104 protein-coding genes, 1 other RNA gene, 4 pseudogenes and 1 other annotated feature (1 of these 110 running past the window's edge) are annotated in these 115,343 nt (G+C 46.5%); of the genes and pseudogenes, 29 read left to right on the plus strand and 80 right to left on the minus strand.

Annotated features, from left to right (window positions below; translation table 11 throughout):
- Positions 1–91: 91 nt before the first annotated feature.
- Positions 92–1,018, minus strand: coding sequence for a substrate-binding domain-containing protein (locus J7E26_RS01650; RefSeq protein ID WP_214803057.1), 927 nt, complete (start codon positions 1,016–1,018; stop codon positions 92–94).
- Between the two features lie 121 nt (positions 1,019–1,139).
- Here J7E26_RS01650 and modA point away from each other — a divergent pair, with 121 nt between their 5' ends.
- From modA to J7E26_RS01685, 7 genes and pseudogenes are all read left to right on the plus strand, one after another.
- Complete coding sequence (gene modA, locus J7E26_RS01655; protein ID WP_214803055.1) at positions 1,140–1,934, plus strand: molybdate ABC transporter substrate-binding protein; 795 nt, start codon at positions 1,140–1,142, stop codon at positions 1,932–1,934.
- The gene (gene modB, locus J7E26_RS01660) at positions 1,915–2,598 is read left to right on the plus strand and encodes a molybdate ABC transporter permease subunit (RefSeq protein ID WP_214803052.1); all 684 of its coding nucleotides are present in this window, start codon (positions 1,915–1,917) and stop codon (positions 2,596–2,598) included. Before modA ends, modB begins: the two co-directional genes overlap by 20 nt.
- 94 nt (positions 2,599–2,692) lie before the next feature.
- Positions 2,693–3,340, plus strand: coding sequence for a response regulator transcription factor (locus J7E26_RS01665; RefSeq protein WP_214803109.1), 648 nt, complete (start codon positions 2,693–2,695; stop codon positions 3,338–3,340).
- Between the two features lie 5 nt (positions 3,341–3,345).
- Positions 3,346–4,452: a sensor histidine kinase gene (locus tag J7E26_RS01670; protein WP_214803108.1), complete on the plus strand. Its 1,107-nt coding sequence runs from the start codon at positions 3,346–3,348 to the stop codon at positions 4,450–4,452.
- 115 nt (positions 4,453–4,567) lie between these two features.
- A pseudogene (locus J7E26_RS01675) lies at positions 4,568–5,503 on the plus strand (ABC transporter ATP-binding protein).
- Positions 5,504–5,525: 22 nt separating this feature from the next.
- Complete coding sequence (locus J7E26_RS01680; protein WP_214803048.1) at positions 5,526–6,620, plus strand: ABC transporter permease; 1,095 nt, start codon at positions 5,526–5,528, stop codon at positions 6,618–6,620.
- Between the two features lies 1 nt (position 6,621).
- Positions 6,622–7,767: an ABC transporter permease gene (locus J7E26_RS01685; RefSeq protein WP_214803045.1), complete on the plus strand. Its 1,146-nt coding sequence runs from the start codon at positions 6,622–6,624 to the stop codon at positions 7,765–7,767.
- 33 nt (positions 7,768–7,800) lie between these two features.
- Here J7E26_RS01685 and J7E26_RS01690 read toward each other — a convergent pair whose 3' ends face one another.
- Positions 7,801–8,631, minus strand: coding sequence for an aldo/keto reductase (locus J7E26_RS01690; RefSeq protein ID WP_214803042.1), 831 nt, complete (start codon positions 8,629–8,631; stop codon positions 7,801–7,803).
- 221 nt (positions 8,632–8,852) lie between these two features.
- On the opposite strand from J7E26_RS01690, the gene J7E26_RS01695 reads away from it, so the two are divergent.
- The gene (locus J7E26_RS01695; protein ID WP_214803040.1) at positions 8,853–9,338 is read left to right on the plus strand and encodes a stress protein; all 486 of its coding nucleotides are present in this window, start codon (positions 8,853–8,855) and stop codon (positions 9,336–9,338) included.
- A gap of 39 nt (positions 9,339–9,377) precedes the next feature.
- Here J7E26_RS01695 and J7E26_RS01700 read toward each other — a convergent pair whose 3' ends face one another.
- From J7E26_RS01700 to J7E26_RS01725, 6 genes are all read right to left on the minus strand, one after another.
- On the minus strand, positions 9,378–11,393 hold the full coding sequence (locus tag J7E26_RS01700) for a Na+/H+ antiporter (protein ID WP_214803036.1): 2,016 nt from the start codon (positions 11,391–11,393) through the stop codon (positions 9,378–9,380).
- A gap of 279 nt (positions 11,394–11,672) precedes the next feature.
- A complete protein-coding gene (locus tag J7E26_RS01705; protein ID WP_214803033.1) occupies positions 11,673–12,155 on the minus strand; it encodes an SRPBCC family protein in 483 nt (160 codons plus the stop codon).
- 120 nt (positions 12,156–12,275) lie between these two features.
- Positions 12,276–13,994 (minus strand): assimilatory sulfite reductase (NADPH) hemoprotein subunit, encoded by a 1,719-nt coding sequence (cysI, locus tag J7E26_RS01710; protein ID WP_214803030.1) that lies wholly within the window; start codon positions 13,992–13,994, stop codon positions 12,276–12,278.
- A 26-nt stretch (positions 13,995–14,020) separates the two neighbouring features.
- Positions 14,021–15,829: an assimilatory sulfite reductase (NADPH) flavoprotein subunit gene (locus J7E26_RS01715; protein WP_214803027.1), complete on the minus strand. Its 1,809-nt coding sequence runs from the start codon at positions 15,827–15,829 to the stop codon at positions 14,021–14,023.
- Between the two features lie 171 nt (positions 15,830–16,000).
- Complete coding sequence (gene helD / locus J7E26_RS01720) at positions 16,001–18,316, minus strand: RNA polymerase recycling motor HelD (protein WP_214803024.1); 2,316 nt, start codon at positions 18,314–18,316, stop codon at positions 16,001–16,003.
- 182 nt (positions 18,317–18,498) lie between these two features.
- Complete coding sequence (locus tag J7E26_RS01725) at positions 18,499–19,107, minus strand: trimeric intracellular cation channel family protein (RefSeq protein ID WP_214803021.1); 609 nt, start codon at positions 19,105–19,107, stop codon at positions 18,499–18,501.
- A gap of 245 nt (positions 19,108–19,352) precedes the next feature.
- Here J7E26_RS01725 and J7E26_RS01730 point away from each other — a divergent pair, with 245 nt between their 5' ends.
- Positions 19,353–20,153 carry a zinc-dependent metalloprotease gene (locus J7E26_RS01730; protein WP_214803018.1) on the plus strand — a complete coding sequence of 267 codons (801 nt, stop codon included), beginning with the start codon at positions 19,353–19,355 and terminating at the stop codon, positions 20,151–20,153.
- 33 nt (positions 20,154–20,186) lie between these two features.
- Here J7E26_RS01730 and J7E26_RS01735 read toward each other — a convergent pair whose 3' ends face one another.
- The 6 genes from J7E26_RS01735 to csoR form a co-directional block, all read right to left on the minus strand.
- Positions 20,187–20,606: a disulfide oxidoreductase gene (locus J7E26_RS01735; RefSeq protein WP_214803014.1), complete on the minus strand. Its 420-nt coding sequence runs from the start codon at positions 20,604–20,606 to the stop codon at positions 20,187–20,189.
- Positions 20,596–21,267: a disulfide bond formation protein BdbD gene (bdbD, locus tag J7E26_RS01740; protein ID WP_214803012.1), complete on the minus strand. Its 672-nt coding sequence runs from the start codon at positions 21,265–21,267 to the stop codon at positions 20,596–20,598. Before bdbD ends, J7E26_RS01735 begins: the two co-directional genes overlap by 11 nt.
- 120 nt (positions 21,268–21,387) lie before the next feature.
- Entirely contained in the window at positions 21,388–23,496 is a 2,109-nt protein-coding gene (locus J7E26_RS01745; protein ID WP_214803011.1) for a heavy metal translocating P-type ATPase, read from the minus strand.
- A gap of 145 nt (positions 23,497–23,641) precedes the next feature.
- On the minus strand, positions 23,642–26,071 hold the full coding sequence (gene copA / locus J7E26_RS01750) for a heavy metal translocating P-type ATPase (protein ID WP_214803010.1): 2,430 nt from the start codon (positions 26,069–26,071) through the stop codon (positions 23,642–23,644).
- An 83-nt stretch (positions 26,072–26,154) separates the two neighbouring features.
- A complete protein-coding gene (gene copZ, locus J7E26_RS01755; RefSeq protein WP_214803009.1) occupies positions 26,155–26,361 on the minus strand; it encodes a copper chaperone CopZ in 207 nt (68 codons plus the stop codon).
- Between the two features lie 71 nt (positions 26,362–26,432).
- The gene (gene csoR, locus J7E26_RS01760; protein ID WP_214803008.1) at positions 26,433–26,738 is read right to left on the minus strand and encodes a metal-sensing transcriptional repressor; all 306 of its coding nucleotides are present in this window, start codon (positions 26,736–26,738) and stop codon (positions 26,433–26,435) included.
- Positions 26,739–26,875: 137 nt separating this feature from the next.
- Here csoR and J7E26_RS01765 point away from each other — a divergent pair, with 137 nt between their 5' ends.
- Positions 26,876–27,922, plus strand: coding sequence for an oxidoreductase (locus J7E26_RS01765; protein ID WP_214803006.1), 1,047 nt, complete (start codon positions 26,876–26,878; stop codon positions 27,920–27,922).
- Between the two features lie 46 nt (positions 27,923–27,968).
- On the opposite strand, the gene J7E26_RS01770 is transcribed toward J7E26_RS01765, so the two are convergent.
- A complete protein-coding gene (locus J7E26_RS01770) occupies positions 27,969–28,604 on the minus strand; it encodes an FMN-dependent NADH-azoreductase (protein WP_214803003.1) in 636 nt (211 codons plus the stop codon).
- Between the two features lie 312 nt (positions 28,605–28,916).
- On the opposite strand from J7E26_RS01770, the pseudogene J7E26_RS01775 reads away from it, so the two are divergent.
- Positions 28,917–29,261, plus strand: a pseudogene (locus J7E26_RS01775) (LysR substrate-binding domain-containing protein); the annotation flags it as partial.
- 43 nt (positions 29,262–29,304) lie between these two features.
- Here J7E26_RS01775 and J7E26_RS01780 read toward each other — a convergent pair.
- The 11 genes from J7E26_RS01780 to J7E26_RS01830 form a co-directional block, all read right to left on the minus strand.
- Positions 29,305–30,099, minus strand: coding sequence for an SDR family NAD(P)-dependent oxidoreductase (locus J7E26_RS01780; RefSeq protein ID WP_214803000.1), 795 nt, complete (start codon positions 30,097–30,099; stop codon positions 29,305–29,307).
- Positions 30,100–30,213: 114 nt separating this feature from the next.
- Complete coding sequence (locus tag J7E26_RS01785; protein ID WP_214802997.1) at positions 30,214–30,519, minus strand: barstar family protein; 306 nt, start codon at positions 30,517–30,519, stop codon at positions 30,214–30,216.
- Positions 30,520–30,534: 15 nt separating this feature from the next.
- Positions 30,535–32,052: a pre-toxin TG domain-containing protein gene (locus J7E26_RS18515; protein ID WP_214985092.1), complete on the minus strand. Its 1,518-nt coding sequence runs from the start codon at positions 32,050–32,052 to the stop codon at positions 30,535–30,537.
- A 1,141-nt stretch (positions 32,053–33,193) separates the two neighbouring features.
- Complete coding sequence (gene csn / locus J7E26_RS01795; RefSeq protein WP_214802994.1) at positions 33,194–34,030, minus strand: chitosanase; 837 nt, start codon at positions 34,028–34,030, stop codon at positions 33,194–33,196.
- A 322-nt stretch (positions 34,031–34,352) separates the two neighbouring features.
- Positions 34,353–34,940, minus strand: coding sequence for a YdeI/OmpD-associated family protein (locus J7E26_RS01800; RefSeq protein WP_214802991.1), 588 nt, complete (start codon positions 34,938–34,940; stop codon positions 34,353–34,355).
- A gap of 463 nt (positions 34,941–35,403) precedes the next feature.
- Positions 35,404–35,766: a transfer-messenger RNA gene (ssrA, locus tag J7E26_RS01805) on the minus strand.
- Positions 35,767–35,934: 168 nt separating this feature from the next.
- Positions 35,935–36,405, minus strand: coding sequence for an SsrA-binding protein SmpB (smpB, locus tag J7E26_RS01810; RefSeq protein WP_214802988.1), 471 nt, complete (start codon positions 36,403–36,405; stop codon positions 35,935–35,937).
- Positions 36,406–36,539: 134 nt separating this feature from the next.
- On the minus strand, positions 36,540–38,870 hold the full coding sequence (rnr, locus tag J7E26_RS01815) for a ribonuclease R (protein WP_214812999.1): 2,331 nt from the start codon (positions 38,868–38,870) through the stop codon (positions 36,540–36,542).
- 18 nt (positions 38,871–38,888) lie between these two features.
- Positions 38,889–39,629 (minus strand): alpha/beta hydrolase, encoded by a 741-nt coding sequence (locus J7E26_RS01820; protein ID WP_214802983.1) that lies wholly within the window; start codon positions 39,627–39,629, stop codon positions 38,889–38,891.
- A 119-nt stretch (positions 39,630–39,748) separates the two neighbouring features.
- The gene (gene secG, locus J7E26_RS01825) at positions 39,749–39,979 is read right to left on the minus strand and encodes a preprotein translocase subunit SecG (protein WP_214802981.1); all 231 of its coding nucleotides are present in this window, start codon (positions 39,977–39,979) and stop codon (positions 39,749–39,751) included.
- Between the two features lie 124 nt (positions 39,980–40,103).
- Positions 40,104–40,289, minus strand: a complete 186-nt coding sequence (locus tag J7E26_RS01830; RefSeq protein ID WP_087920807.1) for a helix-turn-helix domain-containing protein — start codon at positions 40,287–40,289, stop codon at positions 40,104–40,106.
- A 196-nt stretch (positions 40,290–40,485) separates the two neighbouring features.
- On the opposite strand from J7E26_RS01830, the gene rghR reads away from it, so the two are divergent.
- The 4 genes from rghR to J7E26_RS01850 all read left to right on the plus strand — a co-directional run bounded on the left by rghR (position 40,486) and on the right by J7E26_RS01850 (position 43,579).
- Entirely contained in the window at positions 40,486–40,893 is a 408-nt protein-coding gene (gene rghR, locus J7E26_RS01835; RefSeq protein WP_214802978.1) for a transcriptional repressor RghR, read from the plus strand.
- Positions 40,894–40,920: 27 nt separating this feature from the next.
- Positions 40,921–41,352: a helix-turn-helix domain-containing protein gene (locus tag J7E26_RS01840; RefSeq protein WP_214802975.1), complete on the plus strand. Its 432-nt coding sequence runs from the start codon at positions 40,921–40,923 to the stop codon at positions 41,350–41,352.
- 81 nt (positions 41,353–41,433) lie between these two features.
- A complete protein-coding gene (gene catR, locus J7E26_RS01845; protein WP_214802972.1) occupies positions 41,434–41,751 on the plus strand; it encodes a catDE operon transcriptional regulator CatR in 318 nt (105 codons plus the stop codon).
- 127 nt (positions 41,752–41,878) lie between these two features.
- The gene (locus tag J7E26_RS01850; protein WP_214802968.1) at positions 41,879–43,579 is read left to right on the plus strand and encodes a methyl-accepting chemotaxis protein; all 1,701 of its coding nucleotides are present in this window, start codon (positions 41,879–41,881) and stop codon (positions 43,577–43,579) included.
- A 16-nt stretch (positions 43,580–43,595) separates the two neighbouring features.
- On the opposite strand, the pseudogene J7E26_RS01855 reads toward J7E26_RS01850, so the two are convergent.
- From J7E26_RS01855 to J7E26_RS01880, 6 genes and pseudogenes are all read right to left on the minus strand, one after another.
- Positions 43,596–44,144: pseudogene (locus tag J7E26_RS01855) on the minus strand (ATP-binding protein); the annotation flags it as partial.
- A gap of 28 nt (positions 44,145–44,172) precedes the next feature.
- Positions 44,173–44,884, minus strand: a pseudogene (locus J7E26_RS01860) (lantibiotic protection ABC transporter ATP-binding protein).
- 109 nt (positions 44,885–44,993) lie between these two features.
- Entirely contained in the window at positions 44,994–45,677 is a 684-nt protein-coding gene (locus tag J7E26_RS01865) for an ABC transporter permease (RefSeq protein ID WP_214802965.1), read from the minus strand.
- A 17-nt stretch (positions 45,678–45,694) separates the two neighbouring features.
- Positions 45,695–46,612 carry an osmoprotectant ABC transporter substrate-binding protein gene (gene opuBC / locus J7E26_RS01870; RefSeq protein WP_214802962.1) on the minus strand — a complete coding sequence of 306 codons (918 nt, stop codon included), beginning with the start codon at positions 46,610–46,612 and terminating at the stop codon, positions 45,695–45,697.
- 14 nt (positions 46,613–46,626) lie between these two features.
- A complete protein-coding gene (locus J7E26_RS01875; RefSeq protein WP_214802959.1) occupies positions 46,627–47,280 on the minus strand; it encodes an ABC transporter permease in 654 nt (217 codons plus the stop codon).
- A gap of 17 nt (positions 47,281–47,297) precedes the next feature.
- On the minus strand, positions 47,298–48,443 hold the full coding sequence (locus tag J7E26_RS01880; RefSeq protein ID WP_214802956.1) for a betaine/proline/choline family ABC transporter ATP-binding protein: 1,146 nt from the start codon (positions 48,441–48,443) through the stop codon (positions 47,298–47,300).
- A gap of 285 nt (positions 48,444–48,728) precedes the next feature.
- Between J7E26_RS01880 and J7E26_RS01885 the strand changes: the two genes are divergently transcribed.
- On the plus strand, positions 48,729–49,262 hold the full coding sequence (locus J7E26_RS01885; protein ID WP_214802953.1) for a GbsR/MarR family transcriptional regulator: 534 nt from the start codon (positions 48,729–48,731) through the stop codon (positions 49,260–49,262).
- 31 nt (positions 49,263–49,293) lie between these two features.
- On the opposite strand, the gene opuCD is transcribed toward J7E26_RS01885, so the two are convergent.
- The 4 genes from opuCD to opuCA are packed head-to-tail and all read right to left on the minus strand — an operon-like array spanning position 49,294 to position 52,730.
- Positions 49,294–49,968 carry an ABC transporter permease gene (gene opuCD, locus J7E26_RS01890; RefSeq protein WP_214802949.1) on the minus strand — a complete coding sequence of 225 codons (675 nt, stop codon included), beginning with the start codon at positions 49,966–49,968 and terminating at the stop codon, positions 49,294–49,296.
- Between the two features lie 17 nt (positions 49,969–49,985).
- A complete protein-coding gene (opuCC, locus tag J7E26_RS01895; protein WP_214802946.1) occupies positions 49,986–50,903 on the minus strand; it encodes an osmoprotectant ABC transporter substrate-binding protein in 918 nt (305 codons plus the stop codon).
- Positions 50,904–50,916: 13 nt separating this feature from the next.
- Positions 50,917–51,570 (minus strand): ABC transporter permease, encoded by a 654-nt coding sequence (locus tag J7E26_RS01900; protein WP_214802943.1) that lies wholly within the window; start codon positions 51,568–51,570, stop codon positions 50,917–50,919.
- A gap of 20 nt (positions 51,571–51,590) precedes the next feature.
- Complete coding sequence (gene opuCA / locus J7E26_RS01905) at positions 51,591–52,730, minus strand: betaine/proline/choline family ABC transporter ATP-binding protein (protein ID WP_214802940.1); 1,140 nt, start codon at positions 52,728–52,730, stop codon at positions 51,591–51,593.
- Between the two features lie 260 nt (positions 52,731–52,990).
- Between opuCA and J7E26_RS01910 the strand changes: the two genes are divergently transcribed.
- Positions 52,991–53,548, plus strand: coding sequence for a GbsR/MarR family transcriptional regulator (locus J7E26_RS01910; protein WP_214802937.1), 558 nt, complete (start codon positions 52,991–52,993; stop codon positions 53,546–53,548).
- Between the two features lie 20 nt (positions 53,549–53,568).
- Here the strand turns inward: J7E26_RS01910 and J7E26_RS01915 are convergent, their stop codons facing one another.
- Entirely contained in the window at positions 53,569–54,201 is a 633-nt protein-coding gene (locus J7E26_RS01915) for an NAAT family transporter (RefSeq protein ID WP_214802934.1), read from the minus strand.
- A 500-nt stretch (positions 54,202–54,701) separates the two neighbouring features.
- Between J7E26_RS01915 and J7E26_RS01920 the strand changes: the two genes are divergently transcribed.
- Complete coding sequence (locus tag J7E26_RS01920; RefSeq protein WP_214802931.1) at positions 54,702–55,412, plus strand: zinc ribbon domain-containing protein; 711 nt, start codon at positions 54,702–54,704, stop codon at positions 55,410–55,412.
- Between the two features lie 41 nt (positions 55,413–55,453).
- Here J7E26_RS01920 and J7E26_RS01925 read toward each other — a convergent pair whose 3' ends face one another.
- Positions 55,454–57,244 (minus strand): zinc ribbon domain-containing protein, encoded by a 1,791-nt coding sequence (locus J7E26_RS01925; RefSeq protein ID WP_214802902.1) that lies wholly within the window; start codon positions 57,242–57,244, stop codon positions 55,454–55,456.
- 123 nt (positions 57,245–57,367) lie between these two features.
- Here J7E26_RS01925 and J7E26_RS01930 point away from each other — a divergent pair, with 123 nt between their 5' ends.
- Positions 57,368–57,838: a GNAT family N-acetyltransferase gene (locus J7E26_RS01930; protein WP_214802899.1), complete on the plus strand. Its 471-nt coding sequence runs from the start codon at positions 57,368–57,370 to the stop codon at positions 57,836–57,838.
- Between the two features lie 44 nt (positions 57,839–57,882).
- Here J7E26_RS01930 and J7E26_RS01935 read toward each other — a convergent pair whose 3' ends face one another.
- The 14 genes from J7E26_RS01935 to J7E26_RS02000 form a co-directional block, all read right to left on the minus strand.
- Positions 57,883–59,118, minus strand: a complete 1,236-nt coding sequence (locus J7E26_RS01935; protein ID WP_214813001.1) for an MFS transporter — start codon at positions 59,116–59,118, stop codon at positions 57,883–57,885.
- Complete coding sequence (locus J7E26_RS01940) at positions 59,093–60,013, minus strand: TIM barrel protein (protein ID WP_214802894.1); 921 nt, start codon at positions 60,011–60,013, stop codon at positions 59,093–59,095. The genes J7E26_RS01935 and J7E26_RS01940 overlap by 26 nt, the downstream gene beginning before the upstream one ends.
- A gap of 7 nt (positions 60,014–60,020) precedes the next feature.
- Positions 60,021–60,698: a PIG-L deacetylase family protein gene (locus J7E26_RS01945; RefSeq protein ID WP_214802891.1), complete on the minus strand. Its 678-nt coding sequence runs from the start codon at positions 60,696–60,698 to the stop codon at positions 60,021–60,023.
- The gene (locus J7E26_RS01950; protein WP_214813003.1) at positions 60,661–61,419 is read right to left on the minus strand and encodes a WbqC family protein; all 759 of its coding nucleotides are present in this window, start codon (positions 61,417–61,419) and stop codon (positions 60,661–60,663) included. The genes J7E26_RS01945 and J7E26_RS01950 overlap by 38 nt, the downstream gene beginning before the upstream one ends.
- Entirely contained in the window at positions 61,392–62,273 is an 882-nt protein-coding gene (locus J7E26_RS01955; protein WP_214802885.1) for a peptidoglycan bridge formation glycyltransferase FemA/FemB family protein, read from the minus strand. Before J7E26_RS01955 ends, J7E26_RS01950 begins: the two co-directional genes overlap by 28 nt.
- 15 nt (positions 62,274–62,288) lie before the next feature.
- A complete protein-coding gene (locus J7E26_RS01960) occupies positions 62,289–63,542 on the minus strand; it encodes an aminotransferase class V-fold PLP-dependent enzyme (protein ID WP_214802882.1) in 1,254 nt (417 codons plus the stop codon).
- Positions 63,508–64,437, minus strand: coding sequence for an NAD-dependent epimerase/dehydratase family protein (locus tag J7E26_RS01965; protein WP_214802879.1), 930 nt, complete (start codon positions 64,435–64,437; stop codon positions 63,508–63,510). Before J7E26_RS01965 ends, J7E26_RS01960 begins: the two co-directional genes overlap by 35 nt.
- Entirely contained in the window at positions 64,434–65,600 is a 1,167-nt protein-coding gene (locus tag J7E26_RS01970) for a DegT/DnrJ/EryC1/StrS family aminotransferase (protein ID WP_214803103.1), read from the minus strand. Before J7E26_RS01970 ends, J7E26_RS01965 begins: the two co-directional genes overlap by 4 nt.
- 12 nt (positions 65,601–65,612) lie before the next feature.
- The gene (locus J7E26_RS01975) at positions 65,613–66,947 is read right to left on the minus strand and encodes a nucleotide sugar dehydrogenase (protein WP_214802876.1); all 1,335 of its coding nucleotides are present in this window, start codon (positions 66,945–66,947) and stop codon (positions 65,613–65,615) included.
- 259 nt (positions 66,948–67,206) lie between these two features.
- Positions 67,207–68,481: a M20/M25/M40 family metallo-hydrolase gene (locus tag J7E26_RS01980; protein ID WP_214802873.1), complete on the minus strand. Its 1,275-nt coding sequence runs from the start codon at positions 68,479–68,481 to the stop codon at positions 67,207–67,209.
- A 167-nt stretch (positions 68,482–68,648) separates the two neighbouring features.
- A complete protein-coding gene (gene eno / locus J7E26_RS01985; RefSeq protein WP_061521628.1) occupies positions 68,649–69,941 on the minus strand; it encodes a phosphopyruvate hydratase in 1,293 nt (430 codons plus the stop codon).
- A 29-nt stretch (positions 69,942–69,970) separates the two neighbouring features.
- Positions 69,971–71,506, minus strand: coding sequence for a 2,3-bisphosphoglycerate-independent phosphoglycerate mutase (gene gpmI, locus J7E26_RS01990; RefSeq protein WP_214802870.1), 1,536 nt, complete (start codon positions 71,504–71,506; stop codon positions 69,971–69,973).
- Positions 71,499–72,260, minus strand: a complete 762-nt coding sequence (tpiA, locus tag J7E26_RS01995) for a triose-phosphate isomerase (protein ID WP_214802866.1) — start codon at positions 72,258–72,260, stop codon at positions 71,499–71,501. The genes gpmI and tpiA overlap by 8 nt, the downstream gene beginning before the upstream one ends.
- Positions 72,261–72,285: 25 nt before the next feature.
- Entirely contained in the window at positions 72,286–73,470 is a 1,185-nt protein-coding gene (locus J7E26_RS02000; RefSeq protein ID WP_214802864.1) for a phosphoglycerate kinase, read from the minus strand.
- 59 nt (positions 73,471–73,529) lie between these two features.
- Here J7E26_RS02000 and J7E26_RS02005 point away from each other — a divergent pair, with 59 nt between their 5' ends.
- Positions 73,530–73,670 (plus strand): hypothetical protein, encoded by a 141-nt coding sequence (locus J7E26_RS02005; protein WP_214802860.1) that lies wholly within the window; start codon positions 73,530–73,532, stop codon positions 73,668–73,670.
- A gap of 113 nt (positions 73,671–73,783) precedes the next feature.
- On the opposite strand, the gene gap is transcribed toward J7E26_RS02005, so the two are convergent.
- The 3 genes from gap to araE form a co-directional block, all read right to left on the minus strand.
- Entirely contained in the window at positions 73,784–74,791 is a 1,008-nt protein-coding gene (gene gap, locus J7E26_RS02010) for a type I glyceraldehyde-3-phosphate dehydrogenase (protein WP_214802857.1), read from the minus strand.
- Positions 74,792–74,824: 33 nt separating this feature from the next.
- Positions 74,825–75,859, minus strand: coding sequence for a sugar-binding transcriptional regulator (gene cggR, locus J7E26_RS02015; RefSeq protein ID WP_214802854.1), 1,035 nt, complete (start codon positions 75,857–75,859; stop codon positions 74,825–74,827).
- 275 nt (positions 75,860–76,134) lie between these two features.
- On the minus strand, positions 76,135–77,529 hold the full coding sequence (araE, locus tag J7E26_RS02020; protein WP_214802851.1) for an arabinose-proton symporter AraE: 1,395 nt from the start codon (positions 77,527–77,529) through the stop codon (positions 76,135–76,137).
- 251 nt (positions 77,530–77,780) lie between these two features.
- On the opposite strand from araE, the gene araR reads away from it, so the two are divergent.
- Positions 77,781–78,869, plus strand: a complete 1,089-nt coding sequence (gene araR, locus J7E26_RS02025) for an arabinose utilization transcriptional regulator AraR (RefSeq protein WP_214802848.1) — start codon at positions 77,781–77,783, stop codon at positions 78,867–78,869.
- A gap of 46 nt (positions 78,870–78,915) precedes the next feature.
- Here araR and J7E26_RS02030 read toward each other — a convergent pair whose 3' ends face one another.
- Both J7E26_RS02030 and J7E26_RS02035 read right to left on the minus strand, forming a co-directional pair.
- Complete coding sequence (locus J7E26_RS02030) at positions 78,916–79,923, minus strand: LLM class flavin-dependent oxidoreductase (RefSeq protein WP_214802845.1); 1,008 nt, start codon at positions 79,921–79,923, stop codon at positions 78,916–78,918.
- A 90-nt stretch (positions 79,924–80,013) separates the two neighbouring features.
- Entirely contained in the window at positions 80,014–80,907 is an 894-nt protein-coding gene (locus J7E26_RS02035; protein ID WP_214802842.1) for a LysR family transcriptional regulator, read from the minus strand.
- 97 nt (positions 80,908–81,004) lie between these two features.
- Between J7E26_RS02035 and J7E26_RS02040 the strand changes: the two genes are divergently transcribed.
- The gene (locus J7E26_RS02040) at positions 81,005–81,922 is read left to right on the plus strand and encodes a DMT family transporter (protein WP_214802837.1); all 918 of its coding nucleotides are present in this window, start codon (positions 81,005–81,007) and stop codon (positions 81,920–81,922) included.
- 33 nt (positions 81,923–81,955) lie between these two features.
- Here the strand turns inward: J7E26_RS02040 and J7E26_RS02045 are convergent, their stop codons facing one another.
- The gene (locus J7E26_RS02045) at positions 81,956–83,299 is read right to left on the minus strand and encodes an amino acid permease (RefSeq protein WP_214802835.1); all 1,344 of its coding nucleotides are present in this window, start codon (positions 83,297–83,299) and stop codon (positions 81,956–81,958) included.
- Positions 83,300–83,355: 56 nt separating this feature from the next.
- Positions 83,356–83,597: a binding site (T-box leader), on the minus strand.
- An 878-nt stretch (positions 83,598–84,475) separates the two neighbouring features.
- Between J7E26_RS02045 and J7E26_RS18150 the strand changes: the two genes are divergently transcribed.
- Both J7E26_RS18150 and J7E26_RS02050 read left to right on the plus strand, forming a co-directional pair.
- A complete protein-coding gene (locus J7E26_RS18150; RefSeq protein WP_214985104.1) occupies positions 84,476–84,817 on the plus strand; it encodes a hypothetical protein in 342 nt (113 codons plus the stop codon).
- A 51-nt stretch (positions 84,818–84,868) separates the two neighbouring features.
- Positions 84,869–85,783 (plus strand): hypothetical protein, encoded by a 915-nt coding sequence (locus tag J7E26_RS02050; RefSeq protein ID WP_214985107.1) that lies wholly within the window; start codon positions 84,869–84,871, stop codon positions 85,781–85,783.
- Positions 85,784–85,812: 29 nt separating this feature from the next.
- On the opposite strand, the gene J7E26_RS02055 is transcribed toward J7E26_RS02050, so the two are convergent.
- From J7E26_RS02055 to J7E26_RS02065, 3 genes are all read right to left on the minus strand, one after another.
- Positions 85,813–86,787, minus strand: a complete 975-nt coding sequence (locus J7E26_RS02055) for a LacI family DNA-binding transcriptional regulator (RefSeq protein WP_214802832.1) — start codon at positions 86,785–86,787, stop codon at positions 85,813–85,815.
- A gap of 87 nt (positions 86,788–86,874) precedes the next feature.
- Complete coding sequence (locus J7E26_RS02060) at positions 86,875–87,474, minus strand: DUF6198 family protein (protein WP_214985110.1); 600 nt, start codon at positions 87,472–87,474, stop codon at positions 86,875–86,877.
- Positions 87,475–87,542: 68 nt separating this feature from the next.
- On the minus strand, positions 87,543–88,430 hold the full coding sequence (locus tag J7E26_RS02065) for a Cof-type HAD-IIB family hydrolase (protein ID WP_214802824.1): 888 nt from the start codon (positions 88,428–88,430) through the stop codon (positions 87,543–87,545).
- Positions 88,431–89,150: 720 nt separating this feature from the next.
- On the opposite strand from J7E26_RS02065, the gene J7E26_RS02070 reads away from it, so the two are divergent.
- From J7E26_RS02070 to J7E26_RS02080, 3 genes are all read left to right on the plus strand, one after another.
- Positions 89,151–90,008 (plus strand): MurR/RpiR family transcriptional regulator, encoded by an 858-nt coding sequence (locus J7E26_RS02070; protein WP_214802821.1) that lies wholly within the window; start codon positions 89,151–89,153, stop codon positions 90,006–90,008.
- Between the two features lie 183 nt (positions 90,009–90,191).
- A complete protein-coding gene (gntK, locus tag J7E26_RS02075) occupies positions 90,192–91,736 on the plus strand; it encodes a gluconokinase (RefSeq protein WP_214802818.1) in 1,545 nt (514 codons plus the stop codon).
- 26 nt (positions 91,737–91,762) lie between these two features.
- On the plus strand, positions 91,763–93,091 hold the full coding sequence (locus J7E26_RS02080; protein ID WP_214813006.1) for a GntP family permease: 1,329 nt from the start codon (positions 91,763–91,765) through the stop codon (positions 93,089–93,091).
- A gap of 41 nt (positions 93,092–93,132) precedes the next feature.
- Here the strand turns inward: J7E26_RS02080 and J7E26_RS02085 are convergent, their stop codons facing one another.
- The 5 genes from J7E26_RS02085 to lutR form a co-directional block, all read right to left on the minus strand.
- The gene (locus J7E26_RS02085; RefSeq protein ID WP_214802812.1) at positions 93,133–93,855 is read right to left on the minus strand and encodes a LutC/YkgG family protein; all 723 of its coding nucleotides are present in this window, start codon (positions 93,853–93,855) and stop codon (positions 93,133–93,135) included.
- Positions 93,855–95,285 (minus strand): LutB/LldF family L-lactate oxidation iron-sulfur protein, encoded by a 1,431-nt coding sequence (locus tag J7E26_RS02090; RefSeq protein WP_214802809.1) that lies wholly within the window; start codon positions 95,283–95,285, stop codon positions 93,855–93,857. Before J7E26_RS02090 ends, J7E26_RS02085 begins: the two co-directional genes overlap by 1 nt.
- Before the next feature lie 29 nt (positions 95,286–95,314).
- Entirely contained in the window at positions 95,315–96,031 is a 717-nt protein-coding gene (locus tag J7E26_RS02095; protein ID WP_214813009.1) for a (Fe-S)-binding protein, read from the minus strand.
- A 173-nt stretch (positions 96,032–96,204) separates the two neighbouring features.
- A complete protein-coding gene (locus J7E26_RS02100; RefSeq protein ID WP_214813012.1) occupies positions 96,205–97,401 on the minus strand; it encodes an aminotransferase-like domain-containing protein in 1,197 nt (398 codons plus the stop codon).
- Positions 97,402–97,433: 32 nt separating this feature from the next.
- Positions 97,434–98,153, minus strand: a complete 720-nt coding sequence (lutR, locus tag J7E26_RS02105) for an L-lactate utilization/bacilysin biosynthesis transcriptional regulator LutR (RefSeq protein ID WP_285289005.1) — start codon at positions 98,151–98,153, stop codon at positions 97,434–97,436.
- 203 nt (positions 98,154–98,356) lie between these two features.
- On the opposite strand from lutR, the gene lutP reads away from it, so the two are divergent.
- Positions 98,357–100,036, plus strand: a complete 1,680-nt coding sequence (lutP, locus tag J7E26_RS02110; RefSeq protein ID WP_214813015.1) for an L-lactate permease — start codon at positions 98,357–98,359, stop codon at positions 100,034–100,036.
- Between the two features lie 35 nt (positions 100,037–100,071).
- Here the strand turns inward: lutP and rpoN are convergent, their stop codons facing one another.
- Positions 100,072–101,379 carry an RNA polymerase factor sigma-54 gene (gene rpoN / locus J7E26_RS02115; protein ID WP_214813090.1) on the minus strand — a complete coding sequence of 436 codons (1,308 nt, stop codon included), beginning with the start codon at positions 101,377–101,379 and terminating at the stop codon, positions 100,072–100,074.
- Positions 101,380–101,456: 77 nt separating this feature from the next.
- Between rpoN and yvfG the strand changes: the two genes are divergently transcribed.
- Positions 101,457–101,675, plus strand: a complete 219-nt coding sequence (gene yvfG, locus J7E26_RS02120) for a protein YvfG (protein ID WP_214802797.1) — start codon at positions 101,457–101,459, stop codon at positions 101,673–101,675.
- 10 nt (positions 101,676–101,685) lie between these two features.
- Here yvfG and J7E26_RS02125 read toward each other — a convergent pair whose 3' ends face one another.
- The 13 genes in view from J7E26_RS02125 to J7E26_RS02185 are tightly spaced (at most 18 nt apart) and all read right to left on the minus strand, a layout consistent with a single transcriptional unit that may run on beyond the window.
- Complete coding sequence (locus tag J7E26_RS02125; protein ID WP_214813019.1) at positions 101,686–102,657, minus strand: polysaccharide pyruvyl transferase family protein; 972 nt, start codon at positions 102,655–102,657, stop codon at positions 101,686–101,688.
- Positions 102,636–103,808, minus strand: a complete 1,173-nt coding sequence (locus J7E26_RS02130) for a DegT/DnrJ/EryC1/StrS family aminotransferase (protein ID WP_214813021.1) — start codon at positions 103,806–103,808, stop codon at positions 102,636–102,638. The genes J7E26_RS02125 and J7E26_RS02130 overlap by 22 nt, the downstream gene beginning before the upstream one ends.
- Before the next feature lie 13 nt (positions 103,809–103,821).
- Positions 103,822–104,460, minus strand: coding sequence for an acetyltransferase (locus J7E26_RS02135; protein WP_214813022.1), 639 nt, complete (start codon positions 104,458–104,460; stop codon positions 103,822–103,824).
- The gene (locus J7E26_RS02140) at positions 104,457–105,065 is read right to left on the minus strand and encodes a sugar transferase (RefSeq protein WP_214813023.1); all 609 of its coding nucleotides are present in this window, start codon (positions 105,063–105,065) and stop codon (positions 104,457–104,459) included. The genes J7E26_RS02135 and J7E26_RS02140 overlap by 4 nt, the downstream gene beginning before the upstream one ends.
- Positions 105,062–106,579, minus strand: coding sequence for an MATE family efflux transporter (locus J7E26_RS02145; RefSeq protein ID WP_214813024.1), 1,518 nt, complete (start codon positions 106,577–106,579; stop codon positions 105,062–105,064). The genes J7E26_RS02140 and J7E26_RS02145 overlap by 4 nt, the downstream gene beginning before the upstream one ends.
- Positions 106,576–107,610, minus strand: coding sequence for a glycosyltransferase (locus J7E26_RS02150; RefSeq protein WP_214813025.1), 1,035 nt, complete (start codon positions 107,608–107,610; stop codon positions 106,576–106,578). Before J7E26_RS02150 ends, J7E26_RS02145 begins: the two co-directional genes overlap by 4 nt.
- The gene (locus tag J7E26_RS02155) at positions 107,607–108,689 is read right to left on the minus strand and encodes a polysaccharide pyruvyl transferase family protein (RefSeq protein ID WP_214813036.1); all 1,083 of its coding nucleotides are present in this window, start codon (positions 108,687–108,689) and stop codon (positions 107,607–107,609) included. The genes J7E26_RS02150 and J7E26_RS02155 overlap by 4 nt, the downstream gene beginning before the upstream one ends.
- Positions 108,690–108,693: 4 nt before the next feature.
- Complete coding sequence (locus J7E26_RS02160) at positions 108,694–109,731, minus strand: glycosyltransferase family 2 protein (protein WP_214813040.1); 1,038 nt, start codon at positions 109,729–109,731, stop codon at positions 108,694–108,696.
- 18 nt (positions 109,732–109,749) lie between these two features.
- Positions 109,750–110,853, minus strand: coding sequence for a biofilm exopolysaccharide biosynthesis protein EpsG (gene epsG, locus J7E26_RS02165; protein WP_214813042.1), 1,104 nt, complete (start codon positions 110,851–110,853; stop codon positions 109,750–109,752).
- Positions 110,854–110,856: 3 nt separating this feature from the next.
- Complete coding sequence (locus tag J7E26_RS02170; protein ID WP_214813046.1) at positions 110,857–112,005, minus strand: glycosyltransferase family 1 protein; 1,149 nt, start codon at positions 112,003–112,005, stop codon at positions 110,857–110,859.
- The gene (gene epsE, locus J7E26_RS02175; protein WP_214813048.1) at positions 111,998–112,840 is read right to left on the minus strand and encodes a glycosyltransferase EpsE; all 843 of its coding nucleotides are present in this window, start codon (positions 112,838–112,840) and stop codon (positions 111,998–112,000) included. The genes J7E26_RS02170 and epsE overlap by 8 nt, the downstream gene beginning before the upstream one ends.
- Positions 112,837–113,976 carry a glycosyltransferase family 4 protein gene (locus tag J7E26_RS02180; RefSeq protein WP_214813051.1) on the minus strand — a complete coding sequence of 380 codons (1,140 nt, stop codon included), beginning with the start codon at positions 113,974–113,976 and terminating at the stop codon, positions 112,837–112,839. Before J7E26_RS02180 ends, epsE begins: the two co-directional genes overlap by 4 nt.
- 12 nt (positions 113,977–113,988) lie before the next feature.
- Positions 113,989–115,343: the 3' portion of a polysaccharide biosynthesis protein gene (locus J7E26_RS02185; RefSeq protein WP_214813054.1), read on the minus strand. The gene runs 466 nt beyond the window's last position; the window shows 1,355 of its 1,821 coding nt (coding positions 467–1,821); its start codon lies off the right edge, out of view; it ends in the stop codon at positions 113,989–113,991.

The raw sequence follows: 115,343 nt of genomic DNA on the forward strand, positions 1-115,343 counted from the left end.
CCGCCGGTCATATACCGGCAGCTGGCTGCTTAAAGGTGTTTTGATCCCTGTCTCAAAAACGGGGGTCAGTCCCTTCCAAAGGGGGGATTTTTTAGGTTTCGTATAAGAGACGTCCTGTCATTTTCGTATCATACCCGGCTAATTGAGACAGCTGGGACCGGAATTCCTCTGAATGAAGAATGTCTTTTACGCTTTGAACGAGCTCCCGGTTTTGCTTCAATACGACAATATCGTACTGCTCCCTGATGATCGGGATAAAATCCGTTCCGGCCATATGCGCCGCATGCTGCGCGCCGACGCCCGCATCCGCCTTCCCGCTTGAAACTTGAGACGCCGCGGATAAATGATCCGTCACAATATCGTTGTAGCCGGCGACTTCAGACGGCTTCATGCCGAGTAAGCTGAGCTGTTCATCGAGCAGCACTCTTGCGCCTGACCCTTTTTCACGATTGACGATGCGGATATCCTTTCTGTTCAAATCTTTGAAGCTTTGAATGTTCAGGGGATTTCCTTTTTTCACATATAATCCGGCCTGCCGAAGCACGACGTGAAAGAGTACAAACGGCTCTCCCGTCAGGATGCGCTTCACATACGGAATGTTGTACTGCCCCGTCTCGCCGTCGTATAAATGCAGACTGACGATATCGCACGCTCCCCGGTACATTTCAATCAGGCTGTTTAAGCTGCCGCTGTATTTGCGGAGCGGTGCCGCCTGTATCTTTTGCTCCAGCCGCTTGCTGAGCAGGTCCATAGAAACATCCTGTCCGCTGATGATGACAGACTGTCTTTCTTCCGGCTCCGGCCTGCCGGACATGTCTGATGCCTCCTTCACCGGTGTCTTTGCAGTCGTTCTCATATTCGTTTTATATTGTTTTAAGTCCTCTTCATCGACCCTCATCTGCCTTCCGACCCTGTATGCCGGAATGAGTCCTTTTTTTATCAGATCATATACGGTAAGCTTTGAGACCTTCAACAGGCCCGCAACTTCTTCTATCGTATAGGAAGTGGCTTCGCTCATATTATCACGCTCCGCTTTTATTATAACTGTTCATATGTTGAAAAAAAACAGCACCTTTTCGTACAATTACGTTATAATTAGTTTGATCTAATGATATTTAACTATAAGGGGTGCAATCATCTTGAAAAAGAAAGCAACAATCTTAACAACTGCGGCCATGGCTGTTTTCTTAGTGACTGCGGGGTGCTCATCCGGACAATCCTCCAAACGCGGAGAAAGCGAAAAAGTAACGCTTACCGTTTCTGCGGCAGCCAGCGCTCAGGATGCGCTTGAAGAAATTCAATCCAACTACGAAAAATCTCATTCAAACGTAACCATCCAAGACAACTTCGGATCATCCGGGACATTACAAAAACAAATTTCACAGGGCGCCGGAGCGGATTTATTTTTCTCAGCCGCCGAAGATAAATTTGATACGCTTGTCAATGACGGAGATATCGACAAAAAAGACAGCACGGATCTTTTGAAAAATGAACTTGTACTCGTTGTGCCTGAGAAAAACAGCGCACACATTAACCATTTAAATGACCTGAAAAAAGACAGCACGGAAAAAATCGCGCTCGGCACACCTGAATCGGTGCCTGCCGGCCAATACGCAAAGCAGTCACTAACGAAACTGTCATTATGGGATAAAGTAAAAAGCAAGGTCGTCTATGCAAAAGACGTCCGCCAAGTGCTTTCCTATGTCGAGACCGGTAATGTCGATGCCGGGCTTGTGTATAAAACAGACGTGCTCATTTCAAAGAAAGTGAAGATTACCGATGAAGCGCCTGCGAAAACACACGATCCGATTGTTTATCCGCTTGGAATCGTAAAAGATACGAAGCACCGGAAAGAAGCAGAGGCATTTTATAAATATCTGCAATCAAAGGAAGCAATGAAAGTGTTTAAGAAATATGGATTTACAGCCAAGTAACATGACGGCTTCGGAGTTTTTCACCCCTGTCGCCCTTTCTTTTGAGGTGGCTGCGGCTGCGGGCATCGCCGTCATCATTCTCGGGACGCTTGCCGGCGCCTGGATGGCCAAAGCCCGTTTTTTCGGAAAAACGGCTGTGGAAACCCTTTTTATGCTTCCGCTCGTTCTTCCTCCGACCGTTGTCGGTTTTATACTGATTATCATTTTCGGAAAGCACAGCTTTTTCGGCCGGGCGATTGAATGGATCTTTCACCAGCCCGTCATCTTCACATGGTGGGCCGCCGTGATCGCGTCGGCCATCGTTGCCTTTCCGCTCATGTATCAATCAGCCAAAACGGGTTTCGCCGCGATAGACCCCGACATCGAAGGGGCGGCGAGAGTAGACGGAGCCGGAAGCTGGAGGGTTTTTACGCATATTTCTGTTCCGCTTGCCTTTCCGTCGTTACTGACAGGAAGCATTCTCAGTCTCGCAAGGGCGCTCGGCGAATTCGGGGCAACGTTAATGTTTGCCGGGAACATTCCAGGTGTCACCCAAACTCTGCCGACCGCGATTTATGTCGCAATGGATTCCGGCAACGAAACGCTCGCTTGGATTTGGGTGATTTGCATTATCATCATTTCTTTTTTCATGCTGTTTTTTATTCAATTAAAAAAACCGGTGTAACCAGCATCGCCTCTCCGTGAAGTTTTACGGGAGGCTTTTTATTTTAAAATCGGGATGGTATATAATGAAACAAAAACAGATAAAGGATGCGGCCATGAAGATTAACGTCATTATCGCGGATGATAATTCTTTCATCAGAGAAGGAATGAAAATCATTTTACACACATATGAAGAATTTACAGTATCAGCAACACTGGAAAACGGGCTGGAGGCTGCTGACTATTGCAAAAACAATCCCGTCGATATCGCCTTATTGGACGTCCGCATGCCGGTGATGAACGGCGTCGAAGCCGCAAAACGGATTGCGGAGGAAACAAATACAAAACCGCTTATCCTGACGACATTTGATGACGATGAATATATTTTAGAAGCAATCAAAAGCGGCGCAAAAGGATACTTATTAAAAAATACCGAGCCGGAACGGATTCGCGACGCGATTAAAAGCGTCTACAACGGGCACAGCATTCTTCAGGATACCGTATTGAATAAAATTAAAGACAGCCTGCTCCGGCCTGCGGGAACGGCGCATCAAATTGATGAGAGCTTATTTACCGAAAGAGAGCTCAGCATCATGTCGCTTATCGCAAAAGGACTGTCAAACCGGGAAATTTCAAAGCAGCTTTTCATTTCAGAAGGAACGACGGCCAACTACATTTCTTCTATTTTAGGTAAAACGGGGCTTGAGCACAGAACTCAAATCGCGATTTATTATATTACCGGGAAGGTGGATAACGGGCTTTGAACAGTATGGATTTCTGGATGCTGATGACAAAGCTGATCGTCATCTTCTATACGGCCTTTTTGTTCGTATCGGAAGATCGCCTTTACACGCCGTACGCTGTTTTGTTTCTGCTCCTTTACCTTTGCATGGCCATCGCCATTTGCTTGGTAAACCCCCGCGCTTGGAGGCGCGGCATTGTCCTTTTGGCATTGGTATTTACCGCCGGGCTTTCGATGCGGGCCCATCCTGCGTTTTTGTTTCTGCTCCCGCCCGTCATTTTCGATGTCCTGTCCGAATATTCTTTCCGCCGCTATTTTTTTTGCTTATTCGTATTTGTTCCGGTTTTATTTGTGCCGTTCAGCGATCTTCCCTCCTATGCCGCCATTACGCTGTTATGCCTGGCGATATTTGTGCTGGCTCAGCAATCATGCACACGCCTGAAAAAATACGAAGAGCAGTCAGACAACATGCGGTCGAGCATAGAAAAGCTGACGAAACGGCTGAATAACAGCACGGAATACATCAAGCAATCGGAATACACCGGCAAACTTGAGGAAAGAAACAGATTATCACAAGCCATCCATGACCAGATCGGCCATTCCATGACAGGTGCGCTCATTCAAATGGAAGCGGCGAAACGAATGCTGGACGCCCATCCGGAAAAGGCGGCCGAATTGCTGCAAAACGCCATTCACATTTCCAAGGAAGGCATTGAAGATATCCGCATTACGCTGAAAAATATGAAGCCTCCGCCTGAACAAATGGGCATTCACAGGCTGAGAACATTTATAGACGAATTTTCTGCCAAGCATGGGATGTCCATTCCGTTTACGCATACGGGCGATTTAGACAGACTGTCGCAAATTCAATGGAAAGTGATTCAAGAAAACGCGACCGAAGCGCTGACCAATACGATGAAATATGCCGGGGCTTCGCAGATTTTCATCGATATTCATGTGCTGAACAAAGCGGTAAAAGCTGAGGTCAAGGATAACGGGAGCGGCGCCGTCCAATTTAAAAAAGGCCTCGGCATGCTCGGGATGGAGGAGCGCGCCGCCGCCTTAAACGGCACCGTCATTTTTAACGGAACGAACGGGTTTTCCGTGACGACCCTGCTGCCGATTAATAAATGAAGGTTTTCATGTGAAAAATATGAAGATTCTCATGTCAAAGGAATGAACTGCTGCACTAACGGCCGTTCATTCTTTTTTTTATAATAAAAGCATCATAAGACATAGAGGTGGAAATATGAACATTTTGGAGCTTAATCAGCTGACGAAGAAATTCGGCGACTATGCCGCCGTTGACCAATTGTCGCTTGCAATAAAAGAAGGCGAAATTTTCGGCTTTCTCGGTGCGAACGGAGCCGGAAAAAGCACCGCCATCAACATGATCGCGGGACTGGTGAAACCAACCGGCGGAGACATCCTCATTCTCGGAAAACATATTTTCAAACACAGCAAGTTTACGAAAATGAATATCGGAATCGTACCGCAGGACCTTGCCATTTACGAGGAATTAACCGCCTATGAAAACGTGAAATTCTTTGCCGGATTATACGGATTGAGGGGAGCAGCGCTTCAGGAACGGGTCGAAGAAGCACTGTCATTCGTCGGCTTGAGTGATAAGCATAAAAACCTGCCGAAGCATTTTTCCGGCGGGATGAAACGCCGGCTGAATATCGCCTGCGCCCTTGCCCACCGGCCGAAGCTGATCATTATGGATGAACCGACAGTGGGCATTGACCCCCAATCAAGAAATTATATTTTGCAGTCGGTGAAAAAGCTGAATGAGATGGGCTGCACGATCATTTACACGAGCCACTAAATGGAAGAGGTTGAGGAAATATGCTCGCGGATCGCCATCATTGACCACGGAAAAGTGATTGCCGAAGGCTCAAAGGAACAGCTCACCTCCATTATTACTGATACAAAAGACGTCGTTATTGACGTGTCGTCCGTAAGCGGCATCAGTCTCGATGACATCAAAGAACTTCCCGGCGTCAGAGCCGCACAGATGGAAGAAAACAGCATCAAAATCAGCTCTGACACCGGCGTCAATAATTTAAACCGGCTGATCCGTTTCTTCATAGACAAAGGCATTGAAATCCGCTCCTTACAGGAACAAGCGCCGAATTTAGAAACGGTCTTTCTTACTCTGACAGGCAGAAGCCTGCGCGACTGACTCAAATGAAAGGAGGATTGCAATGAACATTCTGCACATTGCCAGTAAAGAAATCAAAGTGAGTTTCCGTGACAAACGGACGTTTATTTTCATGCTAGCTTTTCCGATTGTGTTCATGCTGATTTTCACAGCGGCATTATCGAACACCTTTGACTCAGAGGTCACAGTCGGCAAAATCGAAGTACTGTATACCGATCAGGCAAACAGCCCTATATCTCAATATTTTACTGCATTCATAAAAGAAGCACGAAAGGAAAATGTGTATTTTAAGAAAGCCGATTCGGAAGCAGCAGGCAAGACAGACGTAAAAGAAAATCACGCCGATGCCTATGTATCTGTGGAAAACAACGGCTTTACAGTGTATACAAACGATCACAGCGGGATTAACGGAACAATCGTCGATGGCATGCTGACGGCTTTTACAAACCAATATAAAGCGGGAGCGGCAGCCGTAAAAGCACATGCAGCGCCTGCCGCCGGCCAAGTAAAAAACGATTATATTCAGCAAACCTCGTTAAACAAGGCGAAGGAGCCGAAAGCGAAGGATTTTTACGCGATTTCCATGACGACGATGATCGCGCTTTATGCGGCCATTTTTGCGAGCACTTTATTCCGGGGTGAAAGAATCCGGCATACAGCGGACCGTTTATTTGCCGCTCCTGTCCGGAGAAGCGACATTTTTCTCGGAAAAGCACTCGGCATTTTGGTTTCTAATTTCCTCACGATCCTTGCCGTATTCGCTTTCAGCAAATTTATATTGAAAGCAAATTGGGGCAGCCATATAGGTATTGTGCTGCTGATCCTCGCCACTGAAATCCTTCTGGCCGTCAGCTTCGGGCTCAGCTTGAGCTATATGACAAAAAAGCCCGAAAGCGCAAGGGTGATTACCGTCATTATTGTTCAGGTCATGGCGATCATCGGCGGAGCCTATTATAAATATGATGGCGGAGGAATCTCTGCCCTGTCGCCTTTGACATGGATCAATCGGGCGATCAACAAAATCATTTATACGAATGACCTATCAGCGGCCTGGCCGGCTTTAGGATTAAATCTTACATTAGCTGCACTGTTTCTGCTTATCGCTGTTATAACGTTTCAAAGACGGGAGGGAATATAAAATGAAAAATTTCTGGTGGCTGTTTACAAACTCACTCCGGGGGATCACTAAAAGCAAAAAACAGCTTCTCCTTTATATCGGCGCGCCGCTCATCGGCGTCCTCCTCTCCTTTATGACCAATGCCAACGGAGGAAGCGAGACACTGCATATCGGCATCATGAACAAAGACGGCGGGGAGGTGTCCCAGGATACGGTTTCATTTTTAAAAGGCTTGGATCATGTCAGCATTTCTAAAGAAACAGCTGCGTCCGCCTCGTCAAAGATTGCTTCCGGAAAAATGGAGGCGATGATTACCTTTGAAAAAGGCTTCTCCGAAAGCGTAAAAAGCGGGAAGCCGGCGCACATCAGCATGACATCACTGAAAGGCGCCCAAGTAACAGGCTATGTCAGCTCTTATTTGTACAATTACATCAACAGCATTGCCTCCATGGGCAAGTCATCCGGCGGAGACGCCAAAGCCTTTCAGGCAATGTACGATGATTATAAGCACTCCCAAATAAAGACGGCGGCCTCTGTCTTACAGGATACCTCGAACTATAAAGAAGTGACGTATTCCGTTATCGGTTATCTCATTATAATTATGCTGTATTCCGCGGGCAACCTGTCAGAGCTTATGATTAAAGAACGAGAAAACAGAACGTATTACAGGCTTCTGTCAACGCCGATCACATCAAAGCAGTATGTCCTGGCAAATGCCGCGGTAAATATGATTGTGATGGCTGTTCAAATTATCATCGCAGTTGCCTTTATGAGCGCCGCTTTTCATATTCTGCCGTCGTTCCCGCTCTGGCAGCTCTTCCTGCTGTTGATGCTTTTCTCATTAAGCGTAATCGGTATCGCCTTTATTACCGTCGGCTTTTCCAACAGCAGCGCGTCGACAGCGGCGCTTTTGAACCTGATCGTCGTGCCGACAAGCTTATTGGCCGGATGCTTCTTTCCGGTCAATATCATGCCGAAAACGGTGCAGACAATTGCGGAATTTCTGCCGCAGCACTGGGTGCTTGATACAGTCGACAAATTACAGCACGGCTACTCACCTGGCAGCCTTATGCTGAACATCACCATTCTTGCTGCTTTTGCCGCCGCCCTTCTGCTGATCGCCGCATACAGATTCAGCTCCAACCGGCAGACACAGACATTTATGTAACCAAAAAAACAGCCTTTACAGGCTGTTTTTTGATTAGAACAGAAGCTCGTCCGGATTCGGACCCACACGCTCGTCCTTATTCAATGCATTGATTTTTTCGATTTCTTCCTGTGACAGTTCGAAATCAAAAATATCGGCATTTTCTATAATGCGGTGCTCTTTAATGGATTTTGGAATCGTTACGACTTCGTTTTGAAGGTCCCAGCGCAAAATCACTTGGGCAACCGATTTGTTATGTTTTTCTGCAATTTGTGACAGTACCTCGTTATCCAGCAGTTGCCCCTGCATAAGCGGAGACCACGCTTCCACTTGAATGCCCTGCGCCTTGCAGAAATCTCTTACTTCTTTCTGAGTCAAACGCGGATGGAATTCAATTTGGTTGACCATCGGCTTGATTTCAGCGTCCTTCAGCAGCTCTTCCAAATGATGCACCTGGAAGTTGCTGACGCCGATCGCGCGGATTTTGCCGTCTTTGTACAGCTTTTCAAGGGCGCGCCATGTGTCTTTGAATTTGTCCTTCCCAGGCCAGTGGATCAAATACAGATCCAGGTAATCAAGGCCGAGGCGCTCAAGGCTTTTCTCAAACGCGTCAAGTGTCGTTTCATACCCTTGGTCTTCATTCCACACTTTTGACGTGATGAACAGCTCGTCTCTGGCAACGCCTGAGGCTTTGATGCCTTCGCCGACGCCTTCTTCATTTTTATAAATAGCCGCCGTGTCAATGCTGCGGTAACCGTTTCTGATTGCCGCTTCGACAGCGTTTGCCGCTACGCTTCCGTTTTCCACCTTGAACACGCCAAGGCCGAACCACGGCATTTCAACGCCATTATGCAGCTTCACAGTATCTTTTAAGCTTTTCGCCACTTTGAACCATCCTTTCTATTCATTATGTAAACGTTTATTATTATCTCACATTTTTGCCGTCCGAAACCAACAATACGCTCGCAAACCATTATAGGGAGCCGTCTTTAGTTCCCGAGAACCATAAACGTTATTATTTTCCTATTTTATAAAAAATCTGGTTAACTGGGTGACTGACCGGGTAAAACCAACTGTACCCATCAAACCTTAAAGGAGGAAATATAATGAAACGTATGCGTATCCCTATGACTGTTGCCCTCGGTGCTGCCTTGTCACTCGCTCCTATGTCCTTTGTATCTGCAAAAGAAAATCCAGCTCCTCAGAACATCTCACAGAAATCCTCAGACATCTCAGCAAAAGATGTAGGTTTAAACATCGACGTTGACGTATTAGGAATCGGCGGCAAAATTGCCGACGCGATTAAATCCGCCCAAAACCGAGATGGATTTGTGAAAAATTTAATGGAGTCTTCCTTTTACGCTTCCGGACAAAAATATAATGTCATGGTGTTTAATTTGAGCCAGGAGTATGAAGATCATTTAAACGGCGTGCAGTTTTACGGTTCTGCGGTTTATGACGGGATTACGTACGGCATTTGGGTGTTTGAAGACGGAAGCTTTACCAATAAAGGCGACGGCGGCTGGATCAACTGGGCCTTCAGAGGCTGGTTCGACCGCGACGGCAATTCAGTTGAATTCCATCGCCCGTAATATGCAAAAAAAGCCGGCGCCTTGTGCGCCGGACTTTTTTTATTCCCCTCCGTCAAGCATTGCCGCTTCCACATCATTAATGTACTGGCGAAGCTCATGTGACATGTCCCTGGAAACTTCCCGTTCTTCGAACAATGTTTGAATTTCGTTGCGGATGGCCTGTACGGCCTTCAGCTTAATCTCAAGCTTCTGATTTTCAAAACGGCGGCTCGGGCTATACTCTTGATACATATTTTCCAGCCTGAAGATCAAATGATTGTAAAATGATATGACGGCGAGCGTGACGTCTTTGTTTTCATCTGTCATATGTTTTTTCAGGCTTTCAATGGCCGCCTTAGCCGTTTTGACCCGGGTTGCGCGAATTAAACCTTCTTCATTTAAAATCGACATTTCCGGCTTTTTATGCTCGCCGAAAAATATCCAATATATAAGCCGTTTCAGCTTCGTCTTTGATAAGCCGACTTTAAACGGGTTGGTGTACAGCACTTCCAGCTCATCAAACCTCTCCTGAAGGCTTTCAGCCGTTTCTTCCGGTATCTCTCCCCGGTCTATCAGCCGCAGCAGCTCTTCTTGTTCAGCCTGAATGCCCTGCGCGCGTACTTTCCGCTCATCTTTTTTCGTGCGCTTTTTAACAGTGAATTGCTGAAATCTGAGATTTTTCATTTTTTCATTGTATTCGGCAATGACCGCAAGAGACGCTGTTTTGTTTGTATCATTCATGTTTTCTTTAATGGTCGTTAAAGCAGCCTTAATCAGCTTCCGTCTCGCTGTCAGCAATTTGACTTTCTTTTCTTTTACATTATCCTCCTGTTTATCAGTCAATATCGGCAGCACGATCGTGGCCAAAACCAATGTGCACAAAATCACGCCGGCGGCCAAAAAGAGAATCAAATTCCGTTCAGGAAACGGCGTGCCGTCAGCCAGCACGTAAGGAATGGAAAACGACCCTGCAAGCGTGACCGCTCCCCTGACCCCTGAAACAGAAATCAGCAAGGTGGAGCGCAGTCCCGGTTTATAAATGCTCTGATCCTTGTTAAAGAACCATTTGCCGTTCCAAAAAAACAGCACCCATAAAAATCTGAGAATCATTACCGTCATTGTAATGACGAGAATGTATCCGATGACCATCATATTGTTAAACGCGGTATCATTAAAAATGACAGACACGACATCCGGTATTTGCGTTCCCAGGATGACGAAGACGAGACCGTTGAGAATGAATAGAATGATATTCCACGTACTTGAAGACACGATTTGCAGTTTGACCATTGCGGATTCAAGACGATCCTGCTCGACCGCATGGGTGATTCCTCCAGCCACAACTGCTAAAATACCGGACACACCGATTTCTTCCGCAGCCAGATAAATGACAAACGGCGTCAGGATTTGAATGAGCATGTGCATCGTGACATCCTGCATACCGAGACGGCGCAAAAGTAACCGGAAACGGATGATCAGAAAGGAAATGATGACACCGCTGAGTAAGCCCCCCGCTGAGATAAGAACGAAGCTGAACGCGGCCTGTGTTAACGAAAACGCGCCCGTCACGGCCGCCGCAATCGCAAACTTGAAAGCGACAAGACCTGACGCATCATTCATCAGGCCTTCCCCTTCAAGCAAACGGAGAATCCCTTTAGGCATCTTCACACGCCCTGACAGCGCGCTGACCGCCACAACGTCAGTCGGTGACAGGATCGCCGCCAGCCCAAATGCGGCGGCAAGCGGAATACCCGGGATCATCCAATGAATCGTATAACCGCCGACAATCACAGTGGCAAACACAAGACCCAGCGCCAGCAGCAATATCGGCGCTCTTAAATTCCAAAGCTCCGCACGAGGCGTTCTCTTCCCGTCGTTAAAAAGAAGAGGCGCGATAAACAGAACAAAAAACAATTCCGTATTAAGTTCAAAATGCAACCCCTGCGGAAAAGATGCCGCAATAATACCGAGCGCCACCTGAATCAGCGGCACAGGGATAAAGGGGACAAATCGATTTATGATATTTGAGATCGCAATGATGGTTAATAGTACGAGTACAACTAAAAATATGTCCAAACGCATGACCTCCTTCATCTGCTGCATCAATTTATGATGATCATTGCTTGTCTTATTCACTTCTCCAAGGGTCAGCGCCATTTATCTGACAATCCAATATCATTTTCGCCCCATGTGTCTTCTTTTATTTTACCCTTTTTTATTTAAAATTTCTCACAATGCGCTCACGGCGAACTTTTTTTGCCGCAGGTTAAACTTTTTCTTTTTATAGAAACAAGAGAAAAAGCCTGTTTTGAACAAGGATGTCAAAACACGCTTTTCATCTAAAATTGTTCTTGCTCATGTTAACTGATTGATAATCGCGGCGTATTTCTCGCACTGCTTTTCCCATTCGTCTTTTGAAAAATCCATATATTGGCCGTCCAGTAAGGCGCGGTATACATCAAGACATACGTGCCATCCGGCCAAATCTTTTGAGGTATGATCGCTGAGAGCCGGAATATATTCTTTTAATATCAATAAACATCCGTTATTCTCAGGACACAGTTCAAAGCGCACCCAGCCCTCCCCCCATTCGTACTGGAGAAAGGATTGTTCTTTGAAGTCTGTTATTTTCATATCAAAAGAATCACCTGTCCCGCCGTTCATATGAAATGTGATCGCCCCGTTTTTTCGAAGGTCTTTCACTTGGAGATTAGGCATCCATTTTTGTAATGTATCATTTTCAGTTAACGCCGCCCAAACCGTTTCTGCTGAATGATGCAGCAGACAATGAAACGCGGCTGTATAGCCGTCCTCAGTCTTCTCTACTGCTGCTGGCATAATGTGAATCCTCCTCATAGATATGGCGCTTCAATTTTCCCTATTAAAAAAGATAGAGAAAGCTGCTCTTTAGTCAGCGCTTCTCTATCCTTTTTTATTTTTGATACTGTGCCTCTTTTTTTATTCGTGAAAATTGGTGCCGTCTGTCGTCGCTTTAATAATGCCGGCGCGAATGACGAAATCTCCAAAGTGTTCGCCTTCCACGCGTTCTTTGGCGTAGCGCGGAAGAATCGTCCGAAGCTCGCTCAGAATCTCTTCTTCACCGATATTTTCACGGTACATTTTGCTTAAGCGGCTGCCATCAAATGCCGCGCCCAAATACATGTTATATTTTCCGGGCGCCTTGCCGATAAATCCGATTTCACCAAGGGCGTGGCGGGCGCAGCCGTTCGGGCATCCCGTCATACGGATGGTGATTTCTTCATCACGGAGCCCGTTTTCGTCCACGATTTCTTCAATTTTATCAATCAGCTTCGGCAGATAACGCTCCGCTTCTGCCATTGCGAGTCCGCATGTCGGAAGAGCGACGCAGGCCATTGAACCGCGGCGGAGGGCTGAATGCTGTCTGCCGTCGGACAAGCCGTATTGTTCAATTAATTCGCTGATTTGTTTCTTTTTCTGGCTTGTGACATTGCCGATAATCAGGTTTTGATTCGATGTGAGACGGAAATCACCGGTATGGACTTTGGCGATTTCCCGCAAGCCCGTCATGAGCTTGTAATCTTCATAGTCTGTAACCCGGCCGCCTTCGATAAACATCGTAAAATGCCATTTTCCTTTAACGCCCTTTACCCAGCCGTAACGGTCGCCGTTATGGTCAAAGTGATAGGCTTTCGCTTCAGCTAAACGCCAGCCGAGGCGGTTTTCCAGCTCAGCTTTTACGTTTTCCAGCCCGAGGCGGTCAACCGTATACTTAAATCTGGCGTTTTTTCGGACAGAACGGTTTCCGTAATCACGCTGAATTGTGATGACTTTTTCCGCTACATCGTACAGCTGCTCCGGTTTGCAGAATCCGATCACTTTGGCAAGCTGCGGATAAGTGGCCGTATCACCGTGCGTCATTCCCATGCCGCCCCCGATCGCCACATTGAAACCGATCAGCTTACCCTCTTCCACGATGGCGATAAAGCCAAGGTCTTGAGAAAAAACGTCGATATCATTGGACGGAGGCACGGCAATTCCGATTTTGAATTTCCGCGGCAGATAAAGAGGCCCGTACATCGGCTCTGTTTCTTCCGTTTCCGGCGTGCCTGCCACACGCTCTTCATCAAGCCAGATTTCATGATAGGCTCTTGTGCGCGGGAGAAGGTCGTCACTCAGTTTCTTTGACCATTCATATACTTCCGCATGGATCTCAGACTGATACGGGTTTGAAGCGCACATAACGTTTCGGTTGACGTCTCCGCATGCCGCAATTGTATCTAATAGCGCAGCGTTAATTTCTTGAATCGTTTTTTTCATGTTCCATTTTAAAATCCCGTGCATTTGGAACGTCTCACGTGTTGTGAGCTTTAAAGTGTGATTGCCGTATTTTTGCGACAGTTCATCCATTACAAGCCACTGTGCCGGCGTTGAAACGCCCCCGGGCATACGGACGCGCAGCATGAACTGATAAGCCGGCTCAAGCTTTTGCTTTTGGCGTTCATTACGGAGATCGCGGTCATCCTGCAAGTAGCTGCCGTGGTGCTTCATCAGGCGGTTGTCGTCATCCGGAATGCCGGCTGAAATCCTGTCTAGCATGACTTCCTTCAGTGTGCCGCGTAAATAATCGCTTTTTTCTTTAATTTCCTCAACATCACTTGGAGGGCCTTCCGGCGCTTTTAAAATGTTGTTCACCATGCTGAAAAACTCCTTTCAAACCAAAATCAGTATACATCACGCTGGTAGCGTTTTTTCTGCTGCATGTCAGCCAGGAAGCTTTCCGCTTTTTCACGGCTCATGCCGCCCTCTTCCTGAATGATGTCCAGCAGTGCCTGATGCACGTCATGCGCCATATGCTGTTCATCGCCGCAGATGTAAACGGCGGCTCCTTGCTGCAGCCATTCGAATAACTCTTTGCTTTGTTCCTTCATGCGGTGCTGCACATATACTTTTTCTTCTGAATCACGGGAAAATGCGACGTCCATTTTTGTCAGCACGCCGTCTTTCAGCCACTTCTGCCATTCCGTCTGATACAGAAAATCTGTGACAAAGTGCCGGTCTCCGAAAAACAGCCATGTCTTCCCTTGCGCTCCGGACTCTTCACGCTCCTGTATAAATGAACGGAACGGGGCGATGCCTGTCCCCGGCCCCACCATGATTATCGGTGTATCAGGATTCTCCGGAAGCTTGAAGTTTTGGTTGTGCTGAATGTAAATCGGCAGCGTGTCTCCGGGCTGGAGCCTTTCCGCACAAAGGATGCTGCACACGCCTTTGCGTTCCCGTCCGTGCGCATCGTACCGAACGGCTCCGATCGTCAGGTGCACTTCTTCCGGATTCGCTTCTAAACTGCTTGCAATCGAATAAAGGCGGGCCGGCATTTTACGCAGGATGGAAATAAACTCTTCCGCGGATGCTGCACACGGCCCGAAATCACGGATGAGATCGAGCAGATCACGGCCTTCAAGGTATGCTTTCGCCCGCTCTTCATTTCCTTCGGCCAGCAGCTCACTCAACTTATTATCGGACGTAAACTGGGCAAACTTTTGCAGCAGCGGTTTTGTTAACACGGTGATTTCAAAGTGAGATGTGAGCGCGTCCTTCAGCGAGCGGACATCTCCTTGTTTATTCACCGCCACCTCTTGTTCAGGGTCCCATTTCAGCTCTTTGAGAAGCTCGTCAACGAGAGCCGGATCATTTTCGGGATAAATGCCGAGGCTGTCTCCCGGCTGATACGAAAGACCCGAGCCTTCAAGAGACAGCTCGAGATGGCGTGTCTCTTTATTTGATCCGCGTCCGTTCAGATTGATGTTCTCAAGAACCTCCGCCTGAAACGGATTCGTTCTGGAATAGACGGATTCACCGGTCTGCGGCGTTTGAGCCGGGGCTTCGGCTGCTCTGTTTGTCTCTCCTTCGCTCAAACCGCCAAGAACGGCATCAAGCCATTCCGAAAATGGCTCATCATAGTCAAGATCACAATCAACCCTCGGCGCAAGCTGTGTGCCGCCGAGTTCTTCAAGGCGCTGATCAAATTCTTTACCGGTTTGGCAGAAGAATTCATAAGAGCTGTCGCCGAGCGCCAATACGGAATAACGGAGCGCCTCAAGCTTCGGCGCGCGTCTCCCATGGAGAAATTCATGAAACGACAGCGCGTTATCCGGCGGATCGCCTTCTCCGTGCGTACTCACGACGATCAGTAAATTGTTTATTTTTTTCAGACTATTCGACTTAAAATCATTCATCGATGCGACGGTTACTTGGAATCCCCGTTCCTCAAGCGTTTTTACCGTCTGTTTCGCAAGGCCTTCCGCATTTCCGGTTTGTGATCCGTATAATACGGTCACTTCTTTGGAGATCACGGGGCTTTCAGCCGGGAGCCCTGCCGAAGGTGCGGCGTTTTCAACGGATTCGGTTCGGGCGGCAGCCAGGTAACCGCTCAGCCAGATTTTCTGTGATTCGGTCAAGGTCGGCAGAAGGCGGTTAAGGAGCTCTGCCTGCTCCTGATTAAACGGACTGTTCATGACCTGAAGTTGCAACGATATCCACCTCACAAGGAATTAAACGTAACGTACGTTATTTCTATAGGAATTGTCAAAATAAGTTCTAATTGAACTTTACCGAAAGTTTGTATGTAAGTAAAATATATAATCATGATGATAATGATTAAGATTCCTAATGATAAAAAGCCCTTTGCGTCAGCAAAGGGCTTACACATATAAATCAGCGGGTACTTTTGTAATGAAGGGTGTCACTTCTCCGAGAGACAGCACGGTCAGATGGTGCATCGCCCGCGTACAGGCTGTATATAATAGCTTGCGGTCATGATCGCTGCTGTATTGGCGAAAGGAGGCATCATGTACAATGACGGCATCAAACTCAATGCCTTTCGCCAAATAAACCGGTATCACACATACGCCTTGTTGAAAGGTATGGTTTTCTTTGCTGATCAACCGGATGCCGTTTTTTTCGCTGGCGGCGCCGTAAACCCGTTTCGCTTCATCGGCTGTTTTGCAAATGACGGCGATCGTTTCCAATCCTTTTTGCTGCAGCTCACGTATCGTATCCGCCAGTTTTTCTTGCTGCGCTTCTGCTGTATCCGTCCGGCAGACACGCGGTGTTTCGCCGTTCCGGTTAAATGGCTCAATGTCAGCGCCGTCAGCCAGCAGCGCTTTCGTAAACTCGACGATCTGCCTTGTCGATCTGTAGGTCCGCGTCAGACTGACACGCTTTGCTTCGCCTTTCTGAAAACATCCGGCGAGTGAAGAAGGGTCTCTCATCGTATGAGCATAGATAGACTGGTTTGCGTCACCAAGTATTGTCATTCTGGCCGCCGGAAATATGCTTCGGATATAAGTGAGCTGGAACGGAGAATAATCTTGCGCTTCATCAATGAATATGTGCTTCATTTGTGTATTTTTTCTTTTTCCTTCTATTAAGTCCTGCAAGTAAAGATACGGGGCTGCATCTTCATACGGAAGCCTCAGCTCTGCAAAAGCTTCGCGGCTCAGTGATCCGATAAAATGCCATTGATCGGGTTTTTCAAAGGGTCCCCAATCTGAGAAAAGCTGAAGATACATCCGTTTGATATCGAGAAAGGCGAGCTGTCTGACCGCCTGCTTGATCGGCTTAAAGGCATTGCTGACAATGATAGCGCAAAGCAGCCGCTGTTCCCGCTGATGGTCATCAAAGGTATGCTCGCCAAACGCCTCTTTTTTTTGGAGTTTTTGATATACATCTGCATAGTCTTCCTTATCGAGCAGCTCGCTTTCCTGTATCACCCATTCCTTCCGCCGTTCCTTTTTTTCCAGCGCGCTGATTTCAGCAAGAAGCCATTCAGCCGTCAGCTCCGCTCTGGTCGGGATCGGCAGTTGGTGATCAAGCGAATAAAAATAAGCTTCTATCTGCTCCTTTGAAATCAAGGTTTCTCCGCGAAAGCTGATATGCTTACAAATGAGGCCGGAAGCAGACAGTGAACTGACATAACGGTCAATGAGACTTTGAAACGCCGATGATGCTTTATAGGCAATTGCGGAAAGCCTCACAGAGAGCACGGCATCATCTTGCTCTGTCAGACAATATTCAAGCTGCTCATACGGACTTTCACAATGAAACTTGCGTCCAAGCCGGCGGACGATGTATTCCTGAAAGGTCGCCTGTTCCATGTTTTCTTCTCCCAGTTCGGGCAATACAGCGGATACGTAGCTGTTAAAAAGAATATTAGGTGAAAATAAAACAATCTGACGGGCATCAAGCACACCGCGCCCCCGATACAGCAAATAGGCGGCACGCTGAAGAGCTGCGGATGTTTTTCCGCTTCCCGCGGCTCCCTGCACAATCAAATATTTACTTTTTTCATCCCGGATAATTTCATTTTGTTCTTTTTGAATGGTTGAGACGATGCTTTTCATTTGTGAGCCGGAATGGTCGCTCAGCACCTCTTGAAGCATTTCATCGCCAATCGTCATATCCGTATTAAACATCGCTTTAAGCGCCCCGTTTTTAATCATAAACTGCCGCTTCAGCGTAATCTCTCCTTCTATTGTTTCTTCCGGCACTTCATAACGGGCTTTTCCCGGGGAATATTGATAGTAGAGAGAGGAAATGGGGGCACGCCAATCGTAAATGAGAAATCGCTCATCGTTTTCATCCATCAGAGAGGTCAGTCCAATATATATCTGCTCGGAAGCAGACTCTCCTTTTTCCGTAAAATCAACACGGCCGAAATAAGGAGATGCTTTCAGCTTTTCGATTCTCTGAAGCTGCTGGTATTGATGCCGATGGCTTCGTTCACGTTCTGAGAGCATATCGGCCTGCTGTTTGATGCTTGAAAACGTCTCCGCTTTTTCATGGTCATCCTCCAAATTAATGGTGACGTCTTCCCAAAACGTTTTTCTCAGACCGATAATATCTTGCTTCAGTCCGCCGGACGACGATTCAAGCCGCTTTTGTTTTTTATCAAGTTCGTTCAGTACGGCATCTATCCTTGCCTGCTCTTCTTTCCATTCTTGATCATGCTTTGCCATCAGCAGCACCTCCGACATAAAAGTTGACAAACAAGCTGACATACTTTAGAATTAAAATTGGATATTAATACATATTATTCATTATTTTGGCTAAATACAATTCATCTTATCATAACAGCCCCTCTTTTTTCAAGGAGGGCTTGGGTATACATAAAACCGATTTCCTTTTGGGAAATCGGTTTTTATTGATCTATATGATAGGAACGAATCGGCAGCCTCCATCTGAATACATAGGAACAGATGCGGCATGCCACAAGCACAAGGAACAGCACATATAAGCCGAGGGCATTTCCGACCCAGCCGAGACCTACGATTAATCCTCCGAGTGCGGCCCAGACTGCATAAATTTCCGCCTTGAGGACAAGCGGTTTTCTCCCCGCAAGCAAATCACGAATGATACCGCCTCCGCTTCCGGTCAGCACGGCCGCCGCAATTACCGCACTGAGCGGATGCCCCATTTTGACGGCATATAAAGCGCCTTGGATGGCAAATGCAGAAAGCCCGATCGCATCAGACAGGCTCCCCCACTTATTCCAGTGCCTTAATAAAAGCTTCGGAAACAAAAAGACAATCGTAACTGATGCGAGGGCGATTTGAAAAAACGCGCCCTGTTCCCACAAGGCGGAGACCGGAACACCGATAAGCAGGTTTCGGATGGCGCCTCCGCCAAACGCCGTTACAATCCCCAAAATATACACGCCTAAAATATCATACTCCTCTTCCATCGCAACAATCGCTCCGCTGACCGCAAACGCAATGATGCCGATTACACTAAGCAGCTCCCAGGCCATTCCATATGCTCCTTTTTATTTGTTAAATTTTCTGACGACCTTTAGATTTTATAATCGCTTTCCCTTAAAATCAACCTTATTTTTGAAAGATTCTGATTCCGGTCAGGTCTCATTCCCTTCCAAAACCGGGACAACTGTATCTCGAACGGAGGATATCACAGAATATTTTCCTATTTTATACTCTAATGGAAGGTATTTTAAGAGTTTCATTGAATTACTTTTCTAACATAAAGGGGGTATATGAGATGAAAATCAGTTCACTTGTTTTTCCTGTTTTATTGACTGCCGGCTTGATTCCCGGCCTGCCATCTGCAGAAAGCCATACGCATTCGCACAGCCACGCGGAGCCTGCAAAGACGGTATATACGGATCCTCTTCCGAAAGCCGATCATTTTAAGGATATAAGCGGACCCGTCCAGATTGAACAGACGGTTGACACAAAAATTTTGGATGAACACGGAAAACAGGTCGGCACAAAACGGTTTAACGCCAATGTCAGCCAAAATAAAGCGTCAACAAAAGCAAGCACAGGCAGCCAAAAGGTAAGAGTGCTTGCTGTGGCGGACGCAGAATACCGGGCCAAATACAGCGACTGGCAAACCAGAATCGTCCAGATTGTGGAACAGGCCGATGTCGCGTTCAACCGTGATCACAATATTGATTTCGTCGTACAGGCTGTACAAGCCTGGAATTCTTCCGGTTCTAACAGTTCGCAAATTTTATCTAATCTCCAAAACAGCTTCAGCAGGCAAAATTATCATTTTGTCGTCGGTTTTACCGCAAAATCAAGCTTTGACGCCGGCGGTATTGCGTATGTATATAACGGAAAACCGAGCGGCCCCGCTTTCAGCGTCAACCTTGACCAAGGATCGGCCAATACCGCAAAAGCGGCTCAGCATGAGTTTTCCCATAATTTCGGGCTTCAGCATGATCCCCAAGGAAGCGGCATCCGCTGTGTCATGAATTATGATTATGCGTACTCAGTGGATACTTGGGACAGTTCCCATAACAGACAGATTGAGACAAATAAATCTTGGTATAAGTAATAGAAAAAGAGCCGCTCAAATTGAGCAGGCTCTTTATTTTGAAGTGCGTTCCGTTTTCACAAAGCACATACAGATGATAATGAGAATAAATGCCGTAAGGGCTAAGAAAGGTATCGTAATAAAACCGAACCAGTTAATATATTCAGATGAGCAAGGCACGCCGTATACGCAAGGCTTAATGCCGCTAAAACCGGGCACCTTCTGTTCCAGATAATGCATGATTGAAATAAACGCACCGATGACGGCCATCGGGAGCACATATTTTTTCACACGCGTGTCACCTTGGAAGGTGGCGATTCCCAAAATCAGGACAAGCGGGTACATCAAGATTCTCTGGTACCAGCACAGCTCGCACGGAATAAATTTTCTGATCTCGCTGAAATAAAGGCTGCCGAGCATGGCAAGAAGAGCAATAACCCAAGAAACATATAAAAATACGATTCTATTTTTCATTTTTCAGCTCTTTCTTAATCGTTTTTGAGATTTCATCATAATCGGAAAACTTATTAATCACCTTATCATTCACGTAAATCGTCGGTGTAGCCGTAATGTTTAATGTATCATTCAGGTCAGTGTCAGCTTTAAGCTCCTTGGCGAAGGTCTCTTTATCAAGGTTTTCTTTAAGCTTCCCAGGATCAACCTTTTTCGCGGTGCTTTTCACCGTTTTTTCAAGAAGCGCAGGCGTGACCCATTCCTGTTCGCTTGACGGCTGTTCCTCAAACAGTTTCTCATGAAATGCCCAGAATGATTTCGGATCTTCTTTCCAGACCTCTTCAGAAGCAAGAGCCGCCAGACGGGAGCCCGTTCCGTGGAACATCACGTTCACAAATGAAAATTTGACGTCGCCTTTGTCAATAAAGTCCTTTTTGATTTTCGGAAAAATATCGCTGTTAAATACTTTACAGGAAGGACACTTGTAATCTCCGAATTCCACTACCGTAACCGGAGCGCTTTCCTTGCCGAGCACTGGCTGGCCTTTAATGGAAGGCTGGCTGGCGACTGTTTCACCCGTTTTTTCCGATTGATTATTAATAAGCACGATGGCTCCAAATAAAACGACAACGATTAACGTCAGGATCACCGCAAATTTCGCAGACGATTGTTTCTTTTTCACTCAGACACCTCATTGTTTTTAAAATAAAAAAAGAAGCGGATGCCGGACGGCCCGCTTCTCTATTTTACCAAGACAACCTTCGGGAGCAAACCCTGAAAAAAGAATTATCTTTGACATTTATCAGATTTTCACTCTCATGACGCGCATGGCGTTGGCAACGGCAATAAGCGTGACGCCGACATCAGAAAAGACCGCTTCCCACATTGTGGCGAATCCGAGCGCGCCGAGCAGAAGAAAAATGATTTTCACGCCTAACGCAAAGCCGATGTTCTGCCAGACGATGCGGCGGGTGCGGCGTGCAATCCGGATGGCATCGGCTGTTTTTGACGGCTGATCTGTCATCAGGACGACATCAGCTGCTTCCACAGCGGCATCCGAGCCGAGAGCGCCCATGGCAACCCCGATATCAGCTCTGGCAAGCACAGGCGTATCATTAATACCGTCGCCGACAAACATCAGTTTTTCATTCGGTGAAAGCTTAGCTTCCAGTTCTTCAACACGCTGCACCTTATCCCCCGGCAGCAGCTCGGCATAAACGTCATCAATACCTAACGCTCTGCCGACGGCCTCTCCGGTCTGTTTTGAATCACCTGTCAGCATCATCGTGCGCTTAACGCCGAGCGCTTTTAAGGAAGCGATGGCCTGTTTGGCATCCTCTTTGATTTCATCAGCGATGACGATGGCTCCGGCATACTGCTGATCAACGGCTATATACACAACCGTTCCGGCGTCTTCACCTTTGCCGGAGGCGATCTGTTCTTTTTCCATGAGCTTTTTATTTCCGGCCAATATCGTTGATCCGCCGGCATTTGCCCGAATACCGTGTCCGGGGATTTCTTCATAATCGTCTATTTTCTCAGCGGCCAGCGGTTTCCCGTAAGCTTCGCGAATGGACGCAGCGATCGGGTGGTTGGAATGGATTTCTGCAAGTGCCGCCGTATAAAGCAGCCGGTCTTTTGTAAAACCCTCTGCCGGTTTGATGTCAGTAACAGCAAAATTGCCTTTTGTTAAGGTTCCCGTTTTATCAAAAACCGCGTAAGTTACTTGATTGAGCGCCTCTAAATAGTTGCTTCCTTTTACAAGCACCCCCGCTTTTGATGCGGCTCCGATACCGCCGAAAAACCCGAGCGGGATGGAGACGACGAGCGCGCACGGACAAGAAATCACGAGAAAAATCAGCGCCCGGTATACCCAGTCAGAAAGAGCGGCGGACGGGACGAGAAGCGGCGGCAGAAAGGCGAGAAGCACTGCAACAATGACAACTGCCGGCGTATAATATTTTGCGAATTTCGTGATGAAGTTTTCCGTTTTTGCTTTCCTGCTGCCCGCATTTTCAACAAGGTCCAGTATTTTCGATACGGCAGAGTCTTCATATCCTTTTGACGTCTCAATGTGCAGAACGCCGTTTTGGTTCATGAACCCGGCCATCACATCTTGTCCGGGCGCCGCTTTTTTCGGTACGGATTCCCCGGTCAAAGCAGATGTATCAACCATTGATGAGCCGCTCAGCACTTTTCCGTCTAACGGGATCCGTTCTCCCGGATTGACAACGATGACCTGTCCTGCCTTTACTTCCTGCGGAGAAACCGCCGTAATGCCTTCTTCTGTTTTCAAATTCGCGTACTCAGGACGAATGTCCAACAGCGCGCTGATTGATTTTCTGGATCGGTTGACTGCCGCTCCCTGAAACAGTTCGCCGATTTGATAAAACAGCATGACCGCGACGCCTTCCGGATATTGATGGATGATAAAAGCGCCGATTGTAGCAAGCGCCATCAGAAAATGCTCATCAAACACCTGGCCCCGCACAATGTTTTTGGCTGCTCTGGCTACGATATCCCCGCCGATGATTAAATAAGAGGCGAAAAAGAGCAGAAATTCAAGGACGGCCCCCGCATGAACGAAATAAGCAATTGCCGCCAAAATGGCGCCTGCAGCCAGTCTTACCATCATCATCTGCAATTTTTCACGGTATACATCGCCGCCTGTTTTTTTGTCTTGTTTTGAACGGACGGTTACGTGCGGATCAATGGTTTTTACTTTTTTCGCAACTTCGTCTTTCATCCATTGTTCGTCTTTGCCGCCGGCTGTAACCGTGATGATGCTTGCCGCAAAATTGACATCACACCCGTCAACGCCGTCAATGGACTTTACGCCATTTTCAATTTTTTTCGCACAGTTGCTGCAATCCAGTCCGTCCAACACAAATTCCCGCTTGGCTGCTTTCATTTTGACTCACCTTACCTTCCGTAATAGGATTCCCAAAACATGAACGCAAGTAAACAAATTATATATATGAGCATATATTCATATATTAGTTTCTTTATTATATGCCGCTTTTGGATAAAGTGTCAATAAAAAAACAAAACCGGCATCAGCCGATTTTGCCTTTTTTCACTTTTTGTAAACGCAATGCATTCAGGACCACCGATACTGAGCTGAATGCCATTGCCGCGCCCGCTACCCACGGAGCTAAAAAGCCGGCTGCGGCGATCGGGATGCCGATGGTGTTGTACCCCAAAGCCCAGCCTAAATTCTGTTTAATGTTTCTCATGGTCAGGCGGCTCATGCCGATGGCATCGGCAATACCGTTCAGATCTCCGCGTATCAGCGTGATATCCGCAGTCTCCATTGCAATGTCAGCCCCCGTGCCGATGGCCATGCCGATATCAGCCGTCGCCAGGGCCGGAGCATCGTTTATACCGTCGCCGACCATGGCCACAAGTCTGCCTTCTTGCTGCAGCCGGGAAATTTCTTCAGCTTTTTGTTCAGGAAGCACTTCAGCAATCACAGCGATGATGCCGGCTTCTTTTGCGATGGCTTCCGCCGTTTTCTTGTTGTCTCCGGTCATCATGATGACATCCAGCCCCATGTCCGTCAGACGCTTCACCGCAGCTTTTGACGTATCTTTTATTGTATCGGCGACCGCGATAAGCCCTGCTGCTTTTCCGTCAGCGGCTGCAAGCATGACCGTTTTCCCCTCTGCTTCAAGCATAGACATTTGAGAAAGAAGCGCCTCATGCTCGATATTTTCACTTTCCATCAGCCTTCTAGTTCCGACGAGAATCGTTTTGCCTTCCGCTTCAGCGTATATGCCGGAACCGACGCGGGCTTCGAAACGGGTCAGTTTCGGCAGGGTGATGCCCCGCTTTCTGACACCGGATACGATCGCTTCGCCAAGCGGATGCTCCGAGCCCGTTTCAGCCGCCGCCGCAAACTTCAGCAGATCATCCTCTTCCACGCCCGCTGCGGGAATGGCGTCTGTCAATACAGGCTTGCCGTTTGTAACGGTTCCCGTTTTATCAAGCACGATCGTCGTCAGCCGCTGTGTTTTTTCTAAATGCTCTCCGCCTTTAAACAGAATGCCGAATTCAGCCGCCCGGCCTGATCCCGCCATAATGCTCGTCGGGGTGGCGAGTCCGAGTGCGCACGGACAGGCGATAACGAGAACCGCGATGAACTTGCCGATCGCTTCAGAAAACTGCCCCGGCGCCGCCCATATATACCAAATGAAAAAAGTCAGCACGGCAAGGCCTAACACGACCGGGACAAAGATGCCGGATATGTGATCGGCGAGGCGCTGAATCGGCGCTTTTGATCCTTGTGCTTCCTCCACAATCTTAATAATGTGAGCGAGAGCGGTATCCTTTCCGACATTGACTGCTCTGATCTTGAGAAAGCCGTTTGCGTTTATCGTCGCGCCGGTTACGGTGCTGCCCGGAGATTTATCAACGGGCAGGCTTTCTCCCGTGATCATAGATTCATCAATCGCTGAATGTCCTTCGATGACCTCACCGTCTACAGGGACGCGCTCTCCCGGCTTCACATAAACGATGTCACCGGTCCGTACCTCTTCAATCGGAATCACCTGTTCCCGTCCGTCCCGCACGACCGCGGCCGTCTTCGCCTGAAGCTTCATTAATTTTTTAATCGCTTCTGATGAGCGACCCTTCGCCTTCGTTTCCAAAAGCTTTCCTAACAAAATCAAAGTCAGCAGAATCGCGCTCGTTTCATAATAAAGCCCCTCAGCATGACCGTTTCGGCCGAGGCTGGCGATAGTAAGATAAAGGCTGTAAGCATATGCCGCCGTCGTTCCGAGCGCAACAAGGACGTCCATATTGGCGCTTTTATTTCTGAGAGCTTTGTACGCTCCTGTGTAAAAAGGCCATCCGATGATAAGCTGTACCGGTGTGGCAAGCGCGAATTGCATCCATGGGTTCATCAGGATGTCAGGCATCCAAATAAAGGACGTAAATGAAAAGTGGCTGACCATCGACCATAAGAGCGGAAATGAGAGAACGGCGGAAAATATCAGCCTGGTCAGCTGTTTTCGCTGTTCCTTTTGCTTATGGGTTTCGGCTGAGCCTTCCTCGCCATCTCCCTTTTCCTCTAAACGGTAGCCGAGCTTCGCGACTGTGTCTTTCAAGTCCGCGGCCGTAACGGTTTTTGGATTGTATTCAACGGTTACTGTTTCCAAAGCGAAGTTAACCGGCGCGCTGTCGACTCCCTCTATTTTATTCAGCCGCTTTTCAATTCGATTGGCGCAGGCGGCGCAGGTCATCCCTTCAATCTGAAAATCCGTTTTTTCTGTGACGACGTGATATCCGAGTTTTTCAATTTTTTCTTTAATCGCTTCAGATTCGATTTTGTCAGGCTGATAGGAAATGTTTGACGTCTCAAGCGCCAGATTGACGGAGGCGTCAGTGACTCCGTCCATACGTTTCAGCCCTTTTTCAATTCTTGATGCGCAGGCGGCGCAGGTCATCCCTGCCACTTGAATCGTTATCTCTTTTTGTTCACTCAATGCACTCACCTCTCCTCAAACCCCCCTGGGGTATGTATAATAGTAAAAGAAAACCGCGCCCGTTCCCCAAGCGCGATAAAGCATTAAACGACATCATAGCCCTGATCTTCAATGGCGTCTTTTATATCTGATACGGAGACTTGCTTTTCATCAAACGTAACGTCCACCTGTCCGGCTTCAAGATGCACGTGAACCGCGGTGACTCCGTTCAGCTCTCCGACGCTCGTTTCCACGGCTTTTACACAGTGCTGGCAGGACATGCCTTCTACTTGTAGCGTTTTTTGTTCCATGCTGCTTCCCTCCACATTTTATTTTCACATTCAGTTTACCATACCCCTGTAGGGTATTAAAACCGTTTTGTTTAAGATTTCGCGAATTTTTTCATCACATCCAGCAGCTCGGTAATGGCATGCTCCCCGTTCCCGCTCTTAATCGCGTCTGATACGCAGTGATGGGTGTGGTCTTCTAACAAATGCAGAGCAACCTTTTGCATAGCTGCCTGTACGGCCGAAATCTGAACGAGAATATCCACGCAGTACCGCTCATTCTCTATCATGTTCTGAATGCCTCTCACCTGGCCTTCAATCCGTTTCAGCCGGTTTTTAATCTGTTCTTTTTCCTTCGAACTTTTATGATTTAACGATTGATGCTCCGTATGCTTGTCCATTCGTCCACCTCTATTTCTCTTAATCATTCTCATTATACAAGTTCAGAAAACTGATGTAAAAAAATTCACCTCACAGGTTTTACCAGCTGAATCGCAGGGTATATAACGTTTAGCTATTATGAAAAGGGGGAGAATCATTGAATACAATACAGGTTGGCCTATTAGGATACGGTTTGTCCGGTTCCGTCTTTCATGCACCGCTTCTAGACGTTCTTGATGACTACCATATTAAAAAAGTCATGACATCCAGAACGAATGAGGTGAAACGCGATCTGCCCGGGGCCGAAGCCGTACGTACGATAGAAGAGATTACCGGCGACCCTGACATTGACCTCGTCATTGTCACTACACCGAGCGGAATGCATTATGAATCAGCAATGAAATGTCTCCTCGCGGGAAAACACGTCGTTGTGGAAAAACCGATGACGGCGACAGCCGCCGAAGCTGAAGAGCTGAAGAAAACGGCTGAGGACAAAGGGGTCTTATTGAGTGTGTATCACAACCGCCGCTGGGACAACGATTTTTTAACGATTCAAAAGCTTGTTCAAGACGGATCTCTTAAGGACATTCATACATATCACGTCTCTTACGATCAGTACAATCCGGAAGTACAGGAAAAATGGCGGGAAAAAAGCGGGCCCGCCACAGGCACGCTGTACGATCTCGGCTCGCATATCATCGACCAGGCCCTCTGCCTCTTCGGCATGCCGCAAGCTGTCACCGCACATGTAATGGAACAGCGGGAGAACAGCGAAACAACCGACTGCTTTCATGTCACATTGCATTACGGCAAGCTTCAGGCCGTTCTTCATTCCGGGTCTATGAATGCGGCAAGCGGTCCCCGCTACCAAATTCACGGAAAGCATTCAAGCTTTATCAAATACGGGACGGACGGACAAGAGCGCGCGCTGCTTGCGGGTAAAAAACCGGTTGATGACAGCTGGGGCGCAGACGATCCCGACTATTTCGGAAAGCTGACAATTGCCGAGGAAGATAGGAGAAATACAGAAACAATTCCCTCGCTGCACGGTTCGTACCTTACGTATTATAAGCTTTTGGCAGATAGCATTCAGAAAGAAAAACGGCTTCCCGTTACGGCTGAGGAAGGCATTCATGTCATCCGCGTCATTGAAGCCGCGATGAAAAGCAGTGAACAAAAACGGACGGTTATACTGGAATCCTAAATTAAAAACCTCCCTGCCGTATAAGCAAGGAGGTTTTTTTGCGGGTTTAGAATGATTTTCCTGCTTCTTTCGCACGGGAAATCGCATCTTCTTTAATTTGCTGCGCTTTATCCGGTTCAGCATTATGGCCTTCAACGATTAATCCGTCGAAAGAAGGAACACCGAAGAAGTTCATCATGATGCCGATGTAGCGGTGGCCCATTTCCATATCAGCCGCAGGGCCTTCAGAATAATAGCCTCCGCGCGCTTGAATGTGCAGCGCTTTTTTATCAGTCAGAAGGCCGATCGGTCCTTGTTCTGTGTATTTGAATGATTTTCCTGCTACTGCTACAGAATCAAGGTACGCTTTCATCACAGGCGGGAATGAGAAGTTCCAAAGCGGTGTGACAAACACGTATTTATCAGCTGACGCGAATTGATCGCTCAATTCATTAAGACGGCCGACTTTCGCTTTTTCCGTTTCAGAAAGCTCTTCAAAACCAGTACCTGATCGAAGTTTACCCCAGCCGCTGAATACGTCCGCATCAATGTGTGGAATGTTTTCTTTATACAGGTCGATATGTACAACCTCGTCATTCGGGTTTGACTCTTTATAAGAATCGATAAACGCTTTTCCGGTTGCCATGCTGTAAGATGTTTCCTCATCGTGAGGATGAGCAGTGATATAAAGTACTTTTGCCATAGTATAACAGCCCTTTCGTTTTCAGATTACACACACATTTATTATGAAATATGAATGTTTTTTTATACTATTCAACTCTGTAATAATTATAGTTACAAAAAAATCATTTAGCAACAATAATATCTCGAAATTAGTATATTTTTTAAAAAAGACGGACGAATCACCGTTCATACGCCGTCCGCAATCCGCTGAAAAGTACGGATCATTCCCCGCTGATCCTTAGATACGCCTATAATTTCGGCACTTTTGTGTCAGGGGGCTGTGTTTGTTTCAAGGCGGCTTCCGCCATGTTATCAACATAATGCGGCAACTGATTTAGAAAATGAATGCTTCATTTTTACGCCTGCCAATTGCCCGATCCGGATTCAAATTGAACAGCATCTGCAGCGCGCCATCGGCAGCCGCTATCGAAAAATGGAGCTGACCAGCAGCATGGCTCATCAATATTATGTCCGGGAAAATATCGGCGTCTCCATCTTTACGGCCACGGCGCATTCAGAGCCGCTCGAAGGCACGAAGGTCATCCCGATTCATAACCTGGCGATCTCACCGCCGGTCGGGCTTTTGACAAATCAAAAAGAAGAGCATTTTGACAGCCCCACAAAGGATTTGATCAGCCGGATAATCGAATGGTTTCATCAGCACGGCACGAATTAAAAACCCCCGCTTCTATACCCGCGGGGGTTTCCGTGTTTTCATATTATATAATGCTCCGCACCAATCCGCCGTCGATCCGCAAAGCCGATCCGTTAATCGCAGACGACAAAGGACTGCTTAAAAAGGTGACAAAGTGAGCAATTTCTTCAGGGCGGATCAATCGCTCAATAATGGACGTCGGACGATTTTCCTGCATAAACCGTTTTTCCGCCTCTGTAACGGTCAGGTTTTCATCAGGATAAAGCGACTCCAGCATCGCCTCGACGCCTTCTGTCTTGGCAGAACCGGGCATCACCGTATTGACGGTCACACTCGTCCCTTTTGTCAGCTCAGCCAAGCTTCGCGACAGTGAAAGCTGCGTCGTTTTGGTAGCGCTGTAATGGGCCATTTCCTGTGAAGGCATGACCGCCGCTTCACTGGCGATAAAAATCACCCGTCCTTCCTTTCGTTCAATCATCTGCTTCAAATACCGGCGTGTCAGCCGAACGCCGCTCATGATGTTTACCTCGAAAAACCGGAACCACTCTTCATCCGGGATATCAAAGTATTCCGCCGGCTCAAAAATCCCCAAATTGTTCACGAGAATATCGATCTCCGGATACTGCTGAAAAATCCCGCTGCACCCTTCCGCCGTTCCTAAATCAAATGCAGCCGGATACAGACGGGCGCCCGGTGTCTGATGCTGCAATTCTCGAATCGTTTCTTTCACCTTCTCTTCCCGGCGCCCATTAATGATGACATCCGCACCTTCTGCAATCAGCGAAGCCGCAATCGCCCTCCCGATTCCTGACGTAGACCCGGTCACAAGCGCCGTTTTCCCTTTCATCTGCAAATCCATCATCCATTCCTCCCTATCGCATATCTTTTCTTATATATGGACAGAAATCGAAAGCCTGAAACCTTCCGTCTCTATTATCGGATAGAAAAATGGCTGACGGGAAGTACGCACTTTTTAGTGCCTGTCCGTTGTCCCAAGTGACGGCTGCTCGATTTGAATGACAAACCGATTCTCTAACTCTTCCTGAGCCTCTTGAAATAGCTCCAAGAAATCCTCAGCATCCGAACCCAATTCCTTCTGACTGATCTCAAAATGCCTCCACACCAAAGTCAGCGGCAGCTCTATCCAGCCTGTCAGACAATCCCATAATGCATTTAGATTTTCACCATAATAATCCGGGAAATCTAATTTATCTTTTAAAATTCGGTGTAAAGCTTCTGCACTTGTAAAATCTTTTCCGTCTATAATGACTTTTAACATTAATAACACCTTCTACTATTTTATTTTATGAAATGTTTTATAATGGTCTGTTGTTTTATAGATTAACCCATCATTAGAATAAAGAAGTCTGTCATTTCCTCGATACCCTGTAGTATAGTTTATATCCGCTTCATACCATACTCTATTTTTAGCTGTTGGTAAAGGATTTCCTTTGTTTTTAAATATATCCCCACCAATACTTTTTCCTGGTGCTACTTTTGATAAGTTTCCCTTTTTGCTTACCCATCCTAGCTTTTCTGCATCTGCTTTTGTAATGTAGTTATTTGGCAATTTACCATGTTTAGAAACAAAATCAGCCACTTCACTGAAGCTATTTAGTACTTTATTAGCTTTAACACTGTTCTCAACATATTTTGATGTTTTGTTAGCCTTTGATACAGTTCCCGCTAACTTTCCTGGAAGCTTAGTTAAATCTCCCCCTACTATACTTAATGCAGCTACCGTTCTATCAAATGCAGAAAGTTCATTTTGAGTAATTAGATCTTTTCCTGATATAGCTTCACTTCCACCCTTAACATTCGATAATAATGGAATAAGATCAGCAGTAACAGATAGAACATGTTTTGCATTTTTTAAGTTACTGACATCATAATGAGAGATGTTGTTTATATTAACTTCTATTTTCTTTATATTTTTTTGAGAATTCTCTAATTCCTTTGTTTTTTGATTTAATTTATTTAATTTTGTAGTTGTTAAACCATCTGATGAATAATAATGATAATTATAATGCACTTTAGTTTTACTCATAGCATCCAAGTTTTTATCAAGCTTATCAAATGAATTATTTACATATTTCATACTTTTGGATACTTGTGTAACACCAGAATTAATCTGATCAACCGATTTAGTCATTTGCTTTATATTAGAATCAATAGCTTTAAGATTAGCATTTGTCTCATCTGCTGCTTTATTCAGACCGGTAAGTGCATGATTCATTTGATCATAACCACGATTACACATATCCATGGCTCTTTGCACGTCATCTAAGTCTTTATTCATTTCGTCTACTTCTTTATTCATGTCATCTAGATTTTTAACCCATCCGTCCATGGCTTTATTCATTTCATTAACATTTTTCACTTCGCCATCAAGAATATCATTAATTTCATCCATGGCTTTATTACATTGGTCTAAAGCAGCAACTGTTTCATCAATACCCTTACTAATTTCTTTTAAAGTTTGCACAATACTCTTATAGTCATCGACTGCTTTTTGTACCAAAGGTATAATCTTAGTCTTTATTAATTTTTTAGCACTAACAATTTCACTATCTATTAACTTTTTGATTGCTTTTTTTTTGGTTTCTACCCATTTTGTTTGTTTAGACTTGTCTAATTTGTGGTACTCTTCCTGAAGCTTTAAAAGCGTATTTAACGCTGTATCTAAATCAGCAAAATCCTTTTTGGTTATTTCGTTTGATACAGCAAATGCTTTTTCAGGCTTTATGTAATTCGGTAAATTAACCATTGAAAAAACAAAAATAATTAGTATAGCACTTAAGAGTTTTTTCACCATTAGTTCCTCTAATTTATACTTAGCTGATTACTGCTCAATTTATGTTCCTAATTGCTCCTTTCATTCCTGTATATTTATCATTTTCAATAAAATCCCTTAATAGGTATAACATAAAAATATGGTTTTTTAAACCTATAAAAAATCCTTTTTTATCAAAAAGATTTTGAACTAAGTATGCTTATATTTATTTCTATTAACATTAAATAAAAAATATAAGCAATATGTTTTTTAAATGTGAGTAACCCTACTTAGAAAAGAATTTCAGTTTAAATGAAGGAAGATTCTGAATAAATAGTGTGCTAGGTAATTTTAAAAACAGGTTGGCTATTGTCTTTGTTCTGGCTTTAGGTATCTCAGCTGTCGCCGGCTCAAACATCGCAGCAGGATAAGTACCAAGACAAAAAGAGAAGCTGAACTTCTGGTTACTGCCCTTATGAAGCATCAACTTACCAACAAGAAAATAACAGATATACGTTTAAGTAGAAAGGCAATCGCGGCAGGAGTTCCTTTAATTGATGCTGTTCAAATGAAAAATTTCCTTGAATCCCTTTCGCCTGCTCAAGCGAAAAATGCAACAAATGGGTGCTGTCAGAGATAGAAGAAAACAGCTTCAAATCTTACCAATCATTTTTTGGGGTGTAGTGATTAGAAGCTGCAGGCCTTGGGTGGCTGGCGAATTACTGGACATGGACGAATATGAGTTCTTATAGGAAGCCTATAACAGTGTCACAAAATATGTTTGCTTGATGACATCTGGGTTACAAACGGCTTAGATTATGTTGGAATATTAAACTTGAACAATGCGGCGGCTGATTTCATAAGCTGGCTGGTTATATTCTTCGTGGTTATATAATAATCAAATGAGCAGGAAAATCGGTCATTAACTCAGGGGAATTAAAAAAAGGGGGAAATGCCAGAAAAACTTATGTCAATTTGATGTTTCTCATTGCATCCTGTACACTCTTTTTCGATCTACTGCTATTGATTAATATTAATGGTCAACAAAAATAACAGGTCGTGTTCAAATCCACGGCCTGACCAAAAATCTAAATGACAGTCTGAAGGCGGCCAAACGGCCGCCCAATGTTTCATTTCGCTAACACGAGAGGGGAATCCCCCTCAGGCAACACATCGCTGCTTACTTGATCACGAAGTCACCATACTCGTCTGAAGAAACCTTAATCGGTCCGTTCAGATTGTAGTTGTTCACCTTGGCGATAGAGCGAAGGACATCCACTCGGGCAACTGATTCTCTCCATTCATCACGTGTATCAGAATTTGATGGATTCATCAGGTCGTCATAGCGTACATCCAAGAATTTATTTAACCATTTCTTCTCATCTACTCCATCTTTAGGAGAGCCGCCCGCTTTTTTGTTTGTGCGTTTGATCAATGCATACAAGGAGTCTGGGTCATCACCGTCGCCATGCTGGATAATTGTATCGTAAATCACAGCTTTCGCCAGCGCCGTTTTCAGTCCGATATTATCTGACCGTTTCATGGCAGGCTGATAATACAAGCTGTCGTTTACTGCATCTTGAGCAGCGCGGAATTCTTTATCATTTCCAAGCGAACGCCAAGCTGAATCAAAACCCTTGAGATTGCTTATATTCCCGCTTTCTTTTTCTGCCAGGCGGCGCAATTCAGGCAGGTACTTTTTCAGTTTGTTATTCGGTACTGCCTTTGTATACACTTCCACTACTTCCAATGCATCCCCGGTAGCGGTTGTAAAGCCGGCCCGGCCGCAAGTATAACCTCTTCCATCAGGCAAATGTTCCACATATCCATATTGAATTTCTGTCTTGCCGTTTTCAAAAATACTGGTCAGCTGCTCCGCTCGACGCTTCTGATCCTTGTCCAGCCCCGCTGCAAAAACCGTTTCGTTCATCATCAGGGTAAAAACCGCGGCAAGAATAAGTGATGAAATAGCTGCCTTCCTCCATGATACTGCTTTTGCCTTCAAACCGACTTTCATTCTATTACCCCTTTCAACAAAAGATAACTACTAGTTTAGTATACATTAAGACATCAGGTTTTTGTTAAAATAGATATTTTTTGTCATTATTTTCAATGTTGATATTACATATTTTTGAAAAGTAAGCTCAAAACACAAAAAAGGAACCATCCCGGCAGGCGGTCCCTTTTTTTTTGAAAAACAAATTGATTTGGAATGGCCGCTTTAGTTCAAGAAAAGCGCACCTTTCACTTTTTTGTTTTTTTCAGTGCTACCGCGATCCAAAAAGGAGTTTGAATGAATGCAAAGCGAGGTTGATTCATTTAATTTCTTATCGAATAGACTAATCATGTAATCCTTTTCCATTGAGAATCTGCTGCACATATTTTTCAACCCTTGACTCTCGCGTTTTAGATTGTTTGGCTTTAGAAAAATAAAGAATGTATGCTCTTTGCCGTCCCGGCGTCAAGGCTTCAAAAGCAGTTTTCAAGGCAGGGATTTCATCGAATTTATTTTGAAGTTCTTCAGGAATGATGAACTCTGTATTCAAATTCACTTTCAAACCGGCTTTTTCAACTTCAATGGCTTCATCAATATAGGCTTTCAAGATGGTTTCCATTTCAGCTATTTCTTGAACATTGGTGAACCGGATCTGGCGCGCCGCCTGTACATTCTCCGTTTGTTGGATTAGAATTCCATGGGCATCCTGTAACAAGGCGCCTTTGGGAAACAGAAGCGCACAATATTCTTTAAATCCATGTATTAACACGATGTTCTTTTTCTCGAACGTGTAACAAGGATGCATCCACTTAAATTCTTCGGTCAGCTCACAGTCAAGAACGATATTTCTCAACTTCTCATATTCTTCCTTCCACGTTTTAGCTTTACTCATATATTCATCAACCTTAGGATTCATACTGCTATTTGTCATCAAGGAACACCTCTCTTCATGTTTTTAACCAGCTGACAGTCAAGAATATTCATTCCCACTTTCTCCAGCTCTTTATGCTAAGACGCTAAACGGTGCCGTGTCAAGCAGATCTGGCTTGGAAAGTTTTCGTCGCTAATCTGCCCGTCAGTTAAAGAAAATCAACAATATTTGTTTAACGAACCAATAAGTAAGAACCTGTTCATTAAAGAAGCGGTCCCGATAGAATGGATCTATAAAATGTATTTTTAAGGGAATATAGCGCCCGGCTTTAATAACTTCAATTGAACATCATTATCTAAAATAGATTTAAACCACATTCATGCATAAAAAATAATCCAGTTCGACGAATTGTTAGATTGCATTTATTGCATATAAATCGTTGTAAAAAATAAAGCATAAACTGTCCTTTCGGACAATTTATGCTTTATTTTAACCGCGTGACAACACTGCGGTTTCGTCTTATGTATGGAGACGGTGGGAGTCGAACCCACGTCCAGAAACATCGATTACTTAAGCGTCTACGAGCGTAGCCTGCATATTTTGTGTTTCACTCGTCTTCGTGCCTGCTGGCGGGCCTTCCGAGAGCTAGTCTGTCAGTCTCTTCTTACGTTCTCAGACGGGAACGCAAGCGTAGCCTACTTGGATGTGCTCTTCACGGACACATAGGCAATGTCAGGAAGAGCTCGCTGCGCTTATTAGGCAGCTAGTGCTAAGTTTTGGTTAAAACTTTTAGTTTTGCCAGTTATATTTAGGTGCGTGTTAACGAGATCGCCTCTCGGCTCGCAGCTCAAGCTCGATCCATCCCTGTCGAATCCGTAACGTCCCCTTGTAAAGGGTATACGGGAGATATTTCAAGCTCTTGCTCAACTGGCTGTACTCTTATTATATCATGGCCACAGACAAATTCAATTGGGAATTACTTCAAAAAACCTTCTGTGAACTTGATGTGTGAACAGTATAGCATAAGGCTGATCGTCACATCAAGCTGTATGCATCAGAAGCCTTTTTGTCTGTCTCTGAACGCTCTTTCAATTTCCCGTTTGGCGTCTTTGCGTTTTAAGTCATCGCGTTTATCGTATGTTTTCTTCCCTTTTCCGAGGCCGATTAATACTTTGGCAAAGCCGTTTTTTAAGTACAGCTTTAACGGCACGAGGGAATAGCCCTTTTCTTTTGTCAGTCCGATCAGCTTATTGATTTCTTTCCGGTGCATCAAAAGCTTTCTCGTCCGCAGCGGGTCATGGTTGTAGCGGTTTCCCTGCTCGTACGGGCTGATGTGCATGTTGTGCAGAAACACTTCACCGCGTTCGATTTTTGCGAAGGAATCCTTCATGTTTACGCGGCCGGCGCGGATGGCCTTAATCTCTGTTCCTTGCAGCACGATGCCTGTTTCATAGGTTTCTTCTATAAAATAATCGTGGTTCGCTTTTTTATTTTGCGATAATACTTTGCCTGATCCTTTTGGCATGCCTTACCCTCCTCAAAAACCGTTCGTGTGTGCGATACGCTCTATTTTAGCAAAAGGAGCGCGTAACGACAATGAATATGCGGCTTGCGAAAGAAAGCAAACAGAGCATTTTGCCCTGTTTGCTTTCTCTGTTACTACTTCTTCTTTTTACGCTTTTGCTTCGGCGCGTTTTGGAAGCCGCGTTTCTTCTTCTTTTTCGGCTTTGTAAACCATTCCCCTTTTTCTTCTGATTGCGGCGGGGAAGCAGGTGTATTGCTGTTCAATACTCGTTTTCGCGCCGGTCTGCCGCGTTTTCTGCGATCGCCTGTTTCTCTCGGGCGGCGCGGGGTGCCTTTCATGCCGACGATTTCAAAGTCGATGTTTCGTTCGTCTTTATTAACGCCAACGACCTTAACCGTAATTTCGTCTCCGATGCGGTAAACATTGCCCGTGCGCTCGCCGATCATGGCGAAGTGCTGCTCGTCAAAACGGTAATAATCATCCGTCATGAAGCTGACATGGACAAGCCCTTCAATCGTATTCGGCAGCTCAACGAACATCCCGAAGTTGGTGACGGAGCTGATCATGCCGTCAAACTCTTCTCCGATCTTATCAAGCATATATTCCGCTTTTTTCAGATCGTCCGTTTCCCGTTCGGCATCTACGGCGCGGCGTTCCATCGTTGACGTGTGGCCAGCGATTTCCGGCAGACGTTCAGCCCACTTTTCCCGCGTTGCCTCGTCCGTCTTCCCGTTGATTAAATACGTTCTGATCAGTCTGTGAACGATTAAGTCAGGGTAGCGGCGGATCGGCGATGTGAAGTGAGTGTAAAATTCAGTTGCCAGCCCGAAATGCCCCAGGCTTTGCGGGTCATACTTCGCCTGCTTCATAGAACGGAGCATAACCGTTGAAATGACGGTTTCTTCCGGGCGGTCCCGCACCTCATCAAGAATGCTTTGCAATGCGCGCGGATGAATATCTCCGGCTTTTCCCTTTACGATGTAACCGAATGTCGTCACAAATTCCAAAAACTTTTGGAGCTTTTCAGCGTTCGGCTCTTCGTGAATCCGGTAAATAAACGGCACGTTCATCCAATGAAAATGCTCGGCCACCGTTTCGTTTGCGACAAGCATAAATTCTTCAATCAGCTTTTCAGCGACGGAACGCTCTCTGATCACAACGTCTTTTACGGCGCCTTCATCATCGACGAGCACTTTCGCTTCTTTAAAATCGAAGTCAACGGCCCCGCGGTTCATCCGCTTTGCCCGAAGAATTTCAGCCAGACGCTCCATGTCTTTAAACATCGGAACGAGCGGCTCGTATCTTTCTTTCAGCTCGGCATCGTCTTCGGTGAGAATCTGATTGACATCGGAATATGTCATTCTTTCCGTCGTTTTGATCACGCTTTGGAAAATCTCATGCTCTGTCACTTGCCCCTGCTGATTGATGGTCATTTCGCAGGAAAGCGTCAGGCGGTCGACTTTAGGGTTTAAAGAGCAGATGCCGTTTGACAGTCTGTGCGGAATCATCGGAATAACCCTGTCGACTAAATATACGCTTGTGCCTCTTTCCAGCGCTTCTTGATCAATCGGCGAGTTCTCTGTGACATAATGGCTGACGTCGGCAATATGGACACCGAGTTTGTAACTGCCGTTATCAAGCTTTGTCACGGTGACGGCGTCATCCAAATCCTTCGCATCCGCGCCGTCGATGGTGACGATCACTTGATCACGCAAATCACGGCGGTCTTTTATGTCCTTTTCATCAATGGTATCCGGCGTATTTGTTGCCTGCTCCATCGCTTCAGCCGGAAAATCTCCCGGCAGGCCGTGCTTATGGATAATTGATAAAATATCAATGCCCGGATCATTTTTATGTCCGAGAATCTCAACGATTTCTCCCTCGGCATTCATGCGGCCTTCCGGATAGCTTGTCAGCTTCACCACGACTTTATGGCCTTCCGCCGCGCCGTTTTTGGCGTGTTTCGGGATAAAGATATCGCTCGTGATTTTTTTATCATCCGGGATGACAAAGCCGAAGCTTTTTGTTTCTGTGTATGTGCCGACGACACGGTCAATGCTTCTTTCTAAAATGCGGATGACCGTTCCTTCCTGTCTCGAACCGCTTGACTGAGAATTCAGCCGCACCATGACAATATCGCCGTTCATGGCCGTATTCAGCTCAGTCGGAGGAATAAACACGTCGCTTAACGCGGTATCCTCCGGCAGCAGAAAAGCAAAGCCCTTCGCATGCGCCGAAATTTTTCCTTTTATTAAATTCATCTTTTCCGGAAGCCCGTAGCGGTTGCTCCGCGTGCGCACGATTTGGCCTGTCTCCTCGAGCGCCACTAAAGCTTTCACCAGCTCTTTAAATTCCTCCGCTTCCGTAATATTCATCATCTCCTCAAGCTCTTGAACGGTAAGTGGCTTGTACGCCTCTTCCTTCATGAACGAGAGAAGGCGGTCCATAAACGTTTCTTTTTCCATTATCCGACCTCCTGTTTGTTACCAATCGAGTTTCTCTAAAAATTCGTACACATCCTGATGAACGAGATCACGTTCTTTATCCAGCGTAATGACATGTCCGGATTCTTCGTACCATTTCAGCTGTTTATCGTCCGTTTCTACCTCGTTATAAATGATGTTTGCACTTTCTGTATTAATCATATGGTCATGCCGGGCCTGAACCACAAATGTCGGGGAATAGATCATGTCGACGTTTTGGCGCACATCGGCAATCAGCTTTTGCAGAGATTTCAGGGTGTTCATCGGCGTTTTTTCAAACTCCTTCATTTCCTTTTCAATCTGCTCCGGCTGTTTTCCTTCGAATTTTTTATAATTGCGCGCGTAGGAAAGAACTCCCTCGTACATAACCTCTTCGCTTTTTATGTGCATCGGCGCACACATAGGAACAATTCCCTTTATGGGTACAGTGTAACCCAATTTCAATGAAAAAACCCCGCCGAGTGACAGTCCGCAGGCCGCGATGTTTTCATAGCCTTCAGATTTTAAATACTCATAACCGTCCATAACGTCTTTCCACCAATCGTGAGGCCCTGTATGGACCAGCTCTTCCGGCGGAACGCCGTGCCCTTTATATTGAGGCGCGTGGCAAGTATAGCCGCGCTCATTTAAATAACGTCCGAGCATTCTGACATCTGCGGTATTTCCGGTAAATCCGTGCAGCAGAAGAACCGCTTTGTCTCCGCCTTTAAATGTAAATGGTTTTGGTGTTACGATTTTCATGCTTATAACCCCTTTTTTTGCACATTCAATTTAGTTTTCCACAGTTTGCCGAGAAACAAACACCGTCCCTCAACAAGAAAAAGGCCTGATATTAAATCAGACCTTATACAAACATTGCCTTATACGACATACGCTAGCGAAATCGTTAAAACGAAAAACAAGACTGCCAGCACAACGGTTGTGCGGTGAAGAATCAGATCAAGGCCTCTTGCTTTTTGTTTTCCGAAAAGCTGCTCCGCCCCGCCTGAAATCGCACCCGATAAACCGGCGCTTTTGCTGGACTGAAGCAATACGACAATAATAAGTGCAATACTGACGATAACCAATAAGGTAATCAAAAATGTGTGCATCCCATACACCTCCAGACTGACTGGCCTACATTACTTCTATTTTACATGAAAAGCATTGGCATGTCACGCCGTATCAATACAGAGCACATCAGAAAAACAGAACTAAAAATGGTTTCTTTCGTTGTTATTGACTTTTGTCAACAAAGTCGTAGTAAAAAAGGTCCTCAAATTTCATATCAAAATAATACAGCATCTTTCCGATGACCAGCTGGCCCGGCCTTCTCTCTCCATTCAGTACGCGGCTCAGTGTGGCGGGGGATATTCCGATCTCCAGGGCGAGCTGGTTTAACGAGTAGTCGTTATTGACCATATATTGCAGCACATAATCTCTTCTGATCTGTATCTTTTCGACCACTTTCTTCACCTTCCGTTCTGTAAAGTACTTTCTGTCTTACTACATAAGATACGGGTTTTGTTAACTTTTGTCAATACTTTTCCAGTCCGGCTATTCCCTTTAGTCAACGAACATACTAGAATAGAGGTAGCGTTCGGGAGGGGGAGAGACTGTGGAAAGCTTCGGTAAACAATTACGGACACTGCGGGAAAAACGAAAAATGACAGTGAACCAGCTGGCAACGTATTCAGGCGTCAGTGCAGCCGGAATCTCACGGATTGAAAACGGCAAACGCGGGGTGCCGAAACCGGCAACCATCAAAAAGCTTGCAGAAGCGTTAAAAATCCCTTACGAGGAACTCATGAAAAAAGCCGGGTACATTGAGACCGTTCAGGAAACGAGAGCTTCATACGGCACGAACTGCAAATTGATTGAAAAAGCGGAAACATATCAGCTGAACGATTTATCCCTTTTGGAGCACGAGAACTGGCAGTATCTGTCGAAGGAAGATTTAGTCCTGCTTGATAAATATTTCTCGTTCTTATCGGCTGAAGCCAAAAAAAGAACGAATGAAGAATAATGAATCTGCACTTGCGAGGCGATCAAATTGAGCACATTCGGAAAGCAATTAAGAGAGCTGCGCCGCGCCCGAAAACTAACGGTCAATCAGCTTGCCGTCTATTCCGGCGTCAGCTCGGCTACCATTTCCAGAATTGAAAATGGGCAACGCGGCATTCCCAAGCCCGCCACCATCAAAAAATTGGCGGACACATTGAAAGTCCCGTATGAGGATTTGATGGCAAGAGCCGGACACATTAAGGCATTTCAGGAGGAAATCCGTGAAGCCTCTGAAAGCTATCAATCCATTTACACCATCTACCAGACAGCCGTTGCCAAAGGCGCGGAGCATCTTCCGCTGTTTGACAGCAAAAAATGGCAGCACTTCACAAAAGAAGATATTGAAAGCGTCAGTAAATACTTTGATTTTATCGCAGCTGAAGCGAAAAAACGTTCCTCCACTTCCTCATCATCTTCCTGATCCACTCCCCAACATAACAAGCGGCAGACGTACGTTCCCTCTGATTTTGCGGTATAATAGCAAAAGACGAGGTGAAAAAGCATGAAGCAATCAGAAATGTGTCCCAGATTTGAAAAGGCAGTCGACATCTTGAGTAAACGCTGGGTCGCTCTTATCGTCTTTCAGCTATTGAACGGGCAGCAGCGATTCAGCGAAATTGAAGCGGCGCTGCCGAATTTAAGCGGCAGAGTTCTGTCAGAACGGCTGAAAGAACTTGAAACAGAAGGTGTGATCAAACGGGAAGTCATTCCGGAAACGCCTGTCCGCATTGAGTACTCTTTAACGGATAAAGGCTGTGCGTTAGCTCCCATTTTAGAGGAGATTTCCAAATGGTCTTCAGAATGGATAGATCCTTCCTAATAAACTCTCCCGCCATAAACGGCTGATCTCAAAACGGGCAGCCGTTTTTTATTTTACTTTTTTTAAAGAAAATTCAAATCAAAAGCCGATATAAACAATATTGACACCACTTTAAAGGAGATTTGATATGCGGCTAACGATTTCACGAAAATTCACCCTTGTCTTTGCCACACTGATTGTTATTATGATGCTCACCGCAGGACTCGGGGCGCTTAATATGCAGTTTTTGATCCGGGAGACAAACGACATGAACACAAAATGGATTGATGGCATTAAACAGATTACAACGGTAGATTATTTTACGGAGCACCTCTCCTCTCAAGAAAAAGAGTATTTAATTAACAAAGATAAAACGAAATTGGAGACGATCCGCGAGGCAATGGATCAGAGCTTGAATGAGATTGACAAAAGACTCGCCGATTATAAAAAAACAATCTCAAGCGCGAAAGAACAAAAAATTTATGAGACGCTCTCAAGCGAGATCGCGGATTATAAAAACGTCCACTCGCAAATTGTGGAAAGCGGAAAAAGCGATAATACAGATCTGGCAAGAGGGCTGCTCGTCCAATCCGAAACAAAGTTTGACGCCATGAAAGATCATATTAACGAGCTGGTCGATTTAAACAAAGAAGGCAGCAATAAAGCGGTTGATGAATCCGAACAGATTTACCGCAAAGGCATCACGTTTACGTTTCTGCTGCTCATCGCCGCTGTCCTTATCAGCGTCTTCATCTGGATCTATATCAATCGGAAAATCGTCAAACCGATCATCCGCATGAAGGAATCTGCCGACGAGATTGCGGGAGGAAATCTCTCAAATGATCTTGAAGCGCTCAATGCGAAAGATGAACTCGGCGATCTGAACGGCGCGCTTCAGCAGATGGTCAGAAATTTAAGAGACATTGTCGGCTATTCGAAAGGGATTTCTCAGCATGTTCTTTCTTCTTCACAAATGTTAACGTCGGCGACGAACGAAACAAGGTCCGGCAGCCAAACCATTACCGAAACGATGAACGAAATGGCGGAAGGATCAGAACAGCAGGCGCAAGACGCCGTCACGATTTCCGAAACGATGAATGATTTCACAGACCGGATAGATAAAACGTATTCCCACGGCATGGCCATCAGCGGCACATCACAGAACGTGCTGGAGCTGGCCGTGAGCGGAAATGAAAATATGGATTCTTCGTTAAAGCAGATGGAATCCATCCACAGCATCGTGGAGCAATCCGTTCAAAAAGTACGGACGCTTGAACAGCACTCCAAAGACATTAACAAACTCGTCCTCGTTATTAACGGCATTGCCGAACAGACGAATCTGCTGTCTTTAAATGCCGCAATTGAAGCTGCGCGTGCCGGAGAAAGCGGCAAAGGCTTCGCAGTCGTAGCTGAAGAAGTCAGAAAGCTCGCCGACGGCGTCAGAGGCTCCGTCCAGGATATTACGAGAATTGTCGGCGGCACCCAGCAGGAAATCAGCGCCGTCATTCACTATTTAGAAAGCAGCTTTACAGAAGTAGAAAAAGGGAAAGCGAACCTCACAGACACCGGCAGCACGATGCAGCATATTAAACGGTCAATGACGGACATGGCTGCAAGCATCGAAGAGGTCACGGGCGGTTTGAAGAGGTTAACTGAACAATCGGCCACAATCAGCCAATCGATCGAAAATATCGCCTCTGTATCCGAAGAATCAGCGGCAGGCATTGAAGAAACATTCTCGATCACAGAACAGTCAGCCCATTCCATGGATCAAGTATTATCAAAAGCCGAGGAGCTGGAAGACTTGGCACACCAGCTGAACGAACGGTTGGCGCAATTTGCGATTTAAGCTAAAAAACAAGCCCTCATATTTGAAGGGCTTGTTTTTGTTTGACGGTTTCCAGCGGAATACAAATTTCTGCCCGGGCGCCTCCCGTCTCTTTATTTTCGAGCTTCAATTCACCGTGATGAAGGTTGACGACATTATGGGCAAACGTAAGCCCCATGCCGTGATGCCCCGCTGAATGTCTGCTTTTGTCCTCTGTGTAAAAAAGCTGTGTTTCTTTTTTCAGCGCTTCGGGTGAAAAACCCCTGCCGCTGTCTGATACAGCAATGCTGAGAAACGTATCGGCGCACACTGTTTCCACACAGATTTCTCCGCCTTCGGGCGTATAGTCAACAGCATTGGAAACGATGTTCATGATTGCCCTGTGAAGCAGATGCTTGTCCATTGCCGCTGCTATTCCGTCAGAGTCCCGTTCGCTGAAAACGAGATTAATCCGTTTCGGCCCCATCAGCGCCGCTGCATCACGATGAACATGTTTGATCCACTCTTTAACGCCGGTATATTCCAAATGAACAGAGACGGCTTCCTCTGTTTTTGACAGTTGGATTAATTGCCCGACATACTGCTCGTGAGGTGCTCCGCCTGCATGTACTGAATCATTTCACAGCCCCCGCTTTCTCCCTGCCTGACTTCACAACATCCAAAAACAGCTGCTCCAAATCGTTTTCCCGGCTGATTTCTCCTATAACCTAAAATGCCGTCACTGATGATTCCGATATGGCCGGCGATCTGCTCGACCTCTGATAAAAGGTGGCTTGATAAAATAACTGTCATTCCCTGCTTCGGAAGGGACCGGATAAACTCCCGCAAATCCTGGATGCCCATCGGGTCTAATCCGTTGGTCGGCTCGTCAAGAATTAACAGTGACGGGCGGTTTAATAAAGCCAAAGCGATGCCGAGCCGCTGTTTCATCCCCATTGAAAATTGCCCTGTGCGCTTCTTTCCGGTACCCGTTAAATCCGTAATTTCCAACACTTCAGCAATCCTTGAATCAGGAAGCCCCAGCATTGTACAGCGGACTTTCAAATTCTCGACTGCCGTTAAGTTGTTGTAAAGCGGCGGCGATTCAATCAGTGAACCGATGTTTTTCAAATCTTCCCGCTTCCATTTATGGCCGTCGAATAAGACATCGCCGGATGTTTGCTTCAGCATGCCCGTCAAAATTTTAAGCGTCGTTGATTTTCCGGCGCCGTTCGGACCGAGAAGCCCGTAAATGCTGTTTCGTTTGACCTGCAGCGATACATCAGCCACAGCTTGGTGTTTTCCGAATGTTTTTTGTAACTGTCTGGTTTCTATGATGTTACTCATATGATTACCCCTCTGCTTTGTTTTTGATATAAATGACTTTACGGCAGAGTTATCAAAATTTAATCAAGAAATGAAAAAAGCATTCTTCCGCAGGAAGAATGCTGATTGCTTAAGATGCAGACCGTACAAGTCTGAACGGTTTTCTTTTCTTTTTCTTCACCGGACTGAGAGCCCGTTCAAGCCAAGCCATGAACAGATCTGCCGCCACTGCCATCAGCGCGGTCGGGATGGCGCCAGCTAAAATGATGGCGGTTCCGTTTGTGGCGTTTGAGCCTCTGACAATCATGTCGCCAAGCCCGCCGGCGCCGACGAATGTGCCGATCGCCGTGATGCCGATGGCAATAACGAGCGCCGTTCGAAGGCCCGCCATGATGACAGAAAGTGCGAGCGGCAGCTCCACCATGCGCAGCACTTGATATTTCGTCATCCCCATTGCTTTTCCCGACTCCAAGTAGGCGTGTTCGATGCTGACGATCCCCGTGTACGTGTTCCGGAGAATCGGCAGGAGTGAGTATAAAAACAAGGCCGTAATGACTGTATTGGCGCCGAGTCCCATCACAAGCATCAGGACGGCGAGCATCGCAAGCGCCGGCACGGTTTGAATGACATTCGTCACCGCAAACACCCAGCCGGAAAGACGCCGATACCGGGCGATGACAATTCCGGCCGGAATGGCGGCAGCGGCGGCAAATATGACACCGTACGCCGACGTAAGAAAATGGCGCCAGCACTCATACAGGACATAGCTGCCGTTTTGAGAATAATACGTGAAAAGTTCTTTCAGCGTGTCCATCCGGCATCCCCTTTCCGTTATTCAAAGTAATGGTGCTCCTCTAGATATTCCTTTGCGACGACGGACGGTTCTTTCAAATGACCGTCGACTTCATAGTTCATCTTCTGCATCGTTTTCGTGCCGATTGAGCCGATCATTTTATTAATCACGCCTTCCAGCTCGGGGTGCTCCTTTAAGACATGTTCCGGGACGACGGGTGAACAATCGTACGGAGGAAAGAACCGCTTATCATCCTTTAGCATTTTTAGTCCGTAGGAGACGATTCTTCCGTCGGTGGAATAGGCGAGCACGATATCCATCTTATTGCTTTTCAGCGCATCATACACGAGGCCGATCTGCATCGGATACGTGCCTTCAAACGTCATTCCGTATGTTTTCATGAAATCCTCATATCCGTTGCCCCTCAGCTTCATCCAATAGTTATCAACGCCGAATTTCAAATGGGGCGCTTCTTTTTTCACATCGGATACCGTTTCTAAATGATATTTGTCGGCAAGCTGTTTGGAAACGGTAAATACGTATGTATTGTCAAATCCATAGGAGTCGAACCATTTCATATGGTACCTGTTTTCAAATTCACGCTGAACGAGCCGCAGCGCTTTGTTCGGGTCTTTTTCAGGCTCCATGCGCAGCGTGCCCGTCAGCGCGTCGCCGGTATAACGCGTTGCGGCGATATCAATTTCTCCGTTTATCAGCGACTGCTGCTGGACAGCGTTGGAGCCGAGATTTTTAATCGTCGTCGTTTTTAAATCGGTATTGTGTTCAATGAGCTGGCCGAGCATGCTCGCGATGATTTCTGATTCGGTCATGCTTTGCGCGCCGATTTTAATCGTATCCTCTGAAGCCGCGCTCAGACCCGGGAGCGAGCAGCCTCCAAGGAACAGCATGCCGATACAGGCAAACCCGAGCAGCAGCTTTTTGTATCTTTTACTCATGTGAGACCCCCTTCTTATGAAGCATCCTTCATGTCCTTCAGTCCGCCAGGCGTAACCTTCCGCTCCGTCATCCCCAGCAAATAATCGACGGCGATCGCCATTATCGTCACCGGGACGGCTCCGCCGATTATATACTCCGGCTGATAAAGGTTCAGCCCGATGAAAATATAATCGCCAAGCCCTCCGCCGCCGATAAAGGAAGCGAGCGTCGCCCAGCCGATTAAATAAATGGAGGACGTTCTGATGCCAGCCATGATGACGGGGGCGGCAAGCGGAAGCTCCACAAGCCTGATTTGCTCCCCCGCTGTCATACCGATTCCTTTTCCCGACTCCAGCAGATTTTGATTCACGCCGAGAATGCCTGTATATGTATTTCTCAGAATTGGAAGCACCGAATAGAAAAACAGCGCAGCAATCGCCGGAACCTTTCCTACGCCTAAAAGCGGAATAAAAAACGCGAGAATGGCGAGGCTCGGCAAGGTTTGAATGACATTGACGACGCCAATGACGGTGCCTGCGCCTTTTTTCATCCTTGTCAGCACGACGCCGAGCGGTACGGCGACCATTATGCCCAGCACCACGGCGATTAATGAGATGTACAGATGCTCCCATGTTTTATAAAGCAGTTCTCCGCCGTTCGCCTGTAAAAATTGAAAGGTCTGATTCATACGTCAATTCCGCCTCCTCATGACATCACCGCAAGCTGGTTTTCTTCTCCCCAGATGGAATCGTAAACGATGTCAACAAGGCTCGCCCTTGTCACAATTCCCGTTAAACAGCCGGCTTCATCGATGACAGGTACATATTTCATGCCCCGTTTTAAAATTTTATGGACGGCATCGCGCAGCAGGGTGCTGCTTAATACTGTATAAATGTCCCGCTCAAGCACTTCGGCAACGAGCGTCGCTTTTTTACGTTCACGGTCGATCATTTCCACATCGACGTAACCTTGCAGGACGTTCTGCTGATCAACGACGAGCAGCGAATCCACACGCTCGGCGCGCATCACCTGAATGGCTTCGGACAGCGTTTTCTCAGCCGTTATCGTGACAGGCTGGGTGTTCATGATCTGATCCACCCGCTCTACATCAGGGCTGGATGACTGGATCAGCCGTTCCTTGCCGATAAATTCCTCGACAAACTCGTTCGCCGGATACCTGAGGATCTCTTCGGGGGTTCCGACTTGGACGATTTCTCCCGCTTTTAAAATGACGATCCGGTCCGCCAGCTTGATAGCTTCGTCCATATCATGGGTAACAAATACGATGGTTTTATGTAAGGTTTTCTGCAGTTTTTTAAATTCTTCCTGAAGGGAATCTCTCGTAATCGGGTCAAGCGCCCCGAACGGTTCATCCATTAAGATAAGCGGCGGCTCCGCGGCAAGTGCCCGTAATACACCTATTCGCTGCTGCTGTCCTCCGCTTAATTCATGAGGGTAACGGTCTAAATATTCAGGCCCCATATCCACCAGCTTTAAAAGCTCCCGCGCCCGTTCTTTCCGTTTTTCATCAGGCTGCTTTAAAAGCTTCGGCACGAGAGAAATGTTTTGCTGAATGGTCATATGCGGAAACAGCCCGATCTGCTGGATGACATAGCCGATGCTTCTTCTGAGCGCCACCGGGTCCTGTTCCATAATGTTTTTGCCTTCTATGCAAATCTTGCCTTCTGACGGCTCAATCAATCGGTTGATCATCTTCATGGTCGTCGTTTTCCCGCAGCCGCTCGGCCCGATAAAACAAATAAATTCGCCTTTAGCGATGTTCAAATTGATGCTGCTGACGGCTTTTTTTCCGCCTTTATACGTTTTCGAGACATTTTCTAATGTCAGCAAACATTCACACCTCCATCATTAAATTCGTTCAATTTGTTAAAATCATATTTAACTTTTCAGACAATTGAACGTTTCCCATTATAAATTAAACTTTATAAAATAAAAAGTTTACAATTTGTCCATATTATATATAAAGTATGTGTAAGCGCTGATTTACCCGTATTGACCGGCGATGTTCTTCTTATTGCTCTGAATTCCTGCCGAATTCTCTGGTAATAGCATTTTCGCCGGTTTAAAAATGTGGTATATTGGCATCGGAATTGCTGACTGAAAGGATTGAAACTGTTGGAGAAAGATCCGTTGCACGTAATCGAACAAGCTGAAGACCATTTGATAGAACGAATCGCTGAAAACATGCATACATTCGGAATGCCCGCTACGGTAGGACGCATTTTAGGCATTATTTATATGAACCGCAAGCCGATGACCTTGACTGAGTTATCAGAAGCAACCGGTATGAGCAAAACGAGAATGAGCCAGGCCGTCAGGGAAATGCTTGACGTCAATTTAGCGGAAAAGGTGTTTGAAAAAGGAGTACGCAAGGATTTATATGACGTTGAGCAGGATTATTACCAAACCTTCATTACGTTATTTACGGCCACGTGGAGCAAGGTCGTCAGCAAAAATAAAATGATGCACAAAAAGCTGAACCGTGAATTGACAAACGCGCTGGAAAACGGCGTGCCGGAAGAGGCGGAGGAAAAAATTAATGAACTGCTGAAGGAATTAAAGGACTGGCTTGACTACTACAACTGGATCAGCCGCCTGATTGAGTTTTTCGAAAGTGAAGAAATTTTCAAGCATGTCCCGAAGCCATAAAGAAAACGCCCTGGAATCCAAGGCGTTTTTCTTATGCCGCATTCGGCAGTTTGTTTCTTTTTTTCTTTTTCACCGGACTTAACGACCGCTCCAGCCAGCCCATGACAAGGTCGGCGATGACTGCCATCAGCGCAGTCGGAATCGCACCGGCTAAAATAATCGCGGTTCCGTTCGTTGCGTTTGACCCCCTGACAATAATGTCGCCGAGTCCGCCGGCGCCGACAAACGTTCCGATTGCCGTAATGCCGATCGCAATGACAAGCGCCGTCCGAAGACCGGCCATAATGACGGAGAGCGCAAGCGGCAGCTCTACCATGCGAAGCACTTGAAATTTCGTCATGCCCATCGCTTTACCCGATTCCAGATAAGCGTGTTCAATACTGACGATACCCGTGTACGTATTCCGGATGATCGGAAGAAGAGAATATAAAAACAATGATAAAATGACTGTATTTGCGCCAAGCCCCATCACAAGCATCAGCACCGCCAGCATCGCCAGCGCAGGCACGGTCTGAATGACGTTTGTGACGGCAAAAATCCAGCCGCTTAATTTTCTGTATCTCGCAATGAAGATGCCGAGCGGAATGCCGGCAAGCGCCGCGAATAAAACTCCGTACACCGACATGAGAAAATGCCGATAAAACTCCTGAAGCACATAGCCGCCGTTTTGAGAATAATAAGTGCCAAGCTGCTGCAGCACTTCCATTTGCCCCACCTCATTCCTTATTCAAAATAATGATGTTTCTCCAAAAATTCTTTAGCCACGACAGACGGTTCTTTCAGCTTGCCGTCCACTTCATAATTCAATTCCTGCATCGTTTCCGTATCAATTTGGCCGATCAGTTTATTGACAATGCCCTTAAGCTCCGGATGCTGTTTCAGCACACTATCGGGAATGACCGGCGAACAGTCATACGGCGGGAAAAAGTGTTTGTCGTCTTTTAAAATTTTCAGATCATACGCCTTGACACGCCCGTCCGTTGAATAAGCGAGGACGGCGTCCATCTTTCCGTTTTTCACCGCATCATATACAAGCCCGATCTGCATCGGGTAGGTTGACCCGAATTCGAAGCCGTACGTATTGACGAAGCCTTGATAACCGTCACCTTTTCTCTTCAGCCACGCATTGTCGACTCCCAGCTTAAATCGGTCTGCGTTCTTTTTAATATCAGACACCTTGTTTAAATGGTCTTTTTTGGCAAGCTCTTTTGTTACGGTAAAAGCGTATGTGTTTTCAAATCCGTAAGAATCAAACCATTTATAATGAAACCGTTTCTCAAACTCTTTTTGGACGATTGATAACGCCTTTTTCGGATCTTTTTCCGCTTCCATGCCAAGCGTGCTCGTTAAATCGGTCCCGGAGTAGCGCGTGGCGGCAATATCAATGTCTCCGCCGATCATCGCCTGCTGCTGCACATAATTTGATCCGAGATTTTTAATTAATGCCGTATTCAAGTCTGTATTGTGTTCGATCAGCTGTGCGAGCATATTGGCTAAAATTTCTGATTCTGTTATGCTTTGCGCCCCGATTTTGATCGTATCATCGGAGGCTCCGTTAAGCCCCGGCAGAGAACAGCCGCCTAAGAGCAAAGCAAATGACAGCGCAAGCGCGCACACCCATCTTTTTTGTTTAGTTTTCAAAACAGCCAACTCCTTATGATACTTCCTTCAATCCCTTCAGCCCTTTCGGCGTCACCTTCCGCTCTGTCAACGCAAGCAAATAATCAATCATAATGGCCAAAATGGTGACAGGCACGGCGCCGCCGATAATGTATTCAGGCTGATACAGATTCAAGCCGATGAAAATATAGTCGCCGAGCCCTCCGCCGCCGATAAAAGAAGCGAGCGTCGCCCAGCCGATCAGATAGATGGTTGACGTGCGGATTCCGGCCATGATGATCGGAATCGCAAGCGGCAGCTCGACAAGCCGGATTTGCTCCCAGACTGTCATGCCGATGCCCTTTCCTGATTCCAACAGATTTTTGTTGACGCCTTGAATGCCGGTATAAGTGTTTCTGAGAATGGGCAGCACCGAATAGAAAAACAGCGCGACGATCGCAGGCACTTTTCCCACACCTAAAAGCGGGATAAAGAAAGCCAGAATCGCAAGGCTCGGCAGGGTTTGCACGATGTTGGCGACACCGATCACCGCGCCTGCGCCTTTTTTCATTCTTGTCAGCGCGATTCCCAGCGGAACGGCGACGATAATGCCTAAAATTACGGCGATAATGGAAATATATAAATGCTCCCATGTTTTATATAACAGCTCTCCGCCGTTCGTCTGCAAAAAATTCATCATCTCATTCATTGTAAGAGTTCCTCCTCTTGTCAGCCCGTCACCAGCTGGTCTTCCTCGCCCCAGATCGAATCGTAAACGATGTCGACAAGGCTGGCTCTTGTGACAATCCCGACTAAATGATGCTGTTCATCTACGACCGGAACATACTTAATTCCTCGCTTTAAAATTTTGCGGACCGTATCGCGAAGCAGTGTTCCGCGCTCGACCGTATACAGGTCTGGACAGAGCACATCGCCGACAAGACTCGCTTTTTTACGATTCTGATCAATGATTTCCACATCGACATAACCTTGCAGCACATTCAGGTCATCCACGACAAGCAAGGAATCGACACGATGCTCTCTCATCAGCTGAATTGCATGCGAAAGCGTTTTGTCCGGTGTGACGGTTACAGGCTTTTTGTTCATCATTTGCTCGACGCGCTCAATGTCTGGCCTTGATTGCAATAATCGTTCTTTGCCGATAAACTCTTCGACAAATTCATTGGCCGGATTTCGGAGAATGTCATCAGGAGTGCCGGCTTGGACGATCTCTCCCGCTTTTAAAATCACGATCCGATCGGCAAGCTTAATCGCTTCATCCATATCGTGTGTGACAAACACTATCGTTTTGTTTAACGTTCTTTGCAGTTTTTTGAATTCTTCCTGAAGCGAATCACGCGTAATGGGGTCTAGCGCTCCGAAGGGTTCATCCATGAGAATAAGCGGGGGTTCCGCCGCCAGCGCGCGCAGCACGCCGATTCTTTGCTGCTGTCCGCCGCTCAGCTCGTGAGGATAGCGGTCTAAATATTCAGGGCCCATATCGACAAGCTTTAACAGCTCACGCGCCCGTTCTTTCCGCTTTTCTTCCGGCCATTTCAGCAGCTTCGGCACGAGGGAAATATTCTGCTGAATGGTCATATGGGGGAAAAGTCCGATCTGCTGGATAACATAGCCGATTTTTCTCCTCAGCTCGACCGGGTCCTGCTCCATAATATTGTCGCCGTCGATAAAGATCTTTCCCGATGACGGCTCTATTAATCTGTTAATCATTTTCATCGTCGTCGTTTTTCCGCAGCCGCTCGGCCCGATAAAACAAATAAACTCGCCTTTGGCGATATCTAAATTGATGCTGTTAACAGCTTTTTTTCCGCCTTTATACGTTTTTGATACATTTTCTAATCTCAGCAATCCGTGCACCTCCGTAAGGTTTCCGTTATTTTTCTGAAAAGTATAATCTTTATTATAAGATAAAATTTGTAAAATAAAAAGTTTACAATGTGTTGAAATTATATAAAATATACGTATTATTTCATGTTATCCCGCTGACAATGCCGACGTTCTTAAAATCGCTCGCAATAGCTCGCACATCCTGCAACATCACCTTTTTCAACAACTGTAAAAAATATGATATATTGACAGCATGAAAAGCCAGTGAAGGGATGATCAGCTTGGAAAAAAACGTTCTTGATATTATCGAACATGCTGAAGAGCATCTCATTGAGAGAATCGCTGAAAACATGCATACATTCGGAATGCCGTCTACACTGGGGCGCGTGCTCGGTATTATTTATATGAATCGAAAGCCGATGACGTTAAATGAGCTGTCGGAAGCGACCGGGATGAGCAAAACAAGAATGAGCCAGGTCGTCCGCGAGATGACGGATGCCAACCTTGCTGAAAAGGTGTTTGAAAAAGGCGTTCGAAAAGACCTTTACGACGTGGAGCAGGATTACTACCAGACGTTTATCTCCCTGTTTAAGGCAAATTGGACAAAGGTGGTCAGCAGAAATAAAACGCTTTATAAAAAGCTGAACCGTGAGCTGACGGATCTTCTCGAGTCAGAAAACCTCAGCCCCGAAATCGAGGACAAAGTCTGTCAGCTTTTGGATGAATTGAAGGAATGGCTCAATTATTATGATTGGCTGAGCCGCTTGATTGAATTTTTCGAGAGTGAAGAAGTGTTTCAATATGTTCCGAAAACAATAAAAAGCAGCTCCCAGAAGTAACCGGGACCTGCTTTTTTCTGTCAGGAGACCAATACAGGAAACATGCCTTTCAAGCCGGCGCCGATCATGCCGATCGCCACCACCGCCAATATCAGCCCCATCAGCCGTGTAATAACGTTCATTTCGGTTTTGCCGAGCTTATTGCTGATAAAGGAGGAATAGTGAAAGAAAACAAATGTCATCAAAATGACGGCGGCAATGCCGATGAGCACACTGACATAATGAGTGATTCCGCCGTGGCCCGCTGACAGGCTCATTACCGTGGCAATCGTACCCGGCCCGGCAATAATCGGAATGGATAAAGGCGTTACGGAGATATCCGCCTTTTCTTTGCTTTCTTTATGCTCATCGTTATGAAGGGACTGCACATGAGATTCCTTCGCGTTCAAAAGATTATAAGCGATGCCGAAAATGAAAATACCGCCGGCCACACGAAGCGCGTGAATATTAATATCAAACAGCTTAAATATGAGATGGCCGAAGATTAAAAAGGCCGCCAAAATGATAAACGACAGCACGGCAGCCTTGCGCGCGATCGCTGTTCTTTCTTCACGCGTGTACCCTTCTGTCAATGTAATAAAAATCGGCACGTTGCCAATCGGGTTGGACACCGCAAATAGAGAAATAAAGACATGGATGATAAGTGAAAACATGAGTACCTCCTTATGTCGTATCGTACCGTTATTGATTTATTTTTTGTTACCGGCTGTTTCTTATGCATGATTTTTACCCCGGCGGCGCCTTTTTGTAACGTCAGCCGGCAGACTCGGCACCTGATGAAACAGAAAAAAACCGCCCGAGTATTGAGCGGTTTTTTCCAATTGCTATTTCCATAATCTTTTGCCGAATTTCAACAGCCGATAAAGCATTTTTAACTTTTTAAGCATCTTTTAAATTCCTTGTCACCCTGAATCAGTCTAAGCGGAGGGAAACTATTTTCCTCACGTCATCATTAAGATTTTACCATAATGTGTACTTTTTCACTAATATCAATGCCATATGCCTTATTTTCAAATTTGAATTTTTAGTAGTGAAGCATCAGAAAAAGAGAACTCTTGTATTTTTGGATATATCAGTTACATCTATTCTATTTTCTTTTATAATGTAAATATTAGAACAAAATCCCTATATTCCATGTAAAAGGAGTTTTAGCATGTATTGCCCTCAATGCGGCCATCAAACAGATGGCGGAAAGTTTTGTGAAAAATGCGGAGCGCCTCAGCCCGGCCAAGCAGGCGCAGGCCATGTGCAAGGCCAGGCAGCACAAGCCGGGGCTGCCGCAAAGAAAGCCTCAAAGCAATTTGCTTCATTCGGCTTGGATGTTTTAAAAAGACCTTATCAGACATGCAAAATGACAGGCGGCGAACAGCTTGTCAGCAGCATCATCACAATGGTGCTTTTCTGCCTTGTGACACCGGTTATGCTGTATATCCTTTTATCAGACGGCTTTCGCGACATCAGTTTTGCAGGAACTGTGCTGAAACCGGCGCTTACCTTTGCTTTGTTTATTTTCTGTCTTCATCTCCTGATTTTTATCGCTTTGAAAGCCGGCGGAGCACAGGTCTCATTTAAAGATTCGATCTCAAGATTCGGCGCGTTTTTGATCCCGTTTACAGCCATTTTGCTTCTCGCACTCATATTAATGTTACTGCACACAACCGTTTGTTTTACCGTTCTTGCTGTCGGCCTGATCGGCGCGGCGTTCGCCATTCCTCCTCTCATGCTGGCGAGTTATCAGCATTTGCTTACGTCAAAAGCGGATATCGTCTATTCTGTCATCGTTATTTATTTGATCATTTGCGTTACGTTCCAGTATAGCGTCAAGCATTATGTAAAGGAACTCATCAGCTATTTCCTATTCTGAAAAAGAAATCCCCGCCGCCTGATCGGTGCCGGGGATTCTTTTTATTGAATGGATGTTAAATAAATTCTTCCGTTTTTGACAACGCCGCTGTACGTCCAGTTATAGGTTCTCAGCTTCGGGCTGCCGCCGGCTTTTGTAATATAAAACTCTTCGTATGTTTTAATCGTGATATGCGAGCCGTGTTGGCTGAAGCTTTTCACAGTAACATCGTTAAACACTTCTGTTGTTCCCTCGCTGTGTAATTTTTTGACCAGTTTTTGCTGATCGGCATACAAAGGGCTTCCTTCTTCCAAATTGCCCGCCATAATGGCGAATTCATTAAGATCGACGGCGCTCGATTGATTTGTCAGGTAGTCAGACATAAAGGATGTGACTTGATCTCTTGTGACGCTGCCGGAAGCTGTGTTTCCTTTGGATGATGCCCATGCGGATGTGCAGGTTTCCGGCTGGTCATTTTTTATCTTTTTCACATTAGTCCCTAAAGAATCTGAGGCCGGATCAGCTTTTTCAAAAACCCATTTTTTATGTTTTTTATCATATGAGAGCATATAATGAAAGCTCGGCTCCGACTCTTCCATATCAGGCTTCGTATTCTCGTCGAAATAAGCCGACTGATGAAGCTCTTTACCCGTAACAGTTACTTGCCAATTGCCGTTCTCTTGAGAAATCGCAAATGAATCAAGATCAAAGTCTGTCTCTTTATACTGATCCTTCAGAAAAGTGCCGGAGCTCTTCATGCCGGAAACCGCTTCTTTCGTCTGCTCTTTCCACGCTGAGCCAGCCTCGGTCATCTGGTCAATATTGCCGCCTGCCATGGCTTTCGTATACTGTTTCGTTGTTTTGACAATCGTGTCCATGATTGTTTTTTGTGTATCTTGATCAGGAATAAGCGTTAATTCCATATCAGTGCTGTTGATCGGGACATCGGCAGTTTTTGTTTTCCCCCAAGGAAAATCCGCTTCCACAGCGGCGGTCATCGAACCGTCAGTCAAAAGCGGCCCGTATGTGACCGATTTGAATGGGTCTTTATGGATGGACTTTCCATTAATCTGCAGATCACCCTTGGCGTTTTTAAAGCGGTCAGCTAACGTGAACGTCACATCCTCGGCGTCTAACGGCAGGTCAAGATCGAAATTTCTGCTGCCCACAGCTTGTATATCTTCTTTTTTCACCACGTCAACAACATCATTTTTAAGCTTGGCTTCCGCTGTATAATCACCAGGTGTGTACGGCCCGAAGGTTTGGGTTCCGCCGGCTTTTTTAACCGAGCCTGTTTTTCCCTTATTTATGTACAGATCGGCGCCTTTATAATTGCTCGTCACACGGAAATAGACCGGGTCGATTTTCAGCTCATAATGATCAAAAAACAGCAGTGTTTTCCCTTCTTTTTCCGCGTAGACGGCATCTTTTTCTGACGAAGCTCCGCGCAGGGAGGAAATCAGCTCATCATGTTTCTTTACATATGTGAGAAGCGGTTTTACATTGCTCTCATTTAACGTCAGCTTGCTGTCTGAAGGGGTCAGAAGCGCTGACAGCTTTTTGGCGTCCCCGTCATGAACCGCCTGCTCGAATTGATCAACAAGCCTTTTCTTTGAGGTCAAGCAGGCCCCTGTTTTATATGCGGCAAAAAATATGATAAGAGCCGCGGCAATGCTGCTCCATATTAAGATCGTTTTTTTAGGGATCGGTTTTCTCGGATGAGGTGCAGTTTCAGCGGCGCTTGCTGTCTCCTGCTGTTCCGGCCCGCCTCCTCCCCCGATCGATTTTCCGCATTCTTTACAAAAACGCGCCTCTTCCGTATTCTGCTGGCCGCAATGCTTACAAAAAAACATGACTTTCCTCCTATTCAATTCTACTAACTTGTATAACATTTCCTGTCTTACATATTTTATAATAAAATAGAATGAAATTGGAGCGTATTAAAAAAATAGATGTCTATCATCAAAAAAGGGGGAATGAACATGCAAGAGCTCAACATTCAAAAAACGACAGAGACAAATGAGGCATTATATGATCTGCTGCTTCTCGCCGATCCGTCGAAAGAAATTGTAGATGAATATCTTGTCAGAGGTGAATGCTATACGGCTTGGGCCTCTGATGAGCTTGCCGGGATTTATGTTTTATTAAAAACAAGGCCCCAAACGATAGAAATAGTAAATATCGCGGTGAAAGAATCTTTGCAGAATCGGGGATTCGGAAAGAAGCTCGTGAAAGATGCCATTGAAAAAGCAAGGCAATCAGGGGCTGACACGATCGAAATCGGCACTGGCAATTCCAGCATTCATCAGCTGTCACTCTATCAAAAATGCGGATTTCGCCTTCAGGCTATCGACCATGATTTTTTTATCAGACACTATGATGAGGAAATTTTTGAAAATGGCATTCAATGCCGGGATATGGTGAGGCTTTATTTGGATTTATCATGAAAAAGGGGTGCCGACTGACAATCGGCACCCCTTTTGTGCAAAGCTCATACGGACTGATTGGCTTTTTTCTCCGTATTCCTTTGAAGCCCTTGTCTAACAGAAAAAAAGAGAAAAACCAGTGTAAGGGTCAGCCCGACCGCCGCAAAAACAGAGTCCGCATTCATCATAAGCAGAAGGGCCGTGTAGACAGCGGCCGAAAGCGGCTCACCCATTTTTACAATAGAAAAAATAAGCGCAAAGATTCTTCCGAAATATGCGGTCGGAACGGTTTTCTGAAAATACAGCACCGTTTGCACATCGATATACGAAATAATAATGCCTAGCACCAAAAAGATGACGCATTCAAATCCGTCAAGCGGAAAAAACAACACCATGATGAGCAGTCCCGCTGCCGTTAAGGTTCGCGGGTACAGCCGTTCAAGCCGTTTTGTATTCCATTTAAAAAATACGGCCAGATTGCCCAACAGCATCCCCGCCTGAAACATTGCGTACATGATGGCAAACCAAACGGAATAGTTCTGATGAAAACGCTCCACTGCAAGAATCGGTCCCATAACTGAAATTAAGCCGGCAATAACGAGATTAACGATAAAAAAATATCCGACCGATGTCAGCCAGGCCGCATTTCCTTTAAGCATTCTATAGCCGGCCTTGACATCTTCAGACCCTTTGCTTTTTTGGCCTTCCGGTTCGGAAATTCGAATGAATGCGATCAGTGCCGCTGAGATAAAAAAAGCTGTTCCGTTTATTGTGAACAGCAAACCGAACGGTATAGCCGCAAGCAAGACACCGCTGATAAGCTTCCCCACGATCAGTCCGATGAGGTCACTCGTATTCATTAAAGATGTCGCCTGATCAAGATGCTTTTGGCGGACAAGCAGCGGAATGAGCGCGACTTTTGCCGGAGCAAACAGCATCGATTGCAAAGATAAACAAAAGGCGCACGCTCCGGCTATCCATACGGTTAACAAATTGTTTGCGCTGAGCACCGCCAAGAGAATCATAATGACCGCTCGCCCCATATTGCACAAATATAAGATAGACTTTTTTCGAAACAAATCGATCAGCGGCCCCGTAAACACTCCAAATGTTAACGGCACGAGTTCGATAAAAGAAATAACGCCGACAAGTATTTTGCTTCCGGTCAAATCCAAAACCAACAGCGGGAGCGCAATCAGCCAGACACCGTCCGCTGCTGAAGAAAACACCTGCGCACACCAAAGCCTCGCATAGTTCGGTGTTCGGTACGTCATATCAGGCTCTTTTTTTGTCCTGTTCATCAGATACACCGCCGAACCATTCCAGTGTTCTCCATGATTCTTGTCTTTCTGTATAATCCGTTTCCATCACCTCAAATACGATGCCTATGTCTTCATCCCGATAAAGCTCTTTTAATGTATCAGCAGCTTGTCTGAGCAGCCCTTCGGCTATCGTTCCTTCTTGAGGATGCCTGCCTTCAAGACAGCGGACATCGCCGTGCGGGAACGCAAGCTGGCGAAACGAGCTAAAGTGATAGTGCTTAATGCTTTCTCTTATAGAAAGGAACTGAAAAAAATCAGGATATCTCAGCTTATCATCTCTAAACATAAGCGAGGAAGATAAGTGAGTCTGGTAGGTAATCGCCCAGTGGCACAAATCCCACGTAATGCCGACATGTTTTAAACGCAATTGGACCAACTCTTCGAAATCCTCGGGATAGATAAAAATCGGGTCAAAATCTTCACCGAGATTTCCGATGATCGGAAGGTTTTCTACACCGATCCAAATGTCTGTCCCTTTCAGCTGCTCATCAAACTCTGCAAAAAATTCAATGATTTTTTTACGGTTCCCCTCTAAATCATAGTTTTGAAATTCTTCAACTGTCATGAATTGATTGGCGTGAACCGTTATGCCCTTGGCGCCATATTTAACAGCAAGCTCAGCAAAATGAAGGAGCTGTTTTTTAATATGTTCTTCATGAACATAATCGGCATTGTCCGTCGGAAAATGCAGTGTCAATAATGACGGTTCAAGCTGTTTTGCGTTTTCCAGCGTCTGATTAATTTTTATCATATAATCCGTTTCTTCAAAAGAACGTCCGTCAAAAATGTTAGCTTCCAGACCGTATCCTGCTTCCACCCATTTTTTATCGATTTGCTTCGGATCAAGTCCGAAAAACGGAATTTGAGCAATCATAAGACAGTCACCATGTTCCTCTCACAAGCATAAACGCTTCCGCGGCTGCAAAACCCGATTTTGCCCCCCACACATATGCGTTATGTTCTATCGCCTGCAAAGAACGCGGATGAGGGAAATCTCTTAGCTCTGAGCCGTAACATGCCATAGCCTTCAGCTTCGTATCAAGCTCTTCCTCTATATTAATGAAGAAATTGGCGTGGAATTGATCTTTCTGTAAATAGTTCCATTCCGTCGAAGATAATGTTTCGTAGGCTAAAACTTGCTTTACGGAATGGCCGGGAAGCGGACGGGTTGCCGTCATCACCGCTCTGAATACGACAGAATGGTCAATATTAATGTCACCGCCATACTGGGTGTACACAATGTCAGGCTGAAAACGCTCGATTTGTTTTTCTGCTTCCTTCACTACATCCAGCAAATCCATTGAATCCAGTCTGTTATCAGGCAGATTTAACCTGACAAAATCATGTATGCCGAGAGTGCTGAGCGCTTGTTCTGTTTCATTTTTGGAGTGCTGCATAATGGAATCCTCAGGCTTCTCATAATCAGCTTTTCTTGACGATTTGCCTTCTGCCATAATGACTGCCGACACACTGTCCCCTTGGCGAACATGTTTGGCAAGCGCGCCGCCGACGCCGATAATTTCATCGTCGGGATGCGCCGCAAATACCATTACTTTCATCGTATTGTCCTCCTTTGACTAACATTTCAGCTGTATCCGCCCCGCAATTCATCAGCATATCGAGCATGGAGAGATAAGGGATATGCTCTCCGAATAACTGAGGATAGTCAATATCCCTTATTTGCTGATACTCAATCAAAATTCCGTTTCTCTCAAAATCGCTTTCTATTAAATAATCCGATCCCTGACTGCCTGAATAATAACGCCCTGCCCCAAGCTCCTTACAAAGAGCCAGCACGAAATCACTCTTTTTTTCCTTACGGCATTCAAGCTCAGAGACATAACAGATAGGCGTTTCGATGCGAAGTTCTTGCCGAAAAAATTGAATAATGTGCATATTCAAATCATGCAGGTATTCCCACTCCCGCTGATAGACATCTTTAAAAAAATGCTGATATTGTTCAAAATAGGGAGCTTTCGCATAATTCATTTGTATAGCCATCCAATGTTTTTTCTGCCAGTCTTGTGTCTGATCGATTTTCATATATCGAAGCTCAATATCCTTGTAATTCTTCATTTGCAAAGGAACCGTCAGCCATCTGGGGCCTTGCGGCGTTTTAATTCTGTTGCGATTGAGAAATCCTTTTTTCTCAAATTGAGCTGTGTCATGAATGGCAAACAGGTCCGACTTATACATCTTTTCAAAAAAACCGTACCACGGCATATAGCTTGATTGGTGGCCGCTTACTGCTTTCACTCCGCTCTCGTAAAATGTCGACATCGTTTTTCTTCAGCTCCCCAATATCGTTTCGGTCTCGCGATTTCCTTACTGTGAGAGTAGCCAAAATCAGCCCAATGAAGTTTATTGCGGATCGCGAATTGCAGGGCGTCACGCATCAATAAATAGGAGGCCTGCGCTTTTTTGCCGGCGAGGCTGTTCACATTCTGCCAATAATAGAAATGGGAGCCGTCATAGAGAAAAATACTGCTGCTGATCAGCTTTTGCTCCAGAAATGCTCCCACCCAATAAACTCGGTCCGCAAGGCTATCAAGAAGCTTCTGGAAAAATGCCGGACTCAAAACATAAGCTGAGCCGATTGCCGCTGTATGTTCTTTGTATAGTTCATAAAACTCTCCAAGTTCTTTCTGCCCGATTTGCCGGACGATAACGCTCTCCTTTTCAGCATATCTGACTGCTGTACGTGCTTTTCCGGAAATACTCGTCCATAGTTCGTCAAACGTGTCCGGGAGCGCCAGTATATGTGTCATCTTATCCGTCCACTCGGATTCGGATTCTCCAATGAAAGATGTTTGACCGTATGGAAGCAGCAGTCGGGACATCTTTTGGCCGAATATTGCCTGGATTTCACTTTGCAGCCATTCAAATGATATAGGACGATCTGAGATGACACCGCCATATCCGATCATGCTGCCGCTCAATGTGCCCCTTTGCTCAAAAATCGGCATATAGATTACTTGTCCTCCGTCCGTTGTCAGTCTGACAGGGTGAAATGACGTTTCGGGGAGCTCTTCCATAAGCTTTCCCCAATCATAGCTTTGAAACAATCCCGCCTGATACATGTCAGCGGCCCGATCCCATACCTGCCGGCTCGTGCATACTGCTGTTTTTTGCATATTTATCACCACTATTCAGTTCTTATTCTTTTTCTCTGCATACGATAAAACGGATTCGGCTATATACCTTATCTGTCCTTGATCAAGAGGCGGTTTGAATGGCAGGGAAAGGACCCTTTTCCAAAGCGGGTTTTTCTCTCCCTGTCCTGCATATGTTTCATAAATCGGAATGAGTTCGAGAGGGAGATAGTTCCAGCACGTTTGAATCCCTCTTTCAGCTAAATAAACAGAGCACCTGTACCGCTCCTCATCTTTGGGGAATACAATTGTTAAATAATTCAAATACTCTCCCTTTTGAGGCTGAATCATCTTTATGCCGTACTCCTCTTCCGCCTGTGTAAATATTTCTCCTGCTGTCTCTAAGTTTTGTGCGGCAGCTGTTACAAGCTGATCTATACGCGTCAGCTGATAGTCAATAATGGCTTCTCTTGCCGGATGCATGCGCAGCACAGGTACTGGGGCTGGAACATCCGGCAGGGCTTCAAGCTTTGTGGCTTTTATGGAAGGCATCATACCCGCTTTCTTCAATACATACGAAATGGGCTGCTGCCGTTTGAGTTTCATTAAGGCTTGAATTCTTTGTTGCCTCATATATAATCGATAATCAGCTGCCACCTGGCTGCGCCGTTCCATTGGCGGACTGGTATTTTGCCGCAGTAATTCTTTCGGCGCTATTAAAGCACCGCCTCCGATGCTGCCAAGCGGCTTGGACGGGCCAAAACTTAATATGCCGAAATCGCCCAGGCCGCCGGCATATGTTCCCGATTGTTTCGTAAACATCGCTTGAGCGGCGTCGTCAATGATATAAATGCCGTTTTCCTTCGCCCAGCTGATGATGTCAGTATTTTCTCTTCGGCCGTATACATGCGTCAATATAATGGCACAAGTATGCCGCTTCGCTTTTTTTTTGACATCTGCGAGTGATAATGATAAATGATCATCCAGCTGCGCAAAAACAGGCCTCGCGCCGGATTGCAGCACAGCATCAATGACATTCGGACAGCTGAAGGATGAAAAAATCACTTCTTTCCCCGGTCCGGCTCCCGAGTACGCCAAAGCGAGCACCAACGCCGCACTGCCGCTGGATGTCAGTACAATTCCTTTCCCATAACGTTTTTCCAATTTTTCGGCCAGTCCGCTTTTTTTAGCTGTAAGCAAATGTTTCACTGCATGCAGATGGCCTTTGCCTGAAAGCTGCCCCGGATAAATGGGAAACTTGATCTGTTCAGGGTGCCTAGGATAATGGAAGTTTGTGTTTTTGTCTTTCATCTTTTATGATCCTCAGACCTTCATCCAGACCTACTTTCGGAGCGTAACCAAGCAAACGTTTTGCCTTCTCGATGGAAGGCGCCCGTTTAAAAATCTCGATATCTTTTCCTCTCACTCCGTCTTCACCGAGTTTTTTAAACATGTAGTTTTCCTTATTTCTGCCTGAGATCTGATTGACTTTCTCAGCCAGTTCTTTTATCGTGATCGGCTGGTCGTTGCCGATATTGAAGTCTTCAAAGACATCTCCTTTATGGATGAGTGCCAAATATGTTCCGGTGACAATATCACTGATATAGCTGAAGCATCGGATCTGGCCGCCGTCGCCGTAAAGCGGCAGCTCGCATCCATTCTCTGCCAAGCTGAAAAATTTGTTTATGACAAAATCCTCCCTCTGCCTCGGCCCGTATACATTAAAATACCGGACGACCCGCACATCCAATCCGTCTGATGCCTGATCTCTCAAATATTCCTCTGATTGCAGCTTTGCTTTTCCATAAGCCGATTTCGGAAGCTTTCGGCTCGTCTCGGTATAGGGAAAATCAGGTGAATCTCCGAACACCTCAGAGCTTGATGAGAAGAGCAGAGTGTCTATCCCTAATTCCCTGCATATCTCGGTGACGTTTTTCGTGCCTTCAAAGTTGACCCGTATGACGTCTTCTTCATTGCTTCGGCAGCTGTCTACTCCGACCATCGCCGCTAAATGGACAACCGCATCCGCCCCCCGCAATGATTCACGGAGTGACTGTCGGTCTAGAATATTCGTATGGCGATAAGCCGTATCGAAATCCGGCTTTTTTTGATCTGCAATAATCGTCTGATAGCCCTTACTTTGTAATAGTGCCGCTAATTCACTTCCAATAAAACCGGCTCCGCCGATGATGGCAATGTGTTTCATTGTCCGACCTCCTGGCTGATAGTCAAAACTTCTTTTATAGACTTCACGATATATTCGCAATCCTCATCTGATAATTGGCTGTAAAGGGGAAGCGATACGATTTCAGGGAAAATTCGTTCGGTTACAGGCAATACAGCGGGAAAATGCTCTTTATAATAAGGGTGCATATGCACCGGGATAAAGTGGACGCTAAGCCCGATATTTTTTTCTTTCATTTTCTCGATAAACAGATCTCTGTCCATGCCGCCGCTTTCTTGAATCCGTAAAATAAATAAATGCCATGAGTGCGTGATTCCGTTCGGAATGTCAATCAGCGGGAGCACGGCTTTGGCTGATTGATTTGATAGCTCAGCCGCGTAATATTGCGCGATCTGTTCCCGTTTTTCTTGGATTTCAACTGCTCTATTCAGCTGAACCAGCCCAAGTGCAGCCTGAATATCCGTCATATTGTATTTAAAACCCGGCAGTAAAACGTCATATCTCCAGCTGCCTTTTTCGCCGTAGCGGTTCCAAGCATTTTTTGTAATGCCGTGCCAGCCGTACAGTCTCGCTTTCTCAGCAGCCTGTTCGTCTTTCACAACTAGAGCTCCGCCTTCACCCGTTGTAATATTTTTAGTGGCGTAAAAGCTGAAGCACACAGCATCGCCATGAGTGCCGATCATGTCACCGTTATATCTTGTCCCGAGCGCGTGTGCGGCATCTTCAATTAAATACAGTTCATTTTCTTTACAAATTGAATGAAGCTTTCCCAAATCAGCCGGATAACCGGCAAAGTGAACGGCAATAACCGCTTTTGTGCGCGGCGTTATTTTTTGTCTGACATCCTCCGGGTCTGCACATAAATCCTTCTCGCAAATATCCGCAAAAACCGGTACGGCTCCTACATGCAGGATGACATTGACACTTGAACAGAACGTAAAGCTCGGCACAATGACTTCATCGCCTTCTCCTACACCGAGTGCAAGTAAAGCCATATGTAATGCAGCGGTGCCTGAATTACAGCTGATTACGTGTTCTGCTCCTATGAATTCCCCTAATCTTTTTTCGAAATCTATTACCTTCGGGCCTTTCGAAATCCATCCCGATTGAATCGTTTCAGCTACGCTTGCTATTTCTTCATTTGTTATATCAGGTCTGTGAAAAGAGATAAATCGCTTACTAATGACTGTTCCCTCCTATAATGTGACAAGCTTGCAACTGTCAGCTGTTTTTTCCCGGCATACATTTCTCGTATCAAAAATAATCGGTGAGGCATCCTGCAAGACGCTGTAGTCTATAACATCATGGTCAGTATGAATAATGATGACATCATATTGATTGATTTGTTCTTTTGTGAGAGGGACAGAATGCTTGATACTGCCGTCGTTCAAGCGGATTTCCCTGATAAACGGATCGTGATAATCTATCGTGCAGCCCTTGTCCATCAATTCCCCGATAATCGTAAACGCCGAGGATTCGCGCGAATCATTTGTATTTTTTTTATAAGCCGCCCCTATTAATAAGATGCTGCATTTTTCTTTGCCGGCTAATTTCAAAGCATAGTCAGACACAGAAATCGGCATTTTAGAATTGATTTCATCAGCCAGATCAATCAATTTTGTTTGCAGCCCCTTTTGATTAGCGATCCACTTAAAATAAAAAGGGTCAATCGGGATACAGTGGCCGCCTACTCCCGGGCCTGGGCTGAATTTTTGAAAGCCGAACGGCTTCGTGTCCGCCGCGTTGATGACTTCCCATATATCAATATGAAGTTCACGGCAATTAAGCGCCATTTCATTGATGAGAGCTATATTTACATAACGGTAGGTATTCTCTAGGAGTTTAGCTGTTTCTGCTACTTCAGGTGAGGTGACCGGATGAATGCTGGTAACGATAGTGCTGTAAAACGCTGAGGCAAGTTCCGTACAATTCTGTGTTATTCCGCCGACTACTTTAGGAATATCAGAAACTTCATATTGGCTGTTGCCCGGGTCGATTCTTTCTGGAGAATAAGCCGTGAAAAAGTCTGTTCCTATTTTCATTTGGCGGCTGGATTCCATTCTTTCGGCAATCTTTTTTTTCGTTGTACCAGGATAAGTGGTGCTTTCTAAAATTAAAAGCTGATTTGGCTTTCCATAAGCAATCATGCTGTCAACTGCACTGTCGATGTAGGTTAAATCGGGGATCTTATCTTTTTTGTCCAGGGGTGTCGGTACACATATCACAATAATGTCGCATTTTTCGATGAGAGACATGTTGGCACTGACTTGAAAACGCTTTGTTTGTAAAGCCTCTTTCAGTCTATTGTCCTCTATATCATTAATATGGCTTCGTCCGTCGGCTAGCAAGGAGATTTTTTCACTGTTTTTGTCGAAACCGATAACGCTGTATCCTTTATTGACACATTCCAGCGCAAGAGGAAATCCTACATAACCCATGCCTAATACGCCTACAATCGCCTGCTTCGTTTCAATCAGATTTAAAAGCCGTTTATGATCGAGGTTGCTGACTTCTTTTGTGACAGTATTCATTTTTCGCCCCCTAATAGATAGAAAAGGATATTATTTTACAATTTAAAACAAATATCGATCGATATCGTTATTATAACAAAAGTTAAAATTTGATAAATAGGTTTTACATCCTTTTGTTAATTAGGCATTAAATAGCCATTTTTCTTTTATTTGTAAATGATGTACCCATAATAAGGAATATACAAGGGAATAAGTAAGAACATATCCCTCATTTGAAAGAATATACTGAAAATAAAAAAAGCAGGCCGAAACCTGCTTTTTATTGCTGAATTGCCTCTGAGACAGCAGCAGAAACAAGTGCTCCCGCTTCCTTCAATCTTTCCTTGCTGATGTGTTTCATATTATCATTTACGGTGTGATACCAAGGCCCGGGCTCATTTGTTTCAGGGCTGAGCCAAATCCAGTTAGCCGAAGGAATTCCCGCTTCATAAAAAGAGACGTGGTCCGAGTATCCCAGCTGAATAAGACTTGGCTTGATAAGATGCAATTTTTCAGCAGCACTCTCAGCGTAGCGGACACTCGGGTTTTGCTTGCCGTCCGGAGTAGTGACACACATTTGACTGGCTTCTTTCCAGTCAGTCGCGATCATATCTGCGTTAAAGTTGGCTTGGCTATGGTTAATTTCATCCTTAGTGAGCGTACTGACGTAATAGGATGAACCCGCAGACCATAATTCTTCTGCACCGAATAGGATAAAGCGAATCTCTTTATTTTTCGGAAGGTGTTTAAGCTGCTTGCTTATTTCCAGTACCGCAGACGTGCCTGATGCGTTGTCATCAGCTCCGGGCGCTCCTTTTACGCTGTCATAATGCGCTGTAACATAAATAATATCAGGATGTTTTGAATGTGCTGCTTTGCGCGTCCCTATTACATTTTGTGATGTGCGGTTTTTATAGTCCTTGAACTGAATGACAGACTGCTTTTCTTTCAGCAATGCTTCTCCGTCTTCTTTTTTCATACCCGCCGCCGGTATAGTTGTTCCTTTGTCGCCGTGGGGACGGACAGCAAGCGGTTTTGTTGTTCGATTATAAATAATAACTGCTTTGGCTCCCGCTTCTTCGGCATGTTTTATTTTTTGTGAAATAGAGATCTTTCCTTCACGTATAACCGCAATCTTTCCTTTGGCTCCTATTAAATCATCGCTTAATCCCCAGTCACCATTATAGACGGGGGCGTCTATTTTCACCTCATTCTCTACAGCGGATTTATCTGCTGACCGAATCGGAAATTCATGATCGCCTGCCGTGACAGAGCCTGAAAAATATCTTTTTAATTGAAATGGCTGTACCCGGACAGCGGCACCCTCAGCCCGCAGCCGATTTGATACATATTCAGCTGCTTCCTTTTCTTTATCAGTCCCTGTTTCACGCGGTCCGATCGTTTCACTTAGATCATAAATGGTTTCTAATGCACGATCAGCATCAAAAACCGGCTCCATACCTCTGGAATGAGCATGGGTTTCGTACAGCGGCCCTGCTGTCGCTCCCCATATGACACTTGCGGCTATGGCCGCTGACATGAATGCAAATTTCATCAAAATCCCTCCTCTTATTAACTCCTTTTCCTTTCGATCGAATCGTAATGATTCCTTTAAAAAGGAGAAAAATGAATAATAATGACCAAATGAAGCTGATCAAAAAGGAGGGGAATATCCCGGGACTATAAAAAAAACCGCCGAGAGAATATCTCGGCAGTCTTTGATTATTTATTCAAGTTATAGAAAGAGTTGATACCGTGGAACTGAGCAGTTTCAGCCAGCTGGTCTTCGATGCGAAGAAGCTGGTTGTATTTCGCAACACGGTCCGTACGTGACGGAGCACCTGTTTTGATTTGGCCTGCGTTTGTTGCCACAGCGATGTCAGCGATTGTGCTGTCTTCTGTTTCACCTGAACGGTGAGAGATAACGGCAGTATAGCCTGCGCGTTTCGCCATTTCGATTGCATCGAAGGTTTCAGTCAATGTACCGATTTGGTTTACTTTGATCAGGATAGAGTTGCCTACGCCGTTTTTGATACCTTCAGCAAGCTTTTTCGTGTTTGTAACGAAAAGGTCGTCACCGACAAGCTGAACTTTTTTGCCAAGACGCTCAGTAAGAAGCTTATGGCCTTCCCAGTCGTTTTCGTCAAGACCGTCTTCGATAGAGATGATTGGGTATTTAGAAACCATTTCTTCGTACCAGTCAACCATTTCAGCAGATGTTTTCACAACGCCTTCGCCAGACAGATGGTATTTGCCGTCTTCTTTGTTGTAGAACTCGGAAGATGCAGCATCCATTGCAAGTTTGACTTCTTCGCCAGGTTTGAAGCCGGCTTTTTCGATTGCTTCAACAATTGTTTGAAGAGCTTCTTCGTTAGAACCAAGGTTTGGAGCGAATCCGCCTTCATCACCTACAGCTGTGTTCATTCCTTTAGCAGAAAGAACTGATTTCAGGCTGTGGAAGATTTGAGCGCCCATGCGAAGCGCTTCACGGAAGTTAGGCGCGCCTACAGGCATAATCATGAATTCTTGAATGTCTACGTTGTTGTCAGCATGCTCTCCGCCGTTTACGATGTTCATCATCGGTACAGGAAGTGTTTTTGAGTTGAATCCTCCAAGATACTGATAAAGAGGAATCTGTAAGAAATCAGCAGCAGCGCGGGCAACAGCCATAGATACGCCAAGGATTGCGTTAGCGCCAAGCTTGCCTTTGTTTTCAGTACCGTCAAGCTCAATTAAAAGCTGGTCGATTGCATTTTGTTCTGTTACGTCAAAGCCGAGAAGCTCTGGAGAAATGATTTCATTTACGTTGTTAACCGCAGTTAACACGCCTTTTCCAAGGTAACGGTCTTTGTCGCCGTCACGAAGCTCAACTGCTTCGTATTCACCTGTAGAAGCACCGCTTGGAACTAAAGCGCGGCCGAATGCTCCTGTTTCTGTATATACTTCAACTTCAACTGTTGGATTGCCGCGGGAGTCTAATACTTCGCGTGCATAAACATCAACAATGTATGGCATGTGTTTGTCTCTCCTTTTGATTTCTACAATTATTTTTGAATCAAAGATGTTCCAGTCATTTCTTTCGGTTTTTCAACACCGAGAAGGTCTAATAACGTTGGTGCAAGGTCGCCTAGGATTCCGCCTTCACGCAGAGTCACGCCTTCTTTTGTCACAATGACAGGGACTGGGTTTGTCGTATGGGCAGTGTGCGGTTCGCCGGATTCTGTAATCAGAACGTCTGCATTACCGTGATCAGCGGTAATGATGGCGTGTCCGCCCTTAGCGATAATGGCGTCAACCACTTCGCCTAAGCATTCATCCACTGCTTCAATCGCTTTAATCGTCGGTTCGACCATTCCGGAGTGGCCGACCATGTCAGGGTTTGCAAAGTTCAGGATGATCGCGTCATGCTTGTCAGCCGCGATTTCTTTTACAAGGGCATCCTTCACTTCATACGCGCTCATTTCAGGCTTCAGGTCATATGTTGCAACCTTCGGCGAGTTAATGAGGAGGCGCTCTTCACCCGGGAATTCTTCTTCGCGGCCGCCGCTCATAAAGAACGTGACGTGCGGATACTTTTCGGTTTCCGCGATGCGAAGCTGTTTTAATCCGTGCTGTGATAATACTTCACCGACCGTATTATCAAGGTTTACCGGTTTAAAAGCTACATATCCGTCAACTGATTCACTGAAATGAGTCAGGCAGACGAAATGCAGGTTTTTCGGATGGTTTTCCCCGCGGTCAAAGTCGCGGAAATCTTTATTGGTAAACGTGTTGGAAATCTGGATGGCGCGGTCCGGTCTGAAATTATAGAAAATCACAGAATCGCCGTCATGAATTGTCGCAACAGGTTCACCGTTTTCTTTTGTAATGACGGACGGAATGACGAATTCATCATGAATGCCGTTCGCATAAGAATCGTCTACTACATCCATCGCGCTCTTGTAAGACGGGCCTTCGCCATACGCCATTGCGCGGTACGCTTTTTCCACACGGTCCCAGCGTTTGTCGCGGTCCATGGAATAGTAGCGTCCGGAAATGCTGGCGATTTCGCCGACACCGATCTCTTTGATTTGCTCATTCAGCTGCTGAATGTAGGTTTTCGCTGTTTGCGGGCCTACATCGCGGCCGTCAAGGAAACCGTGAATATACACCTTCGTCAGCCCTTCATTTTTCGCAAGCTTTAACAGCGCGAACAAATGATTGATATGGCTGTGTACGCCTCCGTCAGACAGAAGGCCGAACAGGTGAAGCGCTTTGTTGTTTTCTTTCGCGTGGCTGATCGCGTCAAGGAACGTTTGATTGCGTTCAAATTCCCCTTCACGGATGGCAACGTTCACGCGTGTTAAGCTTTGGTACACAATACGTCCGGCGCCGATATTTAAGTGGCCGACTTCGGAGTTCCCCATCTGCCCTTCCGGCAGTCCGACAGCCTCGCCTGAAGCGGTCAGCGTCTGATGAGGGTATTGGTTCCAATAACGGTCGAAATTCGGTTTTTTCGCTTGTGCGACTGCGTTTCCGACTGTTTCATTGCGTAATCCGAACCCATCAAGAATGATGAGTGCAGCTGGTTTTTTACTCATATTGACCTTCCTCCAATAATTGAACGAATGACTGCGGTTCAAGGCTTGCGCCGCCGACCAAAGCACCGTCAATATCGGACTCTGCCATATACTCTTTAATATTTGCAGGCTTTACGCTGCCGCCGTATTGAATGCGGAGCTTGTCAGCTGCTTCCTGGCTGACGCTTTCAGCGACGGTTTGACGGATATGCGCGCACACGTCGTTTGCATCTTTAGAAGTTGAAGATTTGCCTGTTCCGATTGCCCAGATTGGCTCGTAAGCAATAACAGAAGCTGCAACTTGTTCTTCAGAAAGACCCGCAAGGCCTTTTTTCACTTGATCGGCAACAAGATCATTTGTTTTGCCGGCTTCGCGCTCTTCAAGCGTTTCACCTACACAGATGATCGGCACGATACCGTGTTTGAACGCGGCATGCGCTTTTTTGTTGACAGTTTCGTCAGTTTCAGCGAACATTTCACGGCGCTCAGAGTGGCCGATGACGCAGTAGTCCACGCCAAGGTCTTTCAGAGCGACCGGGCTGATTTCACCTGTGAACGCACCGTTTTCTTCAAAGTGCATGTTTTGGGCGCCGACTTTTAAGTCAGTTCCTTTAACAGCAGAAGTCAGCTTTTCTAAGAAAAGCGCTGGCGCGCAAACAACGGCTTCCGCTTTGTCTGCTGCTGGAATGGAAGATTTCACTTCTTCAACGAAGCTGACAGCCTCGCCGAGTGTTTTGTTCATTTTCCAGTTACCGGCTATAATTGGTTTTCTCATCTGTTCCACTTCCTTATAGCAGTTTTTATTTATCGTTCAGCGCCGCTACCCCTGGAAGCTCTTTGCCTTCCATAAATTCAAGGGAAGCGCCGCCGCCTGTTGAGATGTGGCTCATTTTGTCAGCAAGGCCGAATTTTTCAACGGCTGCCGCAGAATCTCCTCCGCCGATGACAGAGTATGTATCTTTTGCCTCTGCCAACGCTTCAGCCACAGCTTTTGTGCCTTGAGCGAACAAGTCGATTTCGAATACGCCCATCGGTCCGTTCCACACGACAAGTTTACTGTTTTTGATAACATCAGCATACGTTTCGCGTGTTTTCGTTCCGATATCAATCGCTTCTAAATCACTTGGAATTTCAGAAACCGGCACCATTTTTACGTTTGCGTCGTTAGAGAAATCATCCGCAACCAATACATCTTCAGGCATATAGAATTTCACGCCTTTTTCTTTCGCACGGTCCATGAATGATTTCGCGAGCTCGATTTTATCTTCTTCAAGCAAAGATTTACCGATTTCATATCCGAGGGCTTTGACGAATGTGTAAGCAAGACCTCCGCCGATGATCAGGTTGTCCACTTTATCAAGCAGGCTTTCGATCACGCCGATTTTGTCTTTTACTTTCGCTCCGCCGATGATCGCCGTAAACGGGCGCTCAGGATTTGTAACGGCTTTGCCGAGAACATCAAGCTCTTTTTCCATTAAGAACCCTGCAACGGCCGGCAGATGTTCAGCGATTCCTGCTGTAGATGCATGCGCGCGGTGGGCAGCACCGAAAGCGTCATTGACATATACATCTGCAAGATCAGCGAATGCTTTTGCAAGCTCAGGATCGTTTTTCTCTTCACCAGGGTAGAAGCGTACGTTTTCTAATACGAGAATGTCTCCGTCTTTCATGTCAGAAATCTTTGCTTTTACAGCATCGCCATAAGCTTCATCCGCTTTTTTCACTTCTTTTCCGAGCAGTTCGCCTAAGCGTGCAGCGACAGGAGTTAAACGAAGCTCCTCTGCAGCTGCGCCTTTCGGACGGCCTAAATGGCTTGCCAGAAGGACTTTTGCGCCTTGGTCTGCAAGGTATTGAATGGTTGGAAGCGCAGCGCGGATACGAGTATCGTCTGTTACTTCCCCGTCTTTCATTGGAACGTTAAAGTCAACGCGGCAGAATACGACTTTGCCTTTTACGTCGATGTCTTTTACTGTTTTCTTATTCATGCCTTAGGAGATCCTCCTTCAAAATGGTTTACATAGCACGAAAAACGTGAAACCGCCTTATGATGCGTTCCGCCGCGGGGCAGATTGCAGCTGTCGGCACGGGGCAGATCGTCTTCGGAGCCTGGGCAGGCGGCCCGGAAACGAAAGTGCCGCACAGATGCAAAACGCGAGCGTTCTTCACCAATTCCGGCGTTCTCTGAAAGCAGGTCCTCATGGAAAAAGGGAAAGGGAGTCCGTCCCCTTCCCTTGTCCGCTTTCATTATAGCGTTTCTGTCCGAAAGAACCAAGTCCGGCCCTTTCAGGGAGCTATGAATTAAAGACCTTGTTTCGCGATGTAAGCTGCAAGGTCAACAACGCGGTTAGAGTAGCCGCTTTCGTTATCGTACCAAGAGATTACTTTTACCATGCTGCCTTCCATAACCATTGTAGAAAGAGCATCGATTGTAGAAGAGTTTTTGTTTCCGTTGTAATCGCCAGAAACTAATGGCTCTTCGCTATAGCCAAGGATTCCTTTAAGATCTCCTTCAGCCGCTTCTTTAAGAGCTGCGTTTACGTCTTCAGCCGTTACGTCTTGGTTCAGTTCAGCAACTAAGTCAACAAGAGAAACGTTTGGAGTCGGGACACGCATAGCTCCGCCGTTCAGTTTGCCTTTCAGTTCAGGAAGAACGAGAGAAACTGCTTTTGCAGCACCAGTTGATGTAGGAATGATGTTTTCAGCTGCTGCACGCGCACGACGGTAGTCTTTGTGCGGAAGATCAAGGATTTGCTGATCGTTCGTGTAAGAGTGAACAGTTGTCATCATACCGCGTTTGATGCCGAATTTATCGTTAAGTACTTTAGCAAACGGCGCAAGGCAGTTTGTTGTGCAAGATGCGTTAGAGATAACGTCATGGTTAGCCGCATCGTATTTATCTTCGTTAACACCCATAACGATTGTGATATCTTCTTCGTTAGCAGGTGCAGAAATGATTACTTTTTTCGCGCCAGCTTCTAAGTGTTTTGCAGCGTCTGCGCGTTTTGTGAAGAAACCAGTAGATTCAACTACGATTTCAACGCCTTGTTTGCCCCAGCTGAGTTTCGCAGGATCGCGCTCAGCAGAAACTTCAATTGTTTTACCGTTAACAACAAGGTTGTTACCGTCAACTGAAACCTCAGCGTCTAATTTTCCGTGTACAGAATCATATTGTAAAAGGTGAGCGAGCATGTTAGCGTCTGTTAAATCGTTAACCGCTACGACCTCAACTTCAGGATTATTTAATGCTGCGCGGAATACGTTACGTCCAATACGACCAAAACCGTTAATACCGACTTTTACTGCCATGATTGTTTCCTCCTTTAAATAAGTGAGAGATATTTATATTGAGGGACTGGTATCCCTTAATAACTTCTTTGCGGCTCCTTCGTCCGTGACGAGAACCGTGTTTCGCTGCTTTTTGAAATAAGCCTCGATCGCTTCTGCTTTTGATGATCCGCCCGCTACCGCGATAATGTCGGGAATTTCGTCGATGTCATCGAGCTGCATTCCGACTGAATGCACCTTATGGACGACTTCGCCATCCGCGTTAAAGTAGTAGCCGAATGCTTCTGTCACCGCGCGGTTGTCATCTATTTTCTTCAAATCTTCCAGAGGCGTGTTTCTGCGCTCCGCCATTGTTCTAGCTTCACCGATTCCGTGAACCAGCATACTCGCTGATTTAATGGTGTTGAGCACCTCTTTTACGGAAGGCTCTTCAATAATAGATGAATAGGCCCCTTGTGACAGCTGTCCCGGAACAAACAAAAGCCGATAAGTGCCTGAAGCTTTTTCTGCCATATGTGCGCATATGGTGTTCGCCTGATTTTTGACGTTTTCGCCTAAACCGCCCCTTGCCGGCACAAACAGGAGCTCGCGGTTTTTTGAATCCGGCGTCATCATATCAGCGACAGCTTCAATTGTCGTACCGCCGGTTACAGCGACGATATTTTTTCCTGAAAATTTCTTTTTCATACATGCGACGGCCGCTCTCCCCAATTCTTTTTTAACCCAAGGAGATTGGTCGCTGTCTCCGGAAACGATAATGGCGTCTTTCAGATTAAGCCGCTCCTTTAATGTCTTTTCCAAAAGCGTCAATCCTAAAACATCCTTCATCGTATCTTCCAGAATCGAAAGCAGTGAATAGCCCTCTTCCGTCAGTGTCATGCCGTTTGTTTTAATATCAATGAGATTCTGTTCTTTCAGAAACTGAACCTCGCTTCTGAGCACGCGCTCGGTCAATCCGAGGCTGGCTGACAGACTTCTGCGGCCGATTGGTTCAGTAAGCCTGATATACTGCAAGATTTCAAATCTTTTTTGCATCACAAGCAAAAGATCAGGCAATAATTTTTTTTGAGCTTGTATTAACTGGTTCATGACTCAAACGTTCCTTCCTATTCATACTGGACAGAAAATGTCCCGCTATGACAAAAAACGTCCCATCATAGCCAAAAAAAATTATGTCTGCTTTCTTTAATTATTTTAACAGGGTGACATTGTTAATTCAACTGTTAAAGGCTAATTCCTCGACATTCTTCGCAGATTTTACCAGTATCTCCTTTATAAAGTTATTATATACAAATATGATAAAAAGGTGACAGAGAGAAGCCCGCTGCGGCAGGCTTAAGGGGACTTCCTTCATTAAAACGCTTTCATTTTACCCAGAGCTTCTCTATCTCTTCCAAGGATTTGTTTTTAGTCTCCGGACAGATCGTCACGACAAACAAAAAACAGAGGACGTTAATGACGGCGAATATCCAAAAAGTATAGGCGAGGCCGAATGCACTGATCATCATCGGCACGAACTGGCCGATCGCCCAGTTTGCCCCCCATAAGAAGATCGTCGCGATGCCGGCGGCTCGGGCGCGGAGATGATTCGGAAAGATTTCTGAAATCATGATCCATGTAATCGGCCCGACTGAAACGCAGAAAGCGGCAACGAACCCTAAAATAATGATGACGAGCACAGGCCCGCTGGCCAGCTGAAAATAAAAGGACGCGCCGATCAATATCATAAACAGCGCCATAAAGGCCGAACCGACGCCCATCAGTTTTTTCCGGCCGACTTTATCTACTAAAAGGACCGCAATAACGGTAAAGATCACCTCTACGACACCGACGATGCAGGTCGTTACAAATCCTGCATTCTGGCCGAAGCCCATCATTTTAAAGATTTCCGGTCCGTAATACGTAATCGCGTTCATTCCGATGACCTGGTTGAACAGGGCCAGCAGGATGCCGATGATCAGCGCTTTTCTCAGACCCGGCTTAAACAGCTGGGACAGCGATCCCATTTTTTCTAATTGTAAAGAAGTTTCTATTTGTTTGATTTCTTCTTTCGCAACTGTTTCTCCATTAATACGCGTCAATACAGAGAGGGCTTCCTTCGTCCGCCCCGCTTTCGCCAGCCAGCGCGGGCTTTCCGGGACCACAAGCAGGACGATAAAAAAGATGACGGACGGAACCATACCATAAGCGAGCATCCACCGCCAGCCGGTGTGCACACCCCATTCATATGAGCCTGATTGCTGGACGGCAAGGTTAATAAAATAAGTGCCGGAGATTCCTAATATCGTAAACAGCTGATACAGCGAGGACAGGCTGCCCCGTATGGCCGGCGGGGCGGCTTCGGTGATATACGTGACAGAAAGCGAGGAGCCCATTCCGATTCCCAAGCCGCCGATGATCCTCGCGATAATTAAGGAAGAAACATTTTGAGAAAGCGCCGAGACGACCGCTGAGACCGCAAACAAAAGCGCTGCCGCCATCAGGATTTTTCTCCGTCCGAAGCGGTCACTCAAAAAACCGGAAATACCGACGCCAAAAACGCCGCCGATCATAATGCTTGAAATCACGAGTCCTTCCATGAAAGGACTCAGGCGGTACAGCTCCTTTAAAAAGCCGATCGCGCCGGAAATCACCGCTGTGTCGTAACCGTACAAAAGACCTCCTAGTCCGGCCGCACAAGAAATGAGAATGACAAATCCCATGGAATGCTGCCGAGTAACAGGTACATTTGAATCAATTGGTGCCGGGTGATTTTTCATGTCATTTACCCTCCCGCTAATAATGGAATAAAAACGCTTACATATTACAGTGCCGGCGCCGTGTTCCTTTTTTCATACACCGCCATAATTGTACGTACTTATTAAGAATTTTAAGTAAAAATCAGCTTAATTAGTACGTACAAATAAAGAATAAGCAGTTTTTCACTTTCTGTCAATTATTTTTATCATTTTATGAAAGGGCTTACTATGTTATACTGAAATTTGTCCGTATACATTTTGGAGGAATTCATATGCTACCGAAATATGCTCAAGTAAAAGAAGAAATATGTTCCTGGCTGAATCAAGGCAAAATACAGCCTGATCAAAAGCTGCCTACGGAAAATGAGCTGATGCAGCAGTTCGGCGTCAGCCGCCATACGATCAGAAAAGCGATCGGGGATTTGGTCTCGCAAGGGCTGCTTTACAGCGTTCAGGGCGGGGGAACCTTTGTCGCTTCACGCTCGGCAAAATCAGCCAGACATTCAAACAAAACGATCGGTGTCATTACAACCTACATATCAGACTATATTTTCCCGAGCATCATCAGGGGAATCGAATCTTATTTAAGCGAGCAGGGCTACTCGATGCTGCTGACCAGCACTAACAACAATACAGAAAGCGAAAGAAGAGGCCTCGAAAATCTGCTGTCCAAAAATATCGACGGACTGATTGTCGAGCCTACAAAAAGCGCCCTGCAAACGCCGAATATCGGCTACTATCTTAATCTTGAGAAAAACGGCATTCCGTTTGCCATGATTAACGCTTCGTATTCGGAGCTTGCAGCGCCAAGCTTTTCCGTCAATGATGTGAAAGGCGGCATGATGGCGGCTGAATATGTGATGTCCCTCGGCCACTCTCACATCATGGGCATCTTTAAAGCCGATGACACACAGGGCGTCAGACGGATGAACGGCTACCTGCAGGCGCACCGGGAGCGGGGGCTGTTTCCTTCTCCCGACATGATCGTGACTTTCACGACAGAAGAAAAAGAAACCGTGCTGCTTGAAAAAATCAAACGCACGCTTGAACAAAACAGCGGTTCTTATCCGACGGCGATTCTTTGTTATAACGACGAAATCGCGCTGAGAACGATTAATTTACTGAGGGAGTCAGGGTTAAAGGTGCCTGATGATGTGTCTGTCATCGGCTACGACGACTCTCATTTCGCCCAAATTTCCGAGGTGAAGCTTACCTCCGTAAAGCACCCGAAATCGATTATGGGGAAAGCGGCGGCGAAGTATGTCATTGACTGCTTAGAGCATAAAAAGCCGAAGCAGGAAGATGTGGTGTATGAACCGGAATTGATTATTAGGAATTCTGTTAAGCAGATTGGGGAGTAAAAAAAGCAATGTGACGGGAGCTCCGTACACATTGCTTTTTTTCATATCAGCTGTTTTTTATATTTGCGATGATTTCAAACGAACGCATTCTGTCAGCATGCTCAAAGCTTTCTGAATTCACCATGATTTCGTCTGCCTGCGTCGTCCGAATAAAGCTTTCCAGCTTTTCCTTTACTTTATCCGGCCCGCCGACGATCGTTGAACTGAGCTGATCATCGACCATCGCTTTTTCATACGGCGACCAGATTTGATCCATATCTTCTACAGGCGGCTTGAGCTGGTTCGGCGTTCCGCGGACGAGGTCTAAAAATCTTTGGTAATGTGATGTCGCCAAATAATCCGCTTTTTCATCCGTATCTGCCGCGATGACGGTGACACCGACCATCGCGTACGGTTTATCCAGCACGTCTGACGGGCGGAATGAGCTGCGGTACAGTTCTAATGCGGGCACCGTGTTTTTCGGCGAGAAGTGGGCCGCAAATGCAAACGGAAGCCCCAGCTCTCCGGCAAGACGGGCGCTGAATCCGCTTGAACCAAGCAGCCAAATCGGCACGTCAAGCCCTTCGCCGGGGATGGCGCGGACTTGATTGCGCACATTGCCTGACGGCTTAAAGTAATTTCTCAGTTCCTCAAGCTGCTCAGGGAAATCCTCCCCGCTGTTAACATTTCGTCTTAACGCTCTTGCCGTTAATTGATCCGTTCCCGGCGCGCGCCCGAGCCCGAGATCAATCCGCCCCGGGTATAACGTTTCAAGGGTGCCGAATTGCTCGGCGATGACAAGTGACGAGTGGTTCGGCAGCATAATACCGCCTGAGCCGACGCGGATTTTTTTCGTACCGCCGGCGATATGCCCGATCAGCACGGACGTCGCCGAGCTTGCGACGCCTTCTATATTATGATGCTCCGCCAGCCAATAGCGGTTATAGCCCCATTCTTCGGCGCGGCGGGCCAGATCCATGCTATTGCGGAACGATTCGGCAACCGTTCCTCCCTGCACGATCGGAGACAAATTTAATACGGAAAACGCAGTATCTTTTAATGTATGTTCAGCCATCGTTTTCTCCTTTATGGTTTAGTGTGATATCACACCTTACCACAGCTCTTGCCGTGAATTAAAGAAATTGATTCGATGAAATTCGAACAATCATTCAGCGGCGGTTTTCTCATGGATGAACAGCTCCTCGGCGATCTCAACAAAAAGCTTGGCGGCAAGCGATGCGTCTTTTATAGAAGGAACGGCCAGCTGCACCTCCCTGAATACGTCCGGCGTAAACTCTTTGATCACCACTTCATCCGGAAGCGGAGTGCCGGCCATTGATATTTCTGATAAAATCGCCAAACCTAAGCCTTCCCGGACCATATTAATAGATGTGCTGACATTAAAAACGGTAAAGGCGGCGCAAAGCTCGGCGCCGGCTTTTTTAAACAGGCCTGCAAACGGGGATGTGTAACCGCCGTCGCATACGATCATCGGTTCGCCGTCCAAATCCTTTATCGTCACGGATGAACGGGTGCACAGCGGATGATCTTTGTGCATGACCGCTGCCATTTTGTCTTTTTTCAGCAGCAGATAATCCATGTCTTCCGTCGGAAAAAGCAGGATACCGGCATCGATCACGCGGGAATGAAGCCATTCCTTCACTTCGTCCGCCGTTCCTTCATGGAGCACCAGCTCAAGCTTCGGATATCTTTGCTTAAACACGCTGATGAGCTTGGGCATAAAATAAGCGGAAGCGGCCGGAAATGTGCCGATGTGAATCGTTCCCTGCTCCAGCCCCTTTTCTGCGGCGGCCAGCTGTTCGACTTTTTCGGTGCCTTTGAGCACCTCCCTGATATGAACGAGGATTTTTTTCCCTGTATCTGTGAGCATTAAGCCGTTTCGGCGGTCACGGATGATCAGCTTGACGCCGAGCTCGGATTCGAACGCCGAGACCGCGTGGCTGACAGCAGGCTGTGTCATGTTCAGCGCCTGCCCCGCTTTTGTGAAGCTTCCCGTTTCTGCTATTTTGACAAAAACCCGTAACTGTGTGATCGTCATAATGTTTTACTTATACTCCTTATAAAAAAGATTCATTTTATTTATCTTCCTGATTACCGTATCATATGATGGAATTGTTCTACAAGGAGTGAACGAAGTGAAACAGCCTACTAAAATACAGACGGCTCTTCTGCTCGCGTTTTTAGTCACCGTATGGGGGATTAACTGGCCGCTGTCAAAAGCGGCGCTCGCCTATTCCCCGCCCCTGCTGTTCGCCGGGATTCGGACGCTTATCGGCGGGCTGCTGCTGCTGATTGTCGCGCTGCCCCGTTTCAGCAAGCTGAGGTTTAAAGAAACGTGGCCGATCTATCTTGTTTCTGCCATTTTAAATATTACATTATTTTACGGCTTGCAAACGATCGGCCTGAATTACCTGCCGGCAGGTTTATTTTCTGCTATCGTGTTCTTTCAGCCTGTCTTGATGGGCATTTTTTCTTGGCTGTGGCTTGGGGAATCGATGTTTGCGCTGAAAATCGCCGGGCTTGTGCTCGGATTTGCCGGGGTGGCCGTCATCAGCGCTGCCGGCTTCGGAGGGCATATTTCCTTTATAGGCATCCTCTTGGCACTCGGTTCAGCGGTCAGCTGGGCGCTCGGCACGGTATTTGTGAAAAAAACGGGAAGCCGCGTCGATTCCATCTGGATGGTCGCTCTTCAGCTTCTCATCGGCGGCGTGCTGCTTGTCAGCTCCGGAGAATTTACGGAAAGCTGGTCGGCGATTCAATGGACAGCTCCGTTTATCCTCAGCCTTCTTTTTATTTCGGTATTTGTCATCGCACTCGGCTGGCTTGTCTTTTTTACGCTTGTCGGTTCAGGGGAAGCGAGCAAGGTTGCCTCTTACACCTTCCTCATTCCGCTGATCTCTATTGTTGTAAGCTCGATTTTTTTACATGAGCCGCTGACTTTCAGCCTTCTGGCCGGGCTTCTCTTGATCGTCACAAGTATTTGCTTTGTCAATATGACACCTAAGAAGCTGAAAACACCGGCTCTGGCCGCAGAAAAAAAGGCCGTTCATTAAAAAACTCTTGCCGAGGGGCAAGAGTTTTTTTATTTATTGATGTCTCCCTTTTACAACATACGCAGCCGTGATGAGCAGATAGATGGCTGCCGTGATGCATGTGATGATGATTGATGTCGTGAAAATGACGCCGACCAGAATGGCCAGTAATGCAATCACCGCAAACCATGTCGTGTACGGGAACCATTTTACATAATACGCCGGCTGCTCCGTTACATGTTTTCTTGATTTCAAATGGGCGAATCCGATGATCAGCCAAATGAACAGCACGGTATAACCGAGGGAACCCATTAAATAATTAAAGGTTTGGCTGCCCGCAAATAAGGAAATCAGAACGCCTACATACAAAAACGATGTACATGTTAAAATCGCGTAAACGGGAACCTTTTTCTTTGAGAGCTTTGAAAAGATCTTCGGCACCCGGCCGTCCGTCGCCTGCGTAAATAATACGCGGGAGGAGCCGTACAGCCCTGAGTTCATGGATGAAATGATCGCCAGCAGAATGACGGCGTTCATGATATGGTCAGCCCCGGGAATCCCGATCATTTTAAACACCATGACAAACGGGCTTTCCGGAGCGCTGTTCACTTGATTCCAAGGGATCAGGCTGACGATAATAAAAAACGGCAGCAAATAAAAAGTGACAATTCGCGTCAATGTTCCTCGCACTGCCTTCGGAATGACCTGTTCGGGATTTTTCGTCTCCGCCAGCGTAACGCCGATGATTTCCGTACCGCCATATGAATAAATAACGACAAGCATCGCCGTAATGACGCCGCCCGCTCCATGCGGGAAAAATCCGCCGTGACTCGTTAAATGCGCCAGGCCCGTTGCTGTGTGATCGCCGAATGAAAAAAATAACAGCAGGATACCGAATAAGATAAACAAGACAATCACTGTAATTTTAATGAGCGCGAGCCAGTATTCTGTCTCAGCAAACAATTTCACAGAAAGCATATTTACGACTGTTACCACTACGGAAATGACCAGGGCAAGCACCCAAATCGGGCAATCCGGCAGCCAATATTGGATAAAAATCGCGGCAACTACCGCCTCCGCGGCAATATTCAGCACCCACATTTTCCAGTAAATCCAGTCTAAAAAGTACGCCGCGTACGGGCCGAGAGACTGCTGAACCAAATCCCGGAACGTTCTTGCATTCCGGTTTCGCACGGCCATTTCGGCCAGACCCTGCATAATAAACAGCAAAATGATTCCTCCGAGCAGATACGCCAATAAAACGGCCGGCCCAGCTTCATCAATCGCCGTGCTGCTGCCTTTAAACAGCCCCGCTCCAATTGCTCCTCCCAGCGCCATCATCATAATGTGTCTGGACGACATCGTCCGTTTTAACGTTTGTTTGTTGTCCTTATCCATCTATCACACGCCCTCTTCTTTTTTCACACATAAAAAAGGCACGCCGTCTCTTCGGTAAAAGAGACGGCGTGCCTTAGGCCAACCGCGGTACCACTCTTGTTGATTCCGAAAGATCCGGAACCCAGCTTATGAACCTGGTAACGAAGGTCAGCCGTTAGGACATAGGGAATATTCCGACAATTCCGTTCCATCCTGCCACTTCCGGGCGAGTTCAAAGAATAATCAGTCCGCGTTGCACCACCCCGCGGCTCTCTGTGTCTGACTGGATTCCTTTACTGCTCCCGTTCACAGTGTTTTATGTTTGAATCTGCTGTTTTTTTATTTTCTGAATATAGTAACATAATATACAGCCTTCTATTTTCAAAGTCAATACACAATTTTCGTGCTGGTTTTCTTTTCATTCCTATATAAAACATTATGACTGAACATGGTTATATTCCTTTGTGGGTTGATTGAGTCCCTTTCACATGGAGTAGTCAGTACTTTTTATCAATTGATGGAACAGAAAAAACGACAAAAAATTTCTAAGGTATATGGACTGAGCGACAAAGAAATAGCAGAAATATTAAAGGTTTTGACTCTTATTTCGGAGTATCTCAACTTGGCGACTTTCCTCATTTCATTTCTAATAAGTTTGAATAAAATAAAGATCCATCGGAGTAAGCAGACTTCTTTAAAGTTTTCTTTTAATTTAACTCCAGTTATTTTTCTAAATTCCATGTAGAAATCAGGAATAATACTCTAATTTTTTTAAAACCATTGACATGAAACCAATTCCACAAACTAAACTCATGTGGAACACTAGTTGGCGTAACACAAAAGGGTTTAGAAGCATTAGTGGCGTTACAGCTAGTGTTGTGTGAATTTTTAAAGGAGATTTTCAGGATATGAATGAATTAGTCATGTTTGATTGGATGAATAAAAATATTGCTCCTTTTGCATAAACTAAAAGTAATGGAATTATTGCAATTAAGTACACTGCTTGTAAATATGGATAAGATTTAATGGAAAAAGAAATCATAATGATGAGAAGATATGCTATAGGAAGTTAAACAATCTACCTATATTTTTACAATAAATGAGAAATAAAGGGTTGTTATGGTACGCGTTTCATACTTTAAGATGATGATGTGTCTTCGCTGAATACTAAATAAACATTTCCAGGAGGAATTACCTATGCAGTCTAGTACATCATTTAATAGCCCAGCTTACCTTGAAACAAATGGAGTAATGAAAATCGCTGATATAACCTATAGTAATAATGAATGGCTGAACTTCGAAATTGGCGGAGAAGGGATTTTTAAGAAATCAGGTTCTTATTTAGTCCCATCTCTCCCGGTAGAGTTTCATTGTCATGGAATCGGTCACTATGATTTTAGCAATTTAGATCAATTAGATATTGAAAAGATCAATACACTAGCTGAATTAGAAGGGATTTTCTGTGTACCCTCTATCTTTCTTCCTCATAACCAGTTAGACCAATTTGTAGTCTTTATGAAAGAATTCTATAAGCAATAGAGAAAAGGACGTTACCGTAATATTTTAGGTATTTCACTAGAAGGACCATTATTGGCCAGCTTTGCAGGCACACCAGAAAGAGGGAATTGGGCACCATTAAAAGAAGAATGGGAAAAGATCGCGTCTTGTGGAGAATATGGTCTTATTTATACTGTACTGTCTCCAGATGCTATGACTGAAAACTCCTATCTAAAGAAATATATCACTGAAGAACATCCAAGTTTAGAATGGATTGTAGATACACTTGTGGAGGCTGGAGTAAAGCCGGCGTTAGGTCACTTCCAAAAAGCATATCCAGAGGAAACCTCTAGACTTATAATGAAAGTTATAGATACAGCGCAAAAACGCAGCAGTTATGCTGGATCAGATGCTGTTTTAACAGACCATTTGTTTAATGATATGCCAAACAATTTTAAACACACCTGGAGAACACCCCAAGAAAGAGCACATAGATTAGAGGGGTTAAAAGATGCTCGATTAGATAAATGGAACTTAGATAATATAAACACACTTGTCGGAGAAGTTCCTGGCACTTTGATGAGAGCCGCGAAAGAAGGTTTATTAACAATTTGTATGAATTTTGATAGTGAACATGCAGACTTAGAAATTGCACGACGAGTTGTAGAACTTGTTGGCTCTCAGGGTATTATAGCAATGACAGATCGCATTGACACAGACTCCATGTGTGGCCAATCCTTAGAAAAAATTGAAGGAAATAATTTGTGGTATCAAGGAAAAGGGTATGTAGCAGCAGGATCTTACACAATTGATCGACTTATGCATAATATTCGGGCTATAGGTTTTAATGAGAAGGTTGTATGGAATATGACTTCATTTGTACCATTAAAAGCTTGTAATTTCTTAAATGAACTTGAAAACCTATCCATGAAGCCATTCAGTTTTATAGATGAAACGAAAAAAAGAACTCATTTCAAAGCGCCTATCCCAGAGCTGATTCTAGACTAAGCAAAAAAGACCACTTTAAAGTGGTCTTTTTAAGTTGACTTTCTTTTAATAAATTTTAGATCCAACTTATTTATATTGGGGACATCTTTGTTATTAATTAAGTTATATAATAAGTTTGCTGCTGTTTGTCCCAACTCTTTAATGGGTTGATGTATCGTTGAAAGTTCTATTACCTTAGATATCGGCTGATTATCAAATCCTATAACCGCCAGATCTTCAGGTATTCGTATTCCCTGCCTCTTCGCTTCATAAATAATCCCAGCAGCAACATAATCACTTCCTACAACCATTGCCGTAGGACGAGGTGACTTATTTAGAAATGATTTTGCTATTTCAATACCATTCTCAATGGTGTACTGTTCTTCAAAGTACCAATTATAACTCCATTTCAAGCCGTATTCATTTTGAAAGTGAAAAAATGATTTTTTTCGACTTATGCCAACACCACTCTTAGGATTTCCTATACATAGACCAATGGATTGATGTCCTTGATTACGCAAATGATCAATAGCCATTTTGATTCCTGACTCATGATTAATAAATATATGTGCAACCTGTTTGCTTGCAGAAGCTTCACAGGAAACAATATTACCAAATCCAGATATCTCGTCGAGTACGTGATGGGGGCTTATACAGGATCCTAAAATAAGACCGTCAATAAGTTTGTATTTTAATCTGTTAAAAAACTCCAGTTCTTGTTCGGGATCGTTATTTGACTGGTGCACAAGTAAACTATAATTATGTTTATTACACTCTTCACCTATTCCAGCAATTAGTTTGCTGAAAAATGGATGGTTGATTTTAGGAACAATGACTCCGAATACATTTGTCTTCCCCCTAGATAGGTTAATCGCGTTGAAATTTGGTACATAATTTAATTCCTTCATAGCTTTTAAAACAGCGTCTCGTTTCTCAGGTTTTACATAAGGATGATTATTGAGAACCCTAGATACTGTGGTCCGAGAAACGTTCGCTTTCTTTGCTATCTCTGTAATGTTTGTCATTACTATTACTCCTTCTTAGGCAGCGTTATCAGGATTTTACGCTAAACAGCACCAAGGAAAAATACTCTAAATCAAGGATAAGCATAATTAATTGACTTTATCATGGCGTATATTAAAATGTGCGCTTTCCTGACTATGTCCCTCACTATAAATAGAACGGGGCTTACCCATCTTGTGTAATAGTTTATCAAATAAACCTACTAATATCCCTAGACACAGCAACACAATGATGGTTCCTAACCCAATCGGCCCCTGAAGAATGATTGAAAGTACAAAAGCTAAAGCTTCCCCTATAGTCTTTGTAATATTAATACCCCAACCTGTACGTTCAGTAATAGCTAACATTAATTCATCATTCGGTATCGAAGGAAAAGATGCTCTTAAATAAATAGCGATTCCCATAGCCAATATACATAACCCTATCAAAAATAAACTCCATTGAAGAATTACAGCATCTGTTTTTAAGAATGAAAGAATCTTTGAGTTTAAAAGGTCAACAAAAACTCCAATAATAAAAATCGGAATAAAACCGGCCAGATTAGGAAACCGCATTTTTATTAGGCTATTTATAAAGATAAGGATTCCTCCGACAATGAAAACCCATGACCCAATTGTAAGGCCAATTAGTTCTGATAAAGCCACATTTAGAGCATCCCAGGGGGCAATCCCAGTATTAGATTTAATCATACATACAACCCCTAAGGATAAAACAAACAATCCAACAATATAAATTAAACATCTTTTAACAAAATGGCTCATGATTGTATACTCTGCGGTTTAGGGTCTTCTTCTTTAGTTAGAATATAGTGATCGAAAGCATAAGATACACCACACTCATAATTCGATAACGTTTTGAAAGTAGCCAATTGAATAAGCCTCTTATCAGCATTTCCCATGGCTATCCCTATTCCTGCTACATTAAACATAGGCAGATCATTTAGATTGTCACCTATTGCTATTGCATTTTCTGCATCAATTTCATAATATTCACAAAGTTTATTCAATGACGCTCCTTTATCTACCCCCGCACTTGTGATTTCTAGATTGAATGCGCCTGAACTAGTTACGACACACTCCTTCAGTTGTCCAAAATATTCTTTTGCTTTTTTTAATTTTATTTGGTTTGGCGAAACTATCATAAATTTTATGACATAACGATAATCGTTAGGGTTAATTGTACCCGGTATTTCCTCTAACCCGTATTGATGTATTTGAGCTTTAATAGAATTCCAAAACACCTCTTGATTAAAATGAGGCTCTTCCATTACTGTATCGTAAAGTTCTTTTTCAAGTTGCTGAATCCCCTGATTTGATACGATAATTTTGTCAGATAAGTAAATCTGATAATAGATTTCCTCTTTATTTAACCATGTTATGATAGGCTGGATTACATCTGAATCCATAAAATGTTCGAATATAACCTGGTTTTCTACATAAATTTGGGCTCCGTTTGAAGCAATGATCGGAAAATTTAAATTATATTTATTGATGATGTGTATTGCATCAAATAGAGCCCTTCCTGTAGCGATTGTTACAATATGCCCTTGTTTTTGTCCAAGCTTTAAGGCACTTACATCTTGTTCTTGGATAGTTAAGTTCTCTGATAACAGCGTACCATCTAAGTCAATTGCAATTACTTTCATGTGAATTTCCTCCCTGGATTTTAAAAATCATTGAAAGTATAAAGTATGGTACGCGTTTCAGAGCAATTAGATTATTATATTAATTTAAAGTTTTTCTGAGAAGCTAAACTACAATGATTTAAATTAAAAATTTTGATTAGAACTGTGTTTCTCAGGCGGTCTCCGACTAAATGACCTCTCTCTTTTGATAAATGCAGTTAATAATGAATTGACTGCTAATAGTGAAAAACTTAGGAGGTCAGTACTGCTCATAATAGGCCTGCTCGTTTCGCACACCTCTTCATGTGATGGTACCTCCTCACTTACATCTAGATCAACTTATAACGAATCATTCATAGGTTGTTCTTCATAAGTTTCAATGTGTTCAATTGTATTATTATCCTTCGGAATAGATGAGAACAGAGAAGTTATTCCATTTGAAGAATCAATCATTTTATCTAGAACTTCAGGCACTGGAAACTCACTAGAAACTGAGCTGTGACAGGACAGCTTACCATAAAGAGTTTGACTCACTGCCAGCAACTTGGGCACCGGCACTTTTCTGAGAACACTCACTTTTTATAAAAAGCGGGTGTATTAAGTTTCACTGAGACGATGTCCCCGCCATACTTTTCTCTTTTCTTCAATACGTGGTAAAGAAAGCAAAAACCTGTTTCCCTTATAACAGAACTTGCTATATCATAAAAGTATGCGTTTACATTCGAGTAGGGAGGTTTTAGCATGACCCCTGTCCATACAAGTAGCATCGGGAAAATCCAAGCAGCCAGCAAAGGCTTATCTCCAAAATTGAGAGCCATTGCAGACCATATCGTGAAGGAACCGAAAGATGTGATTCACCTGTCCATCATTCAGCTGGCAGAAAAAACAAAAAGCTCTGAAGCGACGATCTTCAGGCTGTGCAAGCGGCTCGGTTTTTCCGGCTATCAGGATTTAAAAATCACGCTTGCCCAGGAAATCGTTCAGGAGCCGGTGCAGCATCTGCATGAAGATATGAGTCCGGATGATGATATTGAAGTGATCATTCAGAAGGTTTTCCGAACGAATATTTCCGGCCTCACGGATACCTTTCATTTATTAGATCCCGCTGACGTAGAAAAAGCGGTAGAGCTGATTCATCAGGCCGACAGAATCGAGTTTTACGGAAATGGCGGCTCAGGACTGATCGCCACCGATGCCTATCATAAGTTTATGCGCACGGGCTTAAATTGCATTGCCCATACCGATTCCCATTTTCAGGCGATGTCAGCGGGGCTTCTCGGTCCCGGCAGCGTGGTCATCGGTATTTCCCATTCAGGCAGCAACAAGGATGTGCTCGATGCCGTAAAAACGGCCAAATCGCTCGGCGCCGGCACGATCGGCATTACCAGCTACCAAAAATCGCCGCTCACCCAGATTTCTGACGTGGTGTTATATACATCAACAAGGGAGACGGCCTTCAGGACGGAAGCGATGTCCGCAAGGCTCGCCCAGCTGACGGTCATCGATACGTTATATTTCGCGACGGCACGCCTGAGGCAGGAAAAAACGCTTTCCAACCTGCAGAAAATCAGAAAAATGATCGCGCACAAACGTTTGTAACCGTTTTCTCAAGATTTATTTTTTAAAAGCCAAAATGCCGATACAGCGGGATGTAAGGCAATTTTGTGAAAAAATTTTTCTTCCTTATCGTTGATTTATAAAAAAATTATTCCTATAATTGACTTTGTAAGGGCATACATTATGAATCTATCATATTATTCATTAGATTAGGCGGGATATTATATGAAAGAAACCCAAGCTGTTATCGGTCTGGATATCGGTACAACCAGCACGAAAGCCGTTCTGTTTGGACCAAAAGGCAAGATGTTATCCAAGCATTCGGTTCATTATGATTTAATACAGCCAAAGCCGGCATGGGCCGAGCAGGACCCTGAGCACATCTTAGAAGCAGTCATCGCAAGCATCAGGGGCGCCGTCACAAAATCCGGATGCAGCCCTGACAATCTGCTTGCGATCGGTATCAGCACCGCCATGCACTCTTTGATTGCTGTCGATCAAAACGGCGGCTTGCTGACGAAAAGCATCATTTGGGCTGACAACCGCAGTACGGAGCAATCGAAACGAATTCTGAAAGATATGAACGGGTTTGATATTTATAAAAGAACCGGCACGCCGATTCACCCGATGTCCCCCCTATCCAAGATTGTATGGATGAAGGAGCAGGACCCGGAAACGTTTGCGAAAGCCGCCAAATTCATCAGTATTAAAGAATATATTCTGCACCAATTTTTCGGGGCGTATGTCGTGGATTATTCCATCGCTTCGGCAACGGGTTTATTCCGCTTAGACACGCTTACTTGGGATGAAGAAGCACTGCGGATTGCCGGCATTCGTGAAGACCAGCTGTCGGACATCGTGCCGACCACTCATCAGCTGAGCGGGCTTGCGCCTGAGATCGCGGCGCGGATGGGCATTCATGTACAAACACCGTTTATCGTCGGCGCAAATGACGGAGTGCTTGCCAACTTAGGCGTAGGAGCGATCGGCAAAGGTGAGGTTGCCGTTACGATCGGCACAAGCGGAGCGGTGCGTTCTGTGACGGATACCCCGGTGACAGATGAAAAATCACGGACGTTCTGCTATGCGCTGACGGACAAGCATTGGGTCATCGGCGGTCCGACGAATAACGGGGGCATTATGCTGCGCTGGCTGCGTGACGAATTCGCTTCTTCTGAAGTCGAAACGGCGAAGCGGCTGGGCGTTGACCCGTACGATTTAATGATTGACATCGCGAACAAAGTGCCTGCGGGCTCTGAAGGATTGTTATTTCTCCCGTTTTTATCAGGGGAACGCGCGCCGTTTTGGAATCCGAATGCCCGCGGAACGTTTTTCGGCATCAGCCTGCGCCATAAACGGGAGCATTTTATCAGAGCGGTGCTGGAAGGTGTCATCATGAGCGTCTTTTCCATCGGTGTCGCCTTGAGAGATTTGGCAGGCCCTGCAAAAGACGTGCGGGCTTCGGGAGGATTCGCGAGATCGCCGCTGTGGAGACAGATTTTGGCCGATACAATGGGGCGGGAGGTTCTCGTTCCTGAAAGTTATGAAGCATCGGCACTCGGAGCTGCGGTTCTCGCTTTACACAGCCTCGGCGAAATGGAACGGATTGAGGATGTGCAGGACTGGATCAGAATTTCCCATCGCCATGAACCGGATGTCAAAAACAGCGAAACATATATTGAACTGTTTTACTTATACGAGCGGCTGTATGACAAGCTCAAGGATGAATTTGACGTCATCAGTGAATTTCAGCTCAAACAAAACCGTTAATTCTTCTTTGAAAGGGTGAAAAGGCCATGTTACTGTTTATTGTCATTGCCGCTATTATCGTTTTACTCTTATTGATTACGGTCGCTAAGTTAAATCCGTTTATCAGTTTGCTCATCACATCCATTCTTGTCGGTTTCGCAGCCGGAATGAATATGCAGGATATTATCACATCTATGAAAACCGGGCTCGGCAATACGCTTTCTCTTCTTGCGATTGTGCTTGCCCTCGGTACGATGCTTGGAAAAATGATGACTGAATCAGGCGGGGCGGAGCAGATCGCCCATACCCTGATCGGCCGCTTCGGCAAAAAGAACGTCCATTGGGCGATGATGGCCGTCGCTTTCATTGTCGGGATTCCCGTCTTTTTCCAGGTCGGCTTTGTATTGCTCGTGCCGCTGTTGTTTACGATCGCCATTGAAACGGGCGTTTCTTTAGTGACGATCGGGATTCCGCTGCTTGCGGGGCTTTCCGTCGTTCACGGATTGGTTCCTCCCCATCCTGCAGCGATGGCGGCAGTCGGCATTTATCACGCAAATGTCGGAAAGACGATTTTGTATTCATTAATCGTCGGCATTCCGACGGCCATTATTGCGGGGCCGCTTTACGGAAAATGGATTGGTAAGCGTATTCATAAACCCGTTCCTGAACTTTTGAAAAAACAATTTATCGAACGGAATGAAAATCGCAAGCTTCCGGGATTCGCAAATACATTGTTTACGATACTGGTACCGGTTATCCTGATGCTTCTGGCGACGCTCGCAGACATTGTGCTGCCGGAAAAAAGCACACTCTATCAAGCTTTTAAATTCATCGGTGACCCTATTACGGCACTTTTGATCGCAACGGTTTACTCCTTTTTCAGCCTCGGATTTTATCAAGGCTTTAACAGGGACAGCATTTTAAAATTCAGCAATGACTGCTTGGGGCCGATCGCTTCCATTCTGCTTGTGATCGGAGCCGGCGGCGCCTTTAACAATGTGCTGATCGATTCAGGTGTCGGCACTTATATTGCGGATATGGCGAAGCACTCAAGCTTCTCCCCCGTGCTTTTAAGCTGGACGATTGCTGCGGTCATTCGCATCGCCACAGGCTCAGCGACTGTATCTATGATGACAGCGGCCGGCATTGTTGCGCCGATCGCTTCTGTGATGCCCGGCGTCAGCAGTGAATTGCTCGTTTTAGCTACAGGAGCGGGTTCTCTGATTCTGTCTCATGTCAACGATTCCGGTTTCTGGCTCATTAAAGAGTATTTCGGAATGACGGTAAAAGAGACATTCCTGACGTGGACGGCGATGGAGACGATTATCTCTGTCAGCGCCATCTGTTTTATCATGATCATCAACGCATTTATTTAAAGTAAGAAACCCCGGTCTTCATAAGCCGGGGTATTTTAATTCTATCGGTCGGTCACGAGAATATAGGCTGCTTTTACAGGACCGTGGACGCCGACGACCAAATCCATTTCGATGTCGGCTGAGTTGCTCGGACCTGTAATGTAGTTAATGCAGGAAGGAACGGTGACGCCGTCTGCGATATTTTGTTTGATGATATCACTTGCCTGCGTCATTCTCGGGACAAGGACAGATTTCGGGATAATCGCGATATACGTTGTCGGAAGCAGACTGACGGAACGCCCGGCATTTTCTGAAGCGTACAAAACGACGGTAGCTGATTCCGCAAGCGCGATCTCGCTGAATGTAATGCCCACATTCGCTTGTTCCGCCTTTTGTATATTTTTCTCTCCTTGTTCCGCATCCCATTCCCAAACAGGAATCCCTTCAGCGGGCCAGTCTTCTGTAAGCAGCCCTTGTAAACCGTAAGCTTCAAACCGCCTGTCTTTCGGTATGATGACAGGGCCTCCTTCAAAGCGGCTTACCTGCCTGCGTAAAGCGTCATAAAGACCGGCGGCATCCGTTTCGATCAGCTCGGTATGGATGTTAACGCAGTGGTCTTTCAGCATCGTGACAAGATCATCGGCCGTGCAGCCTTCATGTGTTTTATATTGAGGCTGATAGTTCCACTCAGGGACGGATACGCCTTCTGTTCGGCGCTCCCTGCCAAGGCTTTCGGCGATTCGGTTTAAAAATGATTCTTGCTGTTTAATGGTTCCCTTCGCCATCACTCTTCCCCCTTTTTGTTTTCCCGATCTGCAAACCAGTCTCTGAATCTTGATTTATGCGGCGCCGGAAAATCCCGGATTGACGTCCAGCTTTTTAACGGCCCCGGCCCTTTAGAAATTTTGTCATCTTCCGTAAACGGCGTCATGGCGGCCGGCGCCCATTTCGATCCCATTTTATAAAGGGACGGCGAAGACGAACCGAGTCCGAACGCTTTCATTGCCAATTTTTCGCTGATCGGCGCTTTGCCTTCTTTTTCGACGATGTTTTGCCGATGCTTGAGCAGCAGCTCGTGCAGCGGAATTTTTACCGGACACGCTTCTGTGCAGGCCGCGCACAAGGTCGATGCGTACGGAAGCTCCTTAAAATCGTCATATCCGCCGAGAAGCGGTGATAAGACGGCGCCGATCGGGCCGGAATAGATCGAACCGTACGAATGGCCGCCGACGTGCCGATATACAGGGCAGACATTGATGCAGGCGGCACAGCGGATACATTGCAGAACGGATTGGAATTCCGTTCCGAGAATTCGGGAGCGGCCGTTATCCACGATCACGAGATGAAATTCCTCCGGGCCGTCAGCTTCTCCCTCTTGCCGAGGCCCCGTCAGCGCCGTGATATAACTTGTCAGCCGCTGACCGACCGCGCTTCTCGTCAGCATGCTGACGAGCACTTCAAATTCAGAAAAAGACGGAACGATCCGCTCCATTCCCATCACGGTAATCTGCGTTTTCGGCAAGGCGGACACAAGACGGCCGTTTCCTTCATTTGTGACGAGGCTGACCGAGCCTGTATCGGCGATCGCAAAGTTGCAGCCGGTAATGCCGATATCCGCTTCGAGAAATTTTTTCCGCAGAACACCGCGCGCGTGCATGACGAGCTCCTCCGGTTTTTCCGTCTGTTCGTAGCCGAGCCTGTCTTTAAACACGTCCCGGATTTGCTCTTTGTTTTTGTGAAGGGCCGGCGCGACGATGTGTGACGGCGGGTCATGGTCGTCAATCTGGAGGATATATTCGCCCAGATCCGTTTCGACCACTTCACAGCCTTCCTTCTCAAGCACTTCGTTTAAATTGATTTCCTCAGTCACCATGGATTTTGATTTGACGATTTTTTTACCATTTTTCGTTTGAATCACATCGCGAATATATGAGGATGCTTCTTCCGCCGTTTCAGCGAAGAAAACGTGTCCGCCTCTTTCGGCGACGTTTTTGGCCAGCTGTTCCAAATAGAAATCGAGATTATTCAGCACATGCTGCCTGATTTCTTCCGCATGTGAACGCCATTCCTCCCAGTTTCCCAATTCTTCGGCCGCTTGGAGCCTCCTTGTCCGCAGCCGTTCCTGCGCCCCGGAAACGGCTCCTCTCATAAACTCATTATCTATTCCCTCTGACACCCGCTCTTTAAAAGCGGCTGTACCGATTTTCATCGCCATGATTTTACCCCCTCTGTTGTTTCTGCCTGTTATCTGCTGTTCAGCACTTCGGCGATGTGCATCACTCTGACATGTTTATCTTTCCGGTCAAGCCTTCCCCCGATATTCATCAAACAGCCGCAATCCGCTCCGATCAGCACCTCGGCTTCCGTGTCTTCCACACAGGCAACCTTTTCATCTACCATCTGTTCGGAGATTTGCGCCATTTTCACCGAAAACGTACCGCCGAAGCCGCAGCATTGATGCTTCCCGGGGAGAGACGTAAACTCAAGCCCCTTTACATGGCTTAAAAGCTTCATAGGCTCCTCTGACACGCCGAGCAGCCTTGTCATGTGGCACGATGTATGTAATGTCGCTTTTTTATGCAGCTCCGCCCCGACATCTTCAACCCCGAGGACGTTGACGATAAAGTCTGTTAACTCATACGTTTTGTCCGCAAGCCGCTGCGCTTTTTCAGCCCACTTCGGATCGTCCTGAAACAGCTGCGGATATTCACGGAACATCGTCGTGCAGGAACCCGACGGACTGACAACGTACTCTGCCCCCTCAAACGCGGCAATCATCCGCTTCATCGCTTTTTTCGCATCGGTCACATACCCGCTGTTATACGCAGGCTGCCCGCAGCAAATCTGCCCCTCGGGAAAATCAACTTCACACCCGAGCCGCTCCAGCACCTCAACCGTCGCCTTCCCGACATCGGTCTGGAACATATCCACAAGGCATGTGACAAATAATGAGACTTTCATGATGAACCCCTCTTTCATCTTTTATATTGATCCGGTCATCTGATGACCTGTTTTTAGGAAAACCTCTTTGAATATCGTACACTATTCTGAAGATAAATTGGAAGAGTTTTCTGGGAAATTCCTTTTTGCGGATGTTCTATCTATAAAAAAGAGAAGCTCTGACGGCTCCTCTTTCAGCTTCCTACATTCTGTTTTAAAATACTTCCCAGCTTTTGAACGCCCTTGACGATGCTGTTTTTATCAGCGTAACTGAACGATAAGCGGAGATATTCGGCTCCGTCTTGCGGGTCTAAGAAAAAGTACTTGCCGGGTACAAACGAAACGCCTTGAGAAAGGGCTTGAGTCAGCAATGCTGAAGTATCCGCCCCCGGAACTTTTATCCAGACAAAGTAACCGCCCTTCGGAACGTGCCAGGATACGGAATCCGGGACATATTGCGTTAATGCTGATAGTAAGGCGGCACATTTGGTTCGGTACGTGTCACGTATGACGGCAAGCCTTTCATTGAAATCCGTTTGTTCTAAATATACAGCGGTCACAGCCTGGGAAAAGGGGTGGTCTAAGTCTTTTTTAAACCATGACAGCGCGGTAATGAATTCACTTGCCCCCGTTATCCATCCGATCCGCATTCCCGGTGCCGCGATCTTTGATAATGAACCGACGTGCAGAACCCTGTGATCTTGATCCATGGCTTTCAGCGGCGGGGGAATTTCGGTAAATCCGAGCTCTCCGTATGCATCATCCTCCAAAATGAGAAAATCATACGTTTCGGCAAGCTGCAATACGCGGGCTCTCCGCTTCGCTGACATGGCGGTTCCCGCGGGGTTTTGAAAGGCTGGAATGGTATAGAGAAGGCGCGGAAGGACGAGCCCTTTGCGCTTTCTTACCTCCAGCATGTTTTCTAATTGATCTGTCTGAAGGCCGTCCTCGTCTGACGGAATGCTCAAGATATGCGGCGTATAGTTCTTAAAAATCTCCAGCGCCTCCATATATGAAGGAGACTCAATGGCAACGGCCGTTTTGTCGTCAATGAGTATCCGGGCAATCAGATCAATTGCCTGGCAAGCGCCTGATGAAATCAACAGCTCGTCATCTGAGGAATGAATACCGCGGGCAGACAGCCTATCTTGAATTTGCTTTTTTAATGCGGTTATTCTCGGGCTCCCAAGGTAGTGAAGCGGTAAATCACGTTCCTCTTCAAGAAGATCGGAAGCGGCTTTTTTCAGCTGCTCATAAGGTACGAGAGCAGGATCGGGATAGCCGGAATGCAGACGGATGCACTCATCCGGAACGGCCGGCATCCATTCACCCGGAGGATCATTGTTAAGAGCTTTCCTGATGTTTTCAGAAAAAAAGGATTCGGCCTGCATTTGATCATACCCCCTTTCACCAATCAGCTGTTTCACACATTTTCTTCAAAATAAGCCCCAAGCACCCCTTCAACATTCGTCAAATGCGCCTTCATCGCTCCTTCAGCCTTAGCCGCGTCTCTGGAGGCGACGGCGTTGTAGATGTGTTCATGCTCTTCGTACAGCCGCTGCACGCTCGTTTTTTTAGAGAACAGCCAAATCTTTCTCGTTTCTCTCATCGTTTCCAAAAGCAGAGCGGAGACATGGTTCATGAGATGCTTGAGCAGCTCGTTTTGTGAAGCTTCCGCCAGCGCCATATGAAAGGAGAAGTCTGCTTTTTCTCCCAGTTCTTCGTCTCCGTCAATGTCTTTCATCTCCATGAGCGCCTGATGGATTTTGTTCAGATCTTCCTCTGTGCGTTTTTCGGCGGCCATGGCGGCGACGCCGAGTTCGAGCAGTTTTCTGACTTCAAGCAGCTGTTTGACATCCTCTTTTTTCATTAAGAGCGCCGATGAGAGCTGCTGAGAGATGTGGGACGGCTCAAATTCTTTAATGTACGTGCCTTCCCCCTGCTTCATATCGACGAGCCCCATCGCTTTCAGGGCTGACAGCGCCTCCCTGACCGCAGAGCGGCTCACTTGAAAGCTCTCAGATAGTGACTGAACGGAGTCCAGCCTTTCGCCGGGCTTAAGCTCGCCTGCTTTAATTTTGTCCAGCAGCGCGTCTGCGATTTCCTCGTATATTTTTTTCGTTTTGATCTGTTTATATTTCAACGCGTATCACCTCGTTACCTGTGAGTCTTGATGTTATCGTCTATTATACTTCTTTTTTCGTTCTGCCAACAGGTTCAGACAATTTATTCAAGAAAGGTATTGAACTTTCAAATTTTTCAAAATATAATGCTAGTTAACCCGGTCATCTGATGACCTTATCATAAATCGTAATCGCTTACATAATACGGGGAGGGGTTTTTGGGATGCAATGGACACAGGAGTATGCGCCTGTAGGGGGAAACTTGCTTTTGTCGGCCGCTTGTGCGCTCGTGCCGATTGTTTTCTTTTTTTGGGCGCTTGCTGTAAAACGAATGAAGGGGTACAGAGCGGGGCTTTTGACTTTAGGGGTTTCGCTTTTGATTGCTGTATTGGTTTATGGAATGCCGGCGGAGAAAGCGGTGCTGTCTGCTTCGCAGGGAGCGGTGTACGGTCTGCTTCCGATCGGCTGGATCATTGTCACATCCGTCTTTTTGTATAAAATCACCGTCAAAACGGGACAATTTGACATCATTCGGAGCTCAGTGCTGTCAATTACCGATGACCGCCGCTTGCAGGCGCTGCTCATCGCCTTCTCGTTTGGGGCTTTTTTAGAAGGCGCCGCGGGCTTCGGCGCGCCTGTCGCGATATCAGCCGCTTTGCTCGTCGGACTCGGTTTTCATCCGCTGTATGCCGCGGGTATTTGCTTGATCGCCAATACGGCGCCCGTTGCTTTTGGCGCGATCGGCATCCCGATTACCGCAGTCGAGGGCCCGACTGGCATACCGGCAATGGAGATTTCCCAAATGGTCGGCCGCCAGCTGCCGTTTTTATCCGTCTTTATTCCGCTGTATTTAATCATTCTGATGAGCGGGTTCAAGAAAGCCTTTGAAGTATGGCCCGCGATTCTTGTATCCGGCGTTTCCTTTGCGGCCGTGCAGTATGCCAGCTCGAATTTTTTAGGGCCTGAGCTGCCGGATGTGCTGTCGGCGCTTGTTTCCATGGGTGCGCTTGCGGTGTTTCTGAAATTTTGGAAGCCGAAAACAGCGTTCCGCTTTGCGGCGGAACGGGAATCAGCCGCCGCCTCTGATCACGATGCGCAAACGGTGTACGGAGGCGCCGCCATTTTAAAAGCGTGGTCGCCGTTCCTTCTTTTGACGGCCATGATCTCCATTTGGGGTATTCCGCAGGTGAAGACCGCGCTGACAGGACACTACGACGGGAGTTCGATGTGGCTTTCCTGGCTGAATGCCTCCGGAAAAGCATTGACCTTTTCGCCCCCTGTTCCATTTGTAAACAACCAGATTCTTCATGCGGACGGCACACCGATCGAAGCGGTGTATAAGCTGGAGCTTTTCGGTTCGGCGGGTACGGCGATTTTAATTGCCGCTATTATGGCCAAGTTCGTTTTGGACATGCCATGGAAAGCGTGGGGCGAAGCGTTTGCGGAGACATTAAAGGAATTAACGCTGCCGATTTTAACCATCGGTTCTGTCGTCGGTTTTGCCTATGTGACAAACGCTTCCGGCATGAGCACGACGTTAGGTTTAACGCTTGCGATGACGGGTGCGATGTTCACCTTCTTTTCGCCCGTTCTCGGCTGGCTCGGCGTGTTTATTACAGGCTCTGATACCTCGGCCAATCTCTTGTTTGGCGGCTTGCAAAAGGTGACGGCGCTTTCTGTCGGCATGGACCCGGTACTTTCTGTCGCCGCCAACTCATCAGGAGGCGTCACCGGAAAAATGATTTCTCCGCAATCCATTGCGGTTGCATGCGCTGCTGTCGGTCTTGCGGGCAAGGAGGCAGATCTTTTTCGGTTCACCATTAAGCACAGCCTCTTTTTGCTGCTGCTCGTCTGTATCATTACCTTTTTGCAGCACCATGTTTTTTCATGGATGATCCCGTAATGCGGAGAACCTCCCCGTACTTGTCGCGGGGAGGTTCAGCTGTATCGTTTTCTCGCCGAGGACGGCGGAATATTCATTTGATCACGGTATTTGGCGACAGTGCGTCTTGATACTCGAATGTCATATTGGTCGAATAACATATCAGCCAATTTTTGGTCTGAGAGCGGTTTCCTTTTATCTTCTGCGCTGATGAATGATTCCAGATGGGCTTTGACGGCATAATTGGAGGCATCCCCGTCTCCTGATGATTCTGCTTTTGCCGAGAAAAAAGTTTTCATATCGTACAGCCCGTATGGTGTTTGCACGTATTTTCCTTTTATGGCCCGGCTGATCGTTGATTCGTGGAGCTCCAGCGTTTCAGCGACCTCTCTTAACGTCAGCGGCTTCATCCCGCTTCTTCCTGTCAGAAAAAAAGATTTTTGACGTTCGGTCAGTACGCTGATGATTCTGGTGATGGTTTGTTTTCTTTGCGTTAAAGCCCGGCGCAGCCAGCGCCATTCTTGGTATTTTGCCGACAGGTAAGCTTCCGTATCCCGGCATCCGGATGATAACAGCGGCTGATAATTGTTATGGAGCTGAATATCCGGGAAAGAACGGCTGTTCAGCTGCGCTTTAATGCTGCCGTTTTTCACCGTGATGAAAATATCAGGCTCGACATAAAAGCCAGGCTCCTCATGTGCGTAGCGAAGCCCGGGTCTCGGATCGAGCGCCGCGATCATATCAAAAATGTCCTGAATGTCCGTGAGCGATATGCCTGTTTTCAATGTAAGCGCTTTCCAGTTTTTTCTTGCAAATAGCTCAAAGTAGTCACCTACAATCTGTTCCGCCTGTTCGTTCCGCTCAGGAAGACGGCGCAGCTGAAGAAGGATGCACTCTTGCAGAGAACGCGCGCCGATTCCGGCCGGTTCAAGCGACTGAAGTTTTCCGAGAACCGCCTCCGTCTCCTCTGCCGAAGCTGATACATGGTCGGCAGCAGCTTGTATCTCCTCTTCTAAATAGCCGTTTGAATCGAGTGAATGTATCAGATAATTAAAAATTTTCTCCTCATTCTTTGACAGCTTAATATCTAATGATTGCTGTTTCAGTGCATCCTGCAGGGTTTTCCGGGTGAGGCTTATCTGCTGGCTTCCGTCCTGCGCTTGCATCCTGTTTTTATTTGTTTTGTGGTAAGATAGTGGCGGCGTGTCTGTTTCCTTTCGTTCAATCAGAGGGTTTTCCAGTGAGAGCTCATCAATATATTCGGCCAGTTCCGCGGAGTTATATCCGAGTAATGCGATGGCCTGTTTAAGCTCTTGAGTTAATTGAGGCTTTAGTATTTGTGTTTGCTGAAGTTTGATATCCATCATGCTCACTCCTCTTTTTTCATTGTACATGATTGGTTTCATACCGTATATACTTATTAAAAGGAGTTGCTTTATAGATGTCAGAACTTTTTTCCGTTCCTTATTTTATTGAGAACTTTACTCAGCATATTGAACTGAATCCGAATGAAGACCGAATTCATGCGATGAACAGCTATTACCGCTCAGTCGTTTCAACCCTTGTACAGGATCAGCTGACGAAAAACGCGGCAGTGCTCAAGAGAATTCAGCATTTGGACGAGGCTTATAACAAAGTTAAACGGGGAGAAACAAAATAAAACCTTCCGCTCATGTCAGAGCAGGAAGGTTTTCCTTCGTTTCGGGGGTTTCCCGGATGAGCCGGGTGTTCGGCGCTTCTTTCATCCAGGTGTGATAATAGTTGGCGTTTTTCCCGTACGAATTGTCAATGACGGTATTTTTCTTTCCGAGCAGCGAGGAAAGGATGTGGCCGTGAAGCCTTGACGTTTCCACAATTTCATATCGGCTGAAAAATCGAACCGCCTTTTTCACCAGATAATCTGAATATTTTTCCCATATCATCGCTATCGGCAGCGGGTTTCCCGCTTTTTTATTCAGGACATTCATCGTTTGGAGTAATGCGATTCCCCGGCGGTCTGCGGATGACAATACATGCTTCCAGTCATAGCTTTGTACGGGATCATCTTTTTGCAGATCCGGATGAGCCTCGCCGTCCGTGCGGATAAAATGCAGCTTGCCGCAAGAAGGAGCGGCTTTCGGGATCATCGGAAACAGCTGATGGGCCATGTCTGGCAAAAGCCCGATATGGTTAGCTGAAAAATAGCGCTTCGCCGTTTCATAAGACACGTTATCCCTTGTGAAAAGGTGCATATCCCTGTGTCCGGAAAAAAGCTCCGCTGTCCGGCGCAGCTTTTTTTCATCCCGAAAATAAATGGATTGCGGCAGAATGACGATCCTGTTTTCAGGAAAGGCTTTGACGATTTTTTCTCTGAAGGCTTGATAATACGGATAGAGATCCCCGAAATTCCCGCCTCCCTGACAGACAATGACAGCGTTCCGCCCAACCCGCCGGCCGAATGGAAAATTGTCCGGGTTCCAGCGCTTTTTCACGCGGATGCCGTGCGCTTTGAAAAAAGCCTCCGTCCCTTTCATAATAAATAAATCCCCAACATTTCCGTATAGGGGATAGTCGGCGTAAATGATCTCGGATTGCGGCGGTATGACGCTGAGGAGACCCGTCAGCGCTTCCTTTAAACGGTTCATGACATGCTGGCTGTCCATGATGCCGCCCCCTTCGATTCAAATAACTGTACAAGCGCATCAATCACGCGGGTTTGATCCGCTTCAGACAGATTTGAGCCGGACGGCAGACAGATGCCGCGGCTGAAAAGATTTTCGCAGACCCGTTCATGATCGCTGTGAGGATAAAACAAAGATGATGAGAATAACGGCTGCGTATGCAGGGGCTTCCAAAGCGGCCTGGCTTCTATATGCTGTTCAGCAAGGCAGGAGACGGCGTCATTCGGCGTCACGCCGTTGTCCAGTGTCAGGGCGGTCAGCCAGCGGTTGGATACCGTTCCTTCAAGCTCCGGCATCATGCGGATGCCCGGAAATCTTTCTAATGCTTCCCTATATCGGTCAAACACCTTTCTCCTCGCCTGAACGCGATCCTCCAGCACTTCCAGCTGAGAAACCCCTACACCTGCGAGAATATTGCTGAGCCTGTAGTTATACCCGATCTGACTGTGCTGGTAATGAACAGCCGGATCCCGCGCCTGTGAGGCGAGAAACCTCGCTTTTTCAATGGAAGCTTCATCATTTGAAACGAGCATGCCGCCCCCTGATGTCGTAATGATTTTGTTGCCGTTAAATGAATAAATGCCGAAATGGCCGAACGTGCCGCTCTGCCTGCCTTTGTATGACGATCCTAACGATTCAGCCGCATCTTCAATGAGACAAATGCCGTATGCATCGCAAAGGCCCTTCAATTCATCCATTTTCGCACTTTGCCCGTACAGGTTGACGGCAATGACCGCTTTCGGCAGTCTGCCGCGCCGTTTCGCATCTTGCAGCGCCCGTTCCAGCGCGTCCGGCGACATATTCCATGTCTCCCATTCCGAGTCAATAAAAACGGGCTCCGCCTGCTCATATAAAATCGGATTCGCGGTGGCGACAAAGGTAAAGGAAGGGCAAAACACAGTGTCTCCTTTTGTAACGCCCGCCAGCCGCAGGGCTAGGTGGATTGCCGCCGTTCCCGAGCTGACAGCTGCCGCGCCTTTAACGCCCGCATAATCGGCCAGCCGTTTTTCGAATGAGTTGACGAGCGGACCGAGCGGCGCAATCCAATTGGAGCGGAAAGCTTCTGCGATGTACTCCTGTTCTTTTCCGCTCATATGGGGCGGAGATAAATAAATTCGGTTGTTTGTTTGCATGGAATCATCCTTTTTATGTGTGAATAGAGGAGATGACACGGGCCGGAACACCAACGGCCGTCACCCCATCGGGAATCGTACTGATAACGGCCGCCCCTGCGCCGATGACGCTCCAGCGTCCGATTTCTATTTGCGGAATGACTGACGCGCCTATCCCGATATGCGCCCCTTCCCGAACCTTCACGCCTCCCGCAAGTGCGGCACGCGGTGAAAGGTGGACGTAATCTCCGATTGAATTGTCGTGCTCCGCGATTGCGCCTGTATTGATGATGCAATGAGTGCCTATATTAGCACCAGCCTGAATGACGGCTCCCGCCATGACGACCGTTCCGCTTCCGATGGCGGCCGCTTCGCTGACGATTGCTGCCGGGTGAATGAGAGCGGTGCAATCTCCATCCTCCAGCTCAAGCCGTTCAGCGAGCTTTTTTCTTAAGCCGTTATCTCCGACACAAATGGCAAAGGCGGCATCCGGAACGAGTTTCCGCAGGAGGTGTATGTCGTCCGGGCGGCCTGTATACAAGCCTTCCCGAACCGCAAAGCCGCTGAATCTATCGTCAAAAATGCCCGCAAGCTGCATATCAGAGCGGGCATTTACAATCTCTTTCACTACTTTGCCGTGCCCGCCGTGTCCGATCAGCGCCACCTTTTTCATGAGGAGATATCCCCGCTGCCCGTAAAACGCTTCGCCGTCACATGGTTGGCCTCATGGATGCCCTCTGAAACAAGAACTTTTCGCACCGTTAACAGCAGAATTTTCAGATCGAGAAAGAAAGAGCGGTTGTCGACATACCAAACATCCAGCTTAAATTTTTCTTCCCATGAGATGGCGTTTCTTCCGTTGATCTGCGCCCATCCTGTAATGCCCGGCTTCACGTCGTGGCGCCTCGCCTGCGTTTTTGTGTAAAGCGGCAAATATTCCATCAGCAAAGGACGAGGACCGACAAGGCTGAGATCTCCTTTCAAAACATTAAAGAGCTGCGGAAGCTCATCAATGCTCAGCTTTCTGATCAGCTGCCCCGTTTTGGTCAGCCGAAGATGATCCGGCAGCAGCTCGCCGTGTTCATCACGCTCATCCGTCATCGTTCTGAGTTTATATAAGGTAAACGGGCGCCCGTGAAGCCCGGGCCTCGTCTGTTTAAAAAGCACCGGTGAACCGATATTGCATCTGACGGCAGCCATGGCGAAGAGGAGAATGACACTTGCGCCGCACAACAAAAGAATGGCCGCAGCCGTATCAAATAAGCGTTTCGCCATCAAATCTGAACAGCTCCTTTCACTTTTCTGCATTTCTTCAAGGCAAGCTGCCTTTCTTCTTTCGTGCAAACAAAGAAAAAGGCAAATACAGCATAGCCTATACATACGGCAAGCGCCGCGGCAATGAGCCCGGCCCAGCTGTCAACCGGATAAAACTGCCGGATCGCCCGGCAGACTGCCCAGGCAAACACAGCGGCCGCAATCGGGCCGAACATTCCTTTATAAAACACATGTTTTTTAAAGCCGGTAATATGCGATACATAAAGCGGCGTAAAGACGACATTTTTAAGGACGAGGGCGATTGCCCCGGCAATGGTGATGCCGTATAAGCCAAGATGGGCCGGTCCGCTGAGGACAACGGCCAAGATGACGTTCAGCCCGCCTAAACATAACGTGACGATCGCAGGCGTTTTTTGTTTATTAAAAGCCGTCCATACATAAAAAAGCGGCATGACTGACAGGCTGACCGCCAAATACGCGGCGTGAATATATAAGAGCGGCGCGGTCTGCACAAACGACGGGCCGAGCCAAATCGTAAGAAACGGTTCAGCAAGCCCTCCTAACAGAGCGGCAGGAAGCGCAAGGAGAAGCCCGTTCATCCGCACGGCCTGATTGGCGTATGTCATCAGACCGTCCATATCGCCTTTTGAATAGTACGATGTCAAAATCGGCGCAAACAAGGAAGCAAGAGTCCCCGCCAAGCTTCTGAGCAGGAGCGGAAACTGAATAATCGCCGCATATATTCCGGCCTCAGACGGTCCCAGCACAAGATTCGCGGTCATTAAGTCAATCTGCAAAAACAGCAGCACGCCGATCTGATTGACGGAGCTCCACGCCCCCGCCTGAAACAGCACCTTGCTCGTTTGAAACGACAAATTTTTACGTGTAAACGAAAACCATGGAATCAGCTTTTTAAAAAAGAAAAAAGACAGTATCGCGGCACAAGCAGCTCCCGCTAAGGCCGAAAGCTGAATCTGCCAAATCTTCGGCGTAAAACAAGTAAACAGAAAAAGCACACTCAGCACCCTGACGAGCATTTGCACGGCCTGAATCGAGCTTGTGATATAAAGACGGTTGGCAAAAAACGGACCTGTCGCAAATCCCGCCATAAAAAACGTCAGCATAAACAGCACGCTGCCGATCAAAATGGACAGCCGCACATCTGACAGAAGCTCTTCCGGCACATTCATCACCCGGTCAATAAAAAAAGCCGTCCCGGCGAGCGGCACAGCGAGCAATAACGATATAACGACAGACGCGGCTAAATAGTTGCTTATATATGCATTGGCCTCTTCCTTGTTCCCCCTGTGGGCGGCGACAGTAAAAAACCTCACAACGACCGAGCTGAGCGCAACGGTGATAATGGAGAAATAATTAATGATATTTTGCGTCAGATGGACAAATCCAAAAGCCTCCACGCCCAATGTTTTCACAATAAAAGGGGTCATCCAGACTGATAAAAAGACCGATAGTAAAAACGCCGTCACATTGGCGCCGAAATTAATGGCGAATTTCATGCTCCTTCCGCACTGCCTTTCTCTTTCGTCTTCCGTTCAAAGAACGCTTGCAGGAGAATAGGCAGGCGCATTTTGCATAAGCCGAGCACAACCCGTTCACCCGTCAGGAGCTGTTTATGCCTGCACGGCGTGTTTCGGACAGCGGCTTTCACCATGTCATAAGATAAGATCCGCCGGATGTGATCTGTGATTTCATGTGACGGCTGCGGGGATGCACAGGCATTGGCCAGAAGCATCGGGATTTGATGCTTGCACAAATATGTATCGATATCTGTCCGGCAAGCTTCAGTCAGCCCGTTCACCTCGTAAAAAGCCATTTTAGCTTCGTATTGCTTTTGAAGCTGCTCATCTAAATGAGGCTTAAAGGGTATTTCTGTAAGGCTTTGCGGGTTTTCCCGATAGATATACAGACCCTCGTCAATGACTTTGACACGGGCGGCTTTGCGAAACGCAGCCAGATTAAACGGAGAATCCTCGGCAAACCGGATTTCTTCATCAAATAAAAGTCCGTTTAATGCGTCACGCCGATAAATATAGCGCCAAACATACCAAATGAATCTTAATTCGTGCGCGCGTGTCAGCTGATCAGTCATATCGGCTTTTGTGAAGATGCGGCCTGCGGGAAGCGGCGGCCGCACATACGTCCTTTCCTTTAACGGCGTTTCCTTGTAAAATCCGCAGCCGGCGATATCGAGCCGTTCCTTTTCCGCTTCTTCATAAAGCCGTTCGAACATCGTGTCCGACACATAGTCATCACCATCCACAAAACCGATATACCGGCCGCGTGCGGCTTTGATTCCGGCATTGCGGGCCGAGCTGAGTCCTCCGTTTTCTTTATGAATGACTTGAATTCTTGCATCTTGAGCCGCCAGCTCTTCAGCTATCCGGCCGGACTGATCCGGTGAACCGTCATTGACGAAAATGATCTCGACGGATGTAAGCGTCTGTTTCATAAGAGAGGCTGCACATTCTCTGATAAAAGGCTCTGTCCTGTACATCGGGACGATGATGCTCACAAGCGGGGCGGTCATTTGGCATCACCGCTGATCTTTTCCCTCAGCCCTTCAAAATAGACGCTGCGCGAAAAACCGCCTTCCCCTGTCTCATAAGCAAGCAGCCTGTTTACCTCAGCTGTCACCGTTTCAGGCTCGGGCCGCTCAATGAATGTCATGTGCGGAATGTTTTTCAGCCATTGATAGCCTTCCATCACTTTATGGTCAAAGGAACGAATGACGACACAAGGCGTTTTGGTCAGCGCGCAAAAAATCATCCCGTGCAGCCTGTCAGTCACTACGGCTTCCGCTCCCCTGAGCGTATCCCACAGCGCTTCCAGCTCCTTTTCGCGTGTACGGCGGCTGACCCTTCGGCCGACCGTCGTGGTAAATGAGTGCAGCTCCCCGTATTCCTCGGCCAAAGCGGCTTTTACCCTATTTCTCTCATCATCGGTGAGTGCGCTTTCGCGGTCTTCCCGTAAACAATGAAAAATCCCTTCACGCGGAACATCCTGTTCGCTTTTGTCTAAATATAAAACCATGTCAGGCTGTTTGAGAACGGTTTTTCCGGGAAAATGGCGCTTCATCCATTGATACGTCGTCTCGTCTCTCGCCATTAACAAAAGTTCAGGATGCGCGTTGTACACTTTTTTGGCGCGCTCCAGTTCCTTCCGCCCCTTTTTTGTGTCAGAAAAGTGAGCCGTCGCCGGAAGCTGGACGATTTTATACTGATGAAAGGTTTTAATGATAAAGCGGCGCGTCCATTCTTCATAACGGTACAAATCACCCATATTCCCGCCGCCGATGATGAACACCATGTCCTCGGGGCGGCGTTTTTTGATCAGTGCCTTTGCGGACCTGTATATATCCTTCATATCCACCTCAACGATGTCAAAATCGGGATACTCCCGTTCAAGAAACGTTTTGCTCGCGTAAGCGATGGCGTGATCGCCGAGATTATCGTGGGACGGGAGCAGGGTAAGTATGATTTTTTTTCGTGCGGCTTCGGCTGTCAGTCCCTGCTTCTCTTTTGCCGCTCCGAAGTGAAACTCGGACGGGTATTTGACCTTGAGCAGAAGCCACTCTGCGAGATTGATTTTCCATGATTGTATCGACATGTCTTCACCCTCTGATTTTCATTTTGTACTCAATTGCTCTTTGATACACCGCCGACGCCAGCGAGACGAACGGAACAAGCTTCAGCTTAGCCAAAAGCAAGAGGCATGAACGTTTGGCGCCAAACGGCGCCGTTCCTGTTTTCGACAGGCTTAACCGGAACACCGGGTCAGCGCAAATCCGGCTGATATTGCTCCATTTCTCGGCAAGCAGCCCGCCGTTATTCCGTTTCCATTCATTAAGCAGGCAGACTGTGCCGTGCTGCACGATAAAGAAATCCAGCTCCTGCTGATACTCTTGCAAACTGCCGTTTTCGCGCAAAAAAGCCTCGTTCAGCCGATAAAGAACGAGACCTGAGTCAAACAGCTTTTTCTGATAGCTTTGCACAATGGAGGTCAGATGAATTCTATAGTGATAGAGCGGCTCATCCACATACGATACCTTCCGTGCGAAAAAATGCGCCCGCAGGCTGAAATATTGATCCTCCACATGCTCCAGCTCATCCCGAAGCGGAAAGCGCAGGTGATGTTTTTCAATCATGGCTCTGCTGTACAGCTTATTCCACGAAAACCCGCTTACTTTCCCCTCGAATAAATCTTTCACATACGTCTGTTTCGGCCGGTCCTGATACGCCGAAGCAATCGTTGAAACGGCGGTTTTGCCCGTATCGGCAAACTCGGCCTTATATTCACAAATGACAAGCTCGGCTTCATCAGCCTTCGCCTTTTCATACATACGCAGGCAATAATCAGGCTCAATCCAGTCATCCGCATCGATAAAAGCGATAAATTCGCCCCGCGCCGCTTCAATGCCCCTGTTGCGGACCGCACCGAGCCCTTGATTATTTTGATGAATGACACGGATTCTCTCATCCATTTTTTGATAGACTTCAATCATCTCAGGGCTTTTGTCCGTTGACCCGTCATTGACGAGAATGATTTCGATATTGCCAAGCGACTGATTGAGCAGTGATTCCAAGCAGCGCTCTATATATGTTTCCGTATTATACACAGCAACTAACAAACTGACCGCGGGTGTCTCCATATGAACCTCCAGTATAAATTACCGGGAAAAAATCGTTCTGTACGGGAGCACAGATGAATCTACCGGCATAAGCAAATAACTGTAGAGAAAATAACAAACGATAATGGCGATATAAATCAGCGCATTCGATTTTTCATCAAAAATCCTGACGAAATAAGGAATCAGGATCATCTGATACAGACCGAAATAAATATTAAACCGGGCAAAGATGACATCCTTTGTCGCCAGCAGGCCGAATAACAAACCAAGCAGACAGAAATTAACGATGACATCAATGTGCGGCCATAGCTTTCTCAGCCTTTCACGATAGCAAAATGCCAAAAACAGCGGCAGCAGCAGCACCGCGATTTTCACCACATTCATTCCGTTCGTATTGGTCATCAGCCATTTTTCATAATGGCCGTATGAGCTGTTTTCAAGCACGACGACAAACACGGAAATGAATTTCTGATACAAAAACGTCATGAGGAGAAACAAAGCCGACAGCCCGAAAATGGCCGGCGACCATGCCCTTCTTCTGACGATAAAATAAACCGGAATCATGACCAGTGCCGAGGAATGAAAGAGCGAGCACAACAGCACGATCAAAAAATAGCGTTTCCAGCACCCGCTGATCACATAGCGGACAGCCCAAAAGAGCGCAGCCGCCACCATATACTGTCTGATGCCGTTGAAGGAAGCATAATAATGATAAGTGCCTAAAAACAAAAACACACTCAGCTCAAACGGCCTTCCGAACTCGGCGAGCGCCTTTAGAATAAAGGTGCACGTCACAACGGCAACGGTAAAATACATGATTTGCGGATCTTTCGTTATGAAATTCATGAGCCAGATGAGGGCGGTAAAACCGGGATCAACAGCGGCTTTTTTTGCACCGATTCCAAAGATCTCCCATATGTTCCTGTAGTTTCCCGCAAGCCTGTACATCAGCGCGTACGTCTGAAAATCCGTCCCGACTCTGTAGCGTAAACCGGAGACAAAAATCAGCGATGCCAGCGGAACAAGCATGACAAGCTGATTCGGCCGATACCCGGTTGAAAGTGATTCATCACGGCCGCCGCACATTTTGGCGAACCATGACCAAATATAAACAATCCCCATATTGACTACATATACAATCATCGATTACTGTCCTTTTTCACAGTTCATATTGTAAAGCTTCATGACAACCCCCACATTTTCCTTCGCATCATATCCGAGCCTCCCGAGAGTCCGCCTGATATGCCCCTCGTCGGGCCTTGGCGCGGCGGCTGCCTGCAAAATGGTTGCTGTCCACTCTTCCGGCGGCTCGTCAATGCTGAGTCTTTTGACGAGCCCAAGCCCTGCATCGGCTTCTTCTGTGATGCCTTCTGAAATCACACACGGAACACCGGATGCCTGCGCTTCGACGAGTACGACCGGCAGGCCCTCATAAAGCGACGGCATGACAAACACATCAATCGTCTTCATCAGCTCATGAACCCGTTCCTCAATGCCCGCAAAAAGCACATCATCGCCAAGCCCCAGATTCTTTGCCATCTCTTCGGTTTGGGTGCGAAGCGGTCCGTCTCCGGCAAGAACAAGCTGAAAATCGGTTCCCCGCTCCTTCATATAAGCGGCAAGCTGCAGCAGAAACACGTGGTTTTTTTCTTCTGTGAAGCGGCCGATATGCCCGATAATCAGCCGATCGGGTGCAATGCCCCGCTTCCGTTTTTCGTAATCGGCGCCAGCTTTACCGCCGGCAAACAAGTCCAGATCAATTCCGTTCGGCAGCAGGTGCACGGCTTTTTGATTCAGTTTTGCTTCTCCGAATAAAAAGCGGCCCGCGTCTTCCCCACAGGCACACAGTGTCGTGGCGCAGGATGAAATCAGCCGTCTGAATGCAAACAGCTGCATCCGGCCGAGCAGGGATGACCGCGCCCGCCACGACGTGCTGTGAGAATGGCAGATCCGCACCGGAACGCCCGCTAAACGCGCCGCAAGTGCGATAAATCCTGTTTGGAAATCAGTATGGGCGTGGACGGCGGCAAACGGCCCTTTTTCCTGAATGATCTGTTTCACATTTTTCACAAACGCAATCGGATTTGTCCGTCCTATGCTGGGCACATAAAAAAGCCGTCCGCCGAGGGAGAGGATCTCCTCATCATAAGCGCACGGATCATTCCGATGGGTTAAAAAATCAAACTGCACCTCCGTCCTGTCTATCTTCCGATATAAGTTCATCAGCATCGTTTCGGCGCCGCCTCTGTTCATCCCGCTGAAAATGTGCAGCACCCGCTGTGTTCCGTTATTCATGTTCGGCAAGCCCTTCTTTTTGGCGGAGGCCCCTGTTTTTGTGATAGCGGTTCATTACAGCAGGCGGCGTAATGGCGCGAATGAGCGGCTTTGCGACATATATGTAATCAGAAAGCGGAAGCTTCAGCCGTCTGCATGCCTGAAAGACAAGCACCGCGTTGTCAATCGAGTACGTAAACGATCTCCGTTTAAACGCTTCGCTATCCTCCCTTACTTTATAGAGCGTCTCTTGGAGATTGTAGCCTCTGAAACCCGCTTCAAAAAACCGCAGCCACAGATCAATATCCTCCATCCGCCGGGTCCGCTTTACAGAACGGTAGCCGTTAAGCACGCGGTAAGTCTCGGCCCGCATCATAATGGTGCCGTGGCAAAATGGCGTTCCTTTCGCCATAATTCTCGGTTTGGGAACTGCCGGCAAAAGCCTCGCGCCTCTTACACCGTATTCGTCAAAAACGAGCATCCCCGTTCCTACGACTTGATAGTGGGAATGCTTGTTTAAGAAGGCAGCCTGTTTTTCCAGCCGTCGCGGGACGGAAATATCATCCCCGTCCTGCCGGGCAATATAGGCGCCAGTTGCGTATGAAAGGCAGCGGTTCAGTGAAGCGGCAAGCCGTTTGTTCGTTTTATTTTGAATCAGCGTGATCCGGTCGCTGTAATGTTCCGCATACCGTTGCGCAATTTGAAGCGTGCCGTCAGTTGATGCGTCATCACACATGATCAGTTCCCAATTCTTATAGGATTGGCTCAAAATGGATTCGATGCTTTCTGCCAGTGTCTGCTCACAATTATAAATGCCCATGATGACAGAAATTTTCGGTTGTGCTCCTGAATTCATACGCTTTTCTCCTTTTTATCCATGTAAACGGCGTAAATATGCGCCATTTCCTCTACCGTACGTGTTTCTGAAAATGTTTCAGCCGTTTTCCGCCCTTTCTGCCCGAATGCTTTTCTCAAATCAGGCGAGCGGTACAGCTGTTCAATGCGGTCTGCAAATGACTCACTGTCTCCCAGTGAAACGAGAAAACCATTCACTCCGTCTTGGATGATCTCCCGGTGCCCCCGGTTATCTGTGGCGATGGCGGGCTTTTCAGCCGCCATTCCCTCAAGCACGTTCATGCCGAGCCCTTCTCTCACACTGGAAGCGACAGACAGATCCGCAAGCTGAATCAGCTCATGAATGTCGCGGCAGAAACCGTAAAACCGCACTTGCTCTGATACTCCGAGTGTCTCAGCCATTCTCCTGTACGAATCTTCCATCGCTCCTTCTCCCGCAAACACGAGGCGCAGCCTGGGAATGCGGTTCTTCAGCAATGCAGCCGCCTCGATGAGAAGACCTTGATTTTTGTTCACATTTAATTCAGCGGGATATACGAGGATAAACTCGCCTGCGCCGAAATTGTATTTTTCCCGCAGCCGCTCAATCTCTGTTTGGCTGACAGGCCGGAATCTGTCCGTATCAACGCCGATGCCGTGTATCTTTTTCGCGCTGCATTCCGTTTTTCTCATGTTTTTTGCCCGTTTGTAATCCTCTTCATTAATCGTAATCAGACAGTCTGTATAGGAAGAAAGCAATTTTTCGATCGGATAATAGAGCAGCCAATTTTTCAGCGGCGCCCCGCTGCAGAAATGAAAGCCGTGCGCGGTGTACAGCACCTTTGTCCCCTTCCGCCGCGCTTGTCTCGCCGCAAGGCGGGCAAGCACGCCGCCGACCGGTGTATGGCAATGGACCATGTCATACTCGTTCTCCTCAATCAGCTGTTTCAGCCGCCTGTAAACGGAAAAGTTATCGGGATGAAACGGAGAGCGCCGGATCGGGACGGAAAACTTCTCATTCACAAACGGAAGGCTCATTTCGCCGTGAGCTGCAACGTGCACCTGCCAGCCCATGTCTTGAAACCATTTAAAATACGGAAGGTGAAAGGCTTTAAAGTGATAATCGACAGTGGCGCAAAATAACACTTTTTTTGTCATGATTCAGTCCTCCTATTGAACGCCTGCCGCCTCTATTTCGTGTGCTGACTCAATCGCCTCAAACAGCCTTTTTCTCAGCTCGGCTTCCGAAAGCCGGCTGTATTCTTCCATAAAGCGGATGAGCACGGGCCAATCGCCGTCTACCGCTTTCCCAATATGGATTTTCGGAAAAATCTGTTCCGTATGTACTTCGTTATGATTCAGCAATTCCTCATACATTTTTTCTCCGGGACGAATGCCGGAAAATTCGATGGGAATCTGTTCTGTCGTATATCCTGATAAATGAATCAGGTTTTTGGCCAAGTCGACGATTTTTACTGGCTCCCCCATATCCAGCACAAAAATCTGCCGGCCTTTTGCAAGCGCGCCGGCCTGAATGACAAGCCGTGACGCTTCCGGAATCGTCATGAAGTAACGCGTCATCGCCGGATGTGTGACGGTAACGGGGCCGCCTTTTTCAATCTGCTTCTTAAAAATCGGAATGACGCTGCCGCGGCTGCCGAGCACGTTTCCGAAGCGGACGGCCGCAAATTTGGTGCGGCTGACCTTGCCGAGATTCATAATGACCATTTCCGCGAAACGTTTCGTTGCCCCCATGACATTTGCAGGATTGACTGCTTTGTCAGAAGAAATCAGCACGAACGTCTCCGTTCCGCACATATCGGCGGCTTCCGCCACATTTTTTGTGCCGAGGATGTTGTTTTTGACAGCTTCTTCAGGGTTACGTTCCATTAACGGCACGTGCTTATGGGCAGCCGCATGGTAGACGACGTGCGGCTCATATTTTTTCATCAACGTAAAGATTTTATCTCTATCCTGAATATCAGCGATTTCCGTATGAAAGGCCACCTGCCTGCCGAAGCGTCCGGCCAGTTCGGCATGGACGGAGTGAATACTGTTTTCCCCATGTCCGAGCAAGACGATCTCTTTCGGCTGAAATCCGCAGATCTGCCGGCATATTTCCGAACCGATCGAGCCGCCTGCGCCCGTGACTAAAATTATTTTTCCTTTTATGCTGTTTGAAATCTTGCTTGTATCAAGGGTCACCGGCTTTCTCCCAAGCAAATCCTCAGCTTTTACATCTCTGATGTGGCCCGCCGTCTGTGACCCGAGCAGAATTTCGTCAAATTGAGGCATGATTTTAATATGCGCGCCTGTCTGCACACATTCTTTATATAACGTCTGGAGCTCATGGGTGCGAAGCGACGGAATTGCAATAATGATGTGGTGAATTCTCAGCTTTTGCACCGCCGGCATAATGCTTTCTTTTCCGCCGATCACGGGCAGCCCCATAATTTCAAGTTTATGCTTCGTCTGGTCGTCATCAATAAATGCAACAGGCGTCATCCCAAGGTCATTTTTCTGCA

Origin of the sequence: Bacillus sp. ISL-51 (assembly GCF_018613535.1) — a bacterium.
GTDB lineage: Bacteria > Bacillota > Bacilli > Bacillales > Bacillaceae > Bacillus.

What these genes read in the sequence shown, in the direction of transcription:
- yvfG (WP_214802797.1), top strand. Translation starts at nt 101,457, where the DNA reads ATGTCAGAACTTTTTTCCGTTCCTTATTTTATTGAGAACTTTACTCAG.
- araR (WP_214802848.1), top strand. Translation starts at nt 77,781, where the DNA reads ATGCTACCGAAATATGCTCAAGTAAAAGAAGAAATATGTTCCTGGCTG.
- J7E26_RS01735 (WP_214803014.1), bottom strand. Translation starts at nt 20,606, where the DNA reads ATGAAAAATAGAATCGTATTTTTATATGTTTCTTGGGTTATTGCTCTT.
- J7E26_RS18150 (WP_214985104.1), top strand. Translation starts at nt 84,476, where the DNA reads ATGCAGTCTAGTACATCATTTAATAGCCCAGCTTACCTTGAAACAAAT.
- J7E26_RS01930 (WP_214802899.1), top strand. Translation starts at nt 57,368, where the DNA reads ATGAACATGCAAGAGCTCAACATTCAAAAAACGACAGAGACAAATGAG.
- J7E26_RS02135 (WP_214813022.1), bottom strand. Translation starts at nt 104,460, where the DNA reads ATGAAAAAGGTGGCGCTGATCGGACACGGCGGGCACGGCAAAGTAGTG.
- cggR (WP_214802854.1), bottom strand. Translation starts at nt 75,859, where the DNA reads ATGAACCAGTTAATACAAGCTCAAAAAAAATTATTGCCTGATCTTTTG.
- J7E26_RS01730 (WP_214803018.1), top strand. Translation starts at nt 19,353, where the DNA reads ATGAAAATCAGTTCACTTGTTTTTCCTGTTTTATTGACTGCCGGCTTG.
- secG (WP_214802981.1), bottom strand. Translation starts at nt 39,979, where the DNA reads ATGCACACATTTTTGATTACCTTATTGGTTATCGTCAGTATTGCACTT.
- J7E26_RS01940 (WP_214802894.1), bottom strand. Translation starts at nt 60,013, where the DNA reads ATGATTGCTCAAATTCCGTTTTTCGGACTTGATCCGAAGCAAATCGAT.
- J7E26_RS02100 (WP_214813012.1), bottom strand. Translation starts at nt 97,401, where the DNA reads ATGCAGGCCGAATCCTTTTTTTCTGAAAACATCAGGAAAGCTCTTAAC.
- lutP (WP_214813015.1), top strand. Translation starts at nt 98,357, where the DNA reads ATGCAATGGACACAGGAGTATGCGCCTGTAGGGGGAAACTTGCTTTTG.
- J7E26_RS01745 (WP_214803011.1), bottom strand. Translation starts at nt 23,496, where the DNA reads ATGAAAGCAGCCAAGCGGGAATTTGTGTTGGACGGACTGGATTGCAGC.
- rpoN (WP_214813090.1), bottom strand. Translation starts at nt 101,379, where the DNA reads ATGGATATCAAACTTCAGCAAACACAAATACTAAAGCCTCAATTAACT.
- J7E26_RS02145 (WP_214813024.1), bottom strand. Translation starts at nt 106,579, where the DNA reads ATGAAATTCGCCATTAATTTCGGCGCCAATGTGACGGCGTTTTTACTA.
- gntK (WP_214802818.1), top strand. Translation starts at nt 90,192, where the DNA reads ATGAAAGAAACCCAAGCTGTTATCGGTCTGGATATCGGTACAACCAGC.
- J7E26_RS01685 (WP_214803045.1), top strand. Translation starts at nt 6,622, where the DNA reads ATGAAAAATTTCTGGTGGCTGTTTACAAACTCACTCCGGGGGATCACT.
- J7E26_RS02065 (WP_214802824.1), bottom strand. Translation starts at nt 88,430, where the DNA reads ATGAAAGTAATTGCAATTGACTTAGATGGTACGCTGTTATCAGAGAAC.
- epsG (WP_214813042.1), bottom strand. Translation starts at nt 110,853, where the DNA reads ATGATTGTATATGTAGTCAATATGGGGATTGTTTATATTTGGTCATGG.
- csoR (WP_214803008.1), bottom strand. Translation starts at nt 26,738, where the DNA reads ATGGACAAGCATACGGAGCATCAATCGTTAAATCATAAAAGTTCGAAG.
- J7E26_RS01980 (WP_214802873.1), bottom strand. Translation starts at nt 68,481, where the DNA reads ATGAAATTTGCATTCATGTCAGCGGCCATAGCCGCAAGTGTCATATGG.
- J7E26_RS01915 (WP_214802934.1), bottom strand. Translation starts at nt 54,201, where the DNA reads ATGTTTTCACTTATCATCCATGTCTTTATTTCTCTATTTGCGGTGTCC.
- cysI (WP_214803030.1), bottom strand. Translation starts at nt 13,994, where the DNA reads ATGGTGAACAACATTTTAAAAGCGCCGGAAGGCCCTCCAAGTGATGTT.
- J7E26_RS01960 (WP_214802882.1), bottom strand. Translation starts at nt 63,542, where the DNA reads ATGAAAGACAAAAACACAAACTTCCATTATCCTAGGCACCCTGAACAG.
- J7E26_RS02155 (WP_214813036.1), bottom strand. Translation starts at nt 108,689, where the DNA reads ATGTCGATACAATCATGGAAAATCAATCTCGCAGAGTGGCTTCTGCTC.
- copZ (WP_214803009.1), bottom strand. Translation starts at nt 26,361, where the DNA reads ATGGAACAAAAAACGCTACAAGTAGAAGGCATGTCCTGCCAGCACTGT.
- J7E26_RS02125 (WP_214813019.1), bottom strand. Translation starts at nt 102,657, where the DNA reads ATGGACAGCCAGCATGTCATGAACCGTTTAAAGGAAGCGCTGACGGGT.
- J7E26_RS01925 (WP_214802902.1), bottom strand. Translation starts at nt 57,244, where the DNA reads ATGTTTTTTTGTAAGCATTGCGGCCAGCAGAATACGGAAGAGGCGCGT.
- J7E26_RS01680 (WP_214803048.1), top strand. Translation starts at nt 5,526, where the DNA reads ATGAACATTCTGCACATTGCCAGTAAAGAAATCAAAGTGAGTTTCCGT.
- epsE (WP_214813048.1), bottom strand. Translation starts at nt 112,840, where the DNA reads ATGAATTCAGGAGCACAACCGAAAATTTCTGTCATCATGGGCATTTAT.
- J7E26_RS01865 (WP_214802965.1), bottom strand. Translation starts at nt 45,677, where the DNA reads ATGGACACGCTGAAAGAACTTTTCACGTATTATTCTCAAAACGGCAGC.
- J7E26_RS02030 (WP_214802845.1), bottom strand. Translation starts at nt 79,923, where the DNA reads ATGGCTGAACATACATTAAAAGATACTGCGTTTTCCGTATTAAATTTG.
- J7E26_RS01650 (WP_214803057.1), bottom strand. Translation starts at nt 1,018, where the DNA reads ATGAGCGAAGCCACTTCCTATACGATAGAAGAAGTTGCGGGCCTGTTG.
- J7E26_RS02005 (WP_214802860.1), top strand. Translation starts at nt 73,530, where the DNA reads ATGATGCGTTCCGCCGCGGGGCAGATTGCAGCTGTCGGCACGGGGCAG.
- J7E26_RS02045 (WP_214802835.1), bottom strand. Translation starts at nt 83,299, where the DNA reads ATGGATAAGGACAACAAACAAACGTTAAAACGGACGATGTCGTCCAGA.
- J7E26_RS02070 (WP_214802821.1), top strand. Translation starts at nt 89,151, where the DNA reads ATGACCCCTGTCCATACAAGTAGCATCGGGAAAATCCAAGCAGCCAGC.
- J7E26_RS01975 (WP_214802876.1), bottom strand. Translation starts at nt 66,947, where the DNA reads ATGAATACTGTCACAAAAGAAGTCAGCAACCTCGATCATAAACGGCTT.
- catR (WP_214802972.1), top strand. Translation starts at nt 41,434, where the DNA reads ATGAAGCAATCAGAAATGTGTCCCAGATTTGAAAAGGCAGTCGACATC.
- J7E26_RS01955 (WP_214802885.1), bottom strand. Translation starts at nt 62,273, where the DNA reads ATGCAAAAAACAGCAGTATGCACGAGCCGGCAGGTATGGGATCGGGCC.
- J7E26_RS02180 (WP_214813051.1), bottom strand. Translation starts at nt 113,976, where the DNA reads ATGACAAAAAAAGTGTTATTTTGCGCCACTGTCGATTATCACTTTAAA.
- J7E26_RS01770 (WP_214803003.1), bottom strand. Translation starts at nt 28,604, where the DNA reads ATGGCAAAAGTACTTTATATCACTGCTCATCCTCACGATGAGGAAACA.
- tpiA (WP_214802866.1), bottom strand. Translation starts at nt 72,260, where the DNA reads ATGAGAAAACCAATTATAGCCGGTAACTGGAAAATGAACAAAACACTC.
- J7E26_RS02035 (WP_214802842.1), bottom strand. Translation starts at nt 80,907, where the DNA reads ATGACGATCACACAGTTACGGGTTTTTGTCAAAATAGCAGAAACGGGA.
- J7E26_RS01705 (WP_214803033.1), bottom strand. Translation starts at nt 12,155, where the DNA reads ATGCCAGCAGCAGTAGAGAAGACTGAGGACGGCTATACAGCCGCGTTT.
- J7E26_RS02060 (WP_214985110.1), bottom strand. Translation starts at nt 87,474, where the DNA reads ATGATTAAATCTAATACTGGGATTGCCCCCTGGGATGCTCTAAATGTG.
- rnr (WP_214812999.1), bottom strand. Translation starts at nt 38,870, where the DNA reads ATGGAAAAAGAAACGTTTATGGACCGCCTTCTCTCGTTCATGAAGGAA.
- J7E26_RS02085 (WP_214802812.1), bottom strand. Translation starts at nt 93,855, where the DNA reads ATGGCGAAGGGAACCATTAAACAGCAAGAATCATTTTTAAACCGAATC.
- csn (WP_214802994.1), bottom strand. Translation starts at nt 34,030, where the DNA reads ATGAAAGTCGGTTTGAAGGCAAAAGCAGTATCATGGAGGAAGGCAGCT.
- J7E26_RS01670 (WP_214803108.1), top strand. Translation starts at nt 3,346, where the DNA reads ATGGATTTCTGGATGCTGATGACAAAGCTGATCGTCATCTTCTATACG.
- J7E26_RS01665 (WP_214803109.1), top strand. Translation starts at nt 2,693, where the DNA reads ATGAAGATTAACGTCATTATCGCGGATGATAATTCTTTCATCAGAGAA.
- J7E26_RS01780 (WP_214803000.1), bottom strand. Translation starts at nt 30,099, where the DNA reads ATGGATTTGCAGATGAAAGGGAAAACGGCGCTTGTGACCGGGTCTACG.
- J7E26_RS02055 (WP_214802832.1), bottom strand. Translation starts at nt 86,787, where the DNA reads ATGACAAACATTACAGAGATAGCAAAGAAAGCGAACGTTTCTCGGACC.
- J7E26_RS01875 (WP_214802959.1), bottom strand. Translation starts at nt 47,280, where the DNA reads ATGAATCAGACCTTTCAATTTTTACAGGCGAACGGCGGAGAACTGCTT.
- J7E26_RS01695 (WP_214803040.1), top strand. Translation starts at nt 8,853, where the DNA reads ATGAAACGTATGCGTATCCCTATGACTGTTGCCCTCGGTGCTGCCTTG.
- J7E26_RS02130 (WP_214813021.1), bottom strand. Translation starts at nt 103,808, where the DNA reads ATGCAAACAAACAACCGAATTTATTTATCTCCGCCCCATATGAGCGGA.
- J7E26_RS01965 (WP_214802879.1), bottom strand. Translation starts at nt 64,437, where the DNA reads ATGAAACACATTGCCATCATCGGCGGAGCCGGTTTTATTGGAAGTGAA.
- J7E26_RS01920 (WP_214802931.1), top strand. Translation starts at nt 54,702, where the DNA reads ATGTATTGCCCTCAATGCGGCCATCAAACAGATGGCGGAAAGTTTTGT.
- J7E26_RS02095 (WP_214813009.1), bottom strand. Translation starts at nt 96,031, where the DNA reads ATGAAAGTCTCATTATTTGTCACATGCCTTGTGGATATGTTCCAGACC.
- J7E26_RS01900 (WP_214802943.1), bottom strand. Translation starts at nt 51,570, where the DNA reads ATGAATGAGATGATGAATTTTTTGCAGACGAACGGCGGAGAGCTGTTA.
- J7E26_RS01850 (WP_214802968.1), top strand. Translation starts at nt 41,879, where the DNA reads ATGCGGCTAACGATTTCACGAAAATTCACCCTTGTCTTTGCCACACTG.
- J7E26_RS02170 (WP_214813046.1), bottom strand. Translation starts at nt 112,005, where the DNA reads ATGAATAACGGAACACAGCGGGTGCTGCACATTTTCAGCGGGATGAAC.
- gap (WP_214802857.1), bottom strand. Translation starts at nt 74,791, where the DNA reads ATGGCAGTAAAAGTCGGTATTAACGGTTTTGGTCGTATTGGACGTAAC.
- smpB (WP_214802988.1), bottom strand. Translation starts at nt 36,405, where the DNA reads ATGCCAAAAGGATCAGGCAAAGTATTATCGCAAAATAAAAAAGCGAAC.
- J7E26_RS02150 (WP_214813025.1), bottom strand. Translation starts at nt 107,610, where the DNA reads ATGACCGCCCCGCTTGTGAGCATCATCGTCCCGATGTACAGGACAGAG.
- J7E26_RS01935 (WP_214813001.1), bottom strand. Translation starts at nt 59,118, where the DNA reads ATGAACAGGACAAAAAAAGAGCCTGATATGACGTACCGAACACCGAAC.
- helD (WP_214803024.1), bottom strand. Translation starts at nt 18,316, where the DNA reads ATGGCAAAGCATGATCAAGAATGGAAAGAAGAGCAGGCAAGGATAGAT.
- J7E26_RS02160 (WP_214813040.1), bottom strand. Translation starts at nt 109,731, where the DNA reads ATGGAGACACCCGCGGTCAGTTTGTTAGTTGCTGTGTATAATACGGAA.
- araE (WP_214802851.1), bottom strand. Translation starts at nt 77,529, where the DNA reads ATGAAAAATCACCCGGCACCAATTGATTCAAATGTACCTGTTACTCGG.
- J7E26_RS02000 (WP_214802864.1), bottom strand. Translation starts at nt 73,470, where the DNA reads ATGAATAAGAAAACAGTAAAAGACATCGACGTAAAAGGCAAAGTCGTA.
- J7E26_RS01830 (WP_087920807.1), bottom strand. Translation starts at nt 40,289, where the DNA reads ATGGTCAATAACGACTACTCGTTAAACCAGCTCGCCCTGGAGATCGGA.
- opuCD (WP_214802949.1), bottom strand. Translation starts at nt 49,968, where the DNA reads ATGGAAGTGCTGCAGCAGCTTGGCACTTATTATTCTCAAAACGGCGGC.
- gpmI (WP_214802870.1), bottom strand. Translation starts at nt 71,506, where the DNA reads ATGAGTAAAAAACCAGCTGCACTCATCATTCTTGATGGGTTCGGATTA.
- J7E26_RS01950 (WP_214813003.1), bottom strand. Translation starts at nt 61,419, where the DNA reads ATGTCGACATTTTACGAGAGCGGAGTGAAAGCAGTAAGCGGCCACCAA.
- J7E26_RS01785 (WP_214802997.1), bottom strand. Translation starts at nt 30,519, where the DNA reads ATGTTAAAAGTCATTATAGACGGAAAAGATTTTACAAGTGCAGAAGCT.
- J7E26_RS02090 (WP_214802809.1), bottom strand. Translation starts at nt 95,285, where the DNA reads ATGGCGATGAAAATCGGTACAGCCGCTTTTAAAGAGCGGGTGTCAGAG.
- eno (WP_061521628.1), bottom strand. Translation starts at nt 69,941, where the DNA reads ATGCCATACATTGTTGATGTTTATGCACGCGAAGTATTAGACTCCCGC.
- J7E26_RS02080 (WP_214813006.1), top strand. Translation starts at nt 91,763, where the DNA reads ATGTTACTGTTTATTGTCATTGCCGCTATTATCGTTTTACTCTTATTG.
- J7E26_RS01945 (WP_214802891.1), bottom strand. Translation starts at nt 60,698, where the DNA reads ATGAAAGTAATGGTATTTGCGGCGCATCCCGACGATGAAATTATCGGC.
- J7E26_RS01800 (WP_214802991.1), bottom strand. Translation starts at nt 34,940, where the DNA reads ATGACAAATAGCAGTATGAATCCTAAGGTTGATGAATATATGAGTAAA.
- modB (WP_214803052.1), top strand. Translation starts at nt 1,915, where the DNA reads ATGGATTTACAGCCAAGTAACATGACGGCTTCGGAGTTTTTCACCCCT.
- J7E26_RS01725 (WP_214803021.1), bottom strand. Translation starts at nt 19,107, where the DNA reads ATGGCCTGGGAGCTGCTTAGTGTAATCGGCATCATTGCGTTTGCGGTC.
- opuBC (WP_214802962.1), bottom strand. Translation starts at nt 46,612, where the DNA reads ATGAGTAAAAGATACAAAAAGCTGCTGCTCGGGTTTGCCTGTATCGGC.
- J7E26_RS01820 (WP_214802983.1), bottom strand. Translation starts at nt 39,629, where the DNA reads ATGAAAATCGTAACACCAAAACCATTTACATTTAAAGGCGGAGACAAA.